General features: G+C 71.1%; 112 protein-coding genes, 5 pseudogenes and 1 riboswitch (1 of these 118 cut by a window edge). Of the genes and pseudogenes, 65 read left to right on the top strand and 52 right to left on the bottom strand.

The window, feature by feature from the left end:
• Both LDL49_RS33925 and LDL49_RS33920 read right to left on the bottom strand, forming a co-directional pair.
• On the bottom strand, positions 1-796 hold the 5' portion of the coding sequence (locus LDL49_RS33925) for a carbohydrate ABC transporter permease (RefSeq protein WP_225297241.1). Its footprint begins 140 nt before the window's first position; only the first 796 of its 936 coding nucleotides appear in the window; the start codon lies at positions 794-796; the stop codon falls past the left edge of the window.
• A 75-nt stretch (positions 797-871) separates the two neighbouring features.
• Positions 872-2,110, bottom strand: a complete 1,239-nt coding sequence (locus LDL49_RS33920) for an ABC transporter substrate-binding protein (RefSeq protein ID WP_225297239.1) — start codon at positions 2,108-2,110, stop codon at positions 872-874.
• Positions 2,111-2,294: 184 nt separating this feature from the next.
• Here LDL49_RS33920 and LDL49_RS33915 point away from each other — a divergent pair, with 184 nt between their 5' ends.
• The 7 genes from LDL49_RS33915 (at position 2,295) to LDL49_RS33885 (ending at position 7,803) form a co-directional block, all read left to right on the top strand.
• The gene (locus LDL49_RS33915) at positions 2,295-3,056 is read left to right on the top strand and encodes a FadR/GntR family transcriptional regulator (RefSeq protein WP_225297236.1); all 762 of its coding nucleotides are present in this window, start codon (positions 2,295-2,297) and stop codon (positions 3,054-3,056) included.
• Positions 3,057-3,120: 64 nt separating this feature from the next.
• A complete protein-coding gene (locus LDL49_RS33910) occupies positions 3,121-3,705 on the top strand; it encodes a TetR/AcrR family transcriptional regulator (RefSeq protein ID WP_225297233.1) in 585 nt (194 codons plus the stop codon).
• Positions 3,706-3,733: 28 nt separating this feature from the next.
• Entirely contained in the window at positions 3,734-4,933 is a 1,200-nt protein-coding gene (locus tag LDL49_RS33905; RefSeq protein WP_225297231.1) for a cytochrome P450, read from the top strand.
• Between the two features lie 14 nt (positions 4,934-4,947).
• Complete coding sequence (locus tag LDL49_RS33900; RefSeq protein WP_225297229.1) at positions 4,948-5,724, top strand: SDR family oxidoreductase; 777 nt, start codon at positions 4,948-4,950, stop codon at positions 5,722-5,724.
• An 11-nt stretch (positions 5,725-5,735) separates the two neighbouring features.
• Positions 5,736-7,073: a lanosterol 14-alpha demethylase gene (gene cyp51 / locus LDL49_RS33895; protein ID WP_225297227.1), complete on the top strand. Its 1,338-nt coding sequence runs from the start codon at positions 5,736-5,738 to the stop codon at positions 7,071-7,073.
• On the top strand, positions 7,070-7,261 hold the full coding sequence (locus tag LDL49_RS33890) for a ferredoxin (RefSeq protein ID WP_225297225.1): 192 nt from the start codon (positions 7,070-7,072) through the stop codon (positions 7,259-7,261). The genes cyp51 and LDL49_RS33890 overlap by 4 nt, the downstream gene beginning before the upstream one ends.
• Positions 7,262-7,263: 2 nt before the next feature.
• Positions 7,264-7,803 carry a Cif family virulence factor gene (locus LDL49_RS33885; protein ID WP_225297224.1) on the top strand — a complete coding sequence of 180 codons (540 nt, stop codon included), beginning with the start codon at positions 7,264-7,266 and terminating at the stop codon, positions 7,801-7,803.
• A 6-nt stretch (positions 7,804-7,809) separates the two neighbouring features.
• On the opposite strand, the gene LDL49_RS33880 is transcribed toward LDL49_RS33885, so the two are convergent.
• On the bottom strand, positions 7,810-8,487 hold the full coding sequence (locus tag LDL49_RS33880) for a hypothetical protein (RefSeq protein ID WP_225297221.1): 678 nt from the start codon (positions 8,485-8,487) through the stop codon (positions 7,810-7,812).
• Between the two features lie 22 nt (positions 8,488-8,509).
• Between LDL49_RS33880 and LDL49_RS33875 the strand changes: the two genes are divergently transcribed.
• The 5 genes from LDL49_RS33875 (at position 8,510) to LDL49_RS33855 (ending at position 12,438) form a co-directional block, all read left to right on the top strand.
• Positions 8,510-9,988: an aldehyde dehydrogenase gene (locus tag LDL49_RS33875; protein WP_225297219.1), complete on the top strand. Its 1,479-nt coding sequence runs from the start codon at positions 8,510-8,512 to the stop codon at positions 9,986-9,988.
• Positions 9,988-10,725, top strand: coding sequence for an SDR family oxidoreductase (locus LDL49_RS33870; protein WP_225297217.1), 738 nt, complete (start codon positions 9,988-9,990; stop codon positions 10,723-10,725). Before LDL49_RS33875 ends, LDL49_RS33870 begins: the two co-directional genes overlap by 1 nt.
• Positions 10,722-11,558: an NAD(P)-dependent oxidoreductase gene (locus tag LDL49_RS33865; protein ID WP_225297214.1), complete on the top strand. Its 837-nt coding sequence runs from the start codon at positions 10,722-10,724 to the stop codon at positions 11,556-11,558. The genes LDL49_RS33870 and LDL49_RS33865 overlap by 4 nt, the downstream gene beginning before the upstream one ends.
• Positions 11,555-11,926 (top strand): carboxymuconolactone decarboxylase family protein, encoded by a 372-nt coding sequence (locus tag LDL49_RS33860; RefSeq protein ID WP_225297213.1) that lies wholly within the window; start codon positions 11,555-11,557, stop codon positions 11,924-11,926. The genes LDL49_RS33865 and LDL49_RS33860 overlap by 4 nt, the downstream gene beginning before the upstream one ends.
• Before the next feature lie 110 nt (positions 11,927-12,036).
• Positions 12,037-12,438, top strand: a complete 402-nt coding sequence (locus LDL49_RS33855; protein WP_225297211.1) for an ABC transporter permease family protein — start codon at positions 12,037-12,039, stop codon at positions 12,436-12,438.
• Positions 12,439-12,454: 16 nt separating this feature from the next.
• Here LDL49_RS33855 and LDL49_RS33850 read toward each other — a convergent pair whose 3' ends face one another.
• The 3 genes from LDL49_RS33850 to LDL49_RS33840 form a co-directional block, all read right to left on the bottom strand.
• The gene (locus LDL49_RS33850; RefSeq protein WP_225297209.1) at positions 12,455-12,715 is read right to left on the bottom strand and encodes a hypothetical protein; all 261 of its coding nucleotides are present in this window, start codon (positions 12,713-12,715) and stop codon (positions 12,455-12,457) included.
• A gap of 19 nt (positions 12,716-12,734) precedes the next feature.
• Positions 12,735-13,400: a MarC family protein gene (locus LDL49_RS33845; RefSeq protein WP_225297207.1), complete on the bottom strand. Its 666-nt coding sequence runs from the start codon at positions 13,398-13,400 to the stop codon at positions 12,735-12,737.
• Positions 13,401-13,517: 117 nt separating this feature from the next.
• Positions 13,518-14,792, bottom strand: a complete 1,275-nt coding sequence (locus LDL49_RS33840) for an arginine deiminase (RefSeq protein ID WP_225297204.1) — start codon at positions 14,790-14,792, stop codon at positions 13,518-13,520.
• 322 nt (positions 14,793-15,114) lie between these two features.
• Between LDL49_RS33840 and LDL49_RS33835 the strand changes: the two genes are divergently transcribed.
• The 4 genes and pseudogenes from LDL49_RS33835 to LDL49_RS33820 all read left to right on the top strand — a co-directional run bounded on the left by LDL49_RS33835 (position 15,115) and on the right by LDL49_RS33820 (position 19,811).
• Positions 15,115-15,726 (top strand): PadR family transcriptional regulator, encoded by a 612-nt coding sequence (locus LDL49_RS33835; RefSeq protein ID WP_225297202.1) that lies wholly within the window; start codon positions 15,115-15,117, stop codon positions 15,724-15,726.
• Positions 15,723-17,486: a sulfatase gene (locus LDL49_RS33830; RefSeq protein WP_225297200.1), complete on the top strand. Its 1,764-nt coding sequence runs from the start codon at positions 15,723-15,725 to the stop codon at positions 17,484-17,486. The genes LDL49_RS33835 and LDL49_RS33830 overlap by 4 nt, the downstream gene beginning before the upstream one ends.
• 44 nt (positions 17,487-17,530) lie before the next feature.
• Positions 17,531-18,655, top strand: a pseudogene (locus LDL49_RS33825) (MFS transporter); the annotation flags it as partial.
• Between the two features lie 100 nt (positions 18,656-18,755).
• Positions 18,756-19,811: a glycoside hydrolase family 3 C-terminal domain-containing protein gene (locus LDL49_RS33820; RefSeq protein ID WP_308016232.1), complete on the top strand. Its 1,056-nt coding sequence runs from the start codon at positions 18,756-18,758 to the stop codon at positions 19,809-19,811.
• An 8-nt stretch (positions 19,812-19,819) separates the two neighbouring features.
• Here LDL49_RS33820 and LDL49_RS33815 read toward each other — a convergent pair whose 3' ends face one another.
• On the bottom strand, positions 19,820-21,349 hold the full coding sequence (locus tag LDL49_RS33815) for a carboxylesterase/lipase family protein (RefSeq protein ID WP_225297198.1): 1,530 nt from the start codon (positions 21,347-21,349) through the stop codon (positions 19,820-19,822).
• Between the two features lie 170 nt (positions 21,350-21,519).
• Between LDL49_RS33815 and LDL49_RS33810 the strand changes: the two genes are divergently transcribed.
• Positions 21,520-21,954, top strand: a complete 435-nt coding sequence (locus LDL49_RS33810) for a CocE/NonD family hydrolase C-terminal non-catalytic domain-containing protein (protein WP_225297196.1) — start codon at positions 21,520-21,522, stop codon at positions 21,952-21,954.
• A gap of 108 nt (positions 21,955-22,062) precedes the next feature.
• Here LDL49_RS33810 and LDL49_RS33805 read toward each other — a convergent pair whose 3' ends face one another.
• Entirely contained in the window at positions 22,063-22,698 is a 636-nt protein-coding gene (locus LDL49_RS33805; protein ID WP_308016231.1) for a TetR/AcrR family transcriptional regulator, read from the bottom strand.
• Between the two features lie 475 nt (positions 22,699-23,173).
• Here LDL49_RS33805 and LDL49_RS33800 point away from each other — a divergent pair, with 475 nt between their 5' ends.
• A complete protein-coding gene (locus LDL49_RS33800) occupies positions 23,174-24,190 on the top strand; it encodes a LacI family DNA-binding transcriptional regulator (RefSeq protein WP_225297194.1) in 1,017 nt (338 codons plus the stop codon).
• 297 nt (positions 24,191-24,487) lie between these two features.
• On the opposite strand, the gene LDL49_RS33795 is transcribed toward LDL49_RS33800, so the two are convergent.
• Positions 24,488-26,080 (bottom strand): MFS transporter, encoded by a 1,593-nt coding sequence (locus LDL49_RS33795; protein WP_225297191.1) that lies wholly within the window; start codon positions 26,078-26,080, stop codon positions 24,488-24,490.
• A gap of 199 nt (positions 26,081-26,279) precedes the next feature.
• Entirely contained in the window at positions 26,280-26,594 is a 315-nt protein-coding gene (locus LDL49_RS33790; RefSeq protein ID WP_225297189.1) for a class I SAM-dependent methyltransferase, read from the bottom strand.
• An 88-nt stretch (positions 26,595-26,682) separates the two neighbouring features.
• Between LDL49_RS33790 and LDL49_RS33785 the strand changes: the two genes are divergently transcribed.
• Both LDL49_RS33785 and LDL49_RS33780 read left to right on the top strand, forming a co-directional pair.
• Complete coding sequence (locus LDL49_RS33785) at positions 26,683-27,279, top strand: helix-turn-helix domain-containing protein (RefSeq protein WP_225297187.1); 597 nt, start codon at positions 26,683-26,685, stop codon at positions 27,277-27,279.
• Positions 27,280-27,433: 154 nt separating this feature from the next.
• Entirely contained in the window at positions 27,434-28,264 is an 831-nt protein-coding gene (locus tag LDL49_RS33780) for a glutamate ABC transporter substrate-binding protein (RefSeq protein ID WP_225297185.1), read from the top strand.
• Between the two features lie 87 nt (positions 28,265-28,351).
• On the opposite strand, the gene LDL49_RS33775 is transcribed toward LDL49_RS33780, so the two are convergent.
• A complete protein-coding gene (locus LDL49_RS33775) occupies positions 28,352-29,131 on the bottom strand; it encodes a tetratricopeptide repeat protein (protein ID WP_225297183.1) in 780 nt (259 codons plus the stop codon).
• Positions 29,132-29,158: 27 nt separating this feature from the next.
• Positions 29,159-29,857: a TetR/AcrR family transcriptional regulator gene (locus LDL49_RS33770; protein WP_225297179.1), complete on the bottom strand. Its 699-nt coding sequence runs from the start codon at positions 29,855-29,857 to the stop codon at positions 29,159-29,161.
• 99 nt (positions 29,858-29,956) lie between these two features.
• Between LDL49_RS33770 and LDL49_RS33765 the strand changes: the two genes are divergently transcribed.
• The 8 genes and pseudogenes from LDL49_RS33765 (at position 29,957) to LDL49_RS33730 (ending at position 38,400) form a co-directional block, all read left to right on the top strand.
• The gene (locus LDL49_RS33765) at positions 29,957-30,895 is read left to right on the top strand and encodes an NADP-dependent oxidoreductase (RefSeq protein ID WP_225297177.1); all 939 of its coding nucleotides are present in this window, start codon (positions 29,957-29,959) and stop codon (positions 30,893-30,895) included.
• Between the two features lie 32 nt (positions 30,896-30,927).
• Positions 30,928-31,608: an SDR family NAD(P)-dependent oxidoreductase gene (locus LDL49_RS33760; RefSeq protein WP_225297175.1), complete on the top strand. Its 681-nt coding sequence runs from the start codon at positions 30,928-30,930 to the stop codon at positions 31,606-31,608.
• 97 nt (positions 31,609-31,705) lie between these two features.
• A pseudogene (locus LDL49_RS33755) lies at positions 31,706-32,357 on the top strand (pyridoxamine 5'-phosphate oxidase family protein).
• Positions 32,358-32,454: 97 nt separating this feature from the next.
• Complete coding sequence (locus tag LDL49_RS33750; protein ID WP_225297173.1) at positions 32,455-32,892, top strand: S26 family signal peptidase; 438 nt, start codon at positions 32,455-32,457, stop codon at positions 32,890-32,892.
• 9 nt (positions 32,893-32,901) lie between these two features.
• The gene (locus LDL49_RS33745; protein WP_225297171.1) at positions 32,902-35,778 is read left to right on the top strand and encodes an AfsR/SARP family transcriptional regulator; all 2,877 of its coding nucleotides are present in this window, start codon (positions 32,902-32,904) and stop codon (positions 35,776-35,778) included.
• A gap of 74 nt (positions 35,779-35,852) precedes the next feature.
• Complete coding sequence (locus LDL49_RS33740; RefSeq protein WP_225297168.1) at positions 35,853-36,047, top strand: hypothetical protein; 195 nt, start codon at positions 35,853-35,855, stop codon at positions 36,045-36,047.
• Between the two features lie 71 nt (positions 36,048-36,118).
• A complete protein-coding gene (locus LDL49_RS33735; protein ID WP_225297166.1) occupies positions 36,119-36,607 on the top strand; it encodes a thioredoxin domain-containing protein in 489 nt (162 codons plus the stop codon).
• Positions 36,604-38,400: an ABC transporter ATP-binding protein gene (locus LDL49_RS33730; protein ID WP_225297164.1), complete on the top strand. Its 1,797-nt coding sequence runs from the start codon at positions 36,604-36,606 to the stop codon at positions 38,398-38,400. The genes LDL49_RS33735 and LDL49_RS33730 overlap by 4 nt, the downstream gene beginning before the upstream one ends.
• 25 nt (positions 38,401-38,425) lie before the next feature.
• On the opposite strand, the gene LDL49_RS33725 is transcribed toward LDL49_RS33730, so the two are convergent.
• Positions 38,426-39,406 (bottom strand): alpha/beta hydrolase family protein, encoded by a 981-nt coding sequence (locus tag LDL49_RS33725; protein WP_225297162.1) that lies wholly within the window; start codon positions 39,404-39,406, stop codon positions 38,426-38,428.
• A 14-nt stretch (positions 39,407-39,420) separates the two neighbouring features.
• Positions 39,421-40,296: an LLM class flavin-dependent oxidoreductase gene (locus tag LDL49_RS33720; protein ID WP_225297161.1), complete on the bottom strand. Its 876-nt coding sequence runs from the start codon at positions 40,294-40,296 to the stop codon at positions 39,421-39,423.
• A gap of 242 nt (positions 40,297-40,538) precedes the next feature.
• Between LDL49_RS33720 and LDL49_RS33715 the strand changes: the two genes are divergently transcribed.
• The gene (locus LDL49_RS33715; protein WP_225297159.1) at positions 40,539-41,120 is read left to right on the top strand and encodes a TetR/AcrR family transcriptional regulator; all 582 of its coding nucleotides are present in this window, start codon (positions 40,539-40,541) and stop codon (positions 41,118-41,120) included.
• A gap of 39 nt (positions 41,121-41,159) precedes the next feature.
• Here the strand turns inward: LDL49_RS33715 and LDL49_RS33710 are convergent, their stop codons facing one another.
• From LDL49_RS33710 to LDL49_RS33700, 3 genes are read right to left on the bottom strand one after another with little or no spacing between them, the layout of a single operon-like run.
• Positions 41,160-41,975 carry a hypothetical protein gene (locus LDL49_RS33710; RefSeq protein ID WP_225297157.1) on the bottom strand — a complete coding sequence of 272 codons (816 nt, stop codon included), beginning with the start codon at positions 41,973-41,975 and terminating at the stop codon, positions 41,160-41,162.
• Positions 41,972-43,195 carry an NRAMP family divalent metal transporter gene (locus tag LDL49_RS33705; RefSeq protein ID WP_225297155.1) on the bottom strand — a complete coding sequence of 408 codons (1,224 nt, stop codon included), beginning with the start codon at positions 43,193-43,195 and terminating at the stop codon, positions 41,972-41,974. The genes LDL49_RS33710 and LDL49_RS33705 overlap by 4 nt, the downstream gene beginning before the upstream one ends.
• On the bottom strand, positions 43,192-43,629 hold the full coding sequence (locus LDL49_RS33700) for a hypothetical protein (RefSeq protein ID WP_225297153.1): 438 nt from the start codon (positions 43,627-43,629) through the stop codon (positions 43,192-43,194). The genes LDL49_RS33705 and LDL49_RS33700 overlap by 4 nt, the downstream gene beginning before the upstream one ends.
• Positions 43,630-43,825: 196 nt before the next feature.
• Here LDL49_RS33700 and LDL49_RS33695 point away from each other — a divergent pair, with 196 nt between their 5' ends.
• Entirely contained in the window at positions 43,826-44,395 is a 570-nt protein-coding gene (locus tag LDL49_RS33695; RefSeq protein WP_225297151.1) for a hemerythrin domain-containing protein, read from the top strand.
• Between the two features lie 27 nt (positions 44,396-44,422).
• Here LDL49_RS33695 and LDL49_RS33690 read toward each other — a convergent pair whose 3' ends face one another.
• Positions 44,423-44,851, bottom strand: a complete 429-nt coding sequence (locus LDL49_RS33690; protein ID WP_225297150.1) for an MmcQ/YjbR family DNA-binding protein — start codon at positions 44,849-44,851, stop codon at positions 44,423-44,425.
• Between the two features lie 128 nt (positions 44,852-44,979).
• Between LDL49_RS33690 and LDL49_RS33685 the strand changes: the two genes are divergently transcribed.
• The 3 genes and pseudogenes from LDL49_RS33685 to LDL49_RS33675 all read left to right on the top strand — a co-directional run.
• Positions 44,980-45,423, top strand: coding sequence for a CBS domain-containing protein (locus LDL49_RS33685; protein ID WP_225297148.1), 444 nt, complete (start codon positions 44,980-44,982; stop codon positions 45,421-45,423).
• Positions 45,424-45,425: 2 nt separating this feature from the next.
• Complete coding sequence (locus LDL49_RS33680) at positions 45,426-46,712, top strand: ArsB/NhaD family transporter (protein ID WP_372470495.1); 1,287 nt, start codon at positions 45,426-45,428, stop codon at positions 46,710-46,712.
• A 22-nt stretch (positions 46,713-46,734) separates the two neighbouring features.
• Positions 46,735-46,857: pseudogene (locus LDL49_RS33675) on the top strand (ABC transporter ATP-binding protein); the annotation flags it as partial.
• Positions 46,858-46,895: 38 nt separating this feature from the next.
• Here the strand turns inward: LDL49_RS33675 and LDL49_RS33670 are convergent.
• The 7 genes from LDL49_RS33670 to LDL49_RS33640 all read right to left on the bottom strand — a co-directional run bounded on the left by LDL49_RS33670 (position 46,896) and on the right by LDL49_RS33640 (position 51,229).
• Positions 46,896-47,324: a YkvA family protein gene (locus LDL49_RS33670; RefSeq protein WP_225297145.1), complete on the bottom strand. Its 429-nt coding sequence runs from the start codon at positions 47,322-47,324 to the stop codon at positions 46,896-46,898.
• Positions 47,321-47,986 (bottom strand): Chromate resistance protein ChrB, encoded by a 666-nt coding sequence (locus LDL49_RS33665; protein WP_225297143.1) that lies wholly within the window; start codon positions 47,984-47,986, stop codon positions 47,321-47,323. The genes LDL49_RS33670 and LDL49_RS33665 overlap by 4 nt, the downstream gene beginning before the upstream one ends.
• Positions 47,987-48,149: 163 nt before the next feature.
• The gene (locus tag LDL49_RS33660; RefSeq protein WP_225297140.1) at positions 48,150-48,965 is read right to left on the bottom strand and encodes a sulfite exporter TauE/SafE family protein; all 816 of its coding nucleotides are present in this window, start codon (positions 48,963-48,965) and stop codon (positions 48,150-48,152) included.
• 5 nt (positions 48,966-48,970) lie between these two features.
• A complete protein-coding gene (locus LDL49_RS33655) occupies positions 48,971-49,333 on the bottom strand; it encodes a fluoride efflux transporter FluC (protein WP_225297471.1) in 363 nt (120 codons plus the stop codon).
• Between the two features lie 8 nt (positions 49,334-49,341).
• Positions 49,342-49,695 (bottom strand): DUF190 domain-containing protein, encoded by a 354-nt coding sequence (locus LDL49_RS33650; protein ID WP_225297138.1) that lies wholly within the window; start codon positions 49,693-49,695, stop codon positions 49,342-49,344.
• Positions 49,692-50,183: a fluoride efflux transporter CrcB gene (gene crcB, locus LDL49_RS33645; RefSeq protein WP_225297136.1), complete on the bottom strand. Its 492-nt coding sequence runs from the start codon at positions 50,181-50,183 to the stop codon at positions 49,692-49,694. The genes LDL49_RS33650 and crcB overlap by 4 nt, the downstream gene beginning before the upstream one ends.
• A gap of 827 nt (positions 50,184-51,010) precedes the next feature.
• Positions 51,011-51,229, bottom strand: coding sequence for a hypothetical protein (locus LDL49_RS33640; RefSeq protein WP_225297134.1), 219 nt, complete (start codon positions 51,227-51,229; stop codon positions 51,011-51,013).
• Positions 51,230-51,744: 515 nt separating this feature from the next.
• Between LDL49_RS33640 and LDL49_RS33635 the strand changes: the two genes are divergently transcribed.
• The 7 genes from LDL49_RS33635 to LDL49_RS33605 all read left to right on the top strand — a co-directional run bounded on the left by LDL49_RS33635 (position 51,745) and on the right by LDL49_RS33605 (position 58,144).
• Positions 51,745-52,302, top strand: coding sequence for a M28 family peptidase (locus tag LDL49_RS33635; RefSeq protein ID WP_225297132.1), 558 nt, complete (start codon positions 51,745-51,747; stop codon positions 52,300-52,302).
• 141 nt (positions 52,303-52,443) lie between these two features.
• Positions 52,444-52,632: a CbtB domain-containing protein gene (locus tag LDL49_RS33630; RefSeq protein WP_225297129.1), complete on the top strand. Its 189-nt coding sequence runs from the start codon at positions 52,444-52,446 to the stop codon at positions 52,630-52,632.
• A gap of 8 nt (positions 52,633-52,640) precedes the next feature.
• Positions 52,641-53,381, top strand: a complete 741-nt coding sequence (locus LDL49_RS33625) for a CbtA family protein (protein ID WP_225297127.1) — start codon at positions 52,641-52,643, stop codon at positions 53,379-53,381.
• Positions 53,382-53,387: 6 nt separating this feature from the next.
• A complete protein-coding gene (locus LDL49_RS33620) occupies positions 53,388-54,023 on the top strand; it encodes a histidine phosphatase family protein (RefSeq protein ID WP_308016230.1) in 636 nt (211 codons plus the stop codon).
• Between the two features lie 19 nt (positions 54,024-54,042).
• Complete coding sequence (locus tag LDL49_RS33615) at positions 54,043-56,163, top strand: magnesium chelatase subunit D family protein (RefSeq protein WP_225297126.1); 2,121 nt, start codon at positions 54,043-54,045, stop codon at positions 56,161-56,163.
• A gap of 2 nt (positions 56,164-56,165) precedes the next feature.
• Positions 56,166-56,768, top strand: coding sequence for a cob(I)yrinic acid a,c-diamide adenosyltransferase (cobO, locus tag LDL49_RS33610; RefSeq protein ID WP_225297124.1), 603 nt, complete (start codon positions 56,166-56,168; stop codon positions 56,766-56,768).
• 8 nt (positions 56,769-56,776) lie between these two features.
• The gene (locus LDL49_RS33605) at positions 56,777-58,144 is read left to right on the top strand and encodes a cobyrinic acid a,c-diamide synthase CobB (RefSeq protein WP_225297468.1); all 1,368 of its coding nucleotides are present in this window, start codon (positions 56,777-56,779) and stop codon (positions 58,142-58,144) included.
• On the opposite strand, the gene cobN is transcribed toward LDL49_RS33605, so the two are convergent.
• Positions 58,099-61,686: a cobaltochelatase subunit CobN gene (gene cobN, locus LDL49_RS33600; protein WP_225297122.1), complete on the bottom strand. Its 3,588-nt coding sequence runs from the start codon at positions 61,684-61,686 to the stop codon at positions 58,099-58,101. The two genes, LDL49_RS33605 and cobN, sit on opposite strands and share 46 nt — an antisense overlap.
• Positions 61,687-61,721: 35 nt before the next feature.
• Positions 61,722-61,909, bottom strand: a riboswitch (cobalamin riboswitch).
• Positions 61,910-61,937: 28 nt separating this feature from the next.
• Here cobN and cobG point away from each other — a divergent pair.
• The 3 genes from cobG to LDL49_RS33585 are packed head-to-tail and all read left to right on the top strand — an operon-like array spanning position 61,938 to position 65,339.
• Positions 61,938-63,194 carry a precorrin-3B synthase gene (gene cobG, locus LDL49_RS33595; protein ID WP_225297120.1) on the top strand — a complete coding sequence of 419 codons (1,257 nt, stop codon included), beginning with the start codon at positions 61,938-61,940 and terminating at the stop codon, positions 63,192-63,194.
• Positions 63,195-63,231: 37 nt separating this feature from the next.
• Positions 63,232-63,852: a precorrin-8X methylmutase gene (locus LDL49_RS33590; RefSeq protein WP_225297119.1), complete on the top strand. Its 621-nt coding sequence runs from the start codon at positions 63,232-63,234 to the stop codon at positions 63,850-63,852.
• A gap of 5 nt (positions 63,853-63,857) precedes the next feature.
• Positions 63,858-65,339: a precorrin-2 C(20)-methyltransferase gene (locus tag LDL49_RS33585; protein WP_225297117.1), complete on the top strand. Its 1,482-nt coding sequence runs from the start codon at positions 63,858-63,860 to the stop codon at positions 65,337-65,339.
• Here the strand turns inward: LDL49_RS33585 and LDL49_RS33580 are convergent.
• The 4 genes from LDL49_RS33580 to LDL49_RS33565 form a co-directional block, all read right to left on the bottom strand.
• Positions 65,330-66,175 carry a cobalt-precorrin-6A reductase gene (locus tag LDL49_RS33580; protein WP_225297115.1) on the bottom strand — a complete coding sequence of 282 codons (846 nt, stop codon included), beginning with the start codon at positions 66,173-66,175 and terminating at the stop codon, positions 65,330-65,332. The genes LDL49_RS33585 and LDL49_RS33580 overlap by 10 nt on opposite strands.
• 73 nt (positions 66,176-66,248) lie before the next feature.
• On the bottom strand, positions 66,249-67,004 hold the full coding sequence (cobM, locus tag LDL49_RS33575) for a precorrin-4 C(11)-methyltransferase (RefSeq protein WP_225297113.1): 756 nt from the start codon (positions 67,002-67,004) through the stop codon (positions 66,249-66,251).
• 31 nt (positions 67,005-67,035) lie between these two features.
• Positions 67,036-68,274: a precorrin-6y C5,15-methyltransferase (decarboxylating) subunit CbiE gene (gene cbiE, locus LDL49_RS33570; protein WP_225297111.1), complete on the bottom strand. Its 1,239-nt coding sequence runs from the start codon at positions 68,272-68,274 to the stop codon at positions 67,036-67,038.
• Entirely contained in the window at positions 68,271-68,657 is a 387-nt protein-coding gene (locus LDL49_RS33565; RefSeq protein WP_225297109.1) for a pyridoxamine 5'-phosphate oxidase family protein, read from the bottom strand. Before LDL49_RS33565 ends, cbiE begins: the two co-directional genes overlap by 4 nt.
• A gap of 63 nt (positions 68,658-68,720) precedes the next feature.
• Here LDL49_RS33565 and cobF point away from each other — a divergent pair, with 63 nt between their 5' ends.
• A complete protein-coding gene (gene cobF, locus LDL49_RS33560; RefSeq protein ID WP_225297107.1) occupies positions 68,721-69,479 on the top strand; it encodes a precorrin-6A synthase (deacetylating) in 759 nt (252 codons plus the stop codon).
• 12 nt (positions 69,480-69,491) lie between these two features.
• Here the strand turns inward: cobF and LDL49_RS33555 are convergent, their stop codons facing one another.
• From LDL49_RS33555 to LDL49_RS33540, 4 genes are all read right to left on the bottom strand, one after another.
• Complete coding sequence (locus LDL49_RS33555) at positions 69,492-71,675, bottom strand: xanthine dehydrogenase family protein molybdopterin-binding subunit (RefSeq protein ID WP_225297105.1); 2,184 nt, start codon at positions 71,673-71,675, stop codon at positions 69,492-69,494.
• Positions 71,672-72,652: an FAD binding domain-containing protein gene (locus LDL49_RS33550; protein WP_225297101.1), complete on the bottom strand. Its 981-nt coding sequence runs from the start codon at positions 72,650-72,652 to the stop codon at positions 71,672-71,674. Before LDL49_RS33550 ends, LDL49_RS33555 begins: the two co-directional genes overlap by 4 nt.
• The gene (locus tag LDL49_RS33545; protein WP_372470494.1) at positions 72,652-73,173 is read right to left on the bottom strand and encodes a (2Fe-2S)-binding protein; all 522 of its coding nucleotides are present in this window, start codon (positions 73,171-73,173) and stop codon (positions 72,652-72,654) included. Before LDL49_RS33545 ends, LDL49_RS33550 begins: the two co-directional genes overlap by 1 nt.
• Positions 73,174-73,490: 317 nt before the next feature.
• Complete coding sequence (locus LDL49_RS33540) at positions 73,491-74,753, bottom strand: multidrug effflux MFS transporter (protein WP_225297097.1); 1,263 nt, start codon at positions 74,751-74,753, stop codon at positions 73,491-73,493.
• A gap of 298 nt (positions 74,754-75,051) precedes the next feature.
• Between LDL49_RS33540 and LDL49_RS33535 the strand changes: the two genes are divergently transcribed.
• The 3 genes and pseudogenes from LDL49_RS33535 to LDL49_RS58610 form a co-directional block, all read left to right on the top strand.
• Positions 75,052-76,236: an MFS transporter gene (locus LDL49_RS33535; RefSeq protein WP_225297095.1), complete on the top strand. Its 1,185-nt coding sequence runs from the start codon at positions 75,052-75,054 to the stop codon at positions 76,234-76,236.
• Between the two features lie 163 nt (positions 76,237-76,399).
• A pseudogene (locus LDL49_RS59360) lies at positions 76,400-76,561 on the top strand (hypothetical protein); the annotation flags it as partial.
• Between the two features lie 58 nt (positions 76,562-76,619).
• Positions 76,620-76,745: pseudogene (locus LDL49_RS58610) on the top strand (dihydrofolate reductase family protein); the annotation flags it as partial.
• Between the two features lie 274 nt (positions 76,746-77,019).
• On the opposite strand, the gene LDL49_RS33525 reads toward LDL49_RS58610, so the two are convergent.
• Positions 77,020-78,099, bottom strand: a complete 1,080-nt coding sequence (locus LDL49_RS33525) for a Gfo/Idh/MocA family protein (protein ID WP_225297090.1) — start codon at positions 78,097-78,099, stop codon at positions 77,020-77,022.
• Positions 78,100-78,213: 114 nt separating this feature from the next.
• Here LDL49_RS33525 and LDL49_RS33520 point away from each other — a divergent pair, with 114 nt between their 5' ends.
• Positions 78,214-78,792: a TetR/AcrR family transcriptional regulator gene (locus LDL49_RS33520; protein ID WP_225297089.1), complete on the top strand. Its 579-nt coding sequence runs from the start codon at positions 78,214-78,216 to the stop codon at positions 78,790-78,792.
• A 170-nt stretch (positions 78,793-78,962) separates the two neighbouring features.
• Here LDL49_RS33520 and LDL49_RS33515 read toward each other — a convergent pair whose 3' ends face one another.
• Positions 78,963-80,444, bottom strand: coding sequence for a tetratricopeptide repeat protein (locus tag LDL49_RS33515; RefSeq protein WP_225297086.1), 1,482 nt, complete (start codon positions 80,442-80,444; stop codon positions 78,963-78,965).
• A 194-nt stretch (positions 80,445-80,638) separates the two neighbouring features.
• On the opposite strand from LDL49_RS33515, the gene LDL49_RS33510 reads away from it, so the two are divergent.
• Genes LDL49_RS33510 through LDL49_RS33495 form a run of 4 tightly spaced genes read left to right on the top strand, consistent with a single transcriptional unit; the run spans position 80,639 to position 84,379 of the window.
• Positions 80,639-81,091, top strand: a complete 453-nt coding sequence (locus LDL49_RS33510; protein WP_225297084.1) for a carboxymuconolactone decarboxylase family protein — start codon at positions 80,639-80,641, stop codon at positions 81,089-81,091.
• Positions 81,085-81,789 carry an SDR family oxidoreductase gene (locus tag LDL49_RS33505; RefSeq protein WP_225297082.1) on the top strand — a complete coding sequence of 235 codons (705 nt, stop codon included), beginning with the start codon at positions 81,085-81,087 and terminating at the stop codon, positions 81,787-81,789. Before LDL49_RS33510 ends, LDL49_RS33505 begins: the two co-directional genes overlap by 7 nt.
• 39 nt (positions 81,790-81,828) lie before the next feature.
• On the top strand, positions 81,829-83,133 hold the full coding sequence (locus tag LDL49_RS33500; RefSeq protein WP_225297080.1) for an FAD-binding oxidoreductase: 1,305 nt from the start codon (positions 81,829-81,831) through the stop codon (positions 83,131-83,133).
• A gap of 16 nt (positions 83,134-83,149) precedes the next feature.
• Complete coding sequence (locus tag LDL49_RS33495) at positions 83,150-84,379, top strand: SGNH/GDSL hydrolase family protein (protein WP_225297078.1); 1,230 nt, start codon at positions 83,150-83,152, stop codon at positions 84,377-84,379.
• Between the two features lie 29 nt (positions 84,380-84,408).
• Here the strand turns inward: LDL49_RS33495 and LDL49_RS33490 are convergent, their stop codons facing one another.
• A complete protein-coding gene (locus LDL49_RS33490) occupies positions 84,409-84,855 on the bottom strand; it encodes a rhodanese-like domain-containing protein (RefSeq protein WP_225297076.1) in 447 nt (148 codons plus the stop codon).
• Positions 84,856-84,953: 98 nt separating this feature from the next.
• On the opposite strand from LDL49_RS33490, the gene ftrA reads away from it, so the two are divergent.
• Both ftrA and LDL49_RS33480 read left to right on the top strand, forming a co-directional pair.
• Positions 84,954-85,922: a transcriptional regulator FtrA gene (gene ftrA, locus LDL49_RS33485; RefSeq protein ID WP_225297074.1), complete on the top strand. Its 969-nt coding sequence runs from the start codon at positions 84,954-84,956 to the stop codon at positions 85,920-85,922.
• Between the two features lie 74 nt (positions 85,923-85,996).
• A complete protein-coding gene (locus LDL49_RS33480; protein WP_225297072.1) occupies positions 85,997-87,943 on the top strand; it encodes a ligand-binding sensor domain-containing protein in 1,947 nt (648 codons plus the stop codon).
• On the opposite strand, the gene LDL49_RS33475 is transcribed toward LDL49_RS33480, so the two are convergent.
• Genes LDL49_RS33475 through LDL49_RS33465 form a run of 3 tightly spaced genes read right to left on the bottom strand, consistent with a single transcriptional unit; the run spans position 87,925 to position 92,161 of the window.
• Positions 87,925-89,952: a ligand-binding sensor domain-containing protein gene (locus LDL49_RS33475; protein ID WP_225297070.1), complete on the bottom strand. Its 2,028-nt coding sequence runs from the start codon at positions 89,950-89,952 to the stop codon at positions 87,925-87,927. The two genes, LDL49_RS33480 and LDL49_RS33475, sit on opposite strands and share 19 nt — an antisense overlap.
• A 50-nt stretch (positions 89,953-90,002) precedes the next feature.
• Positions 90,003-90,896 carry an SDR family oxidoreductase gene (locus LDL49_RS33470; RefSeq protein ID WP_225297068.1) on the bottom strand — a complete coding sequence of 298 codons (894 nt, stop codon included), beginning with the start codon at positions 90,894-90,896 and terminating at the stop codon, positions 90,003-90,005.
• A 2-nt stretch (positions 90,897-90,898) separates the two neighbouring features.
• Positions 90,899-92,161, bottom strand: a complete 1,263-nt coding sequence (locus LDL49_RS33465) for an MFS transporter (protein WP_225297065.1) — start codon at positions 92,159-92,161, stop codon at positions 90,899-90,901.
• Positions 92,162-92,240: 79 nt separating this feature from the next.
• Between LDL49_RS33465 and LDL49_RS33460 the strand changes: the two genes are divergently transcribed.
• Positions 92,241-93,140, top strand: coding sequence for a LysR family transcriptional regulator (locus LDL49_RS33460; protein WP_225297063.1), 900 nt, complete (start codon positions 92,241-92,243; stop codon positions 93,138-93,140).
• 88 nt (positions 93,141-93,228) lie between these two features.
• Entirely contained in the window at positions 93,229-93,477 is a 249-nt protein-coding gene (locus tag LDL49_RS33455) for a hypothetical protein (protein ID WP_225297061.1), read from the top strand.
• A gap of 48 nt (positions 93,478-93,525) precedes the next feature.
• Here the strand turns inward: LDL49_RS33455 and LDL49_RS33450 are convergent, their stop codons facing one another.
• On the bottom strand, positions 93,526-94,128 hold the full coding sequence (locus LDL49_RS33450; RefSeq protein WP_225297059.1) for a CGNR zinc finger domain-containing protein: 603 nt from the start codon (positions 94,126-94,128) through the stop codon (positions 93,526-93,528).
• A 67-nt stretch (positions 94,129-94,195) separates the two neighbouring features.
• Between LDL49_RS33450 and LDL49_RS33445 the strand changes: the two genes are divergently transcribed.
• The 3 genes from LDL49_RS33445 (at position 94,196) to LDL49_RS33435 (ending at position 98,324) form a co-directional block, all read left to right on the top strand.
• Positions 94,196-94,585: a RidA family protein gene (locus tag LDL49_RS33445; protein ID WP_225297057.1), complete on the top strand. Its 390-nt coding sequence runs from the start codon at positions 94,196-94,198 to the stop codon at positions 94,583-94,585.
• 124 nt (positions 94,586-94,709) lie between these two features.
• Positions 94,710-97,706 (top strand): glycosyl hydrolase, encoded by a 2,997-nt coding sequence (locus LDL49_RS33440; RefSeq protein WP_225297055.1) that lies wholly within the window; start codon positions 94,710-94,712, stop codon positions 97,704-97,706.
• 96 nt (positions 97,707-97,802) lie between these two features.
• Positions 97,803-98,324 carry a MarR family transcriptional regulator gene (locus tag LDL49_RS33435; RefSeq protein WP_225297053.1) on the top strand — a complete coding sequence of 174 codons (522 nt, stop codon included), beginning with the start codon at positions 97,803-97,805 and terminating at the stop codon, positions 98,322-98,324.
• Positions 98,325-98,414: 90 nt separating this feature from the next.
• On the opposite strand, the gene LDL49_RS33430 is transcribed toward LDL49_RS33435, so the two are convergent.
• The 3 genes from LDL49_RS33430 to LDL49_RS57365 are packed head-to-tail and all read right to left on the bottom strand — an operon-like array spanning position 98,415 to position 98,990.
• Positions 98,415-98,675, bottom strand: coding sequence for a hypothetical protein (locus tag LDL49_RS33430; protein ID WP_225297051.1), 261 nt, complete (start codon positions 98,673-98,675; stop codon positions 98,415-98,417).
• Entirely contained in the window at positions 98,672-98,848 is a 177-nt protein-coding gene (locus tag LDL49_RS33425) for a hypothetical protein (protein WP_308016229.1), read from the bottom strand. The genes LDL49_RS33430 and LDL49_RS33425 overlap by 4 nt, the downstream gene beginning before the upstream one ends.
• A gap of 7 nt (positions 98,849-98,855) precedes the next feature.
• Positions 98,856-98,990, bottom strand: a complete 135-nt coding sequence (locus LDL49_RS57365; protein WP_263655829.1) for an NAD(P)-binding domain-containing protein — start codon at positions 98,988-98,990, stop codon at positions 98,856-98,858.
• A 97-nt stretch (positions 98,991-99,087) separates the two neighbouring features.
• Here LDL49_RS57365 and LDL49_RS33420 point away from each other — a divergent pair, with 97 nt between their 5' ends.
• The gene (locus tag LDL49_RS33420) at positions 99,088-99,696 is read left to right on the top strand and encodes a TetR/AcrR family transcriptional regulator (RefSeq protein ID WP_225297049.1); all 609 of its coding nucleotides are present in this window, start codon (positions 99,088-99,090) and stop codon (positions 99,694-99,696) included.
• 67 nt (positions 99,697-99,763) lie between these two features.
• Here LDL49_RS33420 and LDL49_RS33415 read toward each other — a convergent pair whose 3' ends face one another.
• Both LDL49_RS33415 and LDL49_RS58605 read right to left on the bottom strand, forming a co-directional pair.
• Complete coding sequence (locus tag LDL49_RS33415) at positions 99,764-100,945, bottom strand: erythromycin esterase family protein (RefSeq protein WP_225297047.1); 1,182 nt, start codon at positions 100,943-100,945, stop codon at positions 99,764-99,766.
• A gap of 56 nt (positions 100,946-101,001) precedes the next feature.
• Positions 101,002-101,739 carry a haloacid dehalogenase type II gene (locus LDL49_RS58605; RefSeq protein WP_225297045.1) on the bottom strand — a complete coding sequence of 246 codons (738 nt, stop codon included), beginning with the start codon at positions 101,737-101,739 and terminating at the stop codon, positions 101,002-101,004.
• A gap of 426 nt (positions 101,740-102,165) precedes the next feature.
• Between LDL49_RS58605 and LDL49_RS33405 the strand changes: the two genes are divergently transcribed.
• Positions 102,166-103,047, top strand: coding sequence for a nucleoside hydrolase (locus LDL49_RS33405; protein WP_225297043.1), 882 nt, complete (start codon positions 102,166-102,168; stop codon positions 103,045-103,047).
• A 115-nt stretch (positions 103,048-103,162) separates the two neighbouring features.
• Here LDL49_RS33405 and LDL49_RS33400 read toward each other — a convergent pair whose 3' ends face one another.
• Positions 103,163-103,537: a nuclear transport factor 2 family protein gene (locus LDL49_RS33400; protein WP_225297041.1), complete on the bottom strand. Its 375-nt coding sequence runs from the start codon at positions 103,535-103,537 to the stop codon at positions 103,163-103,165.
• A 139-nt stretch (positions 103,538-103,676) separates the two neighbouring features.
• Here LDL49_RS33400 and LDL49_RS33395 point away from each other — a divergent pair, with 139 nt between their 5' ends.
• The 4 genes from LDL49_RS33395 (at position 103,677) to LDL49_RS33380 (ending at position 106,304) form a co-directional block, all read left to right on the top strand.
• Positions 103,677-104,684: a helix-turn-helix transcriptional regulator gene (locus LDL49_RS33395; protein ID WP_225297039.1), complete on the top strand. Its 1,008-nt coding sequence runs from the start codon at positions 103,677-103,679 to the stop codon at positions 104,682-104,684.
• A gap of 56 nt (positions 104,685-104,740) precedes the next feature.
• Positions 104,741-105,034 carry a hypothetical protein gene (locus LDL49_RS33390; protein ID WP_225297037.1) on the top strand — a complete coding sequence of 98 codons (294 nt, stop codon included), beginning with the start codon at positions 104,741-104,743 and terminating at the stop codon, positions 105,032-105,034.
• Between the two features lie 75 nt (positions 105,035-105,109).
• Positions 105,110-105,862 (top strand): alpha/beta fold hydrolase, encoded by a 753-nt coding sequence (locus LDL49_RS33385; protein WP_225297035.1) that lies wholly within the window; start codon positions 105,110-105,112, stop codon positions 105,860-105,862.
• The gene (locus LDL49_RS33380) at positions 105,849-106,304 is read left to right on the top strand and encodes a MarR family winged helix-turn-helix transcriptional regulator (RefSeq protein WP_225297033.1); all 456 of its coding nucleotides are present in this window, start codon (positions 105,849-105,851) and stop codon (positions 106,302-106,304) included. The genes LDL49_RS33385 and LDL49_RS33380 overlap by 14 nt, the downstream gene beginning before the upstream one ends.
• A gap of 94 nt (positions 106,305-106,398) precedes the next feature.
• Here LDL49_RS33380 and LDL49_RS33375 read toward each other — a convergent pair whose 3' ends face one another.
• From LDL49_RS33375 to LDL49_RS33355, 5 genes are all read right to left on the bottom strand, one after another.
• Positions 106,399-106,698 (bottom strand): hypothetical protein, encoded by a 300-nt coding sequence (locus LDL49_RS33375; RefSeq protein WP_225297031.1) that lies wholly within the window; start codon positions 106,696-106,698, stop codon positions 106,399-106,401.
• A gap of 17 nt (positions 106,699-106,715) precedes the next feature.
• Entirely contained in the window at positions 106,716-107,573 is an 858-nt protein-coding gene (locus LDL49_RS33370) for a hypothetical protein (RefSeq protein WP_225297029.1), read from the bottom strand.
• A 229-nt stretch (positions 107,574-107,802) separates the two neighbouring features.
• The gene (locus tag LDL49_RS33365) at positions 107,803-109,374 is read right to left on the bottom strand and encodes an ABC transporter permease (RefSeq protein ID WP_225297027.1); all 1,572 of its coding nucleotides are present in this window, start codon (positions 109,372-109,374) and stop codon (positions 107,803-107,805) included.
• Positions 109,371-110,261: an ABC transporter ATP-binding protein gene (locus tag LDL49_RS33360; protein WP_225297025.1), complete on the bottom strand. Its 891-nt coding sequence runs from the start codon at positions 110,259-110,261 to the stop codon at positions 109,371-109,373. Before LDL49_RS33360 ends, LDL49_RS33365 begins: the two co-directional genes overlap by 4 nt.
• Positions 110,258-110,884 carry a TetR/AcrR family transcriptional regulator gene (locus LDL49_RS33355; protein ID WP_225297023.1) on the bottom strand — a complete coding sequence of 209 codons (627 nt, stop codon included), beginning with the start codon at positions 110,882-110,884 and terminating at the stop codon, positions 110,258-110,260. Before LDL49_RS33355 ends, LDL49_RS33360 begins: the two co-directional genes overlap by 4 nt.
• Positions 110,885-111,097: the final 213 nt, after the last annotated feature.

Here is a 111,097-nt window from a genome sequence, read left to right as displayed (position 1 = left end):
TCTCTACCTCGTGGAACGAACCGCCGCCGCGGCCCTTGGTGGCGTAGAGGATGTCGAAGGTCTTCAGCGCGTCGATGCCGCGCAGCAGGATCGCCACCGTCAGCGTGGGCATCAGCAGCGGCAGGGTGACGTGCCGGAAACGCTGCCAGGTGGTGGCGCCGTCGATCCGCGCCGCCTCCTGCGGCTCGTCCGACAGCGAGGTGAGCCCGGCGAGCAGGATCAGCGTCACCATCGGCGTCCACTGCCACACGTCGATGAAGATCGTGGTGGGCAGGGCCGTGTGCTGGCCGGCCAGCCACGGCTGCGGCCCGATGCCGACCCAGCCGAGGATCTGGTTGGCCATGCCGATGTTCGGGTCGAAGATGAGCCGCCACATCATGCCGACCGCGACCGGGGTGGCGACGAGCGGCATCAGGATGGCGACCCGGACCCATCTCTGCCCCTTGAACGGCCGCCAGAGCAGCAGGGCGATCGCCATCCCGAGGACCACCTCGAACAGCAGCGCGACGACGGTGAAGGTGACGGTCCGCCCGACGGCGGGCCAGAACCGGGCGGTGTCCGAGAAGACGTCGAGGTAGTTCTGGACTCCCACGAACTCGCTCTCCGCGCGGACGGATCCCTCGGCGTCGGTCAGGCTGAGGTAGCCGGTCCAGGCCAGGGGGAACACGAGCAGCGCGGCGACGAAGGTCATCGCGGGCGCGGCGAAGAGCCATTTGCGGTGGTCGTTGACCCAGCGCACCCAGCCGGGCGTATCGGGGGCGCTGGGCGGCGCCTTGGTGGTGGTGATCGTTGCCATGAGGTCTCCAGTGGTGCGCGGGCCTGCGGGGTACGTGGGTGGCGGGTGCTCGTTCCCGCCACCCACGTGCGCCACTTACTTGGCCTCGTCGTCCAGGAACTTCTGGAACGCGGCGTTGGCCGTGTCGGCGGCCGCCGCGGCGTCCTTGCCGGTGATCGCGTCGACGATCGGCTGGCCGACGATCTCGCGAGCCTCGGGAACCTTCACGACCAGCGGCCGGTCATGACCCACCCCGGACTTGGTACTGGCCTTGATGGCCTCCGCCAGGTCCTTCGGGAAGGTCGAGATGCCCTCCGGGTCGGCCCAGACGGAGCTACGGGCGCCCGGCACGCCGGACTTCTGCTGGGTGAGCGTCTGGTTCTTGCTGGTGGCCCACTCGATGAACTTCCAGGCGTTGCTCGTGTTCTCCGAACTGGAGTTGACGCCCAGTGCCCACGACGGGATGTTGTACGGCTTCGAACCGGCCGGGCCGGCCGGGAACGGCGCGAAGCCGACCTGGTCCGAGACCTTGGATTTGGCCGGATCGGTGGCGTTCTTGTAGAGCGAGTTCGCCTCGGTGTAGAAGGCGGCCTTGCCCTGGGTGAAGATGGCCATCGCCTCGGGCCAGCCCATGTCGGTGCTGACGTTCGCCGGGCCGGAGTCCTTGATCAGCCCGCCGTAGTAGGCGTACGCCTGCTTGGCCGCGTCGCTGTTGACCGCGGCCTTGCCGCTGCCGTCGACGAAGTCGCCGCCGAAACTGTAAAGGAAACTGGAGAACTGGGTGACCGCCGGCGACTTGCCGGTACGGGCGACGAAGCCGGCGACGCCCGGGTCGGCCGCCTTGACCTTGGCGGCGGCGGCCTTCAGCTCGTCGAGGGTCTTCGGCGGGGCGCTCAGGCCGGCCTTGCCGAGCAGGTCCTTACGGTAGTAGAGGACCTCCTGCTCGGTGATGATCGGGACACCGACCGGCTTGCCGTCGTATGTGGTGGCCTCCACCGGGCCGGCCTGGAAGTCGCTGAAGTCCCACTCCTTGTTCGCCTTCACCTGGTCCGACAGGTCGGCCAGGTACTTGTTCTTGGCGAAGAGCTTTCCCTCCTGGAGGGGGCGGTACATCATCACGTCGATGTCGGACGAGCCGGCGTTCAGCTTGACGTTGTACTGGTCGGAGAGCTGGTCCTCGCCGAGTTGGGTGACCTCGACCTTGAGTCCGGTCTGCTTCTCGAACTCGGGCAGGGCCTTCTTGATGTTCTCCGTCCACACGTGGTTGGCCAGGGTGACCCGGACCGTCTTGGACGCGCCGCTGTCGCCGCCACCGCCACAGGCGGACAGGCTCATGGCGGCAACCATGGCCAGAGACGTACCGAATATTGATAGACGTCGCACGTCGTCTCTCCTTTCTGTCATGACTGCCGCCCTCGGAAGTGCGCCACGCTGTCGTAACATCTGCTTAATGACGGGATGCTAGGACAAAAAAGCTGACTTATTCAAGGGTCCGTCGGCAACTGATATGCTCTATGCCGTGAATCAGTCCTCCCCAGGGGGCCTACCCACTCAGCACGCCCCTGCCGAAGCCGGGCTGCACGCACGAGTCCTCGACCGCCTCGGCACGGCCATCTGCAGCGGCGACGTGGCCGCCGGTTCCGTGCTGAGCATCGACGACCTGGTCGACCGCTATCAGGTCTCCCGCTCGGTGATCCGCGAGGTGCTGCGCGTGCTCGCCTCCATGGGACTCATCGAGACCCGGCGCCGGGTCGGGATCATGATCCAGCCCGCCGAGGGGTGGAGCGTCTTCGATCCACAGGTGATCCGCTGGCGGCTCGCCTCGGCCGGGCGGATGGCGCAGATGCGCTCGATCACCGAGCTACGGACCGCGATCGAGCCGCACGCCGCCTGGTTGGCCGCCGGGCGGATCGACGACGACGAGGCGAGCGAGTTGGTCGGCCTGGCGGCCAAGATGTGGGCCGCGGGGAAGGCCGGCGACGAGGCGCGCTTCCTCACCCTGGACATCGAATTCCACCGGCGGGTGCTGGCCGCCTCCGGCAACGAGATGTTCGCGAAACTGCAGCTGATCGTCGCCGAGGTGCTCGCCGGCCGGCACCACTACCACCTGATGCCGCACAACCCGGACGAGCAGGCGTTGCAGCTGCACACCGACGTGGCCCAGGCGATCCAGCGGCGCGACGGCGAGCGGGCCCGGGAGGCCATGGTGGGGATCATGGAGCAAGGGTTCGCCGAGATGAAGTCGATGTGGGAGCAGGCCGTCGAGCCGGGCGGCGCCTGACCGGCGACGAGCCGACAGTGCCGGCTCTTGCGCCGGAGACATGCCTGAACTAGCGTCTGGACACATGTCCGGCGAATTGATGACGGAGTCCACCCGCCGCCGGCTGTCCGACCGGCAGGCCGACACGGTGCGTCGTCTCACCGACGCGGCGGTCGAGGAGGTCCGGGCGAGCGGCTTCGACGGGTTCACCGTGCGCAACGTGGCACGTCGTGCGGGGGTGGCGCCGGCCACCGCCTACACGTACTTCACCTCGAAGAACCATCTCATCACCGAGGTGTTCTGGCGGCGGCTGAGCGCGCTGCCGCCGATACAGCCGTCCGGGGAGGCGCCACGGGAGCGGGTGATCGCCGTGCTGCGGGAGATCGCGCTGCTGGTCTCCGACGATCCCCGGCTCGCCGCCGCCTGTACGAGCGCGCTGCTCGGCACCGATCCGGACGTTCAGGAGCTGCGGCTGCGCATCGGCAAGGCCATCCGCCGCCGCCTGCGGACCGCGCTGAACCCCGATGCCGAGCCGTCGGCGTCGGACGCCCGGATTCTCAACGCGCTGGAGTTCGCGTACGCGGGGGCGCTCGTGCACGCGGGCATGGGTTACAGCTCGTACGCCGAAATGGCCGACCGGCTCGCCGAGGTGGCCGAGCTGCTTCTGTAAGGCGAACCGATCCTGTGAGGTGATCGCCGTGTCCGCCCCCCACAGCACGTACGACTACAGCCCGTACGACTACGCGATCCACGAGGACCCCTATCCCGCGTACCGGTGGCTGCGCGACCACGCTCCGCTCTACCGCAACGACGAGCTCGACTTCTGGGCCATCTCCCGGCATGCCGACGTGTCGGCCGCCTTCCGGGACCACGCGCGCTACTCCAGCGTCAACGGCGTCTCCCTCGACCCGAGCGCGTGGGGCCCGGCGGCGCACCGGACGATGTCGTTCCTGGCCATGGACCCGCCCACGCACACCCGGATGCGCAATCTGGTCTCGAAGGGCTTCACGCCGCGGCGGGTGCGCGAGCTGGAGGCCGACATCCTGCGGCTGACCAGGCGATACCTCGGCCCGGCGGTGGCGGCGGGCGAGTTCGACGTGATCGCCGACTTCGCGGGCAGGCTCCCGATGGACGTGGTCTCCGAGCTGATGGGCGTCCCCGAGGCCGACCGCGACGAGGTCCGGCGGCTGGCCGACCTGGTGGTGCACCGCGATGAGGGACTCAACGACATCCCGCCGGTCGGCATGGAGGCCGCGCTCGTGCTGGCCGGCTACTACCAGGACCTGGTCGCCGAACGCCGCCGCCGACCGGGGCCCGATCTCACTTCTGCGCTGCTCGCCGCCAGGGAGGGCCAGGACCGGATGACCGACGAGGAGGTCATCGCGTTCCTGTTCCTCATGGTCGTGGCGGGCAACGAGACCACCACCAAGCTGCTCGCCAACGCCCTGTACTGGGGCTGGCGCAACCCCGAGCAGCTGGCCAAAGCGCTGGCCGACCCGGGCCAGGTGCCCGCGTGGGTCGAGGAGACGCTGCGGTTCGACACCTCCAGCCAGATGATCGCCCGCACGGTCACCGAGGACACCGAGCTGTACGGCACCCGCGTCCCGGCCGGCGCGCGGATGCTGCTGCTGATCGGGGCGGCCAACCGCGACGAGCGGGCGTTCCCCGACCCCGATGCCTACGACCTGGACCGGGACACCGCGCCGCTGATCAGCTTCGGCGGCGGGAGGCACTTCTGCCTCGGCGCCAACCTGGCCCGGTTGGAGGCGAGGCTGGCTTTGACCGAGTTCGTCCGCGTGGTCCGGGACTACGACCTCGACGCCGGCCGGGCTGTACGCGTGCACTCCGTCAACGTCAGAGGCTTCGCAGCCTTACCCATGACCGTCACCCCCCGATGAGGAGGCCCGCCTTCATGCCCCGATTCGCCCCCCACCCGGAACGCCGCCCCGCGCTGGTCGCCGGGGCCTCGTCCGGGATCGGCGCCGCCACCGCCACATTGCTCGCCGCCGCCGGTCATCCCGTGGCCCTCGGCGCCCGCCGCGTGGACCGGTGCGAGCAGATCGCCACGGCCATCCGCGAGAAGGGCGGCCAGGCCGTCGCCCTCCCGCTGGACGTCTCCGACTCCGACTCGGTCAAGGCGTACGTGGCGGCGGCCGCAGACGCGTTCGGCGATGCGGAGATCGTCGTCTCGGGCGCCGGGGACCTGAGCGCCGAGCGGGTCCACGAGCTCGATTCGGCGGCGTTCGCCGCGCAGCTCCAGGTGCACCTGGTCGGCGCGCACCGGCTGGTGTCACAGGTGGTGCCCGGCATGGTCGCCCGGGCGCGCGGGGACATCGTGTTCGTCTCCTCCGACGTGGTGCCGTCGCCGCGGCCACGCATGGGCGCGTACGTGGCGGCGAAGAACGGCATCGAGGGGATGGCCCGGGCCATGCGGATGGAGCTGGAGGGCTCCGGCGTGCGGGTGTCGGTGGTCCGGCCCGGCCCGACGATGACGGGGATGGGCACGACCTGGGACGCCGAGACCACCACCGCCGTGCTGGAGGATTGGGCGGCGTGGGGTCTGGCCCGGCATCCGTACTTCCTCAAGCCCGAGCAGGTCGCCGAGGTGATCGTGACCGTGGCGACCGCGCCGCGCGGCGTCCATCTGACGCTGGTCGAGGTCCAGCCGGAAAGGGCGGTCCAGTCATGAGAAATCCGGTCATGAAAGATCCGGCGACCGTCTCCGGTGGCCCCGACCACCTCGACGAGCTGCGCAGCGACCCCATCGGCCTGATGCGCCGGGTACGCGAGGAGTGCGGCGACGTCGGGGAGTTCCGGCTGGCCGGCCGCCCGGTGGTGCTGCTGTCCGGGGCCGAGGCGAACGAGTTCTTCTTCCGCGCCCCGGACGAGGAGCTCGACCAGGCCGAGGCGTACCCCTTCATGACGCCGATCTTCGGCGAGGGCGTGCTCTTCGACGCCACGCCCGAGCAGCGCCGCGAGGCCCTGCACAATCAGGCGCTCAAGGGCTCCTTCCTCAAGGGCCACGCCGCGACGATCGCCGCCGAGGTGGACGCGATGGTCGCCGCGTGGGGCGAGGAGGGCGAGATCGACCTGCTCGACTGGTTCGCCGAGCTGACCATCTACACCTCCTCGGCGTGCCTGATCGGCAAGCGGTTCCGCGACCAGCTCGACCGCCGCTTCGCCGAGCTCTACCACGATCTGGAGCGGGGCACCGACGCGATCGCCTACGTCGATCCGCACGCCGACATCGACAGCTTCCGCCGTCGCGACGCCGCCCGCACCAAGCTCGTGGCGCTGGTCGAGGGCATCATGGAGGGCCGGGCCGCCGCGCCGCGCCCGCCCCGCGAGGAGCGTGACCTGCTCGACGTGCTGATGTCGATCCGGGCGGACGACGGGACGCCTCGCTTCTCCGCGGATCTGATCACCGGGATGTTCATCTCGATGATGTTCGCCGGGCACCACACCACCTCCGGCACCGCGGCCTGGACGCTGATCGAGCTGCTGCGCCACCCGGACGTCCTGGACGGCGTCGTACGGGAGCTGGACGACCTGTACGCCGACGGCTCGGAGATCAGCTTCCAGGCGCTGCGCGAGATCCCGCTGCTGGAGTCGGCGATCAAGGAGGCGCTGCGGCTGCACCCGCCGCTGATCCTGCTGCTGCGGGTGGCCAAGTCCGGCCACGAGGTGCTCGGCTACCGCATCCCCGCCGGGACCCTGGTCGGGTGCAGTCTGGCGGTCTCCAACCGGATCCCCGGGGACTTCCCTGAGCCCGACCGCTTCGACCCCGCCCGGTACGCCAAGCCGCGCGAGGAGGACCTGATCAATCGGTGGACCTGGGTGCCGTTCGGCGCCGGCCGGCACCGCTGCGTGGGCGCCAACTTCGCGATGATCCAGCTCAAGGCGATCTTCTCGGTGCTGCTGCGGGACTGGGAGTTCGAGCCGGCCCAGGACCCGGAGTCGTACCGCGACGACCACTCCAAGATGGTCGTCCAGCTCGCCCGGCCGTGCCTGGTCCGCTACAAGAGGCGCACATCGTGAAGGTGCGGGCCGACCTGGACCTGTGCCAGGGCCACGCCATGTGCGAGCTGGAGGCACCGGAGGTCTTCGAGGTCCCGCGCAAGGGCAAGGTCCGCATCCTCGTGGACGAGCCCGGCGAGTCGCTGCGCGCCCAGGTCGAGGCCGCGGTCCGCTACTGCCCGACGCGAGCACTCAAGCTGGGAGGTTGACCATGCGTGACGAGCTGGAGGAGATGGTAGGCCGCTGGCTGGCGGCCAATCGGCGGTGCGAGGAGCTGGGAGACTGGCGCCCGCTGGCCGAGCTCTACACCGAGGACGCCACCTACGGCTGGAACATCGGCCCCGGCCAGGACTTCATGGCGGTCGGCAGGGACGAGATCCGCGACCTCGCCCTGGGTTCGGAGATGGGCGGCCTGGACGGCTGGTCGTACCCGTACCAGAGCATTCTCATCGACGAGCGTAAGGGCGAGGTCGTCGGGTTCTGGAAGCAGGTGGCCGACGCCCGGCGACCCGACGGCAGCCCGTACGAGGTCGCCGGGATCGGCGGAAGCTGGTTCAAGTACGGCGGCGGCTTCCAGTGGCGCTGGCAGCGTGACTGGTTCGACCTCGGCAACGTCACTTCGGTGTTCGTCGAGATGATGAAGGCCGGGGTGCTGTCGGACGGGATGCGCCGGCGCCTGGACCGGGCGGCCTCCGGCGCGCCGATCCCCGGCTACTACGCCAGGCCGGAGACGCCCGTGCCCCTATGGTGAGGGCCCCTATGGGGGCGGCACGTGCGGGGTGCCGTCGCGCATCGGCGGGAAGCGGAAGCGGGCCGCGGTGGTGCCGCGCGTCATCGCGGTGATCGGGTCCTCGCCGACCGGCTCGGTCTCGTCGTCGATGACGACCTCCCAGCGGCAGTGCGGCACCCGGCCCGCCGGGACGCGCGGCGGGCGGTGCACCGGCCGGATGCGTGCCCTGGGGTTGACCGCCTGGGCGGTCCAGTCGAACGTGCCGTCCTCGATGTGGTGGCACATGCCGCGGATCGCCCGCTCGCCGAACGGCTCCACGTCGAGCAGCGCCCCGCACGTACGGAGCTGGAAGAAGCCGTGCGACTCGTCGATCAGCTCGTACTCGACGTCCATGTAGTGCTGCGCGAAGCCGGGGTCGAGCTGCAGGCACTTGAAGATGGCCGACACCCCGTCGCCGTCGATCCTCATGATCTCGCGGATCCGCTCGGTGTAGACCGGGCTGGCACCACGCCACTCCTGGATGGCGATCTCCTCGACATCCCGCTGCCCGTACTTCAGCCCGACCGCGATGAGCGAGGCTCGGTCGAGCAGATGGGCGATGAGAGCGTACTCCCTGACCAGGCGGACCAGCGCCTGCTTCGACAGGTCCTCGAACCGGAAGCCGGGATCGAACGCGCCGGAATAGTCATCCCTTTGCACAGCCACATGTGAACTGTAGTCTGGACAAGTGTCCATAACAAGCAGACGCTTGCTCGACGAGTGGGCGGAGCGCGGCTCCCCCCTCCTGATCGACGGCGAGCTTGTCACGTGCGACGAACGCTTCGAGACGCTCGATCCCGCCACCGAGGAGGTCATCGGCACGGCCGCCGACGCCACGCTCGGCCACCTCGACACGGCGATCGCCGCCGCCCGCCGCGCCTTCGACGGCTGGGCCGCCGACCTCCCCCTGCGCGTCCGCTGCCTGCGCCAGCTCCGGGAGGCCCTCGTCCGGCACGCCGACGAGCTGCGCGAGCTCACCGTACGAGAGGTCGGGGCGCCGCGGTTCCTGACGTACGGGGCGCAGCTCGACGCGCCCGTGGCCGACCTCGGCTGGTTCGCCGACCTCGCCGAGACCTACGCATGGACCCGTGACCTGGGCCGGGCCGCGCCGATGGGGATGGTCAGCGAGCGCCGTCTGCTGCGCGAGCCCGTGGGCGTGGTCGGCGCGATCACCCCGTGGAACTTCCCGCACCAGATCAACCTGGCCAAGCTCGGCCCGGCGCTGGCCGCCGGCAACACGGTGGTGCTCAAGCCCGCCCCGGACACCCCGTGGTGCGCCGCGGCGCTCGGCCGGCTACTCACGGAGGAGACCGACACCCCGCCGGGCGTCGTGAACATCGTCACCGGCCGCGACCACGCCCTCGGCGCGCGGCTGGCCACCGATCCACGCGTGGACCTGGTCTCCTTCACCGGCTCCACGGCGACCGGGCGCGAGGTCATGCGCGGCGCCGCCGAGAACCTCAAGAAGGTGTTCCTGGAGCTGGGCGGAAAGTCGGCCTTCATCGTGCTGGACGACGCCGACCTCAGGACCGCCTGCTCGTACGCCGCCTTCACCGGCATCACCCACGCCGGGCAGGGCTGCGCGATCACCAGCCGGCTGCTGGTCCCCCGCGCCCGCCACGACGAGGCCGTGGAGATCACCGCCCACACCATGGCCAAGCTCGGCGCCCGGGACCCCTCCGACGACCGCACCGTCTGCGGCCCGGTCATCTCCGCCCGTCAGCGCGACCGGATCGAGGGCTACCTGAAGCTCGCGGCCGAGGAGGGCGGCTCGTTCGCCACCGGGGGCCACCGTTCGGACCGGGACAAGGGCTTCTGGATCGAGCCCACCCTGATCACCGGCCTCACCAACCGGTCCAGGGCCGCCCGCGAGGAGATCTTCGGCCCGGTGCTGGTGATCCTGCCCCACGACGGCGACGACGACGCCGTACGGCTGGCCAACGACTCCCCGTACGGGCTGTCGGGCGCCGTGCACGGCGGCGATGTGGAGCGGGCGCGGGCGGTCGCGCGGCGGCTGCGCACCGGCACGGTCAGCGTCAACGGCGGCATCTGGTACGCCGCGGACGTGCCGTTCGGCGGCTACAAGCAGTCTGGCGTCGGTCGCGAGATGGGCGTCGCCGGCTTCGAGGAGTACCTGGAGACCAAGGTGATCGCGGAAGGAGGGTGATGGGACGCTTTGCGGGCAAGGTCGCCATTGTCACGGGCGCGGCCCAGGGCATCGGGGAGGCGTACGCGCGGGCGCTGGCCGCCGAGGGCGCGAGCGTGGTCGTGGCGGACGTCAGCGAGCGGGGCGCGGCGGTGGCCGACGACATCAAGGGGCTGTTCGTCCGTACCGACGTGTCCGATCCCGCGTCCACCGAGTCGATGGCGGGCGCGGCCGTGGCGGCGTACGGCGGGATCGACCACCTGGTCAACAACGCCGCCATCTTCGGCGCCATGAGGCTGGACTTCCTGTTCACCGTGGACTGGGACTACTACAAGAAGTTCATGGCCGTGAACATGGACGGCGCGCTCCTGTGCGCCCGCGCCTGCCACGCCGCCATGGCCGAGCGCGGCGGCGGCGCGATCGTCAACCAGTCCTCCACCGCCGCCTGGCAGTACTCCGGCTTCTACGGCCTGGCCAAAGCGGGCGTGAACGGCCTCACCCAGCAACTCGCGCACGAGCTGGGCTCACTCGGCATCCGGGTCAACGCCATAGCGCCCGGCCCGATCGACACCGAAGCCCACCGGGCGGTCGTGCCCACCGGGATGTCGGCCAAGATCGTACGGGACAAGCTCGCCCTCAAGCGGATGGGCACCCCGGACGATCTCGTCGGGATGTGCCTGTTCCTGCTGTCGGACGAGGCGTCCTGGATCACGGGACAGATCTTCAACGTGGACGGCGGCGAGGTGTTCCGCGCATGACGTACGGCTTCGTCGGGCTCGGCCAGATGGGCGCCCCCATGGCCGGACACCTCGCCGGACCCGGCCTGATCGTCTACGACAGCCGTCCCGAGGTGATGGCACCCCTCGTCGCCCAAGGCGCGCGGCCCGCCGCGGACCTCGCCGACGTGGCCCGCGCCGGGCTCATCTCGATCATGGTCCGCGACGACGCCCAGGTGAACGCGGTCTGCGCCGCGCTGTTCGCCGCGGCCGATCCCGGCACCGTCATCGCCATCCACTCCACGATCCGTGCCGATACCGCCATCGGGCTGGCCGCCGAGGCAGGTCCGTACGGGGTGGAGGTCGTCGACGCCCCCGTCAGCGGCGGCTTCATGGGCGCGGCGGCGGGCACCCTCGCGGTCATGGTCGGCGCGACCGAGACCGCGTTCGAGCAGGTGAAGGAGGTCTTCGGCGCCTGGGCCGACCTCGTCCTGCACATGGGGCCGGTCGGCGCGGGCACCCGCGCCAAGCTCGCCCGCAACCTGCTCCACTTCGTCTCCTTCGCGGCCGCCGCCGAGGCGCAGCGCCTGGCCGAGGCTGCCGGAGTCCCGCTCGGCAGGCTCGCCCGGATCGTCCGCCACTCCGACGCCGTCACCGGCGGCCCCGGCGCCATCATGATCCGCCGCACCACGACGCCCCTGGCTCCCGACGACCCCCTGTACGAGATCATGAGCCACGTGCGGGCGCTCGGCGAGAAGGACCTGTCCCTCGCCCTCGAACTCGCCGCCGAGCTCGGCGTCGACACTCCCCTCGCCAGGCTCTCGGCCGAGCGCCTGGCCACCGGCCTCGGCCTTCCCCAGGAGGACCCGTCATGACCGACGACAGGCGGCAGCGGGGCCTGGAGATGATGCGCCAGGTCTACGGCTGGGACATCGACGACGCCCCGGGCGACTTCTTCGGCATCACCGTGGACCATCTGTTCGCCGACATCTGGGCCCGCCCGGGTCTGTCCATGCGCGACCGCCGGCTGCTCCTGCTCGGCGCTCTGGCCGGCAGGGGCCTGAACGACGTCCTGGACATCCAGATTCCGGCGGCTTTGAGCAACTCCGAGCTGACCGCCGCCGAGCTCCGCGAGATCGCCATCTTCCTGACCCACTACATCGGCTGGCCCCTGGGCGCCAAACTCAGCGTCCAGATCGACACCCTCATCGCCCAGCACGAGAAGCGGCTGAAGTCCGGCTGAGCCGGGCATGACACGTCGCGCTCACCCTCACTCACCCTGCTGCTGTTCCTGGTCGTCTCCGCCATCATCGTCCCGCTCACCTGGTTCCTGGGCAGAAGGCAGGTCGCCGTATGAGAGCGTCGCGACGGCTCGCCGCCGAGGCGGTCGCGCTGGTCCTGGCCACCGTGTTCTTCCTCGTCCCGTTCGCCCTCATGCTGCTGACGGCGGTCAAGGATCCCGTGCAGGCGCTCGACCTGGACTTCGCCTGGCCGGTCAACTGGCGGTTGGTGGAGAACTTCACCGAAGTGATCGAGGCCCGCGACTACGTGCTGCTGCGCGCCTACGTCAACAGCACGGTCCTCACCGTGGTGTCGGTCGCGCTGATCGTGGTCTTCGCCGCGATGGCCGCCTTCGTGCTGCAACGGCGGCCCGGCAGCCCGCCCCGGGCCACGTTCCTGCGGATGGAGGGTCAGTACGCCCTGTACAACGTCCCGTCCGGTTCGTTCACCTTCGTAGCGGCAACAGCCGGGTGAGCCCTTGAGGCCGTAGCTAGTCGACCCAGCCCAGCGTGTCGGCGGTGGGGCCGCCCGGCACGTACTCGCAGCCGATCGAGCCGGCGTAGCCGTGCTCGATCGGCGAGCCGACCGCGTCCGCGAGGGGAAGCGTGCGGCCGACGTCGCCACCCCTCCCGCCGGCCAGGAGCTCTACGTGGCCGGCATACCGGGGGCGCGCCTGCTGATCCTCGACGACGTCGCGCACATGGCGACGGCCGCCGTACCCGCGAAGATCGCTCGCGAGATCATCGGGCACGCCGCGCCCGACGCTTCATTCACTGGTTGAGGCGCGCGGTGACCAGGTCGGTGAAGCCGTTGGCGAGCAGGATGACGGCGATGGCGGTGAGCAGGATGCCCGCGATCCGGTCCAGGAGCATGGCTCCCTTGAGCGAGATACGCCGTTGGACGTGGCCGGACATGTACAGCGTCAGCCCGGTGATCACGGCGAAGCACAGGGCGGCGACTGACAGCGTGATCTTGTCGGGCACGTTGGCCGCCGCCGCCGAGGCGGCGACGCCGAAGGCGAAGGTGGTGCCGCCGATGGTCAACGGGAAGGTGAGCGGGGTGTACAGGATGGACTTGGGGTCCGGCACCGGCTCGGGTGGCAGTGTGCTGCCCAGCTGCTCCTCTTCCTGGAGTTTCTCCAGCTCTTCTACGGCTCCGGCCTTGCCGCGCATCAGCGGGATGGAGGCGTAGGCCAGGGCGATGCCTCCGGTGGCGGTCAGCGCGGCGGTGCTGATGCCGAGCAGTTTGAGGAGCGGCTCGCCGATCCATAGCGCCGCCAGGACGAAGACCGCGACGTTGACGGCGAGTCCGAGCGCCAGCCGGTTGACCTGTTTGTGGTCGTAGGGCCGGACGATCGGCAGGTAGGAGGCGAGCGCGGCGACGGGGCTGTAGAGCCCGAACAGGGCTAGGAAGAGAATGATTGCTGGATGGGTCATCGCGGTCCTCCCCGCTGCGGCGATGCCGGCAACCGACCCTCTTGGGCGGGAACGGTCGCGGCCGGTGGCGGGGGGATGGCGCGGGGGACGCTGGCCCGCGCCTTCTCGCTTCGGCTGCTAGACGGGGTCGCGCAGAATCGGGCAAGTCATGCAGTGCCCGCCGCCCCGGCCCTTGCCCAGCTCGAAGCCCTCTATCTCGATGACGTCCACGCCGTGCTCGCGCAGCTTCCTGTTGGTGTACTCGTTCTTGTGGTAGCCGATCACGACGCCGGGCTCCAGGGCGACGAAGTTGCTGCCGCTGTCCCACTGCTCCCTGGCCCGCTGGTAGTCGTCCCCGCCGGTGGAGATGATGTCGAGCTTGCCGATGCCGAGTGCGTCCTCGATGGCGGCGGCCAGGTTCGGTTCACGGTGCACGTCGAGAGTGCCCTCCTTGTCGCCGGGCCGCAGCGAGTAGACCGCCGCGTTCTCCACGACCGGCGGGTAGCCGGTGGCCTTGTCGACGTCCAGCAGGGTGAACACGGTGTCGAGGTGCATGTACGAGCGGCTTGGCGGGATGTTGACCGCGAGCACCCTGGTGGCGGCCTCGGCGGCGAACAACTCCATGGCCAGATGCTCGACCATGATCGGGCTGGTGCGCTCGCTGACGCCGATGGCGACGGTGCCCTTGCCGATCGGCATCATGTCGCCGCCTTCCAGCGAGGCGCGGCCGAAGTCCTCCTCGTCGAAGTTGCCGTCGTCGCCCATCGGGGGGTACCAGTAGGCGAATCCGTCGTCGGCGAACATCGGGTGGAAGTGGTAGACGATGCTCTGGTTGATCGTCTCCAGGCGGCGGGCGTGGTAGTAGAGCGGGTTCAGCGAGACCCCGCCGTACAGCCAGGCCGAAGGGTCGCGCTGGTAGAGCGAGTTCGGCAGCGGCGGCAGGATGAACGACCCGGTCCTGGCCATCGCGGTGACCAGGGAGCAGGCGTCCAAGCCTGCGCGGCTGGCCTGGGCCGCGGTGACGAACTCCTCCTTGGTGAGCCCGCCGATCAGGTGCTCGGCCAGCTTGTCCCCGCTCCAGGAGGCCAGCTCGGAGCGGATCTCGTCGACGAGTGAGGGTCCCACCGTCAGGTGGGTGACCGTGCGCTCCACCACGTGCCGCTTGGCCTCGGGTGCGGCCTCCAGCGCCTCGGCGAGCAACTGCTGGTGGTGGAAGACCTCGATGCCGCGGCCGCGCATCACATCGACGAACATGTCGTGCTCGATCTGGGCGCGGCTGACCCAGAGCACGTCGTCGTAGAGGAGTTCGTCCTTGTTGGCCGGGGTGAGCCGTTTGAGGCTGAGATCGGGCCGATGCACGATCACCTGTCGCAGCGTGCCCACCTCGGAGTGGACTCCGAATGTCGTGCTCACAACGTCCTCCCATGCGGATTGGTCACGGTGAAGGGGAGGGTGGCCGCGCCTCGCGACACGGCAGTGCGGGGATCGAAGCCGCGTTCGGCATCATTCCACGGCGATGACCGCGCCAATCGGCCGACGGTGATGCTTTGTCAAAAGGTTGAGGTGGCCGGACAGGGCTTGGGGCCGCCCAACGGGACTTCGCGATGAACAGGCTTGTGCGCACGGGCCGAAATCATCCATCGAGAAGACTCTCGACAGGGCATGACACTTGTGCCATGGTATCACCATTCCACTTGTGGAACGGTTACCTTCGTTACAACGACGGGCACATCTGATGAAGCTTGAGATCCTTCTCCTCGGGGCGCTGCTGGACCGTCCCAGTACGGGCTACGAACTGAAGAAGTTCTTCGACACGCACGGGCGGTTCGCTCGCTCGAACACGACCATGAGCCAGGCGTACCGAACTCTGGCGGGGATGGAGGAGCGCGGCTGGGTCGAGCACACGATCGAGGAACGCCCCGGGGCGAGCAACGCCAAGCGCTACCACGTGACCGAAGAGGGCCACACCGTCTACATCGACTGGCTGACGCGCCCCTACAACCCGCCCACCCGCTTTCAGGACCCCGACCTGTACGCACGCCTGGGCGGCGCCGGTTTCATGACGGTCGAGCAGGTGATCGCCATCCTCGACGTCGAGATCAACACCCGGGTGGCGGAAGTGGCGCGCTACCGCCACCGTGACCGCAGCCGCCATGACGAGCCCCCACGTGGCTACGACGTCGCGCTCGGGAACCAGATGGACGAGTGGCTTCATCGGCGCGGGGCCGAGGCGATGGACCGGCACATCGCCTCCCTCATCGAGCTCCGCCGGCGCCTGCTCGACGGGGAGCCGCTCAATCAGGGGCCCGCGCCGACCATCGTGCGGACGGAGGAGACGGCGCGATGAAGGCCATCATCGTCATGTTCGACAGCCTGAACAGGCACATGCTCTCGCCCTATGCCGACACCTTCGTGGACGCGCCCAACTTCGCGCGTTTGGCGGCCAGGGCGGTGACGTTCGACCGCTTCTATGCCGGTTCGATGCCGTGCATGCCCGCGCGCCGGGAGATGCACACCGGACGGTACAACTTCCTGCACCGCAGCTGGGGGCCGCTGGAGCCGTTCGACGACTCCATGCCGGAGATGCTCAAGCAGGCGGGCGTACACACCCATCTGGTCTCCGACCATCCGCACTACTGGGAGGACGGCGGCGCGACCTACCACACCCGGTACAGCACGTGGGAGTTCTTCCGTGGCCAGGAAGGGGATCCGTGGAAGGGCGTGGTCGGCGACGCCCCGAAAGGCCCGTTCGAGGCGATGAAGCGGCAGGACGCGGTCAACCGCACCTACATGGCCACCGAGGCGGAGCACTCGCAGACCCGGACCGTCGACGCGGGCCTGCACTTCCTCGAAACCAACGTCGCGGCCGACCGGTGGTTGTTGCAGATCGAGATGTTCGATCCGCACGAGCCGTTCTTCACCCACCAGCGCTACAAGGACCTCTACCCGCACGACTACGACGGGCCCGAGTTCGACTGGCCGCCGTACCAGAAGGTCCTCGAACCCGGCGACCAGGTCGAGCACGCCCGCAACGAATACGCCGCCCTGGTCTCGATGTGCGACCGCTCGCTTGGCCGCGTCCTGGACTTCATGGACGAACACGCCATGTGGGACGACACCCTGCTCCTGGTCAACACCGACCACGGCTTCCTGCTCGGCGAGCATGGCTGGTGGGCCAAATCCGTCATGCCCTGGTTCAACGAGCTCGTCCACCTGCCGATGTTCCTGTGGGACCCGAGAACCGGCGACCGGGACCAGCGGCGGGGCACGCTCGCACAGACCATCGACATCGCCCCGACCATGCTGCGCTACTTCGGCATCGAACCGACCCCTGACATGCAAGGCGCGGACCTCACCGAGGCCGAACCCGTCCGTGACGGCGCGCTCTTCGGCATCCACGGCGGGCACGTCAACGTCACCGACGGCCGCTACGTCTACATGCGCGCCGGCAAAGACGCCGCCAACGGACCGCTCGAAGAGTTCACCCTCATGCCCACCCACATGCGCGCCCGCTTCTCACCGCAGGAGCTCAAGGAGTGGGAACCGGCCGAACCCTTCACCTTCACCAAGGGCGTACGGACCATGCGGATACCCGCCTCGCCCTCGTGGATGAACCCCTGGCAGCACGGCACGCTCCTGTTCGACCTCCACAACGACCCGGCGCAGGAAGCGCCGATCGCCGACGACGACGTGGAACTGCGGATGATCGAGCTGCTGCGCCGCCTGATGGTGGAGACCGACGCCCCGCCCAGCCAGTTCGAGCGCCTGGGCCTCCCCCGCGAGGGCGACATCACCCGCGAGCATCTGCTGGTCGGCGAGCAGCGCGAGCGTGCGGCGGCCGTCGCCGCGCCGCTGCCCGCGCCGGCGGAATTCCACGCGCCCGCCCTGCTCCGCACCCCTCTTCTGGAGCTCCTGCAGCTCACGGGCGCCAAGGACGTCCTGGCCCAGGAGGCCCCCGCGCTGGTGCAGTCGGAGATGCTCTCCGCCCCCGCCTCCATGAGCCTGCTCGATCTCGCCCGTTACGGCTACGTGCCCGCCGCGGTCCTGCGCCGCATCGACGAGCAGTTCAGCCTTCTCTCGGCACCACCCGTCACCTCAGCCCCCTGAGGCGACGTCGCTCCATCGCACCACCGCACAGACAGGGGCACCCCATGGATGCCAGCTCCTCCACCACCTCCCTCCAGCCAGGAGCGGCTCAGGCCGCCAACATCCCCCACCGCTGGCGCAATCTCGCCGTCCTCTCCGGCGTGAGCGTCGTCGACAACACCGAAGCCGGCCTCATCAACACCGTCTTCCCCACGCTGGCGGCCGCGTTGCGGCTCAACAGCGGCCACCTCGGCCTCATCGCCGCCCTAGGCAAGATCGCCAGCGTTCCCGCCGGGCCGTTCTGGGTCTGGCTGGCCGGCCGGATCGGCCGGCGCGCCACACTGACCGCCACGACGGTGACCGGCGGCCTGTTCGGCATCGCCGCCGGCTTCTCGCAGAACTTCGTCCAGCTCCTGATCTGCTGCACCCTCATGTCCGCCGCGGTGATCGGCAGCTCTCCCATCACCATGGCCGTCATCGCCGACTCCTTCCCCGACGAGCAGCGCGCCCGCGCCAACGGCATCTTCTTCGGAACGCTCCAGGTCGCCGGCATAGTGCTCGGCCCCGTCATGGCCGCCTTCGTCGGGCTGGACGACGGCTGGCGCTGGGCGCTGTGGACCCTCGGCGGGGTCTGCATCGCCGCCGGGCTCCTGGTCCTCGCCCTCTACAAGGACCCGGCCATCGGGGCCGCCGAAGAGCAGCTCGCCGACCTGGCCGCCGAGGAGCGGCCGAAGGCGAAGGTCACCGTCGCCTCCGTCATCGGACTGTTCCGCATCCCCACATACACCGTGATGATGCTGAGCCGTCTCCTGTCCGGCCACCTGCTGATCGTCATCTTCGGCGTCCAGTTCCTCGTCACCGAGCGCGGCATCTCCAACTCCACCGCCATCCTGGTGGCGCTGCCGTTCGGGATCGGCTACAGCGTCGCCACGCTGGGCGCCGGATTCGTCCTCCCGAGGATCGACCGGCTCATGCCGAGCCGCGGCCGTGTCCTGGTCCTGCAGCTGGCCCAGATCCTGTTCGCGGTCATCGCCTTCTTCGGCACGCAGTTCAAGTACGAGAGCATCGCCGTGTACGCGGTCTTCTGGGCCCTGCTCGGCGCCTGCCAGGGGCTCAACCCGCCGGTCAACCGCCCCATCGTGGCCGCGGTCGTGCTGCCCGAGCTGCGCGGCCAGGCGTACGCGATCTGGCTGACGGTGTTCGAGACGATCCGCCACCTCGCGCGAGGTCACGTTCGCCCCGGCGTTCCGCCTGGACGGGGCAGCCGACGAGGCCCTGCTCGCGCAGGCGGTGGAGGCCGCTCGCGGCGCCGCCGTGGTGCTGGTGTTCCTCGGCGAGCCGTCAGAGGCCGAGTCCGAGGGCTTCGACCGCGACGACCTGGACCTGCCGGCGGTACAGCTCCAGATGATCGAGGCGGTCGCCGCGGTCAACCCGTCGGTCGCGGTCGTGCTGAGCAACGGCGGCGTCGTGCTGACCGGCCCGCTCACTGATCGGGCGGCGGCCCTGCTGGAGATGTGGCTGCCCGGCCAGGCGGGCGGGAGCGCCGCGGCTGATCTGATCTTCGGGCACGCCGCCCCCTCCGGCCGGCTGGCGGAGACCGTCCCGCACCGGCTCTGCGACACTCCCGCGCACGTCAACTGGCCGGGCTCGGCGGGGCAGGTGCTCTACGGGGAGCGGCTCTACATCGGCTACCGCTGGTACGACCGCACCGAGCGCGACGTCGCCTTCCCGTTCGGGTTCGGGTTGTCGTACACCACCTTCGCCTACTCCGAGCTGTCCGTGCACGTACCCGACCCGGCCCGGCCCGAGGCGCGCGTCGAGGTCACCGTCACGAACACCGGCGCGCGCGAGGGCGCCGACGTCGTCCAGGTGTACGTCAGCGACCCCGTCGCGGACGTGGACCGTCCGGTACACGAGCTGCGCGGCTTCCGCAAGGTGCGCCTGGCGGCCGGTGAGAGCGCCCGCGTGGTGATCGAGCTCGACGCCCGCGCTTTCAGCTACTGGAGCACCCGGCACGGGCGATGGGTGGCCGAGCCGGGCGAATACGGTGTGCACGTCGGCCCCTCCTCCCGCGGCCTGCCGCTGGAGCAGCGCGTCCATCTCGATCTGGAGGTGCCGCCGATCGCTCTCACGGCCGACAGCACGCTCGCGGAATGGCTCGCCCACCCTCGCGGGCAGGAGATCATCGCGAAGGCCTCGGGAGAAGGACCGTCCTTCCTCACCGACCCGGCCGGCCAGCCATTGATCGCCCAGATCCCGTTGGCCACCCTGCTCAGCATGGGCGCCTCGCACACCGGGCAGCTCCCACCGGCCATCGACGACCTGCTCCGGATGGCGAACTCCTAGCCCCCGCGTCAGCCTCCGGCGGTCAGCAGGGGAAGCGCCTCGAAGGTGTGGTCCTGCCACAGGCGGCGCGAGGTCTCCTCGGGGTAGGCGGTGACGGACGGTGTCGTGTCGAAGACCTGGGTCAGGCGCTGCCGGGGGTCGTACGCGGGCCAGCCAGGATCGCCCGTGGCGGCGAAGGCCGTCCAGGCCGTGCGGATCCGCGTCGTCAGTGCGCGGGCCTCGGCGGTGTGCTCCGGGCCGATGGTCACCGGGCCGAGGTGGGCGTCGTAGGTGCCGAACAGCAGCGGGCCGTCCAGGCCGTGGCAGGCCCGCAGCAGCCCGCCCGTGCCCGGCGACTGCCAGGTCAGGTCGTACAGGTACGCCTGCCCGCCCCCGGCGGCCTGGGCCTCGGCCAGGTGCAGCGTCGGCATGCGGAACAACCAGTCGCTCTGCACGAGTTCGAACAGGTCCTCGGCGGAGGCGTCCGGGAAGGCAGCGCGGTAGGCGCGTTCGCCGTCCTCGCCCGGGCCGTAGCGCCGCAGTGTCTGCGCCGCCTGCTCCTCGGTGACCTTGCCGAACAGGTTGCCGAGGAGCAGGAACGTCCGCCACTCGTCGCGGTTGTGGCCGATGATCAGCTCCACCTCCCGTCCCGCGCCGCCGGCCAGTCCCTCCCAGGGCGTGACCGGCAGCACCTCGCCGTCGACGACAGGAGAGAACGGGGTCAAGGTATGCGCGAAGGAGCCCCAGCGGTCCTCGTACTGCCGCATCTTGGACGTCAGCGCTTGGCCGACCGCCGGGAGTTCCCGCGGATCCACGCCGGACAGTTCCTCGGCCGTCGGACGCAGGCCGGCCTCGGCTGCGATGGCCACCCCCACGTCCCGGGCCAGGGCGTCGGACAGGAACGTACCCGGCAGGCTCTGCCCGACGGCCCGCCGGAACAGGCCCCTCGCGCTCGGCATGACCATCAGTGAGGCGATGGACCCGGCGCCGGCCGAGTCGCCGAGGATGGTCACCTGGCCGGGATCACCCCCGAACGCCGCGATGTTGTCCCGCACCCACTCCAGCGCGGCGACCTGGTCGAGCAGGCCCCGGTTGGCGGGCGCGCCCTCGATGCCGGCGAAGCCTTCGATGCCCAGGCGGTAGTTCAGCGACACGAACACCACGTCGCTGTCGCGGACGATGTGCCGGGCGTCGTAGCCGGGGCTGCCGGAGAAGCCGAGCTTGTAGGCGCCACCGTGGATCCACACCATCACCGGAAGACGGGCGGCCGGGTCCGGGGCGGGCGTCCAGACGTTGACCGTCAGCCAGTCGTCGCCCGCGCCCTTGAAGAGCTCCCCGCCGCTGTTACCACCCATGTTCGTGTCCTGCGGGGCCGGCGGGCCGAACTCGTCCGCCTCTCGCACGCCGTCCCAGCGGCGCGCCGGCCGCGGCGCCTGGAAGCGGGCGGCGCCGAGCGGGGGTTCGGCGTACGGAATGCCGCGGAAGACGGCCAGGCCGTCCTCGGTACGACCGCGCACGACGCCGGCGGTGGTGCGGACCTCGGGCTCGACTCCGGACATCTCAGGCTCCCTAAAACGACTGATTTAACAGTTGTCCATTTTCTAACATGGGTGGTCGACGCGGACGACCCCCTCGACCCCGAGGAACTGACGGACCGCCTGCTCCGCCTCTCGATGGCGCTGGCCGGCGGCCTCCCCGCCCTCGCCCCTTCCCCCGGAGGCCGCCTTCGATGAACCTGAACAGCCACCTCGTCCAGCGCATGCTGCGCCTGCCCCCGCCCCTCACCAGGGATCTGACCGTCGAGCGCGACCTGCGCGTCCCGATACGCGACGGCTCCGACGGCCCCTTCGATCCGCTGCGCCGCGAGCGCGACGACGGCCGCTCGACCAACGTCTGCGACGGCCTGATCAGCCTCACTTCTGCCGGCGAGACGTCGACGGCAGAAGTGCGGATGTGGCCGACGGCGTACCGCTTCAAGCGCGGGCACCGCATCCGCGTCCAGATCTCCAGCGGCGCCTTCCCCCGCTACAACCGCAACCCCGGCACCGGCGAACCCCGCGCCTCCGCCACCACCCTCCGCGTCGCCGACCAGCAGGTCTTCCACGACCCGCAGCACCCGTCGGCGGTGATCCTCCCCATCCGCCGGATGACGTCGGCGGCCTAGGCCGAAAGCCCGGGAAATGACCGGTGCTGCCCAGGCGGCTGGGGCACACGCTCCGGCGGGGGTCACGGCACGGCCCTGTGGCACGTGCTCGGCCGCGAGACGCCTTCGTCAGATGGGTGCCTGCCACATCGCGACGATCACGTCGATCAGCCCCTTGGCGGTGTCGTCCCAGGTGGGCCGGAAGGTGGGGGCGTGGTCGGCGAGGGCCCGTTCCCGCTCGACGCACATCTGCACGATGAGGTGGCGGGCCATGGTGACGCGTTCGCGGCGGATCTCCTCGCGCAGGCCGGGCAGGGACCGGGCCAGGCCGTCTCGGAACAACCGCAGGATCGGGGCGGCGGTCAGGGCTTCGTCGACCATGACCGCGTTGAGCGCGGGGTCGGCCATGACCTGCGCGGTGAATCTGGCGTACCAGGTGGGGCTGCCCAGGGTCTCCAGGTGTTCGGCGAAGGGGCGGACCAGGCACGACGCCCAGTCCCGCGGGTCGGCGGAGTCGGCGATGTCGGTCATCATGCGTTCGCGGATGTGCTCGATGTGCCCGGCGTGCTTGCGGGCGATCGCGCGGATCAGGTCGGCCTTGGTGCCGAAGTGGTAGCTGACCGCGGCGTTGTTGCCCTGCCCGGCCGCCTGGCTGATCTGGCGGTTGCCGACGGCGTGCACCCCGCGTTCGGCGAACAGCCGCTCGGCCGCGGCAAGGAGGGCCTCCCGCGTCGCGCTGACCTGCTCGTCTCGTGTCATCTTCATGATCTTCGCCTTCTACCGCACCGGGACTTCGCGCAGCCCGCGACGGCCCAGTCCCTCAGGTCGTCGCAGGTCCTCGGCCGTGCACGGCGAGGCGTGATGGAAGGACAGCTTATGCAAAGGGCCGGTTCGGAGGCCGTGCCCTCCGTTTGACTCAGCACCGTCTCGACCGCCCCCAGGGCGCCCATTCTCCAGTGGCCCTGCAACCCGGCCGGCCAGGCCAGCCCGCTCAACCAGACCTGGCGGCTCTGGGGCCGGTGACCGGCACTGGCGTGGCGGTGCGCCGTGGGCGGCGGCGAGAATGAGGTACGCGCCGGCCGTCCAGGGTGGGCGCGGTCGCGCAGGCCCTCGCCGGTGCGGGCGTCGAAGTTCTCCACAGGCGACACATCCTCATCATGGACTCCGGCGACGTACCATCTCGTGAACCGGTTCGACCTACCATGGTCACCGCGGCCGGCGGATCGTACGAGGAGCACGGGTGAACATCGGAGAGATCGCCAAACGGGCGGGTGTGTCGCGCAGCACCGTCTCGTACGCGCTCACCGGCAAGCGCCCGGTGTCGGAGCAGACCAAGCGCCGCATCCAGGCGGTCATCGACGAGCTGGGCTACCGGCCCAACGCCGCCGCCAGGGCGCTCAAGGAGGGCCGTACCCGCACCATCGGCCTGGTCATCCCGCCCGCCAGCCAGCGCCTGACCGACATGCAGCTCGGCTTCGTGGCCAGCGTGGTCGACGCCGCCGCCCGCGCCGACCTCGACGTCCTGCTGTCACCGTCGGGCGGCGAGCACGACCGCTCCTTCGAGCGCGTCGTCACCGGCCGGCGCGTGGACGGCGTCATCCTGATGGAGATCCGGCTGGAGGACGACCGGGTGGCCCGGCTGCTGGAGGGCGGCCCGCCGTTCGTCGGCATCGGCCGTACCCGCCGGCCGGAGGACATGTCCTGGGTGGACATCGACTACGAGACGCTCATCGCCAAGTGCGTCCACCACCTGGCCGACCTCGGCCACCGGCAGCTGGCGCTGGTCAACCGCAACGCCGAGCTGGTCGCCGCCGGTTACGGGCCGGGCCACCGCGCGCAGGCCGGCTTCGATCGCGCCATCGCCGAACGCGGCCTGCACGGCGTGCGGGTCTGCTGTGCCGACGACGCCCAGGCCGGACAGACCTGCCTGCGGCAGCTCCTCGCCGAGCACCCGGAGCTGACCGGCATCGCCACCATCAACGAGGCGGCGGTGTCCGGCATGTACCGTGCGCTGGCCGAGACGGGCTTGACCGTGCCCGGAGACTTCTCCATCGCCGGCGTCGCCGCCCAGCACTGGGCCGAGAACCTGCACCCGCCGCTCACCGCCGCCGACGTCCCCGCCGACGAGATGGGCGCCCGCGCCGTCGAGCTGCTCATCCAGCGCATCGCCGACCCGGCCACCCCGCACCGCCACCTCCTGGTCACCCCGCCGATCTCACTCCGCGGCACGACCGGGCCCGCCCGGCCCCGCTCCTGACGGCCAGCGGCACTCGCCGCCTGAGGTCCACTCCGAGTCCGGGCCAGGTCCGGCCCGGGTCCGGCCCGCATGACGGCGACACGCCGCAACCGTTTCCGGGCTCTTGACCATCGCGACAAGAGACGCTTATGGCGCCCAGTCGAATCGATTCGACTCCCTTTGACCACTCTCGATCGGGAAAGGCCCATGGCTGAACCGTGGTCTCAGCGGGCATGCATGCGCGTGTCCCTCGCCGCCACGGTGGCAGGTCGAAGCAACAGCGCGAGACCGCGATGACACCACTCGCCAAGCCGTGAGTCAGCGCAGGTCCGCGACCACATCGTGGGGTTCACGACTGTCGCCACCAGAGCCCTGAGGCCGTTGCCGCGGGCCTCGCACGAGAACGTAGACGAACAGGACCGCCATGACCACCGCGCCCGCCCACATGGCCTGCCGCCAGCCATCGACGAAGGATTCCTGGGCGGCGCGGATCAGCGCCCGCGCCTGGGGGCCGACCTCGTCGGCGGCCGCGAGGGCGTTGACGACGCCCTCGCGGGCGGCGCCGGCGGCGGCGGCCGGAACGCCGTCGAGCCGGGAGTCGATGGCGCCGCGGTAGCCGGCGGTCAGGACCGCCCCGAGCAGCGCGACACCGAGCGCGGCGCCGAACTCCCGGGTGACGTCGTTGAGCGCGGACGCGACCCCCTGACGCTCACGCGGCAAGGCGGTGGTGATGGCCTCGGTCGAGGGCGTCATCGTCAGACCCATGCCGAGCCCCATGGCGAGCATGCCGGGGAGGATCGAGAGGTAACCGCCGTCGACGGAGACGAAGGTCGCCATGAGGACCAGTCCCACGCCGCCCAGGAAGATCCCTGAGGCCATCGTCGAGCGTCCGCCGATGCGCGCGGTCACCCGCGGGGCGAGGCCGGAGGCGAACATCATCAGCAGCGCCATCGGCATGAGCGCCAGAGTGGAGCGCAGGCCGGACCAGCCGAGCACCGCCTGGAAGTACGGGAAGAGGACCACGAAGATCCCTGCCTGTACGCCGAAGACCGCCAGGAGCGACACGGAACCGCTCGCGAGACCTCGCTCGCGGAACAGGCGGACGTCGAGGAGCGGAGCCGGCCGGCGCAGCTCCCATGCCACGAATCCGACCGCGGCGATGACGCCGACGAGGAGGCTCAGCAGCGTGGCGTGCTCGGTCCAGCCTCGTTCGGGGCCCTCGTGGAGGAAGAGGACGAGCCCGACCAGCGCGACCACGGACGACAGCGAACCGACGGCGTCGAACCCGTGCCCTGACTCCTGGCGCGAGTCCGGGATGGATCGCAGCGCCATGACGACGGCGACGACGACAAGCACGACCGGCAGGACGAAGAGCCAGCGCCAGGTCGCCAGGTCGACCAGGATGGCCGACAGGTACATCCCCAAGATGCCGCCACCGCCGGCGACGCCGGTCCACACGCCGATCGCCTTGGCGCGTTCCTTGCCCGGGAAGGTCGAGGTGATGATCGCGAGGGTGACCGGCATGATCATCGCTGCGCCCACGCCGCTCAGGAACCGCGCGGCGAGCATGAACGCGGACGACGTGGCGAGGCCGGCCGCCGCACTCGCTGTGCCGAAGACGAGCAGGCCGGCGAGCAGCACCGGCCGGCGGCCCCACCGATCGCCCATCGCGCCGAGCGGCAGGAGCAACGCGGCCAGAGTGATGGTGTAGATGTTGATGAACCACAGGACCTCGGCCTGCGAGGTGTCGAACGCGACGCTGAGCTCCGGCTGGGCGACGTTCAGTCCGGACACAGAGGCGATGACCGCCATGAGCGCGATGCAGACCCCGGCCAAGATCGTACGTCGTTGTCGTGGGTCTTGGATGGTCGGGTCGGGGGCTCCCGTGTCTGGGGACGGAGTCGTACTCATGGGATTCCTTTCATGGAGGCAAGGGGAATCGGCGCCGGAGCAGCGGGCCCTGGCGCTGTCGGGTGGTGTGATTACCGGCGTCGGGTGGCGCGCACGACGACGTCGTGGGGGGGATCGCTCGGCCGGTGCGCGTGCGGAGGTGCTCTTCGGCGGTGACGATCTCCCACTCCTTGCCGGGCTCCAGACGCTCAGATCCGCCTCAACCCACCGCAAGCTCGCGGGAGCCCCGCTCGTCGCCCCACCCAGAGCCCCGCTTGTCGCTGCGCGCTCGGCAGCGCGGGCAAAGGGCCTCGGACGAGATGTCGGCCGCGGTGACGTGCCAGCCCTGGGAGGCGAGCCAGATCGCCTCGGCGCCGCCGCCACACCCCGCGTCCAGTGCCGTGCCCGGTGTCAGGTGGCTGGTCTCACGAGCCAGGTACGGGTTCGGCGGGCTCCCGCTCATGGATCCGGAACCCCCGTTTTCCCGCTGTTGCCAGTGCCGCTCCCAGAAGTCCTTGTCGAATCCGTACGTCATAGGTCGTCCTCCTCATCGGTGGGTTCCTCATGGTGCTGAGAGAGAAGGCGGATGTGCAAACGTTGTTGCCAAATGGCAAAATGGCAGGATGGACGAAGCCATTGACCGCACTCTGGACGCCGTCGGACCGAGGTTGAAACGCCTCCGCCTGCACCGAGACGTCACGCTCGCCGACCTCGCGGCGGAGACCGGCATCTCCACCAGCACCTTGTCCCGGCTCGAGGCGGGCCTGCGACGTCCCACGCTCGAGCAGTTGCTGCCGCTGGCCCGCGCCTACGGGGTCACCCTCGACGAGCTCGTCGACGCGCCGCCGACCGGCGACCCCCGCGTCAATCTGCGTCCCATCCCCGGCGGCGACGGCTCGGTCATCCTGCCGCTGACCCGGAGGCCCGGCGGAATCCAGGCCTACAAGTTCGTCCTCCCGGCCGGAAGCGACGACGCCGAACCCCACCTGCGTACCCACGAGGGCTACGACTGGGCTTATGTCCTCAACGGAACGCTCCGCCTCGTACTCGGCGAACACGACCTCATCCTCAAGCCCGGGGAGGCCGCGGAGTTCGACACGCGCACCCCGCACTGGTTCGGGGCCACCAGCGCCGGTCCCGTCGAGTTTCTGAGTCTCATCGGGAAACAAGGCGAACGCGCGCACATCCGTGCGGCACCGAGACCTGGCCCGGCCGAGTAAGAAGGTTCAGAGACCGCCCGACGCGCGCTCTGGAGGTCTTCGCGCGGCCACCGTCATCATCTCGACCGGGTGCCGCCACGGCAGGTTCACTCTTCCTTCATCGTCCTTCCCTACCGTGGGGCCCGCGTTGGCAGGCCCGCACCCCGGAGGAGCGATGAGCAAGATACTCGGCGGCCTCGCGCGAGTCGTCGTGGCAGCGGCCATCACCCTGGCATCGGCCGGTTGCGGGATGAGCGTCCTCCGCCATACGTCGAGCATCCTGGACAAGGACGAGCTGGTCGTCGCGGTGAAGCCGGACCAGCCCGGCCTGGGCCTGCGGACGAAGCAGGGCACCTTCGAGGGCTTCGACGTGGACGTGGCCACCTATGTGGCCGGCCACCTGGGCAAGAAGGTCTCCTTCATCGCCACGACGTCGGAAGGCCGGGAGGCCAAGCTGAACTCCGGCGAGGCGGACCTGGTGGTGGCCACCTACTCCATCAGCCCACCTCGGAAGATGCAGGCGACGTTCGCGGGGCCGTACTACGTCTCGCAGCAGGACATCCTGGTCCGCAACGGAACGACGAACATCGACAATGTACGAGATCTCGCGGGGCGCAGGCTGTGCGAAGCCCAGGGCTCCATCTCCACATCGAGGATCATCGAGGGCCGCGGCGTAGCCGCCGTCCTGGTCCCGGCCCGCACCTACGGGGAGTGTGTGAACCTCCTCAGGTCCGGCGCGGTGGACGCGGTCTCTACCGGTGACCTGATCCTCGCCGGGTTCGCCGCCCGGGACAAGGGCGCCTACACCATCGTCCACGCCCCGTTCACGGAGGAGCGGTACGGCGTCGCCCTACGCCACGGCGACGTGGCCGGCTGCGAGGCGGTCAACCGGGCCATCACCGCGATGTACCAGACCGGGACAGCGCCCAAGCTCCTCCGCAAACACTTCGGCGCGACGGGACTTTCGATCTCCACCTCAGTGCCCCAGTTCGAAGGCTGCGCCTAAGAGCCTGCTGACGAAGGGATTGGGTTCTCCACCATCGCGCTGGCGCCTGGGCACGCGATGTGCTGCGCTTGCAGCTGATTGACAAGATCACCCCCAGTCGCAGAAGTAGCCGTAGTGGCCGATGCCGACCGGGTGGCCCACGGGGAGGGGAGCGCCCGTGAGTGGCGAGATCTCGACGGCGTCCCAGTCCAGCGTTCCGTCGGCGTGGAAATGCCGGCCGAGATGGACGGCACTGTCGAGCCGCCCATCCGAGTAGGTGAACAGATCGAGGTCCACGCCGAAAGGCGGCTTTCCTACCTGCGCCACCATCGGAGCCACGAGCCAGGAGCAGGCCCAGCGCACCTCGTCCGGATCTGTGGCGACCACACGCTCGGAATGGCTGAACGAGCCCGATCCCGCTTCCATGATGAGCTCGTAATACGAGAAGGGCGGTTCCTTCTCCAAGGCGCCGGTGTCGTCGGCCCAGGCGTTCAGGGTGGCGACTCCGGCGCGCGCGGCGGCATTGCCGGGATCGGTTTTCAGCACGCTCGCGTACAGGGCGTGTGCTTCGTCATGTCTGCGGGCGAGCGTGTCGTCGTCCTCGCCATGCGCCATCGCGTGATCGTCATCGATCTGCCAGAAAGCGATCTGCTGAACGAGCCGCCCAGCCAGGAGGACGGCGGCGAGCTGATCATCAGGGCGGGCGCGCAGGGCGGCGCGGAGCCAGGGCTCCTCCGGCCAAGTGGCCAGGAAATCACCGTCCATGGCGTCTTCGAGGGAGTCGGTCCTGAGCATGCACAGCAGACGGCCCAGCTCACGAGCGGCATCCGCGTCCCCGGCGGCAGCCGCGACCCGCAGTCTTGTGACCGTCTCCTCGATGATCGCCATGCCGCGCCATGCTACAGCGCAAGCCGGTCACCGGCGTTCCGCAGGGGTGCGGCTCAAGCGGATCATCGCCCGGTACAGGGCCGTCGGGGTGGGCGCGGGCGGCAGGGGCTCGGTGTTCGCGGGGTCCGGGACGGCGTACGACTGGATCATGCAACCGACGAGCCGGCGCCATGCCTCCGGGGCCGCGCCGGCCGTGGCCGCGATGACACCGGCGTTGGCCATCAGCAGGATGACCAGGTCCTCGGTGGTGAACTCGGGGCGCAGCCGACCGGCTTCCTTGGCCCGTACGACCAGGTCGCTGAAGCCGCGGTAGGCCTCGTCCCGTTTCGCCTCCAGGGCCCTGGCGCTGGGAAAGGTCATGGTCAGCACCTCGGCGAAACCGCGGTCCGCGGCCTGCATGCCGCAGACGGTCTCGATGTACCAGGTGAATCCGCGCCACGGGTCGGGGTCGGCCAGCGCGGTGGTGGCGGCATCGGCGTACGTCTGCATGGTGTCGGCGAAGACGGCGGCGACGAGGTCCTCGCGCGCGGGGAAATGCCGGAAGAGCGTCGCGATGCCGACGCCCGCCTCGCGCGCCACGGAGGCCATCGAGGCCTCGATGCCGTCGCGCGCGTAGACCCGCCGGGCCGCGGCCAGGATGCGATCGCGGTTGTGCCGGGCATCGATGCGCAGGCCCTGGGCCGAGGGGTCTGGGGAAGCGGGGACGCGGCGGGCGGCAGGGGTCATGGAGCCATCATATCGAATCGGAATGCCCTATCCGATTCTGCTGCTACGCTGCAAAGAGGAAGCGGATAGCCCATTCCGATTAATTGAGGAGAGTCGCCCGTGCGCGCCATTGCTCTAAGTTCCGTCCCCGCGAACCCCGCCGTCACCGAGGTGGCCACGCCGCGCCCAGACGCCGGTGAGCTGCTGGTGAAGGTCGCCGCCTCGTCGATCAACGGCTTCGACGCCATGACCGTGGCCGGCTACCTGCAGCAGATGATGGAGCACCGCTACCCGCTGATCCCTGGCAAGGACTTCGCGGGCACGGTCGAGGCCGTCGGCGAAGGCGCCGAGGGGTTCGCCGTCGGGGACCGCGTCTTCGGCGTGGCGATGAAGCCGTTCCTGGGCACCGGCTCGCTCGCCGAGTACCTCGTCGTACCCGCCGCCTACGGTGTGGCACACATTCCGCAGGGGCTCTCGGCCGCTGTTGCCGGAGCGCTGGGACTGGCCGGAACGGCCGCCCTGGACAGCATCGACGCGGTGGACCCGCAGAAGGGCGAGACGGTCCTGATCTCCGGCGCCACCGGCGGTGTGGGCGCACTCGCCGTGCAGGTCGCGGTGGCTCGTGGCGCCCGGGTGCTCGCCACCGCGCGGCCGGGCGCGGAGAGCGATTTCGTACGGGGGCTGACCGACGCCGAGATCGACCTGGTCGACTTCACCGCGGAGGTGGCGGCGCAGGTACGCGCCCTGGCGCCGAACGGCGTGGACGCGGTGCTGCACCTGGCCGGCGACGGCGCCCAGCTGGCCGCGCTGCTGAGGCCGGGCGGCCGGCTCGCCTCCACGCTCGGCTTCGGCCCCGACGCGGTCCCGGGTGCGGAGGTCAGCGTCACCTCGGTGATGGCCGACCCGAACCGGCTCACCTTGGACAGGCTGGCCGCCGATGCCGCCACGGGCGCCCTGCGGGTGCCCATCACCGCCACCTACCCGCTGGAGCAGGTCGCCCAGGCGTTCGCCGACTTCGGCGCCGGCGCGCAGGGCAAGCTCGCGGTCTCCATCGCCTGAGTCCGCTTCCCGCTACCTGACTGGAGTTGATCATGCCCACCCTCGCCGTCGTGGGCGCCGGCCCCGGCATGGGCCTGTCCATCGCCAAACTGTTCGGCGGACACGGCTTCGACGTCGCCCTGATCGCCCGCGGCAAGGACAAACTGGATGGGCTTGTCGCCGAGCTCGCCGGCTCGGGCATCACGGCGGCGGCCTTCCCGGCCGACATCATGGACCGCGCCGCCCTGGCCGCCGCCCTGGGACAGGCGTCGGCGCACTTCGGCGGGATCGACGTGCTGGAGTACTCCCCCGCCCCGCACACCCCCGTCCCGGGGATCACCATGGCCGGCCCGCTGGAGGTGACCGTGGACAACCTCCAGCCGCAGATCGACTACTACCTGTACGGCGCGGTCGCCGCGGCCCGCCAGGTGCTGCCCGCGATGCTCGAAGCCGGTGCCGGCACCCTGCTGTTCACCACGGGAGGCGGCTCCATCACGCCGAACCCGATGATGGGCAACATCAACGCGGCGGCCGCCGCCCTGCGCAACTGGGTGCTCAACCTCAACGGCGTCCTGGCCGACCGGGGCGTCTACGCCGCGCACGTGGCGATCAGCGTCTGGATCGGCTCGAACGCGCCGGCGGGCTTCCCCACGGCAGAGGCGGACGACATCGCGGCGGTCTACTGGGACCTGTACACCAGCCGCGACCGGGCCGAGCTGGAGTTCACGGGCTGATATCCGGCGCCACTCGTGCGTGCCCCTCGCGTCCGGCCTGCAGGTGCTCTCTCGCCAGGAGTGCCTCGACCTGCTGGACACGGCGCAGATCGGCCGGATCGTCTTCACCGACCGGGCCTTGCCCGCCGTGCAGCCGGTCAACTTCTGCCTGTACGGCGAGCACATCATGATCCGCACCTCCGTCGGCTCCAAGCTGGCCGCGGCCACCCAGCGGACCGTGGTGGCCTTCGAGGCCGACGACTTCGACCCCGACTCGCGTACCGGCCGGTCCGTGACCATGGTCGGGCACGCGCGAGCTTTGTGCCGCGAGGCCCGGTCCAGGCTGCCGGAGTTGGCGTGCCTGATGCTGACCTCCTACGCCGACGACGACGCGCTGTTCGAGGCGGTGATGGCGGGCGCCGCCGGCTACGTGCTCAAGCAGATCCACGGCTCCGACCTGGTGGGCGCCGTGCGTACGGTCGCCTCGGGGCAGTCGCTGCTCGATCCGCAGACCACCGCGGCGATGCTGCAGCGGCTGCGAGAGCAGGCCGCCAAGAGGGACCCGCTGGCGGCGCTGTCCGATCAGGAGCGCAACATCCTCGACCTGATCGGCGAGGGGCTGACGAACCGGCAGATCGGCGAGCGGATGTTCCTGGCCGAGCAGGCCGGTCAAGAACTACGTGTCCAACCTGCTGTCCAAACTCGACATGCAACGCCGTACCCAGGCGGCGGCGCTGTCGGCACGATTGCGGACGGATCGGCGCGACTGACGGCGGAATCCGCCGCCTTGACAGGGTCACGTCCCAACGTAGATCGTTTCGCGGGAAGAAGACTCATTCCCCGCAGGGCCGACCGTGGAAGAGCGCCATGAAGATGATCATCGGTGGGTTCGTACTGGCGGCGGTGGCCGGCGCCCTGTGGGCGCGGCGGCGCTACGTGGTGGTCACCGTCGAGGGGACGAGCATGGCCCCGACGCTCTCCGACGGAGATCGGGTTCTGGTACGCAGGCGCCGCATCGACCAGGTCACCACGGGCGACGTGGTCGTGCTCGAACCGCCGCTCACTCCCGCAGGGCTCGGACCGCCGGGCCGGGACGGCCGGCAGTGGAACATCAAGCGCGCCGTCGCGTTACCCGGCGACCCCGTGCCCCCGGGGATCGGTGCCGGCGTGCCCCGCGTGCCCGCCGGCGCGCTGGTCGTCCTGGGTGACAACATCGACAGCGTCGACTCCCGGCAGCGCGGGTTCTTCGACGCCGACCGCCTGCTCGGGGTCGCGCTGCGCCGGTTGGGCGGGCCACCGCTGTAGAGCGGGTACATGGTGCGGTTTCGACTTCTCGGGCCGATGCGGATCCAGGTCAACGGATCGCCGGTCAAGATCACGGCGCCCAAGCAACGTACCGTTCTCGCCATGCTGCTGGCCCGGGCGGGTCACGTCGTGCCGATCAGGTCCTTGGTGGCGGAGGTGTGGGACGAGCGGCCACCCCGCTCCGCGGTGGCGAACCTGCGTACGTACCTCACGCAGTTGCGCAAGCTGCTGCCGGATGAGGAGCGGCTGGTCACCTCCGACGTCGGCTACCTGCTGCGGGTCGGGCCGGAGGAGCTCGACCTCCTGGAGTTCGAGGCGCTGTGCGCGCGCGGTCGCCAGGCGCTGGCCAAGCGCGATACGAGCGCCGCCGAGGAGGCCTTCACCCGGGCCCTGGCCCTGTGGGAGGGGACGGCGGCGGAGGACGTGCCGCTGGGGCCCACTCTGCGCGAGACGGTGGCCCGCCTCACCAACCACTACCTGGGCGTGGTGGAGGAACACGCCGACATCCAGCTCGCCCTCGGCAGGAACGAGGTCGCGGCCACGCGGTTGCGCGAGGTGATCCGCCAGTATCCGCTGCGCGAGCGGCTGCACGCTCAGCTCATGACGGCCCTCTACCGCTGCGGCGACGTGGTCGGCGCGCTGGACGCGTTCGGGGCCGCCCGCCGGGTCCTGGCCGACGAGCTGGGCATCGACCCCGGGCCGGATCTGCGCCTGCTGCAGCAGGCGATCCTGCGCAGGGACACCGCCCTGCTGGCGAGCGGCCGTGACACCGCGGCCGTGCCCGCCGGCGACGGGCGCCCGCGGCCGCGTCTGCTTCCCCGGGCGCCGCTGGTGTTCGTGGGCCGCTCGGCCGAGCGGGCCCACCTGCGCACCCTTCTGTACGGCTCGGCGAGCCCGCCTGTGGTGGCGCTGCACGGCCCCGGTGGGGCGGGCAAGTCGGCGCTCGCCCTGACGGTGGCTCACGGCGTGACCGACCGCTATCCCGACGGCCAGCTCTACGTGGATCTCCAGGGGTCCACGCCGGGCCTGCCACCGTTGCGGCCGGCCGAGGTGCTCGGCCGTTTCCTGCGCGCGCTCGGAGTGCCGCCCGGTGACGTCCCGGCGGCGCCGGCGGAGGCGGCCACCCACTACCAGTCGCTGCTGGCCGACCGGCGCGTCCTGGTCGTCCTCGACAACGCCGTCGGCGCCGCCCAGGTGACGCCGTTGCTGCCGGCGGGCGGCGGCTGCGCGGCGCTGGTCACCAGCCGGGCCGCGCTGACCACCATGGACGCCGTGCCCATCGCCGTCGGCATGCTCGACGAGGTGGAGTCGGTGCGCCTGCTGACGCTGCTGGCCGGTCCGGAGCGGGTGTGCGCCGAGGCGGAAGCGGCCGCGGAGATCGCGCGCTGGTGCGGCTTCCATCCGCTGGCCCTGCGCATCGCCGGCGCCCGGCTGGCGGGCCGGCCCGACTGGTCGCTCGCCCGGTTCGGCGAGCGGCTGGGCGACCAGCAACGGCGGCTGGACGAGCTGCAGGCCGCCGACCTGCGGGTGCGCACCTGCTTCGAGGTCGGCTACGGGACGCTGACCAGCACGGCGAAGACGGTCTTCCGGGCGTTCGGCGTGCTGGAGGTGCCCGAGGCCGGTGTCGGGCTCACCGCCGCGCTGGCCGACGCCGACCAGACGACGGCGGAGGCCGCGCTCGACGAGCTGACGGAGGCCCGGCTGGTCGAGCCGGTCGGCGACGGCCGCTTTCGCATGCACGACCTGCTGCGGCTGTTCGCCGCGGAGCTGGCCGCCGCCCACGACGCGCCGCGGGAGCGTGCGCGGGCGGTCGGGCGGGCCCTGGAGTGGTACCTCGATCGCCTCCGCCGGCTGCAGGGCCTGCTGCAACCGCACCTGATGCCCGCCGGCGGGGGCGAGAACGCCTCCGATGCAGGCCTTCCGGATCTGGCCGCGGCCGTACGGTGGCTGGACACGGAGCTGCCGTGCCTGGTGGCGGCGGCCGTACAGGCGGCGAAAGGGCAGGCGGGCGGCTTCGTCACCGAGCTGATGGCCCTGGTCAAGGCCATCGCGATGAAGAGCGGCTACTGGCGGGAGGTCGAGACCATCGCGCGGCTCGCCATCGAGGTCGCGCGGCGGGACGGCGACCGCGTCGCGGAGGCGGCCACACTGGCGACGCTGGGGCTGCTGGAGTGGAAGTCCGGCCGGCCCGAGGCGGCCCGCGCCCTCCTGCACCGGGCTCTCGATCTGTGGCGGGCCGTGGGCGAGCGCGGGGAGGAAGGGCTGGCGCTGCACAACCTCGGCTGGCTGTGCATGCAGACCGGAGACCTCGACGCGGCCCTCGACCACATCGGCGCGGGCCTGCTGCTGCTCGAGACGTACCGGCCGAACCGGGTCGGGCTGGTCTCGCACAACCTGGGCGAGGTGCTGCTCCGCCTGGGCCGCCACGCCGAGGCGGTGGACCGCTTCGAGCGGTGCCTGGCCATCCGGCGGGCCGATCGCGACCTGTACGGCGAGAGCATCACCCTGGCCGCGCTCGGCCGCGCCCACTGCCTGCTCGACCAGCGGGAGAAGGCCCTGGCGGTACTGGCGGAGGCGCTGGTCCGCTGCGCGGCGACCGGCAACCGGGAGGATGAGTGGGAGGTGCTGCTCAGCAGGTCCGAGATCCGGCTGCGGCAGGGCGATCCGGCCACGGCGGTGGCCGACCTGACCCGCGTCCTGGAGCTGACCACCAAGATCGGCGACGCGTACGGCCACGCCGCCTGCCTCCGCCAGCTCGCCAGAGCCCGCGCGGCCCTCGGCGACCCGCGTGCCAAGGCGGACGCCGGCAAGGCCGCGGGACTGTTCGCCGATCCCGCGACGCGCTGCGATCCGGTGCTGGAAAGGCTGCTCACCGCCCGGCTGTAGCGCGGCTGTATGGGGTGCTGTATGCCGCCCGAATAGGTTTCGGCTAACCGCATCGCTACGAAAGGAACGAGTCCATGACTGCTGTTCTTGGCCGGCTCGGCGACCGGATTCTCGGCAAGCTGGTGCCCAAGGCGTCCGCGAAGGCAGCCGCCGAGTGGTACGTCCACTGCTATTGCCGGGAGCGCTCCGACTTCCGCAAGATCTGCACCACCGCCGGCGGCACGACCCGATGCGGAGCCTGCTACGCGTTCAGAATCTGCGGCGGCTAAGTAGGACACGCAGGTCTGGCGGCGGCCATCCGCCGCCAGACCCCGGCTCGCTGAAGTGAGGTTGTTGCCTGATGGCTTTCCTGGTCGCCGCTGTCGTGTTCCTCGTCCTCCTGTGCCTGTTCAACCTGGTGCTCAACCTTGGGGTGCTCCGCCGGCTCCGCGAGCACACCGCCGAGCTGGAGCGCCTCGCCGGACACGCGATGTTCATGCCGTACGATCCGCGCGTCCTGGTCGGTCGCACGCTGCCCGAAGCCGCGGCGGGCGCGCGGCTGGTCGGCTTCTTCGACGTCGGCTGTAGCACCTGTCACGAGCGCGCACCGCGGTTCGCCGAGGAGGCGGGCAAGCAGCCCGCCCTGGCGGTCATCACCGGCGACGGCGCGAAGGCGGCCGATCTCGTCACCGTGGTCGGCGGCGTGTCGAACGTGGTCACGGGCGATGAGGCCGACCGTCTGGCGCACGCCCTCGGCGTGGAGGCGTTCCCCACCTTCCTCCGGGCCGACCAGGAGGGCAAGGTGCTGGCCGCGGACACCGAACTCGACGCCATGGCGACCGCCGGATGATGCCGGACCGGCTGCGACGGGCCGCCACCCTGGGATCGCTGTGCTGGCGGGCGGGACCCGTGCTGGCGGTGTCCCAGCTGGTGGTCACCGTCGTGGCCGGGCTGGTGCCCACGGGCGCCGTGTGGGCGACGAAGCTGCTCATCGACGGGCTGGCGACGGGCCTCACGGAACGGGCGCTGGGCCCGGTCGCCGGGCTCGTCGCGCTGGGGCTGGCCTCCGGGGTGCTGCCGCACGTCACGGGATACCTGCGGGGCGAGTCGGACCGCCGGCTCGACCTGATGCTGCAGGACCGCCTGTACACGAGGGTGAACGGGTTCCAGGGGCTGTCACGCTTCGAGGACCCGGCCTTCCTCGACGAGTTGCGGATGGCCACGCAGGCCACGGGCGGCGCGATGGGGCCGATCACCTCGGGCCTGTTCGACCTCTGCCGCAACGTCATCGCCCTGGCCGGACTCCTCGGCGCCCTGGCCGTGCTGAGCCCGCTGATGGCCGGGCTGGTGGCGGTCGCGGCGCTGCCCACCCTCGCCGCCAGGATGTCCCTGGAGAAACGGCGGACCAGAATGCTCGCCGGGCAGTCGGCGGCGGCCCGGCGGCAGATCTTCTACGCCTCCCTGCTCACCGACGTGGAGGCCGCCAAGGAGGTACGGCTGTTCGGGCTCGGCGACTTCCTCAGGCGCCGGGTCATCGGCGAGCTCACCACGATGCAGACGGCCGAGCGGCGCCTGGACCGGCGCGAAGCGCTCACACAGTCGTCACTGGCGGCCCTGTCCGCCCTGGTCAGCGGCATAGGACTGATCTGGGCCGTGTACTCCGCCCTGGCCGGGCGACTGACCCTGGGCGACGTCACCGCCTTCGCCGGCGCGGTGGCCGGCACCCAGGCCGCCCTCATCGCGACCGTGGAGAACGCGGCCAACGCCGGTCACTCACTGCTCCTGTTCGACCACCACGAGCGGGTGATGTCGCTCTCCGACGACCTCTCGCCACCGCACCGGCCGGCCGCGCTGCCGGCCCTGCGGCGCGGCATCGAACTGCGCGACGTCTGGTTCCGGTACGCCGAGGGCCACCCCTGGGTGCTGCGCGGCGTCGACCTGACCATCCCCCACGGAGCGTCGGTCGCGCTGATCGGACTCAACGGAGCCGGCAAGAGCACGCTGATCAAACTCCTGTGCCGCTTCTACGATCCCTCCCGCGGGGCGATCTTCTGGGATGGCGTGGACATTCGCGACGTACCGCCGGCCGACCTCCGTGCCCGGATGGGCGTGCTCTTCCAGGACTACATGAGTTACGACCTCACCGCGGCGGAGAACATCGGCGTCGGCGAGATCGAGGCGATGTCCGACCGGAGCAGGATCCAGTCCGCCGCCGAGATGTCCGGTGCCGACCAGACCGTACGGGCGCTGCCGCACGGGTACGACACGATGCTGAGCCGGATCTTCTTCGGACCGGAGGACGACACCGGAGTGGTGCTCTCCGGAGGGCAGTGGCAACGGCTGGCCCTGGCCCGCGCACTCGTCCGCGACCAGCGCGACCTGCTCATCCTCGACGAACCCAGCTCGGGACTCGACGCGGAGGCCGAATACGAGGTGCACCGGCGGCTGCGCGAGCACCGGGCGGGCCGTACCAGCCTGCTCGTCTCACACCGGCTCGGCGCGGTACGGGACGCCGACCTCATCGTGGTGCTCGGCGACGGGCGCATCGCCGAGCAGGGCACCCACGACGACCTCATCGCCGCGGGCAGCGGCTACGCCCGGCTGTTCGAGACCCAGGCCAGCGGCTACCGCGTCGAGGCGTAAGGCTCCCCCGCGCAGGCGGGCCGCTTCAGTCGCTCTCGATCCGCCCCAGCGGCTCCGGGTCGTCCGCCAGCGCGGAGCGCGCCGCGAGCCAGGCGGGGTCCTCGGGGGAGAAGACATGGCGAAGGTAGGCCCAGGTGAGCCGCTGGAGCAGGGCGACACGTCCGGGGTGCTCGTCCGTCGTCTCCGCGACGTCGTACCCGGCGATTCCGCCGAGTGAGTGCTCCGCCCCGAACAGCGTGAGCAGGCTCTTGCCCCCCGGACTCAAGAAGTAGGGGTCGGTGAACCACTCCGGCCCGCGAGCGGTCAGGTGGGACTGGTCTCGGTCCCCCGCGACCACGAGGGTCGGCGTGGTCATGTCCGCGAAGCTCGGATTCATGAAGGGGAAGTGCTCGGCCGCGAACGGGCTCAGCTCGGCTCCGCCCCGGCCGGGTGTGGCGAGCAGCACCCCCGCCTTGATCCGGGAGTCGGACATGTCCTCCCCCGGTCCGCCCTCGGGGTCGAGGACGCGCGCGCCCAGCAGCATGCTCGCCGTCTGACCGCCCCAGGAGTGCCCGGCCGCGGCGATGCGGCCCCGGTCGAGGCGGCCGCCGAGGCCGGGAACGGCGGCTTCGAGGATGTCGAGCTGGTCGAGGACGCGCTTCATGTCCTCGACCCGGTGACGCCAGATCAATGGGGTACGGGGATCTTCTGGCGGCAGGCTCAGCGTCCTGGAGTCGAGATGGGTGGGTTGAATCACCACGAAGCCGTGAGCGGCCCAGTAGTCGGCCAACGGGGCGTAGCCGTCCATCGACCAGCCGAAGCCGTGCGAGAAGACGATGACCGGCAAGTCGCGCCCGACCGCGGGCGCGGACACGCGCACCCGCAGATCCTCACCACGACCCGGGGCCGGCAGCACCACCGGCTTCAGCGAGATGACTGGAGTGGGCGCGCTGACGGCCGCGTCACCGTCGTCTCCCGCACTCACTCCACGGCCTGCGGCCGTGACCGCCACGTCTGTTTCGATCATGATTGGATGCTCCTTTAGTGATGTTCAGTGATGAGCTGGTCGGTGACCCACCGTGCGACGTCGGCGGGATAGGGCGCCGACAGGCCGAGGACGATGTGCCGGAAGCCGGCGTCGATCGCTTCGCCGATCGCGTCCCGGGTGGTGCCGGGCTGGTCGTAGGAGACGGGCAGGTGGATCGAGCGGGTGATCGAGGCGGGGTCGCGGCCGATCTCGGCGCAGTAGCGGTCCAGCAGCGCACTGCGGCTGACGACGTCGTCGATGTCGCCGCCGGGGATGTTCCACAGGTCGGCGTGCTCGGCGACCACGCGCAGCGTCGCGGACGAGCGGCCGCCGATGAGGATCGGCGGGTGGGGACGCTGGACCGGCTTGGGGTTGCCGAACGCACCGGTGACCTGGACATACGTGCCGTGGAAGTCGAACGGTTCGGTCTCGGTCCACAGTCGCCGGATCACCGTGCACGCTTCGGCGAGGCTGCCCACGGCGTGGGCGGTGTCGTGGTAGGGCAGGCCGTGCGCTTCGTACTCGCGTGGGGCCCAGGGCACGCTGGGTCGTGAGCCGACGCCGATGCCGAAGTCGAGACGCCCGCCGGAGATGATGTCGACGGTGGTGGCGATCTTGGCCAGCATCGCGGGCGGGCGGATGCGGTTGCTGGTCACGAGCACGCCGAGCCGCAGCCGCCGGGTCTGTGCGGCGAGGGCCGCGAGCAGGGTCCAGCCCTCGTAGGCGGTTCCGTTCGGGTCGCCGAAGATGGGCAGGAGGTGATCGAACAGCCACGCGTGTTCGATCTCCGGGATCGTGTCCGCCTCGCGCCAGACGCGCAGGACGTCGTGGTAGTCGACCTGCGACGGGGCGGTCATGATCCCGAAGCTGGCCCGGGTGGTATGCGGCATGGAGGTTTCGGTCCTTTCGACACTGGCCGAGTTAACGGAACACCGTTCCTATATCTTGGGCTGACATTTCGGTGCGATCCGCCCACCTGGCCTCGTTCCCCTGTACAGGGTGGGACGTGGCGTCGTGGTGCGGGTTGGCTGCCAGCCCGCGCTCTGGCATCATGGGATAAACGGAATCCTGTTCCGATTACTATAAGGAACACGGTTCCGTTTCGCAACCCGACAGTGGAGGGAACGGTACGGTGAACGACGGCGACGGAGGCGCGGCCCCCCGCAAGCGGGCCGATGCCCAGCGCAACGAGAGGACGCTGCTCGACGCCGCCGCGGCCGTCTTCGTGACCTCGGGCGTCGAGGCGCCCGTGCGCGACATCGCGGCCAGGGCGGGAGTCGGGGTGGCCACGATCTACCGCCACTTCCCGACCCGAGCGGATCTCATCATCGCCGTCTACCGGCACCAGGTCGAGGCCTGCGCCGAGGCCGGTCCTGCCCTGCTGGCGGCCGTCGCGAGTCCTTACGCCGCGTTGGGGCGATGGATCAACCTGTTCGTCGACTTCCTGGTCACCAAGCACGGGCTAGCCGCCGTGCTCCGCTCCGATGACGCCGGCTTCCACGCGCTGCACGCCTACTTCCTCGACCGGCTCGTGCCCGTATGCGCGCAACTGCTGCGAGCCGCGGCCGCCGCCGGCGAGATCCGCTCCGACGTCGACGCCCTCGAACTCATGCGCGGCGTCGGGAACCTCTGCATCGGCGCGGAGAACGATCCCCGCTACGACGCGCGGCGGCTGGTCGCCTTCCTCATCGCGGGACTCCGCCAACCCGGCTAGCGGCGCTCGCTCGAAGGTCGCCCGCTCCTGAACGTACGGCTAGGCCGGCGTCGGACCGTTCTCGTGCCCCTGATCTGCCGAGACCGGCCGGTAGAGGTCGGAGAGCGGCAAGAGCGCGTCCATGTCGGCGCTGAGCCGCACGTCCTCGCCGAGGGTGTCCACCTGCTCCCAGGTGACGTAGCGGCTGTCGCGGTGCAGGCCTCTGATGAGGGCCCGGACCAGTGCCGGCCCGGGTCCGTGCGGGCCACGTTCGTAGCCGAACAATCGGCCGGTGTGACGAGGGACCACGATGAGGCCGTCGACACGGAAGGCGTGCTGTACGTCGCCGAGCATCGGCCCGTCCTGGCGGAGCCGTACATCGGCCACCTGCCCGACCGCCCTGCCGCCGGCGTCGAGGACGCGGCGGCCGAGCAGGGTGCTCATCCGCAGCTCGCCCGTGACCTCGCCGATCCTGGCCGGGCGCCGGTCGTGTGCGACCGGCGCGGCGCCGCTGCCCGGCAGCGGGGCGATGAGGTTGACCCGCGCCCAGTGTTCGAGAGCCGCCTCCTGAGGGGTGCCGCCCACCGCGACAGCGCTGTTGATGTCGGACACCAGGCGCATGGGGAGTCGCTGAGGGCCCGGATCCTCCTCGGGGCGGAACAGCTCGGTGACCGCCACCATCAGGCGGCCGGCGAGGCCGCCGAGGCGCGGGCCCAGCGCGAGCGGGCCGGTCAGGATCGACACGATGTAGGGGCACCCCTTCTCGTCGAAGGTCAGCTCCAGGTCGTCGATCTTGCACACCGGGTGCCCGTCGTCGGCGCTGATCACCTGCCGGTCGAGCAGGTGCAGGTTCGCGTGCAGTTCCCTGGCCTTCATTGTCCCGCCTTCGTCGCGATCATCAGCGGGACGGCCGCCGCGGCGACCACGAGCAGAAGGATCATGTACGTCGTCCCGAGGGTGTTGCTGAACCGGCCGTTGACCTGGTCGCCCATGTAGTCGGGATCGTTGGCGATCATGAGCACCGGGAGGTACGTGAGGGGAAGGGCCGCCGCCGAGAAGATCAGCGAGTACTCGGTGACCATGATCGGATCGATGGTCGTCAGGATCAGCGCGGTCGCGACGATGACGCCCGCCAGCACCACAGCGTGGAAGCGCGCGGCGTCGCGGGGGCGGACCAGCTTGCCCCACTGCCAGCCGAAGTACTGGCTGATGGTGTAGCCCGACGACAGCGCGGTCTCCAGAGTCGCGCCGAACGTCGCCGCGAACACCCCGAAGATCACCGCCGCCAGGCCGAGCTGGCCCAGCCCGATCCCGGCGGGCAGCAGCATCTGGCCGAGCGTGTCGACCTCCGCCTTCACCGGGAAGAACACCACCGCCGCGCAGCCCGCGATGGCCAGCGACAGGAACCCGCCCAGCGGGAAGCCGATGAACACGTTGGCCCGCGAGGTGACCAGGTCCTTGCGGGTCCACTTCTCCTCGACCCCGCCGGAGGAGAAGAAGAACACCTCATACGGCGTCATCGCGCCGCCGAGCAGCGCGATCGCGTAGTACCAGTACGTCGGCGCGCCCTCGTCGGCCGGCGGCTGGGTGAGCTGGCGGCCCAGCTCGTGCCAGTCGGGCCCGAGTTGCCACAGCGCCACCGCGAACGCCACCAGCGCCAGCCCGGCCAGCCCGAAGACCCGCTCCATCGTCTCGAACTTGACCCGCCACATCACCAGCCACGCCACCAGCGCGACCCCCGGCACCCACAGCAGGTAGTTGATCCCGGTGGCCAGCTCCAGCGCGAGCGACGCGCCGCCGATCTCGGCGGCCAGGGTGAGGACGTTGATGAAGAACGACGCCCCCAGATTGACCAGGCCGGCCCGTGGCCCCATCCGCTCCCTGACCAGGTCGAACACCGGCCGCCCCGAGACGGCCGCGATCCGGCCGGACATCTCGGCGAACAGGCAGATCCCGATGACGCCGACCACGACCACCCAGGCGAGCGACATCCCGAACCTGGCGCCGACCAGTGAGTTCGCGACCAGGTCGCCGATGTCGACGAACCCGCCGAAGGCGGTGAGGATGCCCAGTGTCACCGCGAAGAGCTTCTTCACTGATGCGCCTCCTCGAAGGCCCTCAGCTTCGCGGCGACCCCTTCGAGATCTTTTACGGCTGCCTCCGGATCCTCGATCCCGTCCCGCCTGACCTGGATGAGCAGTGACGTCACCTGGTCCTCGGCCTCGCCGGTGAGGTCGAGCAGTCGCCCGCGTACCTCGTCGGCGGAGGGGGACGGCGGCTGCACCCCGCCGAACTGACTGTTCACGCCGCCCAGATCCTTGACCGCCTCGGTGAACAGCGTCTTGAGGTACGACGTGGTCAGGCGGTCCTCGTGGCGTACGGCCAGCCGGACGATCTCCAGGCTTGACGCGGCCGACTCCGCCGACTGGGCGGCCTTCAGCCCGTAGTCGTGGTCATCCCAGGCGGGACTCGTACAGCCGCTCAGCAGCAGCACAGCCAGGATCGGTGCGACGCACGACGAGACCCTCATGTGTGGCGCCGCAGCAGGAAATAGCCCAGCAGCACCAGCAGCCCCAGGAACTGCCCCCAGGACGCGAGTAACACCAACCCCTCATCTTGCACGAGCGCGCATCTGCCCAGCCGCCCAACGATCATGCACTCCGCGATGGACGTTTGCCCGACGGCGGCCGGGTAGGGGCAGCTCATCAGTGAAGGAGGCGCCTGACATGGTCGATCATGGTGATGACATCATCACAATCCTGACTACCGATCACCGCGAGGTCGAGCAGATGTTCGCCGAGCTGGAGACCTTGCGCGGCACCGGTGAGCACGAGCAGATCCGCGACGTCACCGAGAAGGTGATCATCGAGCTGGTCAAGCACTCGGTGGCGGAGGAGGCCTACCTGTATCCGGCCACCCGCAAGTATCTCCCCGGCGGCGACGCCCTCGCCGACCGCGAGATCGCCGAGCACGCCGAGGCCGAGCAGCTCATGAAGGACCTGGAAGGCACCGACACCCAGGACCCGGCGTTCGATGGCCTGCTGACCACGTTCATGGCGGCCATCCGCCAGCATGTCCTCGAGGAGGAGTCCGAGCTGTTCCCGCAGCTGGCCAAGCACGCCGACGCCGACGAGCTCCGCCACCTGGGCTCGCGGATCAACGCGATCAAGAAGGTCGCCCCGACCAGGCCGCACCCTTCGGCGCCCGACACACCGCCCGCCAACAAGCTGCTGGCCCCGGGCGCCGGACTGGTCGACCGCATCCGCGACGCCATCAGCGGCCGCGGCAAGGACTGACGGTCCGCGTCCGAAGGCGAAGCGTGATCATGCCGGGGGATGTGCACGGAGCCAGTCCGCCGCTCTGCGCGCTGACGCGCGGGACAACCATGCGTCCTGCACCACCTCGGCCAGCTCGTTCCGAGTGAGCTCACCGATCCGGCCGGCCCGCAGCAGCACCGACCGGTGACCGTCGAAGTGCGCGGTGGTGAAGAACAGCGACGCCTCGTCCTGAACCAGCGCCTGCTTGTCCGCCTCGGACTCGACCCAGAAGACGATCACATCCGCATAGCGCTCCCCGGTCTCGGGGTCGACCGCGTCCGGCCGTGGGTTGCGGAAGAAGATGAACGACTTCCCGCCCACTTGGTAGACCGGATTGCCGCCGGTCCCGTATTCGACGGTGACGTGCGGCATGGCCAGAGCCAGTTCATGCACATCCTCGATGCGGGCGGGCCGGCTTCCCTCATCGTCGGACACACCCCCTAGCGTAGGCGCCTCCTGCCCCGGCGTGTACGACCTTGGCGGCTCTTGATACGTTCCCTACAGGTGCGCCGGGAAGTCTGGTCGGCAGGTCCTTATCCCGTCATTCCCGAAGGATGTGCCCAGTGCGCGCCCACGACCTGCTCGCCGCCTTTCCCGTCGTCGGTCTCGACTCTCCGGTGGTCGACGCGGCCAGGATGCTCGCCGAGCAGGATCTGCCCGGCATCATCGTGGTGGATGACGACGGCGCGCCGTTCACGATCCTGCCCGGCACCGAAGTGCTGCGGCTGGCCGTGCCCGGCTACTGCCAGGACGATCCGGCGCTGGCCCGGGTAGTGGATGAGGCGCACGCCGATGCCTTCCTGAACGCGCTGGAGGGCCGCACCATACGCGGGGTCCTGCCACGGGACCGGCGCGAGTTGCCGGTCACCGACCCCGATGCCACCGTCCTGGAGCTGGCCGCGTTGATGGCCCGCACTCACAGCCCGCTGGTCGCGATCGTCGCCGATGGGCGCCTGCTGGGCGCGGTGACGCTGCAGGCGCTGCTGGACCGGGTGCTCGCGGCGTGAACGTGCCGGCCTGGGTGAGCGTGGCGGTGTTCCTGGCGGCGTACACGTTGATCGCCACCGAGAAGGTGCACCGGGTCGCGGCCGCGCTCGGCGGTGCCGGGATCATGCTGGCCGTCCACGCCACCGGTGCGCGGGCGGCGTTCTTCTCCGAGCACACCGGGATCGACTGGAACGTCATCTTCCTGCTGCTCGGCATGATGGTCATCGTCGGCGTGCTGAAGGAGACGGGCGTCTTCGAGTACCTGGCGATCTGGGCCGCCAAGCGCGCTCGCGGGCGGCCGTTCCGGCTGATGGTGCAGCTGGTACTGATCACCGCCGGCGTCTCGGCGCTGCTCGACAACGTGACGACGGTGCTGCTGATCGCGCCGGTGACCTTCCTGGTGTGCGAGCGGCTCGCCGTCAATCCGGCGCCGTTCCTGATCGCCGAGGCGATGGCCTCCAACATCGGCGGTACGGCCACCCTGGTCGGCGACCCGCCGAACATCATCATCGCCAGCCGCGGAGGCCTGAGCTTCAACGACTTCCTCCTCCACATGGCGCCGATGGTCGTGGTGCTGATGGCGGTGTTCGTCGGGCTGTGCTGGCTGATGTTCGGCCGCTCGTTCCGCTACGACCCCGAACGCGCCAGTGAGATCATGGCGCTGGACGAGCGGGAGGCGATCGCCGACCGCAGGTTGCTGTGGCAGTCGCTGGCCGTGCTGGCGCTGGTGATGGCGGCGTTCGTGCTGCACCCGGTGCTGCACTACGAACCGTCGGTGGTCGCGCTGCTCGGCGCGGGCGTGCTGGTGGCGGCGACCAAGGTGACCACCGAGCAGGCCATCTCCGAGGTGGAGTGGCCCACGCTGGTGTTCTTCGCGGGGCTGTTCGTCATGGTCGGCGCACTGGTCGAGACCGGCGTCATCGGCCGCCTGTCCCAGGCCGCCGCCGCGGCGACCGGCGGACAGCTGGAAGTGGCCACCATGGGCATCCTGGGCGCCTCGGCCGTGCTGTCGGCCATCGTGGACAACATCCCCTACGTGGCGACGATGAGCCCGATCGTGTCCGACCTCGTGCAGGCGGGCGGCGGCAACGGGCCCGGACAGGTGCTGTGGTGGGCGCTGGCCTTCGGCGCCGACCTGGGAGGCAACGCCACCGCCGTCGGCGCCGCCGCCAACGTGGTCGTGCTCGGCATCGCCGCCCGTAACGGCACTCCCATCAGCTTCTGGCAGTTCACCAAGTACGGCCTGATCGTCACCGCGGTCACCGTCACGCTGGTCGCGCCCTATCTGTGGCTGCGCTACCTCATGTGACCGGGGCCAGGTCCGCAAGCCGCTCGGCAACCTGCAGCGCCTGGCCCTGGCCAAGGCCCTGCTGCACGCCCCCGGCCTGCTCATCCTCGACGAGCCCGTCAACGGCCTGGACCCCGCCGGCGTCGCCGAGATCCGCAACCTGCTCACCGACCGTACCCGGATGTCCCAGACCCTCGGCGAGGCTCAGGACGCCGAGTCGCGCTCGGCCAGGCCGGTCAGCCGGCACAGCACGGTGAACCCGTCCTCGGTGCCGGGCCAGTGACGGCGCACCGCCTCCAGCCCGGCGCGGCGGACCACCGAGCGCAGCACCGCGGTGACGATGATCGCGTCATCGGCGTAACCCAGGACCGGGATGAAGTCGGGTACGAGGTCGAGGGGCATGGCCAGGTAGGCCAGCAGCAGCCCCAGACGTACCCGGACCCCGCGTGGCAGCTCGCGGTCGGCGGCCAGGCGGCGCACCAGCCGCAGCACGTCGGGCAACAGCCGCAACGCCTCGCGCAGCAGCCCGCCGCGCGGCCGGAAGACCGCCAGCGCCGCGATCAGCGCCAACCAGGTGACCAGCAGCGCGACGGCGACCCCGATCAGCAGATCCCATCCCCACCAGCCGGTCATGCCCGCTCCCCCGTTCCGAGCTCTCCCGACCCGGGCTCTCCCGTTCCGTACGCCGTCGTTCCGAGCTCTCCCGCGCCGAGCGCCGTCGTTCCGAGCACCGCCACAGGGAGACCGGCGGGTGCCTCGGCCGCGAGGGCGTCCTGCTCGAAGGCGGCCAGGTCGGCCGCGGCCTCCTCGACCGCGGCTCGCGCCGCCGCGCCCGCCGGGGCGGCGAAGTAGTCGCGGGCGGCGATCTTGGCCATCCAGGAGCGGAAGCGCTCCAGGTCGGCTTCCGACTCCTCGGCCTCGGCGTAGGTGGCCTTGCCGCGCTCCCGCTCACGCGCCAGCTCCTGCCGGAGGGCGGGCAGGCGCTCCACCACTTCGGCGTACTCGGCGTCTCGGGCGGCGTTGAACTCGCCGACGACCTGCCGCTCCTCGGCCTGATCGGTCAGCGCCACGTGCAGGAGGCGGCCGGTGCCGCCCTGCTGGCGCACCCGGTCGAGCAGGCGGCGCACCTGCCGGAGGGGCTGCTCACGGTCGGGCAGCAGGCACACCGACTGCTGCAGGTACAGCGCGCCCAGCGAGCGCAGCTTGCGCCACACCTGCACCCGCAGCGTCGAGGCGGCTCCCGCCGTGGACACGCTGATCAACAACCAGCCCCGCTCTTCCGCGCTCTCCGTCACGCGCTCATGTTACACCCGTAACAATTGGCAGCAACGAATAGCTCCAACGAGATGAGCGCCGACCTCGCGGCCGCTCCCCCTTACCGCCGATCCGGATCACCGCCGCCGTTCGCGACCAGTCCGGCACAGGCCGCTGAAAGCCGCGCCATGGGGATGCGCCGGGTCACAGGCCGATCAGCAACAGCACGCCGGCCACCACCAGCCCGTCCTCCACCGCCACGACGAACGCGCCGTCGCTGACCCGGGCGACGATCTTCTTGCCCAGCCAGGCGCCGGCCAGCGTCGCCGGGGTCAAGGCCGCGCCGTAGGTCAGGACGCGCCAGCTGAGCAGGTCCCCGGCGCCATAGGCGGCGATCTTGGCCAGGTGCATGACCAGGGCGCTGGCCGCTTCGGTGCCGATGTAGGCGGCCCGGGTCAGGCCGTACGCCAGGAAGAACGGCGCGGTGAGCGGTCCGACCGAGCCCAGCAGCGCCGAGCCGAGCCCGGAGGCCGCCCCGACCACCGCGAAAGCCGGGTCGGCCGGCGAGCGGGGATGGGGACGCAGGCGCCGCCAGGCGACCACGACCAGCAGGAAGGCGCCCAGCAGCCGCTTGAGCGGCCCCAGCGGAGCGTGCGCCAGCAGCAGGCCGCCGGCCACGGCCAGCGGGACGGCGCCGAGGGCGAACCAGCCCACCAGCGGCCGGCGCAGCTCACGCCGGTTGAACACGACGCGGGAGCCGTTGCTGGCCAGTTGGGCCAGCGTCAGCATCGGCACCGCCACGCGTAACCCGAACAGCGCGGTGAAGACCGGCAGCAGCAGCACCCCACCACCGAACCCGGCCACCGCCGAGACCACCGCCAGCACGAACGCCGCCGCGCACGAGGCCGCCAACGTCAGCGCGGACCTGACATCGATCACCGACGGCAGAGCGAGCGCCACATCCGATGTCCACGCGAACGCGGCAGCCGGCGTCGCCGCGAACGCGGCATCGATCACCACGGGGCTCAGCCCATCACAGCGTGGGCCAGCGCGAACCCGCACACGCCCGCGCCCAGGCCACCGGCCACGCTGGCCACCACGTTGGCCCAGGCGACGAAGCGGGCGCCGTCCTGGGCCAGCCGCAGGGTCTCATAGCTGAAGGTCGAGTAGGTGGTCAGCGCACCGCAGAACCCGGCGCCGGCGAAGGCCATCACCGTGCCCTCGGCGGGCAGTCCGGCCAGGAAGCCCAGCAGCGCCGAGCCGGCCAGGTTGACGGTGAAGGTGCCCCACGGGAACAGGGAATCGTGGCGCGCCTGGACGAGCCGGTCGGCCAGGTAGCGCAGCGGCGCGCCGATCGCCGCGCCGACCGCCACCAGCGCCACTGTCAGCGGGCCGCTCACCGGCCCCTCCCGCTGCTGGGGCGGCCGACGTAGCGGATCACCTCGACCTCGTCCAAGATGACCAGCCCCTCAGAGATCAGCTCGTCCAGCTGCGGCAGGAAGGCCCGGATCCGTTCGGCGGCATCGACGATGACGACCGACACCGGCAAGTCTCCCGACAGCGACAGGATGCGCGAGGTGTGGACGTGGTTGGAGGCGCCGTAGCCCTCGATACCGCGAAACACGCTCGCCCCGGCCAGCCCGGCCGCATGCGCGCGGTGGACGATCTCGTGATAAAGCGGCTTGTGCTGCCAGGTGTCGGTGTCGCCGACGTAGACGGTCAGCCGTAGCGCCGCTCCGGCCGGTTTCATGCCCGCCTGCTCTCTCCGACGCGTCGGCGGGCCACCGCACGGGCCGCGGCGCTGCCGGTCCATACCGCGATCAGTGCCAGCACGGGGGTCAGCGCCAAGTACGCCAGCGCCGTGCGAGCCGCGCCGCCTTCCAGCAACTGGTTGGTCTCCAGGATGTACGTGGAGAAGGTGGTGAACCCGCCCAGCACGCCCACGCCCAGCAGCGGACGCACCCAGCCGGGCGCGGACCACACCTCGGTGATGGCCACCATGAGCATCCCGATCAGCAGACACCCGACGGTGTTGATGGCCAGCGTCGTCCACGGAAAGGCCCCGGCCTGGCGCGGAAAGGCCACGCCCAGGCCGTAGCGGGCCAGCGCGCCCGCCGCGCCGCCGAGCGCGATCGCTCCCAGCGTCGTCCACGGAGCCCGGCGCAGCTCGGCACGCTGGGCGGGCACCCGCAGGTCGACGTCGGCGTCCATGGGACGCTCCGTTTCAGGACGGGACATGAAGATCCTCCTACCAGCAGCTCAAAGTAACCTCTGGTAGGGACCGTTGGCGGCTGGGTGCCACGGTTGCCCGCCACCGGATCGGCGGCGAGGCGGTGGGCCCCACCACCGCGACCTCCTCCAGGGAGGTTCCCCTCGACTATACCGATCGGCCCCAACAGGACCTGGTAGTGGCTCTCGCTCAGCGACTGGAGGGCAAGAACGGCAACGATGACCGCCCGCAAGTGCAGCGCGTCAACCTCATCACCGGGTAGGTGAACGGCGTCCAATCTGGACGCCGACACCCCACCACCCAGGTCGTGGCGCGCTTCGGCCCGCGCGCCTGGCGCCGGCAGGGCCGGGAATCCATCATCCGGCGCCCGCTGCGCGATGTGCAGACCGACGCCTACCTGCGGGTACGCGGCACCAGCACCGACGAGATGGAACCGCGGCCTGTGGTTCTACTCCAACCGTTCCTGGACAGTGAACGTGAGTTGCACTGGCGCGCCCCGAACGGTGTTGGGCGTGCTGGTTGCCCGCGTTCTGGCCGTATCCGGGCCCGGCGCATCGTGTGCATGGTCCGGTGTGCGGTGGCGGGTTCCCTCATGCCCGGCGGCACGCCGATCGGCCTGGACGCTCCGATGCCCCACACGATCGCTCTGGTCATGCGGAGGCGGTGGCGTCCGTCGCCGAATCGGGTACAGCTGGGCGGCTTGGAGGTGATGCCGGGTGTTGAGCAGCCGCTTGCCGCCCCGCACCACCCGCACCCGCCCGGCCTCGAAGTCGGCCCGTTCCCGCTGCAGCCGGTCGGTCAGCGTATGCAGGCGGCGGGTCTTGGCATGCCACTCCTACTTGTTGCGGTAGCCGCCCGGCGCCTTCTTGGAGCCCTTGGCGCCGATCGGCTGAGACAGCCGGTGCCCGATCACGGCGATACCCGCCTCGAGGGAGTGGATGTGGGCCGCCTGGCGGCGGCGGGTCAGCGCCCACTGGTCATGGCTGGCCTTGTGATGCTGCCCGCCCAGCGTGATGACGACAGCGGCGTCAGCTCCCGCTTGCGGGCCGTCCACGCCTGAGCGGAATGCCCCAGCCCATCCCGACAACGCACCGCCAGATCCCGCGAAGCCAGGACGCCAAGATGAGCGCCCACCAACCTCAGCACCTGCTCATCTTGCGCCGTCAAGCCCTTGAGACCGGTCACGGACAGCCGCCCCGCACGGCCCGGTAGCCACGAACGGCGCCCGAATCGGCCGCAACGCCTCAGCCATCCCCGACCGCCCCCAGCACCATACGGGCCGGCAAACCCACCAGTTGGCGACCACAGCGGCGGAAGCGCCACGAGGTCTGCGCCTCCACGCCAGCACTCCACCGACCCGCTCGGATCACCCGCCACCCATCCAAACCTTCACCGACAGTGACCGTTACACTACCAGAAGTTGACCCGCCGGGTCGAACATGCGAGCGACACACAGCCGCCACTCCCGACTGACCATAACCCCGCCCACACCGCCACAAGCAGATCCGCTTCGCCTTCTGGGCGGCCGAGTAGATCGGGCTGCTCGGCTCCGATCAGTACGTCGGGTCGTTGTCACAAGCGCATCGGGGACCGCATCCAGCTGTATCTGAACTTCGACATGGTGGCCTCCCCGAACTACGCCTACAAGCTGTACGACGGGGACAACTCCGACAACGGGGCTCCCCGGCCGGTCCGCCCGGTTCGACAGAGATCGAGAAGCAACTGGTGGCGTTCAACGGCTCCCGCGGCCTGCCCACAGTCGGCACGGACTTCGACGGGCGCTCGGACTACGGGCCGTTCATCGCGGTCGGGATACCAGCCGGCGGCATCTTCACCGGTGCCGAGGGAATCAAGACGGCCGCGGAGGCGGCGCTGTTCGGCGGGACGGCCGGGGTCCCCAACGACGCCTGCTACCACCAGGCGTGCGACACCATCGCCAACATCGACGCCACGGCGCTGGACGTGGACGCGGACGCCATCGCCGACTCCGCCGCGCGCTACGCGTTCAACCTGCGCTCCATCCCCCCGCGAGTGGCACCCGCCACCAGCCGTGCGCGCTTCACACCGCCAACGTCCGGCCTCCTCGATGTGTTGACGCGAACGGGAGGAAAGGATACGTTCCGGTAGATTTCACGGTTGTCCAAGGGAAATCCGGTGAGATGCCGGTGCGGACGCGCCACTGTATCCGGGACGTAGATCCCGGGAGCCAGGTCGCTTGGGCCTCCGTGACCTCATTTGTTGGGACGCGTCATCCCTGAGGAGGCACTGATGAGTGGTCTGTCCGCTCCTACCGTCATTCCGTTCCCCCGTCTGCGGCTGTGGTTGCTGGCCGTGCCGGTACTGCTGCTGATCGCCTACCTGGTGCTGATGGACAACGGAGCCATCTCGCAGACGGGTGCGTATCTGCACGAACTCCTGCACGACGGGCGGCACCTGCTCGGCGTGCCCTGTCACTAGACCTCGGCATGGTACGCACCCTGCTGGTCAGGGGCCTGCTTCTGGGCCTGCTGGCCGGATCGATCGCGGGCGGCTTCGCCTTCGCCTTCGGGGAACCGCAGGTGGACAGTGCTATCGCACTGGAACAGGCGCACGCCGCGCAGGAACCTGGCCATGCTCACGGCGAGGAGGAGCTGGTCAGCAGGCCGGGGCAGAAAGCCGGGCTCTTCCTCGCCACCGGCCTGTACGGGCTGGCCGTGGGTGGGGTCTTCGCCCTGGTGTACGCGGGTCTGCGGGGCCGGGTCGGCCCACGGTCGGAGGGCGGGCTGGCGCTCGCCGCCGCCGGGTCGGCGTTCGGGGCGGCGATCCTCGTACCGTTCGTGAAATATCCGGCCAATCCACCGGCTGTCGGAGACCCGGAAACGATCAACAGCCGGACCGCCCTCTATCTCGTGATGGTCCTTGTCGGCCTGGCCGCGATCGCGATCGCGGTGGCGACCGCGCGCCGGGTGACCGCCGGGCCGTGGGCGCGGTGGGTCGCGGCTGGGGTGGCGTTCCTGGTCCCGGTGATCGCCGCGTGGCTGCTGTTGCCGACCGTGGACGAGGTGCCCCAGGGCTTCCCCGCCACGTTGCTGTGGCAGTTCAGGCTCGTGTCGCTGGGGACGCAGCTCGTTTTCTGGACGGCCTTCGGCGTGCTGTTCGGATGGGTGAGCGACCGGGCGGCGCGGCGGGCGGCGGCCGTACCCGCGACCGCCGCCTCGCCGGGCTGAGCCGGCGTGCTGTTCGTCCGGCACGCCAGCACGCCGGGGATGCGGACCGCCTGCTTTCCCGGGGCTGACGAGGACGCCGACGCGGCGAGCCTGGCCAGAGCACACAGCCTGGCCTCGGTGGTGGCTGGCTCGGTGGTGGCTGGCTCGGTGGTGGCTGGCTCGGTGGTGGCTGGCTCGGTGGTGCCCGGCTCAGCGGTGGCCGGGGTCGGCTCGGCGTGGGTCGCTCCCAGTGCCGCCGCGCGGCAGACCGCCGCCGCGCTCGGCCGGGAAGCGTGCGTGGTTGCCGCGCTCGCGGAGGCGGATCACGGCCGGTGGCGCGGCCTGCCGTACGGGCGGGTCGCGCAGGAGGAGCCGGACGCGCTGGCGAGCTGGCTGGCGGATCCGGACGCGGCGCCGCATGGCGGGGAGAGCCTGACCGTGCTGGCGGCGCGGATGGCGGACTGGCTCGACTCGGGACGCGGGGAGCCCGAGGCGGTCGCCGTCTGCGACGCGGGCGCCATCCGGGCGGCGCTCGGCCACGCGCTGGGACTGGACCCGCTGCGCGCCGCCCGTTTCGATCTCGCGCCGCTGTCCGTCACCGAGCTGACCGTCACGCGAGGCGGCTGGCGGGTCGCCCACGTCAACCGGAAGATCCTGTCTTGATCGTACGGAAGGTCCTGTCTTGATCGTCTCGTATCCGTTCAGCGCCGTCGTCGGGCTCGACGACCTGAAGCTGGCGCTGGTGCTCAACGCCGTCTCGCCACGGGTGGGCGGTGTGCTGGTACGGGGTGAGAAGGGCACCGCCAAGTCCACCATCGTGCGCGCGCTGGCCGCCCAGTTGCCCCCGGTGAACGTGGTGCCCGGCTGCCGGTTCGCCTGCGATCCGGCCGCGCCCGACGCCGAGTGCCCGGACGGCCCGCACGAGCCGGGGGTCCAGGGGCTTCGCCGTCCGGCCGCGTTGGTGGAGCTGCCGGTGGGGGCGTCGGAGGACCGCCTGGCCGGCTCGCTCGACGTGGAGCGGGCGCTGACGGAGGGGGTGAAGGCGTTCGAGCCGGGCCTGCTGGCGGCCGCGCACCGCGGCGTCCTGTACGTGGACGAGGTGAACTTGCTGCACGACCACCTGGTGGACCTGCTGCTGGACGCCGCGGCCCTGGGGACCTGCTACGTGGAGCGGGAGTCGGTCTCTGTCCGGCACCCCGCCCGGTTCCTGCTGGTCGGGACCATGAACCCGGAGGAGGGCGAGCTGCGGCCGCAGTTGCTGGACAGGTTCGGGCTGACGGTGGAGGTGAAGGCGTCCAGGGATCCGGTGGAACGCGCCGAGGTGGTACGACGCCGGCTGGCCTTCGACGCGGACGCCGGGAGGTTCGCGGCCCGGTGGGCGGCGGAGGAATCGGCGCTGGCGGCCAGGATCGCCCAGGCCCGCGGCCGGGTGTCCGGCGTGCGGCTGCCCGACGCGCGACTGCGGCAGATCGCGACGGTGTGCGCGGCGTTCGAGGTGGACGGGTTGCGGGCCGACCTGGTCACGGCCAACGCCGCCATCGCCCATGCCGCCTGGCATGGGCGCGAGAGGGTGACGACCGAGGATGTACGGGCGGCGGCTCGCCTGTCGCTGCCGCATCGGCGGCGGCGCGACCCCTTCGACGCGCCGGGGCTGGACGAGTCGCTGCTCGACGAGCTGCTGGAGAGCACGTCGGAGGATGAGGATCCGGACGATCCGGACGGTCCCGATGGCGGGGGTCCGGACATCACCGGACCTCCTGACGCGTCCGGACCTGCTGACGCCTCCGGACCTCCCGACGCCTCCGGGCCTGCTGACGCCTCCGGGCCTGCTGACCGTTCCGGGCCTGGGGAGGACGGCGGCCCGGCGTACGCCTCGCCACCGGCCGGTGACGGCGAAACGTCGGCGCGCGACGCCGAGAACACCCGCGAGCAGGAGCCGCCGGGCCGGGTGGCCGGGCCGGCGGCGCCGTACCGGGTGCCGTTGCTCCAGGTGCCCGGGATCGGCGACGGCGCAGCGGGGCGGCGCTCGCGCTCGCGCACCCCGCGCGGCCGGGACACCGCCTCGCGCCGCCCCGGCGGACGGGTCCGCGATCTCCACGTGATGGCGACGATGCTGGCGGCGGCGCCGCACCAGGTGGCGCGCGGGCGTAACGGTCCCGGCCTGGTGCTGCGCCAGGACGACCTTCGCGAGGTGGTGCGCGAGGGCAGGGAGGGCAACCTCGTACTGTTCGTGGTGGACGCCAGCGGCTCGATGGCGGCTCGCCGGCGGATGAGCGCCGTCAAGACGGCGGTGCTCAGCCTGCTGCTCGACGCCTACCAGCGGCGCGACAAGGTCGGCCTGGTCACCTTCCGCGGTGCGGGCGCCGTGCTGGCGCTGCCGCCGACCTCGTCGGTGGAGGCGGGGGCGGCCCGGCTGCGCTCGCTGCCGACCGGTGGCCGTACGCCGTTGGCGGCCGGGCTGGTGCGGGCGGCGGAGGTGCTGCGCGTGGAGCGGCTGCGCGACCCCGCACGGCGGCCGCTGCTGGTGCTGGTGACCGACGGGCGGGTGACGGCGGGCGGCGACGTGGAGCGGGCCGCCGCCCTGCTGGACGGCACGGCGAGCGTGGTCGTGGACTGCGAGAGCGGCCCGGTGCGGCTGGGCCTGGCGGTCCGGCTGGCGGCACGGCTGCGGGCGGGCCTCGTCTCGCTCGACGCGCTCTCCGACCTGGGGTCGGTCGTACGGGATCACCGGAATCTGGGTTCAGCCGGACGCGATCAACGGAATCTGGGTTCGGCCGTACGCGATCATCGAAAGGCGGTCTGATCATGCCGCAGGGGAAGCCCGCCACCGTGCCCGACGACGGTCTCACGACCCGGCAGCGCCGGACGAGACCGCTGCTGATCGTGCACACCGGGCCGGGCAAGGGGAAGTCGACGGCCGCGTTCGGGATGGCGTTGCGCGCCTGGAACCAGGGGTGGCCGATCGGGGTGTTCCAGTTCGTGAAGTCGGCCAAGTGGCGCATCGGCGAGGAACGGGCGCTCAAGGTGCTCGGCGACGCGGCCGAGGGCGGCTCGGTGACCTGGCACAAGATGGGCGAGGGCTGGTCGTGGATCCAGCGTCCCGGCACCGAGGAGGATCACGCGGCCGATGCCCGCGAGGGCTGGGCGCAGATCAAACGCGACCTGGCGGCCGAGACGTACCGGTTCTACGTGCTGGACGAGTTCACCTACCCGCTGAAGTGGGGGTGGCTCGATCTGGACGACGTACTGGAGACGCTCGCCGGACGGCCGGGCACCCAGCATCTGGTGATCACCGGCCGGGACGCGCCGGAGCGGCTGGTCGAACTCGCCGATCTGGTGACGGAGATGGGCAAGGTACGTCATCCCATGGACGCCGGGCAGAAGGGTCAGAAAGGCATCGAGTGGTAGTGCCGCGGCTGGTGGTCGCCGCGCCTTCGTCGGGCAGCGGCAAGACGACCGTGGCCACCGGGCTGATGGCGGCGTTGCGGGCGCGCGGGCTGGCGGTCTCGCCGCACAAGGTGGGGCCCGACTACATCGACCCGGGCTATCACGCGCTGGCCGCCGGGCGTCCCGGGCGCAACCTGGATCCGTGGCTGGTGGGCGAGGAGCGGGTGGCGCCGCTGTTCCTGCACGGTGCGGCCGGGTGCGACGTGGCGGTGGTCGAGGGCGTGATGGGGCTGTTCGACGGCAAGGGCGACAGCGACTTCGCCTCCACCGCGCACGTCGCCCGGCTGCTGGACGCGCCGGTGGTGCTGGTCGTGGACGCGGCCAGGCAGAGCCGGTCGGTGGCGGCCGTGGTGCACGGGTTCGCCACGTTCGACCCGCGCGTACGGGTGGGCGGGGTGGTGCTCAACCGGGTGGCCTCGGACCGGCACGAGGAGCTGTGCCGGGCCGCTCTGGGGGCGGCGGGCGTGCCGGTGCTCGGCGCGATCCGGCGTGACGACGCCGTCGCCACGCCCTCCCGCCATCTGGGGCTGGTGCCCGCCGCCGAACGGGAGGCCGAGGCCGTACGGGCCGTGGAACGGCTCGGCGCCCTGGTGACGCGCTCCTGCGACCTGGACGGGCTGATGAGGCTGGCGACGGCGGCGCCCGCGCTCGCCGCCACGGCGTGGGACCCGGCGACGGCGTCTGCGCTCACCGGCCCGGCCTGGGACGCGGCGAAGGAGGGCGCGCGGGTCGAGGAGAGAGCGAGTGTCGTCGTGGCGGTGGCGGGCGGGGCGGCCTTCACGTTCGGGTACGCCGAGCACGTCGAGCTGCTGCGGGCGGCCGGTGCGGACGTGGCGGCCTTCGACCCGCTGCGCGACGAGAAGCTGCCGGACGGCACCGCCGCGGTGGTGCTCGGCGGCGGCTTCCCCGAGGTGTACGCCGCCGAGCTGGCCGCCAACGAGCCGCTGCGTGCGCAGGTGGCGTCCTTCGGCGGGCCGATCGCCGCCGAGTGCGCCGGGCTGCTCTACCTGTGCGAGGAGCTGGACGGGCGGCGCATGTGCGGGCGGGTGCCGGGCCGGGCGCGGATGACCGGCAGGCTCACGCTCGGCTACCGGGACGCCGTGGCCCTGAAGGATTCGCCCCTGACCAGGGCGGGTGAGCGCTTCCACGGGCACGAGTTCCACCGGACCACCGTGGAGCACGCGGGCGAGCCGCTGTTCCGGAGCCGGGGCGGGGGCCCGGACGGACACGGCGACCCGCTGGTCACCGCGTCCTACCTGCACCTGCACTGGGCCGGATCGCCGGACCTCGCTCACCGGCTCGTGTCGTCCTCCAGGTCCCCCTCGGTCTTGAGATAGACCTCCTGCAGGCCGCGCAGGATCTCCGGGTCCGGGTGCTCCCACATGCGCCGCTCGGCGGCCTCCAGGAGCCGTTCGGCGATGCCGTGCAGCGCCCACGGGTTGGACCGGGCCATGAACTCCTGGTTCTCCCGGTCCAGCACGTACGTCTCGGCGAGCTTGTCGTACATCCAGTCCGCCACCACGCCCGTCGTGGCGTCGTAGCCGAACAGGTAGTCCACGGTCGCGGCCAGCTCGAAGGCGCCCTTGTAGCCGTGCCGCCGCATCGCCGCCAGCCAGCGCGGGTTGACCACCCTGGCGCGGAAGATCCGTGAGGTCTCCTCCGACAGGGTGCGGGTGCGCACGGCGTCGGGGCGGGTGCTGTCGCCGACGTACGCGGCCGGGGCCCGGCCGGTGAGCGCGCGGACGGTGGCGATCATGCCGCCGTGGTACTGGAAGTAGTCGTCGGAGTCGGCGATGTCGTGCTCGCGCGTGTCGACGTTCTTGGCGGCCACGGCGATCCTGCGGTAGGCGTCCTCCATCTGCGAGCGCGCGGCCACGCCGTCGAGGTCGCGGCCGTAGGCGTAGCCGCCCCAGACCGCGTACACCTCGGCCAGGTCGGCGTCGTCGCGCCAGTTGCGGCTGTCGATCAGCGGCAGCAGCCCGGCCCCGTAGGCGCCCGGCGCGGAGCCGAAGATCCGCATCGTCGCGTGGCGCTCCTCGCCGCCGGTCGCGGTCACGTGGGCGCGTACGTAGTTGTGCTCGGGCGGCTCGTCCAGCCCGGCGGCCAGCCGTACGGCGTCGTCCAGCATGGCCACCACGTGCGGGAACGCGTCGCGGAAGAAGCCGCTGATGCGGACGGTCACGTCGACGCGCGGCCGGCCCAGCTCGGCGAGCGGGATCGGCTCCAGGTCCGTGACCCGGCGGGACGCCTCGTCCCATGCGGGGCGGATGCCGAGCAGGGCCAGCACCTCGGCCACGTCGTCGCCGGCCGTACGCATGGCGCTGGTGCCCCAGACGGACAGCCCCACCGAGCGCGGCCAGTCGCCGGTGTCGGCGCGGTAGCGCTCCAGCAGCGATTCGGCCATCGCCTGGCCGGTCTCCCAGGCCAGGCGGCTGGGCACCGCGCGGGGATCGACGGAGTAGAAGTTGCGGCCGGTCGGCAGCACGTTGATCAGGCCGCGCAGCGGCGAGCCGCTCGGCCCGGCGGGCACGTAGCCGCCGTTCAGGGCGTGCAGGACGTGGTCGAGCTCGTCGGTCGTCCTGGCCAGGCGCGGGACCACCTCGGCGGCGGCGAACGCGAGCACCCGCGTGACGAGCTCACGCCGATCGGCGGGCAGCGCGCAGGCGACCTCCTGCGCCGCCTCCGGCGCCCAGTCTCGCTCCTCCATCGCCGCCACCAGGGCGCGGGCGGCCGTCTCGGCCCGGTCCACCTCGGCCAGCCCCGCCGTGCCGTCCTCGGACAGGCCGAGCGCCTCACGTAAGCCGGGCAGGGTCTCGCGGCCCGACCACATCTGCCTGGCGCGCAGCATGGCCAGCACCAGGTCCACCCTGACCTGCCCGGTGGGCGCCTGGCCGAGCACGTGCAGGCCGTCGCGGATCTGCGCGTCCTTCACCTCGCAGAGCCAGCCGTCCACATGCAGGATGAAGTCGTCGAACTCGGTGTCGTGCGGCCGATCCGCCAGCCCGAGGTCGTGGTCGAGCCGGGCGGCCTGGATCAGCGTCCAGATCTGGGCGCGGATCGCGGGCAGCTTGGCCGGGTCCATGGCGGCGATAGTGGCGTGCTCGTCCAGGAGCTGTTCCAGCCGGGCGATGTCGCCGTACGTCTCCGCCCGCGCCATCGGCGGCACCATGTGGTCCACCAGGACCGCGTGCGCCCGCCGCTTGGCCTGGGTGCCCTCGCCCGGATCGTTCACCAGGAACGGGTAGATCAGCGGCAGGTCGCCGAGGGCCGCGTCGGTGCCGCACGAGGCGGACATGCCGGCCGACTTGCCCGGCAGCCATTCCAGGTTGCCGTGCTTGCCCACGTGCACCATCGCGTGCGCGCCGAACTCGGCCGACAACCAGCGGTAGGCGGCCAGGTAGTGGTGGCTGGGCGGCAGGTCGGGGTCGTGGTAGATGGCGATCGGGTTGTCACCGAAGCCGCGCGGCGGCTGGACCATCACCACCACGTTCCCGGCACGCAGCGCCGCCAGGACGATGTCACCGTCATGGACGAACAGCTCGCCGGGCGGGCGTCCCCAGTGCCGCTCGATCCCGGCGCGCAGGCCGGCGGGGAGCGTGCGGTACCAGCGTTCGTAGGAGGCGGCGGAGATGCGCACCGGGTTGCCCGCCAGGTGTTCCTCGGTCAGCCAGTCCTGGTCCTGGCCGCCCGCGGCGATGAGCGCGTGGATGAGCGCGTCGCCGTCCTGCTCGGCCACGCCGGGGAAGCCCTCGCCCAGGTCGTAGCCCGCTTCGGCGAGCCGGGCCAGCAGCCGTACGGTGCTGGCGGGGGTGTCCAGGCCGACGGCGTTGCCGACGCGGGAGTGCTTGGTCGGGTACGCCGACAGCATCACCACCAGCCGCCGCCCACCGGGCGGGGTGTGGCGCAGCAGCCCGTGGCGTACGGCGATGCCCGCCACCCGCGCGGCCCGCTCCGGGTCAGCGACGTAGACGGTCAGCCCGTCCGGATCGATCTCCTTGAAGGAGAACGGCACGGTGATGATCCGCCCGTCGAACTCGGGGATGGCCACCTGCGAGGCGGCGTCCAGCGGCGAGAGGCCGTCGTCGTCGTCCTCCCACGCCTGCCTGGACGTGGTCAGGCACAAGCCCTGCAGGATCGGCACGTCGAGCGCGGCCAGCGCGCCCACGTCCCACGCCTCGTCGTCCCCGCCCGCGCCCGCCGTCGCGGGACGCGAGCCGCCCGCGGCCAGCACGGTCACCACCAGCGCGTCGGCGACCCGCAGGGTGTCCAGCAGCTGGGGCTCGGCGGTGCGCAACGACGAGCAGAACACCGGCAGCGCCTGCCCGCCCGCCTCCTCGACGGCGGCGCAGAGCGTCTCGACGAAGGCCGTGTTGCCCGCCATGTGGTGCGCCCGGTAGTAGAGCACCCCGATCACGGGCCCCTCGTGTGAGCGTGCCTCGCGCTCCAGCGGCCCCCAGGACGGCGTGGGCGCCGGCGGCGCGAACCCGCGCCCGGTCAGCAGGACGGTGTCCGACAGGAAGGCGTGCAGCTCGGCCAGGTTGGCGGGCCCGCCGTGCGCCAGGTACGCGTGCGCGTCGGCGCAGACGCCGCCGCGCACCGTGGACAGCTCCATCAGCTCGGCGTCCGGCGCCTGCTCGCCGCCCAGCACCACGACCGGACGGGGTCCGGCCAGCAGCGCGTCGAGCCCCTCCTGCCAGGCCCGGCGCCCGCCGAGCAGGCGTACCACGACCAGGTCGGCCCCTTCCAGCAGGCCGGGCAGATCGTCGGGGGTGAGCCGGGCGGGGTTGCCCAGGCGGTAGGCGGCGCCACAGGCACGCGCGCTCAGCAGGTCGGTGTCGGAGGTGGAGAGCAGCAGGACGGTACGGCTGTCGCCAGGCACGGCGCGATCCTCCCTCGGGGTCCTCGCCCCGGTCGTGGGTGTCGCGACGGCAGGAGTCTCCTGGCTCCCGGATCAGCGCTCACCCCGGCCTTCCCACCCGTTGCCGGGCAGTGGCCTGCGGTGGGGTTCGCTCCCCGGTCACAGTGGCGGGACCGCGCCGGATTCGCACCGGCTTCCTCCCTTTGCCATCGCCTACCCAGGAGCCTACGGCAGGATCAACCTCCGCCAGAAGTGGCGTTACCATCCTCATCGTGTCCATAGCCGACTTTTCCGGACGGATCCGGCCCGACGCCTGTCCGGGAGCGCTTCAGGTGCACGAGGCGGCCGACGGCCCGCTGGCCCGGGTCCGCCTGCCCGGCGGCGCGATCTCCGGCGGGCAGCTGCGTGAGCTGGCGGCCTGCGCGGCGGAGCTGGGCTCCGGGGTGATCGAGCTCACGTCGCGGGCGAACGTACAGGTGCGCGGCCTGCGCGCGCCGGCCGCCTTCGCCGAACGGATCGCCGCCGCCGGCCTGCTCCCCTCGGCCGCGCACGAACGGGTACGCAACATCGTCGCCTCGCCGCTCGGCGGCCGCGGCCCAGCGGGGTTGCTGGACACGCAACCCCTGGTAGAGGCGCTGGACCTGGCTCTGTGCGCGCGGTCCCGGCTGGCCGGGCTGCCGGGACGCTTCCTGTTCGCGCTGGACGACGGCACGGGTGACACGCGGCAGCTGGCCGCCGATGTCACTCTCGTGCCTGCGGGAGCGGGCGGTGACGCCTGTACGATGCTGCTGGCCGGCGTGGACGCCGGGCTTGTCGTGCGCCGTGACGCGGCGGTCGGGCAGATGATCGCGGCCGCCGAGGCGTTCCTCGACGAACGGGAGCGCGGGCTCTCCGATCGTGACCGGGCCGCGTGGCGGATCGCGGAGCTGGCGGACGGCCCCGTCCGGATCGCCGCCCATCTCGGCGAGGCGGACCGTCCCGCCCAGGTCGCCGACCACCTGGACGCGGCGGATGACCGGGCGACGACCGCCCGGGACGCCTCCCCTGTTCCGGTCTCCCCTGCCTGCTCGGCCCGTCGCCCTGGACCCGTAGATCAGCGGGACGGCGGGGTGGCGCTGGAGGCCGTGGTGCCGCTCGGGCGGCTGTCCGCCGCTCAGGTACGCGCGATCGCCGACACCGCCGCCGACGGTGGGGCGGTGCCGGTGCGGTTGACGCCGTGGCGGACGGTCGTCCTGCTGGACCTGTCCCCCGCCGCGGCCGAGCGGGCGGTGCGGCAGCTGTCCGTGGCCGGGCTGGTGACCGATCCGGCGTCGCCCTGGGTCGGGGTGAGCGCCTGCACCGGTCGTCCCGGCTGCGCCAAGTCACTGGCGGACGTGCAGAAGGACGCCCGGCGGTGGGTGACGACCCTGGACGCGCCCGCCGCGACACCGGTGCACTGGTCCGGTTGCGAGCGGCGCTGCGGGCTGCCCCGCGGCCGGGTGGTCCAGATGGTGGCCACCGCCGACGGCTACGAGGAACGGCCGCGGTGATGGCGGGCACCTTCGACCGATACGAGGAAAGGCTTCAGTGACCGACTACCTGCGCGACGGGGCCGAGATCTACCGGCGCTCGTTCGCGACCATCCGTGCCGAGGCCGATCTCACCGGGATGCCCCCGGATGTGGCCCAGGTGGCGGTGCGGATGATCCACGCGTGTGGCATGACCGACCTCGTCGCCGACCTGGACTGGTCGCCTTCGGTCGTCGTCCGGGCTCGCGAGGCGCTGCGGCGCGGCGCGCCCGTGCTGTGCGACGCGCAGATGGTCGCCTCCGGCGTGACCAGGCGCAGGCTGCCGGCGGGCAACGACGTGGTGTGCGCCCTGGGCGATCCAGGCGTGCCGGAGCTGGCCGAACGCCTCGGCACCACCCGCAGCGCCGCCGCCCTGGAGCTGTGGCGCGACCGGCTGGACGGCGCGGTGGTGGCGATCGGCAACGCCCCGACCGCCCTGTTCCGGCTGCTCGAACTGGTCGCCGAGGGGTCCGGCCGGCCGGCGGCGGTGCTCGGCGTGCCGGTCGGCTTCATCGGCGCGGCCGAGTCCAAGCGGGCCCTGGCGGACAGCGACCTGGAATACCTGGTGGTGCACGGGCGCCGCGGCGGCAGTGCGATGACCGCGGCGGCGGTCAACGCCATCGCGAACGAGACGGAGTGACGGCGATGACGGGACGACTGTACGGGGTCGGACTGGGCCCGGGAGACCCGGAGCTGGTCACGGTCAAGACGGCCCGGCTGATCGGCGAGGCGGACGTGATCGCCTACCACGCCGCCAGGCACGGCCGCAGCATCGCCCGCTCGATCGCGCTGCCGTACCTGCGGGAAGGGCAGATCGAGGAACTGCTGCTGTATCCGCTGACCACGGAGACCACCGACCACCCCGGCGGCTACCAGGGCGCGCTGGACGACTTCTACGCCGGCTGCGCCGAACGGCTGGCCGCCCACCTGGACGCGGGCCGGACCGTGGTCGTGCTGAGCGAGGGCGACCCACTGTTCTACGGTTCCTACATGCACATGCACAAGCGGCTGGCCCACCGCTACCCGACCGAGGTGGTGCCGGGCGTCACCTCGGTCAGCGCCGCCTCCGCCGTCCTGGGGCGGCCGCTGGTGGAGCGGGACGAGGTGCTGACCGTACTGCCCGGCACGCTGCCCGCCGAAGTGCTGGCCGAGCGGCTGCGCGGCACCGACTCGGCGGCGGTGCTGAAGCTGGGCAGGACGTTCGAGAAGGTACGCGATGCCCTGGCCGAGGCCGGGCGGCTGGACGACGCCTGGTACGTCGAGCGCGCCACCATGGGCGCCGAACGCGTCGCACCGCTCAAGGATGTGGACGCCGACGGCGTTCCGTACTTCTCGCTGGCCCTGCTCGCCAGCCCGGCCGAGCGCACCTTCGTCCCCGAGCCGCCGGTGGCCGAGGGGCGCGGTGAGGTGACCGTCATCGGCCTCGGCCCGGCCGGGCGGCCGTGGCTCACGCCGGAGGCGCAGGAGGCCCTCGCCGCGGCCACCGACCTGGTCGGTTACGGCCCGTACGTGGACCGGGTGGCGCCCAACCCGCGCCAGCGCCGCCACCGCACCGACAACCGGGTCGAGGCCGAGCGCGCCAGGCACGCGCTGGAGCTGGCAGCGGCGGGCGCGCGGGTGGCCGTGGTGTCCTCCGGCGATCCCGGGGTGTTCGCCATGGCCAGCGCGGTGCTGGAGGAGGCGGCGGCCGGGTTCCCCGACGTGCCGGTGCGGATCGTGCCCGGACTGACGGCCGCGCAGGCGGTGGCCAGCAGGGCGGGCGCGCCGCTCGGCCACGACTACTGCGTGCTGTCGCTGTCCGACCTGCTCAAACCGTGGGACGTGGTGGCCGACCGGCTGACCGCGGCGGCCAAGGCGGACCTGGTGCTGGCGCTGTACAACCCGGCCTCGCGCAGCCGTACGTGGCAGCTCGCCGCCGCGCGTGACCTGCTGCTGGAGCATCGCGACGCCGCCACTCCCGTCGTGGTCGGCCGCGACGTCGGCGGCGCGCAGGAGAGCGTCACCGTCACCACGCTCGGGGAGCTCGACCCGGCCCAGGTGGACATGCGCTGCCTGCTGATCGTCGGCTCCTCCACGACCCGGGTCACCGCTCGCGGCGTCGTGTACACCCCGCGCCGCTACCCCTGAGCCCAGAGCGCCGCCGCACGCACGGTCTCCACCAGGCGGACACCCGCCGGCAGCGGCGGCCGGTCCACCATGATCACCGGTAGCCCGAGCTCGCGGGCCGCGACGAGCTTGGCGGCCGTGAGCTGACCGCCGCTGTCCTTGGTGACCAGCACCTCCAGACGGTGCTCGCGGATGAGGGCCCGCTCGCCCTCGACCGTGTAGGGGCCACGGTCGAGCAGCACGCGTACGTTGGCGGGGACCGGCGGTTCGGGCGGATCGACAGACCTGGCCAGCAGCCACACCCCGGCCAGCCCGGTGAAGACGGGCAGGCTCCGGCGCCCGGTGGTGAGGAACACCCGCACCGGCCCGGCCGGCTGGGCAGTGCCCTCGCCCAGCTCGGCCGGCTCGGTCCGTTCGGTCGGTTCGGTCCGTTCGGTCGGTTCGACCGGCTTGGCGACGGCCAGGCGAACAGTGGCGGCTTCGGCCAAGCGGGTGGCGGCGGTCTGCAGGGAGTCGACGCGCTGCCAGGTGTCGTCCGGCCCCTGCGGCCAGCCCGGTCGGCGCAGGACGAGCAGCGGCACGCCCGTGCGCGCCGACGCCTCGGCCGCCGACGCCGTCATCCGTGCCGCGAACGGGTGCGTGGCGTCCACCACGGCGTCGATCCGCTCGGCGGCCAGCCACGTGACCAGCCCGTCCGGCCCGCCGAACCCGCCCGCGCGCACCTCGCCGACCGGCAGCCTCGGGTTCGTCACCCGCCCGGCCAGCGACGACACCACGTGTACGCCCGGGGCGGCGGCCAGTTCGGCGGCCAGCGCCCGTGCCTCCGCCGTGCCGCCCAGGATCAGAACCCGTCTCATGCCATGATCCTGCGCCCCTGCGCTGTGCCGCTCGTCCGGCGGCACCGGCCGCTCTGCCGCAGGAGCAGCGCGATCAGTTCCCGTCGCATGATCGCTCCCGTTCCGCGCTGTACAGGTGGCTGTCCGGGAACTGTGTCGCCGACAGCACCCGGCCGACGACGATCACCGCCGTACGGCGGATGCCCGCCTCGTGGACCTGCCCCGCGATGTCCCTCAGCGTGCCGCGCAGAACCACCTCATCGGCCCGGCTCGCCCGCGCCACCACCGCCACCGGGCAGTCCGGCCCGTAGGAGGGCAGCAGCTCCGCCACCACCGCGTCGATCCGCTGTACGGCCAGGTGCAGCACCATCGTGGCCCGGCCGGCGCCCAGCGTGGTCAGGTCCTCGCCGTCGGGCATCGGAGTGGCCCGCGCCGACGTACGGGTCAGGATGACCGTCTGGCCGACACCGGGCACGGTCAGCTCCCTGCCCAGGGCGGCCGCCGCCGCCGCGAACGCCGGAACGCCCGGAACCACCTCGTACGGTACCCCGAGCACGTCCAGCCTGCGCATCTGCTCGGCCACCGCGCTGAACACCGACGGGTCCCCCGAGTGCAGCCGCGCCACGTCCATGCCCTTGGCGTGGGCGGCGGCCAGCTCCGCGACGATCTCGTCCAATGTCAGGTTCGCGGTGTCCACCAGCCTGGCCTCCGCCGGGCAGGACTCCAGCAGTTCGCGGGGTACGAGAGAGCCCGCGTACAGGCAGACCGGCGACGATTCCAGCCGCCGCAGCCCGCGCAGCGTGATCAGATCCGCGGCGCCGGGGCCCGCCCCGATGAAGTACACGGTCACGGCACGTCCCCCCTGGCGATCGACCACACGGTCACGGCACGTCCTTTCTGGTGATCGACCACACGGTCACCGGCATCGCGGCCCGCCAGCCGGTGAACCCGCCAACAGGTGCGGCCCGCTGCACGGACAGGCGCACCAGATCGCCGCCCAGCCGGGCGTACCATCCGGCGACGACGGACTCCGACTCCAAGGTCACGGCGTTCACCACGAGCCTGCCGCCGGGCCGCAGCGCCGCCCAGCAGGTCTCCAGCATGCCGGGCGCGGTGGCGCCGCCGCCGACGAACACCGCGTCCGGCGCGGGCAGGCCCTCCAGCGCCACCGGCGCTCGCCCCTCCACGACGCGCAGGGCCGGAACCCCGAGCCGGTCGGCGTTGCGGCCGATGGCGGCGGCGCGATCGGCCCTGCTCTCGACCGCCACGGCGGCGTTCGACGGATGGGCGCGCATCCATTCGACGGCGATGCTGCCCGCACCCGCGCCCACGTCCCACAGCAGTTCGCCGGGCAGCGGCGCCAGCCGTGACAGGCTGACGGCCCGGACCTCCCGCTTGGTGAGCTGCCCGTCATGCTCGAACGCCGTGTCCGGCAGTCCGGGCACACGAGCGAACGGCTCGGCGCCAGGCCCGGCGACGCACTCCACCGCGATCACCTGCAAGATCGACGACGCGTTCCGGTCCTGTCCCGACCCGGACGGCTCGGCGGCCGCCCATGTCGCGGCCGTTCCCGTCCGTACGGACTCCGACGCCGCGCCCAGGTCCGACAAGACCGTCATCGGGCTCGGCCCGTACCCGAGCCCGGCCACCAACCCCGCCACCAGAGCCGGGGCGTCACGACCGGCGCCGAGCACCAGCACCCGGCGTCCGGGAAGGATCGCCGCGTTCAGCGCGGCCAGAGGGCGGCCCACCAGGCTGACCACGTCCACCTGCTCGACCGGCCAGCCCAGCCGGGCGCACGCCAGCGACAGCGACGACAGATGCGGCAGCACCCTGATCCGGGCCGCGCCGAGCAGCCTCACCAGCGTGGAGCCGATGCCGTAGAACATCGGATCGCCGCTGGCCAGCACGCACACCCGGCGACCGGCGTACCGCTCCATGAGCTCGGGCAGCGCGGGCAGCAGCGGCGAGGGCCAGGCCACCCGCTCCGCGGCGGACCGGGGCACGAGGTCGAGCTGCCGGGCGGCGCCCATGAGCACCTCCCCCGCCTCCAGTACGCGTCGCGACTCCTCCGCCAGCCCGTCCCAGCCGTCCGCGCCGATGCCGACGACGGTGATCACACGTTGCCCAGCACGCGCGTCACCTGGATCTCCACGACCACCCGCGCCGGGTTGGGCCGGGGCGGCTTGTAGCGGGCGGTGTAACGGCGCTCGGCGTCGGCCACCTGCTCCGGCTCGGTACGCACCACGGCCCGCCCCTCCAGCGTCGACCACCGCCGGCCGTCCACCTGGCAGAGCGCGACCAGCGCGCCGTCCGCTGCGATGAGCCGGGCTTTGTACGAGGTGCCCGAGGTGATCACCCGCGCGACGCCGGTCTCCAGATCCAGCGTCGCGCCGACCGGCACCGCGTGCGGCGGCTCGCCGGAACGCGCCGTTGAGAGCGTGCACAGGTGCCGTTCCTGCCAGAACGCGGCGAAAGCGGCGCCCTGCTCGACCAGATTCACGAGCCTCCTCGAGGGAATTGCGGAGGCATATCGTATATCCAGCTCTCTGGCAGACTCGTGCGGGTGAAGCGGCTACTCGTCATCGGCATCGGCGCCGGAGATCCCGACCATCTCACGCTGCAGGCGGCCAAGGCCATCGCCGCCACGGACGTGTTCTTCATCGTCGACAAGGGGGAGGTCAAACAGGACCTCGTACGCCTCCGGCTGGACCTGATCGACCAGCACGGCCGCCCGCCGTACTGGATCGCCGAGGCCCGCGACCCCGAGCGCGACCGCACCACCCCCGCCTACACCGCCGCCGTCGAGGACTGGCGCTCCCGCCGCGCGCTGGCCTGCGAGGCGCTGATCCGCGACGAGCTGAAGGAGGGCCAGACGGGGGCGTTCCTGGTGTGGGGCGATCCGGGCGTGTACGACAGCACGCTCACCATCGTCGAGGAGATCCTCGAACGCGGGAACGTCACCTTCGACTACGAGGTGATCCCCGGCGTCAGCAGCGTGGCCGCGCTCACCGCCCGCCACCGCACCAGCCTCACCCAGGTCGGCCGCCCCGTGCACCTGACCACCGGCCGCCGCCTGGCCGAGGACGGCCCGTCCGCCGACGACGTCGTGGTCATGCTGGACGCCCACTGCTCCTTCGCCGGCCTCGACGACTTCCACATCCACTGGGGCGCCTACCTGGGCAGCCCCGACGAGATCCTGGTGTCCGGCCCGGTGGCCGAGGTCGGCGACCGGATCCGCGAGCTGCGCGCCGAGGCCAGGGCCCGCAAGGGCTGGATCATGGACACCTACCTGCTGCGCCGCCTCCCCCGCACGGACAACTGAGGACCCGCGTGGTCAAAGCAGCGCTTCGGCGGTGATGGGCAGCTCGCGGACGCGGCGGCCGGTGGCGTGGAAGACGGCGTTGGCGATGGCGGGCGCCACGCCGGTGAAGACGACCTCACCGAGACCCTTGACCCCGATGGGGTCGGCCTCGCGGTCATCACCGTCGAGATAGATCGCGCGCAGCGAGGGGACGTCGGCGTTGACGGGGACGAGGTAGTCGGCGAGGTTTGCGTTGACGATCCTGCCGTCGCGAGGGTCGGTGACCGTGTGCTCCAGCAGGGCGGCGCCGATGCCGCCGACCATCCCGCCGATCGCCTGGCTGTCGGCGAGCTTGGGGCTGATGATGCGTCCCGCGTCGTAGACGCCGAGCATCCGCCGGATGCGGACCAGGCCGAGGCGGTGGTCGACGGCGACCTCGGCGAACGTGGCGTTGTAGGCGTACATCGAGAAGCGGCTCTCCCCTGGCGTGAAGGAGCCGAGCGTTTCGAGATGGGTGCGGTTGTTTCGGGCAAGAAGCTGCTGGTACGTCTCACCGCGCGTGGGATCGCCCTTGACGTGCAGCCGCCCGTCACCGGCCACGACGTCGCCCGCGTCCACGCCGTGCAGGGGCGACCGCTCGTCCCCCACGGCCAGCGCGACGGCTTGGCGGCGCAGCTTGTCGCAGCCGTCCTGGACGGCGGAGCCGACACTGGCCATGGTCATGGAACCGCCGTGAGGCGGGGTCGGCGGCATGATGGAGTCGCCGAGCCGGCAGGTCACGGCGCGCATGTCCAGGCCGAGGGCGTCGGCGGCGACCTGGGTCATGGACGTGTACGTGCCCGGTCCCATGTCGCTGGACGCCGCTTCGACCACGGCGCTCCCCCGGGCGTCGAGCCTGACCCGCGCCTGGGCCGCGCCGCGATTGGTGTCATAGACGCCTGCGGCCATGCCCATGCCGATCAGCCAGTCGCCGTCACGGGTGGAGCGCGGCTTGGGGTTACGCCGGTCCCAGCCGAACTCGCGGGCGCCCACGGTGTAGCACTCGCGCAGCCGCCGGGTGGAGAACGGCCGCCTGGTCGCGGGGTCGTCGTCGGGTTCGTTGCGCCGGCGTAGTTCGATCGGGTCGAGGCCGAGCTCGTGGGCGAGTTCGTCCATCGCCGACTCGACGATGTAGGAGGTGGTCGCGTGGCCGGGGCCGCGCATGTACAGCGGGGTGTTCACATCCAGCGGCACCCGCTCGTAGGTCTGCGCGACGTTGGGCATGCTGTAGAGCATCTGCCCGGTCGGCAGGACGCCCTCCTGGAAATCCTCGTAGCTGGAGGTCTCGGCCCTGATGTCGTGCGTCATGGCGATCAGGCGCCCCTGCCGGGCGCTGCCCAGCCGTACCTTGTAGACGTAGGCGGGCCGGTAGCCCGTCCCGAAGTACTGCTGCCTGCGGGCGAGGACGAGTTTGACCGGGCGTCCGGTCTCGCGGGCGGCCAGGGCCGCGATGGTGACGTGCGGCCAGGCCCGCAGGCCGCTGCCGAACGCGCCGCCGACGAACGGCGAGATGACGCACACCGACTCCTTCGGGATGCCGAACACGGCGGCGAGCTCTTCTTGGGTGCCGTTCACCCACTGGGTCTTGTCCCACACGGTGAGCCGGTGGCCGTTCCAGCGGGCGATGGTGGCGTGCGGCTCCATCGCGTTGTGATGGTTGCGGGCGGTCCGGTACGTCATCTCCATCCGTACCTCCGCCGAGCCCAGGGCCTGCTCCGCGTCGCCCCGCGCGTAGGTCACGGGCTTGTTCGTCCGGTCGCCGGCCAGGCCGGTCGTCGGCTTCTCGGCGGCGTAGCGGACCTCGACCAGGCGGGCCGCGTGCTGCGCGGCCTCCAGCGTGGTGGCCACCACGACGGCGACCGGCTGGCCGAAGAAGCGCACCCGGTCGTCCTGGAAGACGTGCAGCCGCTCGCTGCCTTCCGGGTTGTTCGATCCCGCGTTGGGACGGTAGGCGAGCTTGGGCGCGTTGAGGTGGCTGATCACCTTCAGGACGCCGGACCGGGCCAGGGCGTCGCGGGCGTCGATGCCGGTGATGCGGCCCCGCCCGATGCCGCTGTCGACGATGACGGCGTACACGACTCCCTTGACGTCGTGCTCGGCGGCGTAGGTCGCCCGCCCGGTCACTTTCAGGCGCCCATCCACCCGGGACAGCGGCGCCCCCACGGCTCGCCGGCTCATTCGCTTCCTCCCACGATCCGCAGTTGCCGTTCGACGGTACGTTTCAGCAGTTCGGCCTTGAATCGGTTGTGCTCCAGCGGGCGGGCCCCGTCGGCCGCCCGCTCGGCCGCCTCGGCCCACAGCGCCTCGGACGGCCGCTCGCCGATGAGGTGGCGTTCGACGGCGGACAGCTTCCACGGCACGGTGCCCACACCTCCGGCGGCCACCTTCGCCTCCCGGATCACGCCGCCCTTGATGTGCAGCGCGACCGCCGCCGAGGTCAGCGCGAACTCGTACGACTGCCGGTCGCGCACCTTGAGGTAGCCGGACCTGAGCGGACGCGGCAGGGCGGGGAGCTCCACGGCGGTGATCAGCTCGCCGGGCCGCAGGCCATGCTCCCGGTCCGGAGTGCCGCCCGGCCGCAGCAGGAAGTCGGCGAAGGCGACACTGGGCTCCCCGTCCGGGCCCCGCAGGTGCACGCTCGCCTCCAGCGCCGCGAACGCCACGGCGACGTCGGAGGGGTGGGTGGCCACGCACTGGTCGGAGCCGCCGAGGATCGCGTGAGCGCGGTTGAACCCCTCCAGCGCCGCGCATCCCGAGCCGGGCTCGCGCTTGTTGCAGGGCGCTGTCACGTCACGGAAGTACGCGCACCGGGTGCGCTGCATGATGTTGCCGCCGATGGTGGCCATGTTGCGCAGCTGGGCCGACGCGCTCAGCTCCAGCGCCTGCGACACGACCGGGAAGGTGGCCCGCACCTTGGGGTCGGCGGCGGCCTCGGCCATCGAGACCAGCGCGCCGATGCGCAGTCCCCCGCCCGCGGTGGCGGTGATCTCCCCCAGGGGAAGGGCGCTGATGTCGACCAGCGCGCCGGGACGCTCAACGCTCTCGCGCATCAGGTCGACCAGGGTAGTGCCGCCGGCGATGTAGCGCCCGCCCCGCCGCCCGGCGGCAAGAGCTCCCTCCAGGTCGGAGGCCTTGGTGTAGGAGAAGGGATGCATCAGGTCCTCCGCGCAGCTTGCTCAACCGCTCTGACGATCTTCACGTAACAGCCGCAGCGGCAGATGTTGCCGCTCATCCACTCCCGGATCTCCGCCGGCGAGCCGGCGTGGCCCTCCCGGATGCAGCCGATGCCGGACATGATCTGGCCCGGGGTGCAGTAACCGCACTGGAAGGCGTCCTGCTCGACGAACGCCTCCTGCAGCGGATGCAGCTCGTCACCCTCTCCCGGGGCGAGCCCCTCGATGGTGGTGACCTCCGCGCCCTCCAGACGCACCGCGAGCGTCAGGCACGCGTTGACGCGGCGACCGCCGACCAGGACCGTGCACGCGCCGCAGGCCCCGGCATCGCAGCCCTTCTTCGTGCCCGTCAGCCCGAACCGCTCGCGCAGCAGGTCCAGCAGCGAGGTCCGATTGTCGATCATCGCGGCGTGCCGCTCGCCGTTGACGGTCAGCGAGACGCGCCCGCTGAGCGGCGCCTCGGCGGCCCCCGCCGCCTCCGCGCCCGCCGTCTCCGCGCTCACCAGGTCGCCCGCCACCACCGCTGTGGTGGCCGTCGCGATGAACGTACGCCGAGACACCGTCGAGGCGGGCTCCGCCTCGGCCGGAACACATGAGTCAGGAAGTTCGGAAGACATAGGCACCCTCTCGATTGAGCGAAGGACCGGCGTTCACAGTCATCCGTGCGCCGGAGGCATGGCCGCGCCGGCATTGCGCTACGTGATCAAGGATTCCGGCGCCGCGGCCGTAGCCGTATCCGCGCCCGACGGCCGGCGGCGAGAGGCGGCGAGAGGCGGCGACACCCGCCATCCCTCCGGGCCGCTCCCCATGAAACCAATGGTCAACGGCCTGAGGGAGACCCTGTTGAGACATGTACCGACAGGGCACCCCTGAGTGGGCGGAGCGGCCTGCGGATGGACACGGCGTAGACGATCATGGCGAGCACGGTCGAGACGACCGTGACGAGCCCGAGCGGGACGGCGTCGTCGGCGCCGCCCAGGCCGACGAGAGGCGCGGCGAGGCCGCCGAACGCGAAGCGGGCCAGCCCGAGCAGCGAGGACGCCGTGCCGGCGATGTCGGGGTAGTTCGCCAGGGCGAGGGAGGTGGCCGGCGGGGTCGTGGCGGCCACGCCGCTGACCATCGTCAGCAGCGAGAGGATCACCGCGATCAGGGGCAGGTGGAACGCCGCGGTCACAAGCAGCCCACCGGCGCCGACCAGGCACATCACCAGCCCGATCACCAAGGTCCCCTTCTCCGACCACCGCTCGGAGAGGCGGCCGGCGACGAACCCGAACACCATGAACCCCAGGGAGTTCAGACCGAACGCGAACGAGTACCCCTGCGGCGACAGCCCGTAGATTCCCTGCAGGACGTACGTGGCGCCGCTGAGATAGGCGAACAGGGCGGCGTTCACGAGCCCGGTGATGAGGACGGCGCCGAGGAACACCCCGTCGCGGATCAGCCGCCGAAAGTCGCGACCGGCCCGCGTGAGCCCGCCGGCGACGCGCTCCCGCCGCGGCAGCGTCTCACGGAAGACGACGAGGACGGCGATGAGGATCGCCGCGCCGATCGCCGCCAGGAACAGGAAGATGCCCCGCCAGTCGGTGACGGCGGCGAGCTGCCCGCCGATCACCGGCCCGATGATGGCGGCCAGCCCGCCGATCACGGTCAGACGGCCGTAGTAGCGGACCAGCTTGCCGCCGGAGTACAGGTCACGCCCTGCCGCCTGCGCGATCACAATGCCCACCCCACCGGCCAGACCCTGGACGAACCGGGCGGCGACCAGCGTCTCGATGGCCGGGCTGAGGGCGCACAGCGCTGAGGTGAGGATGTAGGCGACGACGCCGATGAGAAGGGGCCCGCGGCGGCCGAACCGGTCGGACGCCGGCCCGGCGACGACCTGGCCGAAAGCCAGGCCGAGCAGGCACGCGGTGACCGTCAGCTGCGCGGCCGAGGTCGCGGAGCGCAGCTCGGTGGTGAGCGCGGGCAGTACGGGCAGATACAGGTCCATGGAGATCGGCCCGAAGACCGTCAGCACGCACAGGACGACCGCCAAGGGGCGGCCCCTTGCCTGTTCGCGTGCGACCCGAGCCGGTTCAGTCATGCGTGTCTCCCTGTCGTGTGTCGTGATGGAACCCAAGCCCGCATCAAGGAATCGGCGGGAGGAGACGGTGGCACGCACGACGTCTCAAGGTCTGTCGCCCATGGAATCCCAGGTGACGCGGCCGGGAAAGGCTCTGCTGTAACACGTACCGGCAGAGCACCCCAGGATGATCGCGCCCCCCGACGGGAGCCCCGACATCACGACACCAGCGCCCGTCGCGACCACGGCGCCACCAGACCCCGGGATCGTCGGTGGCGTGTGTGAGGATGACGTCTTTGTCGGCGTCTCGGGGGGTTGCATGTGGAGGTCGCTGCCGGTGGCGGCGCGGGTGCTGCTGTGGGTGCGGACCCTCAACGCTCTGGGCGCCTATGCGCTGTCGTTCCTGGCGGTGTTGGCCGGGCCGGAACTGGCCGCGGCGGCGCTGGCCCTGTTCGGGGTGACCGCGCTGCTCTCGCGCTGGGCGGGGGCGCTGCTGCTGGAGCGGTTCTCGCCGCGCGGTGTGCTGAGCGCGGGGCTGGCGGCGACCGGGCTGGCCCTGTTCGCGCTCGTCCTGGCGCAGGGCCCGGCGCAGGTGCTGATCGCCATCGCACTGGTCGGGCTGGCCTTCGAGGTGTACGAGCCGCCCTCGCAGGAACTGCTGGCACGGGCGAGCGAGGGCGAGCAGCGCCATGCCACCTTCGCCGTGCTGGGAGTGGCGCTGTCGGCGGCCGGAGCGGCGGCGGGACTGCTGGCGGCGGTGCTCCTGCCGCTGGGGGTGCGCTGGCTGGTGGCCGCCGACGCGCTCACCTGCCTGGCCGCGGCCGCTGTCGCGGTGGCGTTCCTGCCGCGCGATGACGCCCGGCCCCAGTCCCGGTCCGACAGCCACCGCGGCGAGCGGCACGCTGGAAGGAGCGGGCTCCGCGCCGAACGGCACGCTGGGAGGAGCGGGCGCTGGCGGCCACCCGCCGCGTTGGTGCGGCTGACCGTGGCGGGCACCGCGTTCGCGATCGGCTCACTGGCGGTGATGATGTACGTGCCGCTGGCGCTGCTGGAGCGGGGCGCCGCATCGTGGCTGCCCGGTCTGACGCTGGCAGGTGCCGCCGCGCTGGCCCCCCTGACGCTGTGGGCCGCCCGCCGGCTGCTGGCCGGGCGCTCGCACGGGCTGATCCTCGGGGTGGGCGCGCTGCTGCTCGGGGTGCTCGCGCTGGTGATGGCCGCCACCGCCAGCGTGCCGCTCACCATCGCCGCCTACCTGGGCTGCACGGCGGCCAACAGTGTGCTGCTCGGCCGCTGGCAATCGGCGGTCGCCGACGCCGCGCCGGAAGACGACCGGCCGCGCTGGTTCGCCGTACAAGGGTCGTCGTGGGGCGTGGCCCAGCCCATGGTCCCACCGCTGGCCGCGGCCGCCGCTCCCCTCGCCGGCGCTGTCGGAGCCGGCGCCTTCCTGGCCGCGGGCTTGGCGTTCCTGCTGGTACCGCTGATGCTGCGGCGCCTGCCGAGTTGAGGGAGGCGGGCGTCGGCCCTGGCACGCTGTATCGGCATTTCCCACCCGGGAGGCGCTGCTGACCGCCGTGCTGCAGACGCGTTCGGAGGAGTTGGTGGCCCGCCGGGCGGACATCGCGCAACTCGGCGACGCCTGCGAGGCGTTGCGGCAGTGGCTGCGGGCGATGGAGGACTACTTCAGCGCCTTCAGCGGGCTGCCGGAACCGCTCGTGGCCGCGGCCAGGGCGCAGGAGCCGGACAATCCGCTCACCCTTCCCTGTGACACCCTCATCGCCGCGACCGACGAGTACGTGCGGGCCGCCCAGCTCGCGGGGCGGGTGCGCCCGGCGGTGACCGGGTACGACCTGTTCCTCGCGACCGTCTCCGTCGCCTGGACCAAGAGCACCGGTCTTGGTGGGCAGCGGCACGCCGTTCTTTACGGCCCTGGACAACTGGGTGAACCTGACCCTGATGGAGACCCGGACGTTCCCCGACGGCGTACTCCTGACCAGGTACGAGACCAGGAGCTGAGTACCCAACCTCGGATCGGCCCGTGCTTCGGGCCACCCAAGGATCTCGTGGCGCTGTGTTCCGAGGCGATCGTGATACCCGTCCCGGATCACAGGCCGTGTATGTAAGGGACACACGTTCTCTGGAACCCCGCGGGTGCGTCGGCGGGGTTCGTCAAGTGTGTTCCCGAGCACGGATGGTTACCAAAAAACCAGCCCCGCTACGGGGCCCCTGTACGAAGAACTCGGCGCCGTCGGGGGCGGGCATCAGCGTCCAGCCGCCGTCGCCGGGTGAGTTACGAGATTTCCTGGGCGATTCCATCAACCGCGGAACGTTCGATGGCGGCAAGGAGCCGGTGATGGCGCAGGGCGGTCTCGAAACTGGGATGTGGCTGCCGGTCTTCGGCGATGGCCCGGGCGACCTCCTGGTAGAGGGCCGCGATGTTGGCCGGTGGGCCGGACCGGACGCCCGCGGGGACGGCGCGATAGGTGTCGGGCACGGTCAGGACGTCGTCTCCGATCCTGATGTCCCAGTCGCCCCAGTGGATGAACGTCCCGCGCTGGGCCGGGGTGGCGGTCAGAGTGGCGTCGCTGCCGACGAACTTGAGCAGGAAGGCGTCCTGGATGGGTCCGTTGCCGCCGTGCACGGCGACGGATACGGTGGCGCCGCTCGTCAGCAGCCCGTGCAGCAGCACATGGCTGGGTGTGGCGTTGGGCACGGTCCGCTCCGTCCCGGCGACCAGCACGCGGTCGTGCGTGCGGGGCAGTCGTGCCGAGACCTCGGCCAGCGGGCCCGCGGCCCGTTCGAGCGCGGCCAGGAAGTGGCCGGCCATGATGGTCAGGATGGTGGTTCCCTCTGAGGGGTCGAGGCCGAACACCAGGTTCGGCCAGATTCGACTGCCGCCCCAGGGGGCGCCCTCCGCCACCAGCGCGACCGATTCGAGCGTGCCGATCCGGCCTTCGGCCAGCAGGTCGGCGGCGAAGCGGGCGCTCGGCGAGTGGTGCCCCTGGAGGACGACCGCGTGGAGGACGCCGGCGGCGGTGGCGGCCTCGGTCAGCTCGCTCGCCTCGTCGGCGTCGACACCCAACGGCCACTCGGACACGACGTGCTTGCCGGCCTTGAGCGCGGCCCTGATCACAGCGGCATGTCCGGAAGCCTTCACCGAGACGACGACCAGGTCGACCTCGGGATGCGCCGCGAGCTCACCTGCGTCAGCGAAGGCGTGCCGCACGCCATGGGCGGCGGCCGCCCTGTCCGCGCTGGCCTGCTTGGTGGTCGCGACCGCGGTCACCTCGAACTCCTCAAGCGCGGCCAGTGCGGGTAGGTGCGAGCCGTCCGCCCAACCGCTGGCCCCGACAACTCCGACTCGGATCATGCGTCACTCCTTAGTTATGTACCTTACGGTATGAAACTAGAGCAGCGCGATGTTCTGGCACAAGAGGTAACGTACCGATAGGTATAAAACTTAGGAGAGAGCACGGAGGACGGCATGCCCGGCGGACGCCCACGCTCGTTCGACGCAGACGCCGCGCTCGACCGCGCGCTGGAGGTGTTCTGGCGGCACGGCTACGAGGGCACCTCGCTGACCGACCTGACTACCGCGATGGGCATCAACAAGCCCAGTCTCTATGCCGCCTTCGGCAACAAGGAGGAACTGTTCGCCAAAGTCCTGGCCCGCTACCTCGACGGCCCCGGCGCCTACACTGCCGACGCCCTGGACGCGTCCACCGGCCGCGAGGTCGTCGAGCAGCTGATCCACGGAGCCGTGGACCTGACCGCGGGCCAGAACACGCCCCACGGCTGCCTGTGCGTCAACAGCGTGCACGCCCGCGGACCCGACGCGCACACCGTACGCCAGGACGCCATCGCGGTGCGCAAAGCCGGTGAGGCAGCGCTGCGCAGGCGGCTGGAGCAGGCCACCGATCTACCCTCCCGCTACGAACCGGCCGCCCTGGCCGCACTCATCCACACGATCTCCGACGGCATCGCCGTCCAGGCGGCAGCCGGCCGCAGCCACGACGAACTGCGGCAGATCGGTGACTCGGCGCTGCGCGCCCTGCTGGACTGAAACTCAGACCACCGCCGCGTCGCATCCCGAGGCCCCCTCACCAAGGGCGGGCAGGGCGAAGGCGTAGCACCCGCGTCCCCTTTCTGCCGTATTCCGGCCGCCCCCAACCAGGCACGCCCGCATCCGCCGTCACCTGATCACCCTCCACCAGGAGCTTGCGCGAAGGCCGGTCACTTTCGGCGCGAGGTCTCCGGGGTGGAGCGGAGCTGGGCGATGGCCTCGCGGGCGCGCTTCTCCTCGCTCTGGTTGCTCAGCTCTACGGCCAGGTCGAGAGCCGCGCTGTGCAGGCGTACGGCCTGGCCGAGGTCTCCCATGGTCGCCGCGACCTCGGCCAGGCTGTTGAGCGCCTTGGCCTCGCCTCGCCGGTAGCCGAAGAGCCGATACAGCTCCAGCGCCTGCTCGTGATGGCCGCGCGCCTCGGCGGGCCGGCCCAACCGGGTGCAGGCCACCCCGAGGTTGTTCAGGGCGTCGGCCTCACCGCCTCGGCTGCCGATCTCCCGGGACAGCTCCAGTGCCTGGCGATGCAGGTCGGCCGCCTGCGCGTACTGTCCCAGCCGTTCGTGGACGATGCCGAGGTAGTCCAGCGTCACGGCCTCGCCGAAGCGGTCCCCGATGTCGCGGAACAGCTCCAGGGCGCGCAGGTTCGCCTCCTTGGCCCGCTCGTGGTCGCCCGCGTCCGTGCTCACCCTGCCTAAGCCGAGCAGCGCCCGCGCCTGACCTCGCCGGTCTTCAGATGTACGGCAGGCGGCCAGCGCCCGGTCGAAGTGCTCACGGGCGTTTTCATGGCGCCCCTGCACCTGGTGCACCCAGCCGAGGTCGGTCAGCGCCCGCCCTTCATCGGCCGGATCCTCGCGGCGTCGGGCGGCCTGCAGTGCCTTGCCGTACAGAGCGAGGGCATCGTCGTGGTGGGCGTGGTCGTAGAGATAGCGGTACAGCGTGGTGGCCAGCAGGCTGGTGTGCGCCACGTCGCGATCGGCGGCCAGGACGAGGTTGGCTCGTTCGGCGTCCAGCCAGGCCAGCGCCCGCGGCGCGTCATGGAGCGGGACCGGTGGAGGCGTGGCTCGTTCGATGCGCGGTCGCCGGTGGGCGCTGTCGGGGTAGAGCACGTCCATGGCGGCCGACGCCGTGGTCAGCTGATGGCCGCGCAGCCGGGTCAGCGCCGCGTGCCTGGCTTCCTCCGGCTCCTGCTCGGCCACCAGTTGCGCGGCGTACTGGCGGAGCAGGTCGTGGAAGACGTAGCGGCCGAAGGCGCGCTGCTGGAGCATGTGCGCGTCCAGCAGGTCCTCCAGTACGTCCTCGGTGCGCTCCATCGGGAGATCGGCGAGCGCGGCGGCGGCGTAGGGGTCGATGTCGCGGCCGGGATGCAGCCCGAGCAGGCGGAAGAGCCGCTGCTGGTCGGCGGTGAGCTGGCGATACGACAGAGTGAACGCGGCCGCCACGCCGCGTTCCGACCTGGCCAGCTCGGTGAGCCTGCGGCGCTCGTCACGCAGGCGTTCGGCGAGATGGTCCACACTCCAGCGAGGGCGGTGCCGCAGGCGGGTGGCGGCGATGCGTACGGCCAACGGCAGGAACCCGCACAGCAGCAGGACCTCGGTGACCGCCTCGGGCTCGGTGGCCGCGCGCTCGCCCACGATGCCGGTGAAGAGCGCCAAGGCGTCGGGCAGGGGCAGTACATCCCGCCGATCACCCGCCGGAGTCTATATCCGCGGCGAATCACCACATCGTCGATGCATCGCGGATGTATTAATCGCCCCCGAGATGCTGATCGTACGGCGCGGCGGTCACATTTCCCCGCTCGCCTCAGTCATATCAGCGACGACGATCAGAACTCTCCAGGAGGCAGACCATGCAAGCACGCATGAAGAACCCCGCCATCGTCCTGCCCGGCGCCATGCAGGCGCTCATGAACCTCCAGAAGGCCACCGACCAGGCCGGGCTGCCCAAGGTCACGTCCGACCTGGTGCTGCTGCGGGCCAGCCAGATCAACGGGTGCAGTGTCTGCGTCGACATGCACGCCAAGGACCTGCGCAAGGAGGGCGAGAGCGACGAGCGGCTCTTCGCCGTGGCCGCCTGGCGCGAGGCCCCGTACTTCACCGACGCGGAACGCGCCGCGCTGGCACTGGCCGAGGCGGTCACCCGGCTCGCCGACGGCGGCCAGGTCGGCGACGACGTGTGGGACGAGGCCGCCGACCATTACTCCGAGACCGAGCTCGCCGCTTTGATCATGACGGTCTCCACCGTCAACCTGTGGAACAGGCTCAACGCCACCACCCGGCAGATCGCGGGTGCGGCATGGTAGCGGTCGCCCTCGTCACCGGCGCGAACAAGGGCATCGGTTTAGAGGTCGCCCGCCAGCTCGGCGCCCGGGGCATCACCGCGATCATCGGTGCCCGCGACGAGGAGCGGGGACGTGCCGCGGCCGAGCTGCTCGGCCTGCCGTGCGTGCGGCTCGACGTCACCGACGCGGCCGGTATCCGAGCCGCCGCGACGTGGATCGAGCAGGAGTACGGCAGGCTCGACATCCTGGTCAACAACGCCGGGATCACCTTCGCCGACGGCCCGCCCAGCCAGACCTCGGTCGAGCAGGCCCGCCAGGTCTACGAGACGAACGTGTTCGGCGTCATGGAGGTCACCAACGCGCTGCTGCCGCTGCTGCGCCGCTCGTCGGCGGGACGCATCGTGAACGTCTCCAGCGAGCGCGGCTCGCTCGGCCGCACCCTGGACCGGAGCCATCCGCTGTGGCCGATGCTCAACCTGGCCTACTGCTCCTCCAAGGCCGCCCTGAACATGATCACCGTGTCCTACGCCAAAGAGCTGTGGGACACCCCGATCAAGGTCAACACGGTCGACCCGGGCTGGGTCAAGACCGACATCAACCACAACGAAGGCATCAAAACCCCCGAAGAAGGCGCCGCACCGATCGTGGCCATGGCCTTGCTGGAAGCCGACGGCCCCACCGCCACCTTCGTCCAGCACGAAGGCCCCCTTCCTTGGTAGTCCCCGATTTCCTGGTAATCCCTGAAGGAGACGACGGTCATGGATCTGCGTAATGCCGTCCGGGGGCGTGTGCTGCTCCCCGGCGAGGACGGGTTCGACGAGGCGGCCCGGCCGTGGGCGGTGGGCGTTCACCAGCCGGTGGCCGCCGTGGTGGAGGCCGAGAACGCCGCGGATGTGGCGGCGCTGGTGCGATACGCCCGCGAAGCCGGGCTGACGGTCACCGCCCAGCCGTCGGGCCATGGCGCCTCGGGCGATGTGCAGGGGGTGATCCTGCTGCGTACCGGCCGCCTGGACTGGGTGGAGGTCGACGCGGCGGCGCGCGTCGCCCGGGTCGGTGCCGGAGTGCGGTGGGGGCGGGTGCTGGCCGAGACCGGCAAGTACGGCCTCACCGGGCCGGCCGGCAGCAGCCCGGCGGTGACGGTCGCCGGGTTCGTCGCCGGCGGCGGGATCTCGTGGTTCGGCCGCAGCTTTGGCTGGGCCGCCGACTCGGTGCGCGCCTTCGAGGTCGTCGACGCCGACGGCGAGCAGGTGCGGGTCACCGCCGAATCCGACAGCGAGCTGTTCTGGGCGCTGCGCGGCGGTGGCGGCGACTACGCGCTGATCACCTCGATCGAGCTGGCGCTGCACCCGGCGCCCAGCGTGTACGGCGGACGGATCGTCTGGCCGGCGGCCCGCACGGCCGCGGTGTTCGACGCCTTCCGCCAGGTCACCGCGGACGCGCCGCGCGAGCTGTCGGTCTGGGTCAACCGGGTGGCCCCGCCGCCGCCCGCCCCGCCGATGGTCACCGTCGACGTGACCTACCTCGGTGATGACGCTGAGGCCAAGGCGCTGCTGGCCGCCTTCGACGAGATCGGCGGCAGCCTCTCCGACAGCCGCGGCCTGATGGACCTCGCCGACCTGGGCACGATCGCGGCCGAGCCGATCGAACCCAGCCCGATGCTGGCCCGCACCGAACTGCTGACCGGCCTGGACGAGGCGACGCTGGCGACGCTCGCCGGCGCCGACCTCGCGCCGCTGCTGAACCTGCAGGTCCGGCATCTGGGCGGAGCGCTGGCCGAGGCCGATCCCGCCGGCGGCGCGGGTGGCGCGCTCGCCGAGCCGTACCTGCTCTACCTGCTCGGCCTGCGCCTGCCCCACCTGGCCGATGCGGTGCAGGGCAGGCAGGCAGCCCTGGTCGAGGCACTGGGCCAGGCGGTCAGCGGACGCAAGCCGTACACCTTCCTCGCTCCGGCGGAGAACGCCGCCCAAGCCTTCCCCGCCGGCACCCTGGCCCGGCTGCGCGAGCTCAAGCGCCACCGCGATCCCTATGGCGTCTTCCGCGCCAACTTCCCCGTCCTGGACTGAGAGAAAGAGCATCCACGTGTTGAGAATCGCGACCGCCGCCGCCCTGGTCGCCGCATTGACGGCGTTACCGGCACCCGCCGGCGCGGAAACCGGTGAATGGACAGGTGAATGGACAGCGGGATGGGCGAGCGCCGTCCAGCAGCCGTCGCCCGACGTCTGGTATCCCACCTGGGCGGAGAAAGGTTTCGCCGACCACTCCGTCCGCCAGGTGGTGCGGGTCACCGCCGGCGGCTCGAGGCTCCGGATCCGGCTGTCGAACCGCTACGGCAGCGCCCCGCTCCGGCTGACCGGGGCCAGCGTGGGCAAGGCCGGCGCGGGCGCCGACGTGCAGGCGGGCACTCTCCGGCCGCTGACCTTCGCGCGCTCCGCCTCCGTGAGCATCCCCGCCGGCGGGCAGGCCGCCGGCGATCCCGTCCGGCTCGCGGTCAAGCCGGGCGAGCGGCTGGCCGTGACGCTGTACTTCCAGGGCGCCACCGGCCCGGCCACCTACCACAACCTCGCGCAGGCCACCTCCTACCGGGCCGGCGGCGATCACCTCCGCGACCTCGGCGCGACGGCCTTCGCCGAGACCAATAGCTCCTGGTTCTACCTGTCCGGAGTGGACGTGCACGGCGGCGCGGCGGCGGTGGCGACCTTCGGCGACTCCATCACCGACGGGTACGGCGCCACCCAGGACACCGATGACCGCTACCCGGACGCGCTGGCCCGCAGGCTGGCCGGCCGGCGGCCGGTGCTCAACCTCGGCATCGCCGGCAACCGCCTGCTCAACGACTCGGCGTGCCTGGGCGAGCGGGGACTGGCACGCTTCCGCTGGGACGTGCTCGACCGGTCCCGCGTCAAGAGCGTGATCGTGCTGGAGGGCATCAACGACATCCTCCTGGGCTTGCAGGAACCCACGCCCTGCACCACGCCTGCGGTCAAGGTCGGTGCCGACGACCTGATCGGCGGCTACCGGCAGCTCATCCGCGCCGCCCACGCGAGCGGCATGCGGATCGTCGGCGGCACGCTCCTGCCCGCCAAGGGGTACGCGTACCTCACGGATGAGGCCGAGCGGGTCCGCGACACGGTCAACGCGTGGATCCGCATGAGCGGCGCGTTCGACGCGGTCGTGGACTTCGACCGCGCCGTCGCCGACCCCGCCGACCCGGACCGGATCCGGCCCGGCTTCGACAGCGGAGACCACCTGCACCCCAATCCGGCCGGCTACCAGGCGATGGCCGACGCCATCGACCTGCGTAGCCTGTGAAGCCGGGGTCCGTCAGCTGAGCTTCACGCTCAGCAGCCGCAGGCGACGGCATGGACGGGAGCCGTCAGCGGGTCGGCGGGCCGCCTCTCCACGCCGGTGCCGGTCACGACCGGGAAGCCCTCGCGTGCCCAGTACTCGAAGCCGCCGATCATCTCCTTGACGCGATAGCCGAGCCTGGCGAACTCCAGCGCCGCCCGCGTGGCGCCGTTGCACCCGGGCCCCCAGCAGTACGTCACCACGCTCACGTCGCGGGAGACGACCGAGGGGGCGCGGGCGGCGATCTCCGCCGTGGGCAGATGAAGCGCGCCCTGGATGTGGCCCTGCCGCCAGCTCTCCAGGCTGCGCGAGTCGACCACGACGATGCTCGCATCGCCCGCGCTGAGATCGGCATGGACATCGGACACGTCCGTCTCGAACGCCAGGCGGGCCGAAAAATGAGCGACGGCGGCGGCCGGCGTGGTGAGAAGTGCTGACATTTCGGTATTACCTCCAACTCGTTCCTCTGATGAATGGTGCAGCGCGCCCCCACCCCCTCACGAGTGGCATGAATGCCTAATGCCGCTAACATCCAGCCATGCTCCAGCGCCATGACAGCAGCCGCACCGTCTCGGTCCTGGCCTTCGACGGCATGAGCCCCTTCGAGCTGGGCTGCGTCGTCGAGGTCTTCGGGCTTCCCCGGCCGGAGCTGGACGTCCCGTGGTACGACCTCGTGGTGTGCGCCGAGCACGACGGCCCGCTGCGGGCGGTCGGCGGCTTCACCGTCCAGGCGACGTACGGGCTGGACGTCTTCGCCGAGGCGCGGACGGTGATCGTCCCGGGTGTGCCGGACGTCCGCGCCGAGGTCTCCCCCGCGCTCATCGGCGCCGTGCGACGGGCGCACGAGCGGGGCGCCCGCATCGTGTCGATCTGCTCGGGCGCCTTCGTCCTCGCGGCGGCCGGCCTCCTGGACGGCCGGCCGGCCACCACGCACTGGAGGTACGCCGAGCTGCTCCAGGAGCGTTTTCCGCAGGTCAGAGTCGATCCCGGCGTGCTGTACGTGGACAACGGCGATGTTCTGACCAGCGCGGGCAGCGCGGCCGGCATCGACCTGCTGATCCACCTCATCCGCCGAGACCATGGCCCGGGCGTGGCCAACACCGTGGCCAGGAGGCTGGTCGTGCCGCCGCACCGGGAGGGCGGCCAGGCGCAGTTCATCGAGGCCGCCGTCTCCCCCGTCAAGGAAGACGACGCCGTGGCCAGGACGATGGAATGGGCGCTGGCCAATCTCTCCCGTCCGATCACGGTGGCGGTGCTGGCCCGGGTGGCCGGGATGTCGCAGCGCAGTTTCGTCCGGCATTTCAACCGCAGGACCGGGACCAGCCCGCTGCGCTGGGTGATCGCGCAGCGGATCGCGGCCAGCCTGCCGCTGCTGGAGTCGGCCACGGCGCCGGTCGAGGAGGTCGGGGCCGCCGTCGGTTTCGAGAGCCCGGTCACCTTCCGCCACCACTTCAGCCGCTCGATGCGCACCTCCCCGTCCGCGTACCGGAAGGCATTCGGCCGCTGACTTCTGGCAGGTCTTGCCAGAGAGCCAGGTGAGAAATTACGGTCAAGGCCGTTATATCTCTCTTGGAGGGAACTATGCGCATTTTCGCTGTGGCATTAGCCATCGCGCTGTCCATCACATCTCCGGTCAAGGCCGAAACCGCTGCGCCGCCGACAGGCTGCGGCTTCCAGAGCCTGGGCACCCTGCCGCTCACCGGCGCCACCACCGCGGGCACCGCGCGCGACGGCGCCCGCGTCTACTCGGTCACCTCCAGCGCGTCCGGCCCCGCCATCCTCGGCATCAGGAACGCGGCGGACGCCACCCTGGTCGCCGAACGCCCGCTGCCGTACGCGCTCGGCTCCTGGGCCGTCACCGTCGCCCCCGATCACTCCGTCTACGTGGGCAGCTACAACGCCACGGCCGGGGCCATGGGCCGGCTCTTCCGCTACGACCCCGTCACCGATCAGGTCAGCGAGCTGGGCATCGCCGTGCCGGGCGAGACGTTCGTGTGGACCGTGGCCGCCAGCCCCGACGGCTCCGCCGTCTACGGCGGCACCTCGCCCAACGGCCGGCTCTTCCGCTACGACACGGCCACCGGGCGGATCTCGGACCTCGGCAGCCCGGTGCCCGGTGAGCAGTACATACGCGACCTCGCCATCGCCAAGGACGGCACGATCTACGCCGGCATGGGCGCCGCGAGCATGAAGGTGGCGGTGTTGAAGCCCGACGGCACCCTCATCAAGGTCATCGACCCGCCGATCGAGGGCAGCGGCTACGCCTACGACCTCGACATCGTGGCCGGTCGCCTGCTGGTCCGCTTCGGCACCTCCACTGGCACCAACCCCATGGGCGTCTACGACCTGGCCAGGAACCGCTGGCGCGACGTCGTGGACGACGTCGACAGCCTCACCGTCGGCGGCGGGGCGCGCGGCGGCCGCGTCTACCTCTTCCAGGGCGACGAGCTCGCCGTCTACGACATCAGGCGCGGGAAGACGACCCGGCTCGGCTTCACCGACTTCGGCGGCGCCGCCGCCCGCCCGCTGGGCTGGATCGGCCACACGCTCGTCGGCACCTCCTCCACCGGCCGCATGTGGCACTACGACAGCAAGAGCGGCCGGGGCAGGCTGTACGACTCCACGCTGACCGGTCAGCCCGTCTCCATCAGGTCGATGGGGGTCGGCCCCGACGGCCGCGTCTACGCGGGCGGCTTCTTCACCGGCGGCCTGGCCGCCTACGACCCGGCGACCGGCGCGGCGCAGTTCTGGCCGAACGTCGGCCAGAGCGAGGGCATCGTCACCCACAAGGGCAAGCTCTACCTCGGTGTCTACCCCGGCGCCCGCATCTACGAGTTCGACGGCACCGCGCCCCGGCTGCTGCTCGGCCTCGCCGACCAGGAGCAGGACCGGCCCTTCGCCATGGTCTCGGCCGGCGACTGGCTCGCCTTCGGCACCGTGCCCAAGGCCGGTACGATCGGCGGCGCTCTGGGACTGCTCGACCCCGCCACCGGCACGTCGGTGATCAGGCGGAACCTCATCCCCGGCCACAGCATCATCGCCCTGGCCTACCGTGACGGCATCCTGTACGGCACGACGTCGGCGTTCGGCGGCACCAGCACTCCCCAGGGCGAGGCCCGTGCCTTCGCCTACGACATCGCCACCGACACCCTCAAGTGGACCAGCACCCCGGTGCCCGGCGACCTGGCGCTCGGCTCGATCACCTTCGACGGCGAGGGCCGGCTCTGGGGGCTCACCCCGGACACGCTCTTCGAGCTCGACCCGGCCACCGGCCAGACCCTGCGCAGCGTGCGGCACCAGACCTACCCGTGGTCCACCGCCACCCAGGTCTGGCTGGACACCAACATCGAGCTGGGCCGCGACGGCATGCTGTACGGCAAGGTGCAGGGCAAGGCCTACCGGATCGACCGGGCGGCGATGACGCTCACGCTCATCGCCCGCCCGATCTCGATCCTGCTCAAGGGCCCGGATCAGCACATGTACCTGTCACGCTTCGAGAACTTCTCCACCTACCGGCTCTGCGGCTGATACCTGAACAACCGCGGCCCCTCGGCGAAGTAGACGTCCCCCGACCTGTGCACCGCGAGGTGGTGCACAGGTCCCTGCCGCAGCACCGTCCGCCGCCCGGAGACCGGGTCCAGCGCGAACACCTCCGTCCCCGCGTGCGCGCCGTACAGCAGGCCGTCCCTCCGGTTGAGGGACAGGGCGCCGCTCGCGCTCGTACTCGACGAGAGGGTGACCTTGGAGACCACCTTGCGGGCCGCCACGTTCACCGCGAACACCTCGCCGCCCGCGATCCCCCACAGCCGCCCGCGGCGGTCGAAGGTGAGCGCCGGGATGGCCGGCTTGCCCGGCGCGGGGACGATCTGCCAGAGCAGCCGGTTCTCCCGCACCGACCAGGCGAACAGCTTGGCCTCGGGCTGGGTGGGCGGGGTGGCCGACTGGCCGCCGTAGATCGAGGTGCCGCCGTAGACGACGCCATCGCGGTAGGCCAGCGACACGATGCTCTGGTCCTGTACGACGTTGCGCGCGGCGTGCTTCAGCTCGCCCTTCTCCGGGTCCCACACCGCCAGCACCCCGCCGAGCTGACCGAGGTCGGGCATCGTGCCGGCGACCAGGTAGCGTCCCGCCGACACCAGGGCGCGCGGCCTGATCTGCTTGTCGGCCGCGAGGTCGAACAGCCGGGCCGGGTTGGGCGCCGGTCCCGGTTCCGGGCTGGGCGAGTACTCGGTGCTGTTCCACGGTAGCGCGGGGTCGTAGGCGTAGACCCTGGCCTCGGGATAGGCGCCGACGTACAGCTTGCCGGCGTGCGCGGTCATGGCCTCGCTCTGGGAGAAGGTGTGGAATTCGGTCCGCTCCCCCGTCTTCGGGTCGAGCGCGGCGAACCCGCCGTTGAGGAAGCCGCCGGTGTAGACGCGGCCGTCCGGGCCGTCCGCGATAGCGGTGATGTCGATCGGCTCACCCTTGATGGCGGTCTGTACGAACGAGCGCGCGCCGGTCTGCGGGTTGTAGCGGAACATCAGCCCCCGCCACAGCAGCCCGACCAGGCTCTTGCCGGGATAGTCGGGCAGGCCCAGTTCCGCCCAGCCGATGCCCCGGGTGTTCGCCACCCGCCCCGTGAACGGCATCCCGGTCCCGGTCACCGTACGGGTGCGCGGGTCGTAGCGCACCAGCTCGGCGGCCTTGACGAAGTAGACGCGGCCCTGGTCGTCGGGCGGCGAGACGTCGAGGCCGTGGGCCGACTCGACGGCGTCCGTCCAGGCATGGGCGGCGATGTCCCAGATGTGCAACGGCCCCGGGAAGGCGCCGCCGAACCTGATGTAGAGGAAGCCGCCGACGGCGTTGACGTCGTAGGCCCACTTGTCGGTCAGGTCCAGTCCCGGCGGGGCGGGCAGCCGCTCGGCCACGCCTGTGGCGGCGTCGACCTCGAAGACGGCCGCCGGGGCCTCCGTACCCGCGTAGATCTTGCCGTTGGCGTAGGAGACGCTGCGGACGTAGGCGTGCGAAGCGGACAGCCGGCCGTAGTCCCGGACGCCGCCGGCCGGGTCGTAGCCGAACAGCCGGCCGCCTGGTGACGTGCCGCCGTAGACGGTCGCGCCCTCGCCGGCCGCCACGGACCAGATGAAGTTCTCCGACGGCAGGGGGCGGCCCAGGTCGGCGACGCCGCCCTGGCGGGTCCAGCGGTAGAGGCGGCCGTCGCCGTACGTGCCGGCGTAGAGGCTGCCGTCGGGCGTCGCGTCCACCGCCCAGGCCCCGGCGGCGCCCGGCAGGTCGAACCGGCCGCGTTCGGCGCCGGTGGCGGGGGCGACGGCGTTGAGGTGGGCGGGGGTGCCCGAGGAGGCGCCCCAGAGCGCCGCCTGGCCGTCGGGTCCGGGCGCCACGACGCCGCCGAGGAGGAGCACGTCCTGCAGCGGGACGCCGAGATCGGTCACCCGGCCCGTCGGGTGCCGGCCGGCCGCGGCGTGGGCGGGGGGAGCCAGGCTCAGCAGCATGGCGGCGCTGAGCCCCGCCGCCACGAATCGCCTAATTAAGGTCATGACCGAAATCTAGAAACTCGGCCGACGATGGTCAAGTCTTCCTATTACGGTTAGGCCCGTAGTTGCCGATCGGCCGGGGCGAACGCGGCGGCGTGGTCGCGGGCGAAGTCGGCGATGTCGCGCGGAGGGCGGCCGAGAAGGTCGGCGACCGTATCGGTGGTGAAGTCTCCCCAGCCGGATTCGTACGCCTGCGCGTACTCCTCCAGCATGTCGACGATCCACGGCGGAACGCCGTAGCCGAGCAGTGTCTTGCGCTTGGCGTCGTCGCCGACCGGCACGTGCGTGACGGACCTGCCGAGAGCGCGACTCAATGGGCGGGCGACCTCGTCGAACGTCAGCGAGCGCGGGCCGGTGAGGGTGTACGTCCGGCCGTGGTGGCGGTCCGGGTCGTCGAGGAGCACGCGGGCGGCGCACTCGGCGATGTCGCGTACGTCGATCATGCCGATCCGCGCCGCGGCCATGTTCAGCGAGAACGTGCCCGTGGCGGCGATGTCGCCCGCCTCGTTCAGCAGGTTCTGCATGAACCAGTGGGGACGCAGGATCGTCCAGCGCATGCCGCACCGTTCGGCCTCCCGGTCGGACAGCGCGTGCAGCCTGCCGCTGCGGTTCGGCGCGTCGTGTGCCGCGCCGACGACGGACAGGCGCACGATGCGCTCCACACCGGCCTGGCGGGCGGCCCACAGGGCGTTCATGTTGTGCTCCGGAGCGCGCGGGCCGTTCGGGGTGAGCAGCCACACGTCCCGCACGCCCTCGAAGGCGGGCGGCAGCGACCGAGCGTCGTCGAGGTCACCGACGAAGACCTCGGCGCCCCGCTCACGCGGGCCGGCCGCTTTGGACTCTTCGCGGACGAGAGCCCGGAGGCGCACATCGGCGCCTTCCAGCGCGTTGATCAGTGCGGTGGACACGGTTCCGGTGGCGCCGGTGATCAGCACAGTGCGCGACATGGTCATTCTCCCTTGATGGTGGGGGTACGGACGAGGTTGCGGACGACCTTCGAGGGCTCCCCTGTCGCCCGGTCAACGGTGATGCGCTCCAGGACCCAGAGCACGACGGTTCCGGCCGAGAGGGTGGCGCCCAGGACGCACACGCCGGTCCAGCCGCTGTGCGCCCAGATCGCCGAGGCCAGCGCGGACCCCACCGCGCCGCCGACGAAAAGGGAGGTCATGAAGGCGGAGTTGATCCGGTTGCGGGCCTCGGGCCGGAGCGCGTAGAGGACGTTCTGGCTGCTGTTGAGCACCGCCTGATGCGCCAGGTCCAGCACGACCACGCCGGCGAGCAGCCAGACCAGAGAGTGCGCCCCGGCCGCGAGCGCCCACCAGGACGCCACCAGCAGGACCGTCCCGGCACCGGAAACGATCTGTACGTACCCGCGGTCGGCCAGCCGCCCCGCCACCGTGGCGGTCAGCGCGCCCACGGCACCGGCCAGCCCGAACAGGCCGATGGCCGACTCCGACCAGCCGTACGGCGAGCCCGCCAGCAGGAAGGTCAGCGCCGTCCACAGCACGCTGAACGAGGCGAGGCTCAACGCGCCGATGCCCGCCCGCCACCGCAGCAACGGCTCGTACCGGAACATCGCCACCGTCGAGCGCAGCAGACCGGCGTACGACTGGTGTCCCCCATCTCCCCCATCCAGCCGAGGCAGGAAGACGCGCAGGAGCACGGCCATCAGTGCCATCAGGACCGCACTCACCCAGTAGACAGTCCGCCACCCGCCCACCTCCGCCAATGCTCCGGACGCGGTACGCGCCAGCAACAGGCCGAGCATCAGCCCGGTCATCACCGTGCCGACCACCCGGCCACGCTCGGCCGGGGCCGCCAGCGTCGCCGCGAACGGCACCACGACCTGCGCGCCCACCGAGGTCAGCGCGGTGAGGGCCGTACCGACCAAGAGCACCGTGCCGTTGGGCGCGGTGGCCGAGACCAGCAGGAACACCGCGGTCGCCGCGTAGAGCGACATGGCCAGCCGCCGCCGCTCCACCAGGTCACCGAGCGGCACCAGCAGGATCAGGCCCAGTGCGTACCCGATCTGCGCGGCCGTCACGACCAGCGCCGCCCGCGACGGCCCGATCCCCAGCTCCCGGCCGATCAGGTCGAGCAGCGGCTGCGCGAAGTAGTTGCCCGCGACCGCCAGCCCGGTCGCCACCGACATGAGGAAGAGCAGCCCGCGTGACAGGCCCCCGTCCGTGTTGTGAGGTCTCATCGCCGTCATGCCCCCAGCCTGGGCGACAGCCGATCAATGAGTCCAACGCATGTTTGTCATCGAACCGATCGTGGATCACGATTGATCCATGGAGCTGCAGCAGATGCGCTATGTCGTCGCGGTCGCGGAGACGAGCAACTTCACCCGCGCCGCCGAGCAGTGCCTGGTCGTCCAGTCCGCGCTGAGCCACCAGATCGCCCGCCTGGAACGTGAGCTGGGTGCCAAGCTGTTCGACCGCACCAGCCGCCGCGTCCGGCTGACCCCCGCCGGCGAGGCATTCCTCCCCGCGGCCCGCCAGGCGCTCGACGCCGCCGAACGAGCCCGCGCCGAGGTGGCGGCCGCCGCCGGCGAGATCCGCGGCCGGCTCGCCATCGGCGCCATCCCCACGGTCGCGGCGGTCGATCTGCCGGCCGCGCTGAAACAGTTCCACCTGCGGCATCGGCAGGTACGGATCAGCCTCCGCTCGGGCGCGAGCGAGGATCTCATCGAAGGGGTACGCCAGGGCACCCTGGACGCCGCCTTCCTCGGGCTTCCCCTGGGCGCACGCCCCAAGGGAGTCCGCGGCCGCGAACTGGGGCGCGGCGACCTCGTCGCCCTGGTGCCACCCGACCACCCGCTGGCCGATGAGCAGCGCGTGGACCTGCGGCAACTGTCGGACGAACCGTTCGTCGACTTCCCCCCGGGCACCGCCGCGCGGGCGCAGTCGGACGAGGCGTTCGCGGCGGCCGGCGTACGGCGCGAGGTCGCCTTCGAGGTGACGACCGTGGACTTCATCGCTCGCCTGATCCGGCAGGGCCTGTGCATCGGGCTGCTGCCCGCCGCCTTCGTGGCCGAGCTTCCCGGCCTGCCCATCCTCCAGTTGCGCGACGCTCCGGCCCGCATGGAGCACCTCATCTGGAGTCGCTTCTCCCCCTCCCCCGTCGCCGCGGCGTTCCTGTCCGCCCTCGGCATCTCGGCGGCGGAATCCGGAAGCTCGCCGGATTTGTGACTTCGCCGGAATCCGCGGTGGTGCTTCCCGACGAATACGCCAGGAAGCCGTTGAGTGTTCCCCTTACCTGCGCTGATCGGGAGGATGTGTGAAGGAGAGACTGCGGCAGCTCGCCCTCGCGTTTGTGGCGGTTCTGGTGCTGGGGTTCGTCGCTCTGACGGTGGTGATCTTCGTACCTGAATCGCTGCCGTATGTAGTGGTCGCCGTGGTGGCCATCCTCGTGGTGGGCGGCATCCTGTTCGATATCTTCGTCCTGTCCGACCCGGAGCCCCTTGACCTGCCGCCGCGATCGGCCCATGACGAGACGATGGAACGACGTCGCCGCGATCTCCGGTGACGCGACGGGCCCTGGCCTGGTGAGGGCGTCGAGCAGGTCGGGGAACGGTCACGGCTCCGTGGTCCGCCGGGCGCGGTGAGCCCGGAGTTTGTGGCGATTGCCGCAGCGCTCCATGGCGCACCAGCGCCGGGCGCCGGGGCGGGAGGAGTCGACGAACACGAGCGGGCAGTCGTCGCTCGCGCACTCGCGGATGCGCTCGGAGAGCGGCCCCGACAGCAGCTCGATCATCTCCCGTGCCAGCGTCGACAGCGCTTGCGTGGCTCGCACCGGCCGCACCCACCCCGCGGTCGTGCCGGCGGCAACGAGCTCGGGGACCAGTGGCGGCGCGGCCGCGGCCCGGTTGATGGTCGCGACCGCCCCGGTGGGGAGGGGGTGACGCGCCGCCTGGGCGTGCGCCGCGTCCCAGATCGCCTGGCGGAGGGCCTTGGCCGCGGTCAGCTCGCGGGCCGTCACGGGGACCGTCATGACCGCGGCCAGCGGCGGCTCGGCCAGCCATTCGCCCAGGTCGGCAGGCTCGTGCAGGGTTTCGAACACCGCGTAACGGCCCTCGCCGCCCGTGTGGGCGAAGTCCAGGCAGACGGCGCCGGCGTCGAACCAGAACGACCCGCCCTTGGGGTCGTGCAGCATCCGGCCGGTTGCACTCGCTCGCATGAAACCACTATAACTGGTGTCGTACGTAACCACTATTACTGGTGTCAGCGTCACAGGAGGGCGACACATGAGCACCCGGCACATCAACCCCGAGGGACTCCACCGCAGCCCGGCCTTCAGCCAGGCCGTCGTGGTCGAGCAGCCGGCGAAGACCATCTACATCGGCGGGCAGAACGGCGTCGGCGCCGACGGCAAGGTCGTCGGTCCCACGGTCGGGGAGCAGTCCAGGCAGGCGTTCCGCAACCTCGCGACCATCTTGGAGAGCGAAGGGGCGAGCCTGGCGAACATCGTGCACTGGCGCATCGCCGTGGTGGAGGGCCACACGTTCGAGGAGGGCGTGGCCGCCTTCCAGGAGGTGTGGAACCGGGCCGACCCGCCGCCGGCCATCACGGTCCACGTCGTCGCCGGCCTGGGCCCCGGCTTCCTCGTCGAGATCGACGCCGTCGCCGTCGTGTGACCGTTACAAGTTTCCTCAGGACAATTTATTGTTTCCTCACGACATTGTTTTCTCCTGTTGCGCGCCTTAGGGTCGGTCCGGCGGCCACCCTCATGGCCGCCCATTGACGTTCAGGGAGAAACGCGTGTCACTCGACGACCTCGCCCGTATGATCGCCGACCCCTCGATCGAGTTCCGGCCCGAGCTGCGCTGGTGGCTGGCGGAGGGTCTGCACACCGACGAGACGCTGGTCCGCGAGATCGACACCGCGCACCGGCTCGGTTTCGGCGGGATGGAGTTCCTCGCGATGGACGAGGGCGCCATCGACCACTCCCGCTACGGCTGGGGCGCGGAGGAGTGGGTGCACGACTCCCAGGTGGTCGTCGAAGAGACCACTAAACGGAACATGTCGGTGAGCTTCACCTCCGGCACGAACTGGGCGAACGCCAACCTCCCCACGATCACCCCCGACCACCCGGCCGCGGCCCAGGAGCTCGACGTGGTGTTCGAGGACCTCGCCCCTTCGGGCTCGCGTAGCGGGGCGCTGCCGCGCGTCGACCTCGACGCCGAGCCGCCCACGCTGCACATTCCCGGCCACCGCGGCAAGGTCACCGAGCAGCACCTGGTGGCCGTCGTGGCCGCCCGCCTGCTGGAGACCGGCGCGACGGGCGCGATCCTCGACCTCGACTCCGTCGTCGACCTCACGGACCGGGTGCGGGACGAGACGCTGGAGTGGAGCGCGCCCGCCGACGGCGACTGGCGGCTGTTCGTCTTCTGGATGCACGGAACCGGACAGACCGCCTCGCCCTCGGCGTCGGTCAACTACACCGTCAACTACCTGGACCGGGACGGGGTCGACGCGGTCATCGACTACTGGGACTCGGTCGTCCTCACCCCCGAGCTGCGCGAGCAGATCAGCCGCAATCCCCGCGCGCAGATGTACATGGACTCCCTCGAACTGTCGGTCTACGGCGCCGGTGGCATGTTCTGGGGACGCACCGTCGCGCGGGAGTTCCGCGCCCGTCGCGGGTACGACCTCACCCGCTGGCTGCCCTTCCTGATCAGGTCCGCGCCTTTCATGGCGGTCAGTACGACCTACCACAACGACGTACGCGAGGAGCACCGCGTCACCGTCGAGAAGGTGCGCTTCGACTACGTGCGTACGCTCACCGATCTCTACATCGAGAACATGCTGCGCCCCTTCGCCGCGTTCCTGCACGACAACGGGATTTCGCTCCGCGCCGAGATCAGCTACGGACTGCCGTTCGAGCTCACGCGGCCGGGGCCGGAGGTCGACGGCATCGAGACGGAGTCGCTGGAGTTCGGCGCGCAGATCGACGCCTATCGGTTGATGGCCGGTCCGGCTCACCTGTTCGGCAAGCAGTACTCCTCCGAGACCGGCGCGACCACCCGCAACCACATCCTCGACCACCGCTTCTACGACCAGATCATCGCCACCCAGCTGGCGGCGGGCATCACCAAGACCGTGCTGCACGGCTGGGCGAGCACCGCGGGCGCGGAGGGCGTCACCCACTGGCCCGGACATGAGGGCATGTGGCCGATGTTCTCCGAGCGGTTCGACACGCGTCAGCCCGCGGCGGAGTTCTACCCGCTGTGGAACAAGGCGATCGGCCGCTACCAGTGCGTCCTGCGGCAGGGCAGGCCGCGGATCGACGTGGGGATCCTCCGTACCGACCACTTCACCGACAACACCTCGGGGCTGGTCTTCCTCGACCAGGACGGGCGGCGGATCCCGGACGAGGACGCCTACGGGCGCATGTGGATGCGCGACCGGCACAACCACTGGTGGCAGGACCTGGGCATGCAGGACGCCGGGTGGACCTACGAGTTCTTCGACGGGTCGCTGCTGCTGCGCGAGGAGGTGTCGTTCGCGGACGGGCTCGTGCAGCCGCACGGTCCGGGATACCAGGCGCTCGTCGTCTACCAGGACACGCTCGACCCGGACGTGGCGGTCAAGCTTCTGGAGTGGGCGCGGCAGGGCATGAAGCTGCTCATCGTCAACGGTGCCACCGAGCTCAAGTGGCTCACGGCCGGCCAGTACACCACCCACGCCCATGCCGCCGCCCGCACCCCGGGACTCGACGGCCGCGACGAGGAGCTCGCCCAGACGATGGCGCGGCTTCGCGCGCTGCCGACCGTCGCCGAGGTCGGCGACCCGTCCGGCACCGTCGAGGCGCTGCGCGAGCTCGGCCTGGCCGGGCGCGCCGAGTTCACCGGCGGCAACCGCAGCCTGCTCAGCCACCTGCGGGAGGACGGCGACCTGCTGCACCTGTACCTGTACCACTTCCTGTACGAGACCGGCGAGCCGACCACGGTCGAGGTCGCCCTGCCCGGCATCGGGACGGCGCACCAGATCGACGCCTGGACCGGCGACATCCGCCCCCACTCCGGCATCCGGTACGAAGCGGGACAGTCGATCAGCGAAGCGGGGACGGTCGCCGAGGCGGGACGGACGCTCATCACTGTGACCTTGGCGCCCGGGGAGACCGCGCTGTTCACGATCGACCGCTCGGCGCGGGAGCCGGCCGCCTCCGAGCCCGTCGAGCCGCGCCTCCTCCAGGAGATCGCGGAGTGGACGACCACGGTCGAGAGCTGGGACGCCGGCGGGTTCGAGGTGATCAGCGAGGACCGCGGGCTCGGCTACGAGACCCGCGAGGTACGGCCCACCACCGCGATCACCCGCCTCGACGGTGGCCGCGGCCCGCTCCGCCCGTGGAAGGACCTTCCCGAGGTCGGTCCCGACGTCAGCGGGGTCGGCGCGTACGAGGCGACGTTCACCCTGGAGGAGGCGCCCGTCGCGGGGGCCGGGTATGTGCTCGACCTCGGCTCGACGGCGGGTGGGCTCGGCTCCGTACGGGTCAACGAGGGCCCGGTCAGGGGCTTCGACACCTCCTGCCCGAGCGTGGATGTCACCTCCGACCTGCGGCCTGGGGAGAACACGGTGACGGTCCGGGTGTCGAGTTCGCTGAACAACCGGCTGCTCGCCCGCGGTTACTACGACTCGATCCCTGACATCGCCGCGCGGCTGGCCGGAGGCGCTGGGATGCAGCAGACCGAGGTACACGACCACGGCCTGCTCGGGCCGGTGCGGCTGCTGCTACGCGAAGCGACGGCGGGCTGAGCCGGCGGGGAGGGCGGGGTGCCTCTGGATCCGGTCGCCCGCCCTCACCGACCGGCAGTAGGGTTCCCGGATACAACGGTCGAGGGGAGGGACATCGTGACGCGGACACAACGCCACGAGCTGGATGATCAGGACATCGATCTGTCATCCGTCATCGCGCCGGACCTCCTCGATCCGCGCGTCTCGCTCTCCTCGATCGTCCACTGGGCGGACAGTCATGCGGTGCGGCTGGCCCTCATGGCCGCCGTCGACTTCCCCGTCAACGACGTGCCGATGTTCCTCGTCGTGAACCAGCTCAGCTACCGGGGGGCGATGCGCCCCAGCGACCTCGCACTGGCCCTCGGAACAGGGCGAGCCAACCTCACCAAGATCGCCCATCGCCTGCACGAGGCGGGCCTCATTGTGCGTGTCCGCGAGCCGTCGGACGAACGCAGCGTGCTGCTCGCCCTGACGCCCCGCGGACGGGAGATCGGGGAGCGGATCATGGAGTGCGTCCAGCAAGATCTTGAGTCGCTCCTCGCGGACTGGAGCGACGAGGACGTGGACACACTCAGACGCCTCCTCGCCCGCCTGGCCCGCGACACGATGGGGAGTGCCCCATCGGTTCGCCACGGCTGACCCGGCGCCCGGGCCAGGACTCGTGGAACCCTTTCGTCGAGTAAGGATTCCACGAGCCGTCAGGCCAGGGAGCGGTCACCACGCGTCGGGCTATGCCCCGGGGGTAAGCTTTCCGCCCGCCACACCTCGTACGGCGCTGTCGATCAGTTCCTTCACCTGAGCGGCCGGCACCGGGACGCCCGGGGTCTCGAAGAACCAGCGGAACGCCTCCTCCTGGCCGCCCTCCTCAGGCGCGCTCCCCGGGAAGTACGGCTGGACGAACACCGGCGTGCCCGGTTCGCTGCGCCAGCTGTCGGCGAGCGACCCGGTGTCCACCGCGTCGTAGCCGAGGGCGTCCAGCAGCGCGGTCACCTCGGCCTTGGCGGCCAGGTCGTCGCCGGCGATGGGCAGGGCGCTGCGGTCGGCGGCCCCGTCCGGATGCGGCCGTCGCGCTCCGGGTAGTAGTTCATCGTGTCGATCACGATCTTGCCCGCCAGAGCGGCGGCCGGCAGCCGGTCGTAGGCGTGCAGCGGAATGGTCGCCACGACCAGGTCACCGGCCTCGGCGGCCTCGGCCGGCGTGGCCGCGCGAGTTGCTCAGAACGACGTTCAGACCTGCTGCGACGGCGAGGCGGGCCAGCGTGCCGCCGATCATTCCGGTGCCTATGAGGCCGAGAGTCTTGGTCATGGCGTCTCCATCTCAGTGGGAAATTTGCGTGACATCTGCAAGATATAGAACACATGCAAGAAAAAAGACACATGTCCGGTAGGCTAGAGTTACGGATGTGGCCACGACCAGAGACAGCAATCCCCCGAAGGTCGACCTGCGCGTGCGACGCACCCAGGCGGCCCTGCAGCGCACTCTGATCCAGCTCGCCGAGGAGCGGGACCTGTCGCAGATCAGCGTCGCCGACGTCGCCGAGCGGGCCGAGGTGAGCCGTTCCGCCTTCTACTCCCATTACCGGGACGTACACGAGCTGGCCGAGGCCGCCTGCACCGCCATGGTCGACGACTTGATCGAGTCCCTGCCCGCCCTCGCCTGCGAGACGGCGGACGAGGCGCCGGACCCGATCCTGTCGCTGGCGGCGTTCTTCGCCAACCTCGCCGAGTACGCCGGTCTCTATCGCAGCCTGCTGGGGCCGCAGGGCAGCGCGCGCGTCATCGACCACGTACGCCGCCGGATCACCGCGACCATCCACCTCGCCGCGTGCGTGTCACCGGTCGCGGCCCCTGAGGTCCCGCATGACGTGCCCGCCGCGTTCACCGCGGGCGCGCTCATCGGCGTGGCCGCCGACTGGCTCCAGCGCGGCTGCCCGCGGACACCGGCGGAGATGGCCGCGTCGACCTGGCCCCTCCTCGCCGCTCTCCATCACATCGACGACGCGAGCTCATAAGACGATCGGCCATCTCCCGGGGCCCCTCACGAGCCCCCTCCGGGGGACGACGGCCAGGATGGGTGGCTCAGATCTCCTTGACGAAGACGATGGCGTCGATCTCGTCGATGGTGGCCGGGTCGAGGGAGAGATAGGTGTGGTCGGCCGGCACGCGGGGCGTCGGCGTCCGGTCGAGCGTCGCGGCGAGGCGGGAGGGGTCGATGACGGCGCGGGCGTGGGGCAGGGCCGACAGGAGCCCTTCGAGGGTGTCGGGAGAGGCGACGTCGCAGCCGCGGGTGCCGAAGGTGGTGGCGGCGAAGGCGTACTGGTCGCCGAGGTGGGTGCCGATGATGGCGCCCGCGCTCCACCACTGGAGCGACTGACCGGCGAACCGCAGGTGACTCTTGTCGCGCTGCAGGTGGCGGTTGCCGGCGAACGCGAGAGTGGGGCCGCGACGGGCCTCACGGCGGACGATGGCATCGAGGTTGTCGGCCATCATCCCATCGCGCAGGCACATGAGCGTGCCGAGGCGGGTGGGCGCGGTGTCGGCCAGGCCGGCGTGGTAGCGCAAGAGCCCGGCGGCGGTGCGGGCGTGCAGGTCGGCCCGCCACCAGTCGTCGGGTGAGGTGGTGGCCACCAGGTGGGGGGCGTGCGCGGTGAGCAGCGCGCGCAGGTCGTCGGCGATCAGGCGCAGTTCCTTGGCCTCGGGGGTGCGGCCGACGGACTCGGTGGGATCCATGATGCCCCGGTCGGTCCAGCGCTCGTCGGAGCCGAGCAGCTCGTCGAGGGTTTCGCGGCTCCAGGCCAGGTCGAGGTGGGCGGCGAGGTAGTCGTACAGCGTGGTCAGGGCTGGGCGGGGACTGGCGACCCCGGTCACCTCCAGAGGGGCGTCGAAGCCGTAGAAGTGGAGCCGCTCGTGCGGGGGACGCCGCTCGTTGTAGGCGCGCATCCAGCGCAGGAGCTCACGGTTGGCGGGTGAGGCGCCGAAGCCGTGGCTGAAGCCGCGGCTCATCGCGTCGTCGAGGGTCGTGGTGCCGCCGGTGACGTACGCGTCGGCGGTCAGGGCCGCGAGGCAGTCGCTCTCCATGGTGATCGAGCGGTAGCCCTCGTGTTCGACGAGGTGCTGGAAGAGCTCGTTGCGCAGCTCGAGGAAGGTCTCGACGCCGTGGGTGGGCTCGCCGAGGCCGAGCAGGCGGATGGCGGGAGACAGGAGCGCGGTGAGGGCGCCGCCGGTGAGGGGACGGGCGGCGTCCCAGCTGGAGACTGTCATGCATTCGACGGTATCGTTGAACCTTCTGTAGAGACTTTGGCCGACTTTTCGGTTGTTTATGAGGGCGTACCTTCAAACAGGGGGTCGGCGTCGACCGCGTCCGCGAACGCCTCCATGGACGTGAAGGTCCAGTCCGGGGTGACGTCGGCCGACGGGTCCGGTGTCGCTCCCCCGCTTGGATTGCCGTGACGGCGGTTGATCCACACCGTCGGCAAGCCCGCGGCCTTGGCCGGCACGTGGTCGTGGAACAGGCTCTGCGCCACATGCAGCAACTTGCCGTCGGCCACCCCGAGCCGCCCGGCCTCGCGCACCAGCGCCTCGAAGTTGCGGGGAGACGGCTTGTAGGAGCCGATGTCCTCGGCGGTGAGGATGCTGGTGAAGGTGACGCCGAGGCGCTTGTTCGAGCCGGCGAAGGAGGCCCGGTCCACGTTGGACAAGATGATGAGCTTGTACCGGCGCGCGAGCCGTTCGAGCGCCGCCGCCGAGTCGGGGAAGGCCGGCCAGTCGGGCACGGAGACCGCCAGCCGCTCGGCCTCCTCGTCACTGACCGGCACGCCGAGCTCCGCACCCAGGCCACGCATCGTCCGCGCCAGGATCCGCGGGTAGAGGTCGCCGGGGTGCTCGACCTCGGCCCGCGCCTCGTGCGTCCCGTACGCCGCCAGCAACTGCTCGTCCGTCATCCGGAGGCCGTGCGCACCGGCCCACGTGCGCAGTACGGCCGCGATGCCGCTCTCCCAGTCGATCAGGGTCCCGTAGCAGTCGAAGCTGAGGGCATCGAAGTCGCTGAAGTTCACCGTGCACGCTCCTGGACGAGGTCGTGGTTCGCTTGAAGCCGGGCACGGAAGACTTCGGCCCTGCGCGTCCCAGGTCGGCGAGCGGCCGGGCCCGCGCCCCGGACAGCAGCCGACGGCGTCCGCCACCGTAACCGTTTTGATCGACACGGTTAACCGTATAGCAGGGAGCCAGGCAGTCCGAGATCGTCTGTACCGGCCCGAGTAAGCAGCCGGCGCGACGGCCTCCTGCGGGACACCGGACTCGCCCGGCCCGGCCGATGCCGACCAGCCCCATCGCGAGGGTCCGCCACTCCTCGGCCATCGACCACATGGCCCCGTCGCTGACCGGACTCCGGCGGGTCTCTCATTGACAGAGCCACGAAGGTCGGACAACCTACCGGAACGGAAGATTATGCGGCAGTGCATAACTATGCAATGGGAGCTGAGATGCGCAAGCGCAGAGTGATCATCAACACCGACGCCAAGAACGAGGCCGATGACCAGTTCGCCATCGTCCACGGGTTGCTGTCACCGACTCTCGACATGCGCGGGCTGATCCCAGCCCATTTCGGCACCTGGCGGTCGCAGCGGAGCATGGAGGAGTCCCGCGAGGAGATCGACCTTCTGCTTGATCTGCTCGGCCTGACCGACACCGTCACCGTCGCGAACGGCGCGGCGACGCCACTGCCGGACGAGCACACCGCGGTGGACTCCCCCGGCGCACGGCTGATCATCGAGGAGTCGAAGCTCGCGAGCGAGGACGACCCGCTCTATGTGGCGTTTCTCGGGCCGCTGACCGACATGGCCGCCGCGATCCTCCTGGACCCCGACCTCGTACGACGACCGCTGGTCGTGATCTGGATCGGCGGCTCCGGATACCGCGGCTACGACGAGGGCCCGCGGATCGAGTTCAACCTCTCCAACGACGTCCACGCCGCGAACGTGGTGTTCGGCTCCGGCATGACCGTGTGGCAGGTGCCCAGAGACGTCTACACCAAGGTCTCGGTGAGCTACGCCGAACTGGAGGAGAAGATCGGCGACGCCGGCCCGCTGGGTCGCTACCTGATCAAGCAGCTGCACGAGTGGAACGCGACCTACCATCCCGGGCCGATCGAGTCCCGCTCGCTGGGCGATTCGCCGGCCATCGCGCTGATGCTCTTCCCCGCGAGCGGAAACCTGCGGGTCAGGCCCGCTCCCCGCTTCGGTGCGGACGGCTCCTACCTGCCCGGTTCGAACCACCCGATCCGGGTCTGCGAGGACGTCGATGTGCGGTTCCTGCTGGAGGACATGTTCGCCAAGATCCGCGCTTTCGGGCGCGAGCACGGCTGACGCACGACGCCGGCAGGCAGGACCAGTCAGGCGTGATGACAGACAGCGGCCGAGCAGGCCCGCGCCTCCTGACCGAGGCTGCTCACATATGCGGGCCCGCCGGCGCAAGGCCGGGTCAGGGCTGGATGTCGCCTCTGGCCTGAGCCATCGGAAGCCGGTCGAAGACGCTGATCACGCGCGTGATCCTGCCGTTCTCGACGGTGAGGTAGTCGGTGCCCCGGAAGTCCTTCAGGATGGGCGTGTCGACGGTGTACACGGTCGCCGCGTTCGTGCCGTTGCCCAGGACGTCGATGACGGTGGCGCGGGTGATCGTGCTCGCGAACGGTTCGAGGAACCGGCGGTAGCCCTCCACCCCCTCGAATATGCCGCTCGGGGCCTCGCACACGACGTCGTCGGCGAGCAGGCTCAGCGCCTTCTCGACGTCCTTGCCGGTCCACGCGCGGACGAAATCCTCGGCGATCTTCTGGGCGAGCGCGTTCGTTGCGGTCACAGCACAGTTCCTTTCGTGGTGCTCTGTCCCCGGCAAGGCCGGGGACGCTCGAAGCCGCCCCCTGCGGGTGGCTCGTCTGCCTGCAGCTTCACCGAGGTATATGTCAGGTGCTGTCATATACCTGGGTAATTTTGGAACCATGAGGTCCGAGCGCCTGCTGTCGATCCTGCTGCTGCTCCAGACGCACGGCCGGCTGCCCGCCGGCGAGCTGGCCGAGCGCCTGGAGGTGTCGGTCCGCACCGTCATGCGCGACATCGAGGCGCTGTCGTCGGCCGGCGTGCCCGTCTACACCGTGCGCGGGCCCCATGGCGGCATCGCCCTGCTGCCCGGCTACCGGACCAACGTCACCGGCCTGACCGCCGACGAGGCCCGCGCCCTGTTCGTGCTGCTGTCCGACCGTGCTCACGCTGAGCTGGGCCTGGGGCAGGCGCTCGGCTCCGCACTGCGCAAGCTGATGGCCGCCCTGCCCGCCCCGCACCGGCCGGACGCCGACCTGGCCAGCCGCCGCATCCTCATCGACCCGGTGCGCTGGCGCGGCGGACCGGCACGCCCCATCACCGGCCCGGCCACCGATCTGGCCGTACTCCAGCAGGCCGTCTTCACCGACCGGCGGCTGCGCCTGCGCTACCGGCACGGCCGTGACAACCGCGTCCGCTCCTACACTCTCGATCCGTACAGCCTGGTCAACAAGGCCGGCGTCTGGTACCTGGTCGCCGACCACCGCGGCGAGCCCGCACTCTTCCGATCCGACCGAGCCCTGTCAGCCGCCATCCTCGACGAGCCCGTACGACGCCGCGCCGGCCTCGAACTGGCCGACGTCTGGGACGGCCTGCGCCGTCATATCGACGACATCCCCGCCCCATTGCCCGTCACGGTCAGCGTCCACCGGGACATCCTGGCCAGATTCCTGCGCATCCACGAAGCAGACCTGGCCGGGCCCCCTCCCACCGGCCTCTCACCCGACGCCGACGACCGACCGGAGCGGGTACACGTCGAGCTGCGCTTTCGCTCCCTGGCCGCAGCCGAGCTACTGCTGGCCTTCGGCACCGACGCCGAAGTCCTCACCCCAGCCGAACTCCGCCAGGCCCTGGCCCGCAAGGCGGCCGAGGCCGCCGCCCGCTACACCACCGGCACCGATCACCAGTAGGACCGCCACTCCACTGCCGTAATCGTCGAGCAGGGAATGACAGCGCACAGCTTGGCATGGCGATGCCATCGAGCGCGGCGGCAAAGCGCTTTCGCGGGCCCGCATCGTGGACCCTGGCCAAAGCCCTCACTGACGTCGTCGTCAGACTGGATCTCAGCGATGACGACGCCATCACGCCTGAGGCCACGATGGAGGTCCTGGAGCCGGTGATCGCCCTCCTGCAGGACCTGTCCGAGGAGGACCGGCAAGCCCTCGCCGAGCTGATCAACCAGTGCGCGCAGGAGGAAACCGACCCTGAGCGGCAGCTGACGGCCTGGGAAACACCCGAAACCCTGGGCCTCCTGGCCTGAGCGCCTCGGGCTGTCTGGCGGGGCTGCCCATACAGATTATTTGACACGACATATATGTCGTGTAATCTAATCTCCATGACGAACGAACCGACGCTGGTCTTCATCCCCTGCTTCTCCGGCGCCCCCTGGGACCTCGAGCAGCTCACCCCCCTGGCTCACCGGCCCCGACGCACCTTCCGCCTTCCCGAAGACGTCAACGACATGGAGGCCTACGCCGACGCCACTGCGGCTCACATCGCTGACCTGGACGAATACGTGCTGGTCGGCGACTCCTTCGGAGCGAACATCGCGCTGGCGCTGGCCGTCCGCCAACCGGCCGGGCTCCGCGGCTTGGTGATGTCCGGCGGCTTCGCCGCCAACCCGATCTCCTCACCGCTCTGGAAAACCGCCATGCGGCTCATGGGCCGGCTGCGCGGCGACCTCTACCGGCAGCTGGTACTGCGCGCACACGCCCACCGGCTGGCCTCACCCCACGATGCCGAGGGCCAGATCCCCTGGAGCGAGGCCGACAGCCGCCACCTGTTCTTGGCCAACACCCCGGCCACATCCTTCGGAGCCCGCCTCACCGCGGCACTGGCCGCCGACTACACCGACCGTCTGGACAAGGTCGCAGCCCCGACTCTGATCATCACACCGTCACACGACAAGCTGATCGGCGAGGAGGCGGCGCAGATCATGCGCGCTGGGATCCCGAACGCCAGCGAGATCGTGCTGGAGCGGACCGGGCACATGTTCCGCTTCACCCATCCCGAGACCTACGCCCGCGCCGTCGAGATGTTCCTGGCCGAAAGCCTCGACGAGCCCGAGGTGGCCAGTGCGGGCCGCTGAAGAGCTCCGCTATCTGATCCTGGCCGCGCAACGAGAAGGCAACCGGATGCTCGGCCAGGCCCTGCGACCGCTGGGCTTCACGCCCTCCCAAGCCGAGGTCATCCGCGTCCTCCAGGAGCGAGGGCCCCTGACACTCAACGGCCTCGGCGAACTGCTGATCTGCGAGAGCGGCACCAGCCCGAGCCGACTCGTCGACCGGCTGGTCGCCGCCAGCCTGGTCAAGCGCGAAGTGGCAACCCACGATCGCCGCCACGTCGAGTTGTCGCTCACTGCGGAAGGAGCCCAGCTCGGCCAGAAGATCATCAGGATCGAAGACGATCTCTACCGGTCTATCGACGCCGCAGCCGAGGGGCACGATCTGGAGCACCTCTTCGGGTTCCTCCGGGCCTTCGTCGCCGATTTGCCCGCGGGACAAGCCCTGTCCCGCCGCACCCGCCACTGACCACCGGACCACCGGCGCGGCAGCGTCCAGCGCGGTCTTTTCACGCGACCAATGGACCTCTCGACCATCCACCTGCGCGCCGAACGCGAGCAACCTACTTGCCTGACGTGCCTGACAGACCTTCAAGCGGCTGACCAGCTAGAACGCTTGAGTACCCCAGATAACGATCGAAGACCCGGCGACGGGCGGGGCTTTGCGATGGCAGGAATCTTTCCAGGCGATCGCCCCGGTTGGCCGCGACCACGCGGGCGACCTTGACGGCCCGCCGCAGACGGGCACCGTCCTTGATGCCGACGACGGCGGCGATGTCGGCGTAGCTGAGCTCGCGGCCGTGGTTGCCGCGCAGCCAGATCATCACTTCGGCGACGTCGTTCTCGGCCCGGGTCCAGCCCATCTCATCACGGCGGCGGCTCACAGGAATTTGCCGTTCTCGTCCATGAAAGCGGCGAGCGCGGCGTCGTCCAGAGCAGCGCCGGTGGCCATGTCACGGACCGCGGCGATAGCCGCCTCGGCGCCGTCACACAGCTCCGCGATGGCCTCCGCGCGGTCCGTGGTGAAGTTGATCTCTTGCTTGCTCAGCAGCGCCAGCGCCCGCGAGGCGGCCATGCGGATCTCGGCCATCGCGTTGAAGACGTCCATGGACGCATCGGCCTGCGATCCTTCGCCTGCTTCGCGGGCTTGCGCGGCGTAGGCGTCCCGCTCTGCGCGGATGACGTCGTCGTATTCGCGCTGCCGCTCGCTGGTGACCTCGGCGGCCGCGGCGCGGTCAGCATCTGCGGCCGCCTGACGGGCGTCGAACTCCTCAAGCGCCTCCCACGCCGCCGTTCGCGTCGGCTCATCAGTCAGGAGCGCGGTCTTGATCGCCGTCGGGTGATTGAGGATGTAGGCGACGGCCGAAGGGCGGGTTCCCGACTTCTCCGCCTCCTCCTCGATCGCCTCGACCCGATCGGACTTGAGGCTGGCGGCCTCCCAGCTCCGGTAATAGCCCTTCGAGCCATAGAAGGGATATTTCCGGCTGTCCGGGAGCTCGACCTCCGTGTCCGGATGCAGATCAGCGGCGTGGTCAACGACGCCCTCATCAGCCAGCCGTTCCCAAGCATCAAAGAAGGCCATAACTCGCTTGGCGCTGGTGCCGGTCCGGCGGGCGAAGTCCCGGGCGCTGATGCGAAGGAAAATGTTTCGGTCGAAACATTTGGTGGACTCCTGTTCGAATCCGACGCCGCGCCCTTTGTCGGGGGCGACGCGTCTGGCGACCAAAAAGGCCAGCACCCACGCGCCTTTGCTATCCAGCTTGACGAACCCGGGGTGCCGTTAAGAACTGTGCGATGAGCCGCCAAACCTTGTCTGATCTGGGACTTCGAGAGATCACACGTTGTCGGTGGCGTGCCGCACCCCTGGCCGCGACCGCCACAGCGTCAGCTGCGGGGGTCAGTATGACGGTGAACCCCGCATCGTGGCTCATATCGATGTCGGCCATCAGCTCCTCAATGGGGCCGTTTCAGGCAGAGGGCATCAGGTCGCGGCGGCGCAGGAACGCCAGCCCCGCCGTGGCCAGGGTAACGGCTGCCACGGTCAGTTCCAGCAGCGGCGCCACCGGTGAGGAGGCACCGCGCAGTAACATCGCCGGCACGTGTACGAACGGTGAAAGGTCCAGGACGATCCCGCTGGCCAGCTTGAACTCCGCCAGCAGATCCACGACCAGGAAGAGGCCGAGCATGGTCCAGCTGACGGCCGCCGCCAGCCGTGGCAGCATGCCGAACAGTAGCATCGCGATCCCGACGACGGTCCAGACCGCGGGCAGGTAGGCCAGCGTGGCCCCGGTGACGCGGGCCACGTCGCCGTCGTAGGCGAGCCCCGCCGCCGCGCCTAGTACAGCCAGCAGCAGCAGGGGGCTCAAGATGGCGAACACCAGGTGGCTCAGCGCCCAGCGCAGCCGACCGACAGGGGTGGACAGCAGCAGCTCGGCCCGCCCCGCCGCCTCCTCGCCACGGGCGCGCAATGCCGACACCAGTGCCGCCCCCGCCACGAGCTGGCTGAGCACGTACATCACGAACGTGAAGAACACGTCCGAGATACGGGCGTCGGTGCCGCCGATGGTGGCGGCAAGCTCCCGGAACTGCGGCGTGTCAACCTGGGCATCCAGCCCGCGCGCCGCCACGCCGAGCAGGACGCCCATCAGGCCGAAACCGATCGCGAAGCCTGCGAGTGTGCCCCGGTGCAGGCGAGCGGCCAGGCCGAACGAGCCCGACAGCGTCCCGGTGGTGGGTCCGGGGCGGGCGGGGAGCAGGCCGCCAGCCACATCACGCCGCGTGGACAGCGCGAAGGCGGCCGCCGCCAGGGCGGCGACGAACACCGCGATCAGCCCCAGGACCCACCACCGGTCGCCAGCGTAGGGTTTGGTCAGCCGGACCCAGCCGAACGGCGACAGCCACGCCAGCCAGCCAATGCCGCCGGCGTCGGCCAGCGCGCGCAGCGCGAACAGCAACCCGCCGGCGCCGATGGCCAGCCCGCGAGCCGTACCGGACGAGGCGGTGAGCTGCGCGGCGACGGCGGCCACGGCCGCGAACACCCAGCCGCCCGCAGCAGTGGACAGCCCGAACAGCAGCGAAGACCCCGCAGGCAGGCCGCCCGCGACCAGGGCGGGCACCGACAGCAGGCCCAGCAGCAGGTTGGCGGCCAGCACGACCGCGAGCGCGGTGGCCAGCGGGGCGTGGCGGCCGATGACACCCGAACCCAGCAGCTCGCGCCGACCGGTCTCCTCCTCGACCCGGGTATGCCTGATCACCAGCAGGATGCTGATCAGCCCGCCGATCAGCGCGAGGGACGAGCCGAGCGTCCAGGCGGTCAGGCCGCCGACGCTCGCGTCGTAGATCGGACCGCGCATGGCCAATTGCGCGGGGTTGCTCGCCGAGACCGTCGCGAAAGAGTCGCGGGCGGCCTGGTCGGCGTACAGGTCGGTGGTGGTCGAGGCGATGCCGGCCGGCAGCAGCGCGGTGATCGCGATCCACACCGGCAGCAGCACGCGGTCCCTGCGCACGATGAGCCGAATCAGGGCCCAGGTGCCGGTCATCTGGCGGCTCCCTCGTAGTGGCGCAGGAACAGCTCCTCCAGCGTCGGCGGCTGCGTGGTCAAGGTGCGCACGCCCGCCCTGGCCAGTTCGGCGAGCACCGCGGTGAGCGCGTCGCCGTCCACCTGGCAGCGCAGCCGGGCGCCGTCCATGGTCAGGTCGTACACGCCGGGCAGGACGGCCAGGCCGGGCGCGGGCCCGATCAGCTCGGCGGTCACTGAGGTGCGGGCGAGGTGGCGCAGGTCGGCCAGGCTGCCGGACTCGACACTACGGCCGGCGCGGATGATGCTGACGCGGTCGCACAGTGTCTCCACCTCCGACAGGATGTGGCTGGACAGCAGCACGGTGCGGCCCTCGCGCTTTTCCTGCAGGACGCACTCGTTGAAGACCGCCTCCATGAGCGGGTCCAGGCCCGAGGTCGGCTCGTCGAGCACCAGCAGTTCCACATCGGAGGCGAAGGCGGCCACCAGCGCCACCTTCTGACGGTTGCCCTTGGAGTAGATGCGGCACTTCTTGCGCGGGTCGAGCTCGAAACGCTCCAGCAGCTCGGCGCGCCGCCTGGGGTTCAGGCCGCCGCGTACCCTGCCCAGCAGGTCGATGACCTCGCCGCCGGTCAGCGAGGGCCACAGGGTGACGTCGCCGGGCACGTAGGCGAGCCTTCGGTGCAGTTCGGTGGCCTCGTGCCAGGGGTCGCCGCCGAGTAACGCGATCCGGCCGCCGTCGGCGCGCATCTGGCCCAGCAGAATGCGGATCGTGGTGGTCTTGCCTGCGCCGTTGGGGCCGAGGAAGCCGTGCACCTCGCCCGTCTTGACGGTGAGGTCGAGCCCGTCCAGGGCCTTGGTCTGGCCGAAGGTCTTGACCAGGCCGTCGGCGTGCACTGCGGCGTTCATTGGGGTCCCTCGAATTTCTCCAAGCCTGTCCGCGCCTGGTCGAACAGCTCGCGGCCGATGAATTCCGGTCTGATCAGGTCGAGCTGCGCCTTGCCGACGCGCAGCGTGCCCTGCGGGGCGTAAAGGTCTGTGCCCAGTGCGCGGGAGACGTGCTCGTGCAGCACGGTGATGCCCAGCTTCATCGCCGTCAGCACGGTCGCGCGGGCGCGGTGGTCCACCTCGCAGTGGTCGTCGGTGGCGAGATGCTCCTGCGTCACGCTGACGAGTTCGTCGAACATCGCGGCGGCCGCGGGTGAACCGTCCACGAGCGCGCGGCCGAGGTATTTCATCAAGGGCGGCGCGGTCCGGTGGACGTTCTCGATGAATTCGGGCTTTTCCAGGTTGCGTTCGGTGACACCCACGTTGATCTGCTCGCGCAGGTAGCTGAGGACGTACTCGTCACACGCCTGTCTCAGCTCTTCCTTGGCGCCGAAGTGGTGCTGCACCAGGCCGGGCGAGACTTTGGCGGCCTCGGCGATCCCGCGGATGGTGGTGGCCTTAACCCCCCGCTCGGCGAACAACGCCATCGCGGCGTCGCGGATGCGGGCGCGCGTCGTCAGGTCCTCTTCAGATATTGGTCGCACATCCAAGAGCTTATACGAATGTATTGGTTACCATGCAAGTGTTCAGCGTTACCGCGAACGTGGAGCGCGCGCCGCTGTCGGATGAGACCCGGCGCACCTACCGCTCCCGGGTGCGCATGTTCCTGTCCTGGCTGGCCGATCACGCCGCCAGCTATTCCGCCGATCCTCTCGCCGATCGGCAGGCGCGGGACTGGGGCGTGCGCGACTACCGGA

Origin of the sequence: Nonomuraea aurantiaca (assembly GCF_020215705.1) — a bacterium.
Taxonomy (GTDB): domain Bacteria; phylum Actinomycetota; class Actinomycetes; order Streptosporangiales; family Streptosporangiaceae; genus Nonomuraea; species Nonomuraea aurantiaca.
This window is presented reverse-complemented; position numbering and strand designations above follow the sequence as displayed.

Bases quoted from the DNA above. Each gene is read 5' to 3' on its own strand.
- LDL49_RS33500 (WP_225297080.1), top strand. From the start codon at position 81,829: ATGGATCTGCGTAATGCCGTCCGGGGGCGTGTGCTGCTCCCCGGCGAG.
- LDL49_RS33480 (WP_225297072.1), top strand. From the start codon at position 85,997: ATGCGCATTTTCGCTGTGGCATTAGCCATCGCGCTGTCCATCACATCT.
- crcB (WP_225297136.1), bottom strand. From the start codon at position 50,183: ATGTCCCGTCCTGAAACGGAGCGTCCCATGGACGCCGACGTCGACCTG.
- LDL49_RS33910 (WP_225297233.1), top strand. From the start codon at position 3,121: ATGTCCGGCGAATTGATGACGGAGTCCACCCGCCGCCGGCTGTCCGAC.
- LDL49_RS33855 (WP_225297211.1), top strand. From the start codon at position 12,037: ATGAGAGCGTCGCGACGGCTCGCCGCCGAGGCGGTCGCGCTGGTCCTG.
- ftrA (WP_225297074.1), top strand. From the start codon at position 84,954: ATGCTCCAGCGCCATGACAGCAGCCGCACCGTCTCGGTCCTGGCCTTC.
- cobO (WP_225297124.1), top strand. From the start codon at position 56,166: ATGCCGCAGGGGAAGCCCGCCACCGTGCCCGACGACGGTCTCACGACC.
- LDL49_RS33520 (WP_225297089.1), top strand. From the start codon at position 78,214: ATGCCCGGCGGACGCCCACGCTCGTTCGACGCAGACGCCGCGCTCGAC.
- LDL49_RS33795 (WP_225297191.1), bottom strand. From the start codon at position 26,080: ATGAGTACGACTCCGTCCCCAGACACGGGAGCCCCCGACCCGACCATC.
- LDL49_RS33835 (WP_225297202.1), top strand. From the start codon at position 15,115: ATGAAGCTTGAGATCCTTCTCCTCGGGGCGCTGCTGGACCGTCCCAGT.
- LDL49_RS33815 (WP_225297198.1), bottom strand. From the start codon at position 21,349: ATGTCCGGAGTCGAGCCCGAGGTCCGCACCACCGCCGGCGTCGTGCGC.
- LDL49_RS33555 (WP_225297105.1), bottom strand. From the start codon at position 71,675: ATGAGCCGGCGAGCCGTGGGGGCGCCGCTGTCCCGGGTGGATGGGCGC.
- LDL49_RS33470 (WP_225297068.1), bottom strand. From the start codon at position 90,896: ATGTCGCGCACTGTGCTGATCACCGGCGCCACCGGAACCGTGTCCACC.
- LDL49_RS33805 (WP_308016231.1), bottom strand. From the start codon at position 22,698: ATGAAGATGACACGAGACGAGCAGGTCAGCGCGACGCGGGAGGCCCTC.
- LDL49_RS33770 (WP_225297179.1), bottom strand. From the start codon at position 29,857: ATGACCCCTGCCGCCCGCCGCGTCCCCGCTTCCCCAGACCCCTCGGCC.
- LDL49_RS33650 (WP_225297138.1), bottom strand. From the start codon at position 49,695: ATGAAACCGGCCGGAGCGGCGCTACGGCTGACCGTCTACGTCGGCGAC.
- LDL49_RS33475 (WP_225297070.1), bottom strand. From the start codon at position 89,952: ATGACCTTAATTAGGCGATTCGTGGCGGCGGGGCTCAGCGCCGCCATG.
- LDL49_RS33725 (WP_225297162.1), bottom strand. From the start codon at position 39,406: ATGATCGAAACAGACGTGGCGGTCACGGCCGCAGGCCGTGGAGTGAGT.
- LDL49_RS33375 (WP_225297031.1), bottom strand. From the start codon at position 106,698: ATGGGCTGGACCCGGGCCGAGAACGACGTCGCCGAAGTGATGATCTGG.
- LDL49_RS33445 (WP_225297057.1), top strand. From the start codon at position 94,196: ATGAGCACCCGGCACATCAACCCCGAGGGACTCCACCGCAGCCCGGCC.
- LDL49_RS33535 (WP_225297095.1), top strand. From the start codon at position 75,052: ATGTGGAGGTCGCTGCCGGTGGCGGCGCGGGTGCTGCTGTGGGTGCGG.
- LDL49_RS57365 (WP_263655829.1), bottom strand. From the start codon at position 98,990: ATGACCAAGACTCTCGGCCTCATAGGCACCGGAATGATCGGCGGCACG.
- LDL49_RS33900 (WP_225297229.1), top strand. From the start codon at position 4,948: ATGCCCCGATTCGCCCCCCACCCGGAACGCCGCCCCGCGCTGGTCGCC.
- LDL49_RS33625 (WP_225297127.1), top strand. From the start codon at position 52,641: ATGGTACGCACCCTGCTGGTCAGGGGCCTGCTTCTGGGCCTGCTGGCC.
- LDL49_RS33505 (WP_225297082.1), top strand. From the start codon at position 81,085: ATGGTAGCGGTCGCCCTCGTCACCGGCGCGAACAAGGGCATCGGTTTA.
- LDL49_RS33710 (WP_225297157.1), bottom strand. From the start codon at position 41,975: ATGAAGGCCAGGGAACTGCACGCGAACCTGCACCTGCTCGACCGGCAG.
- LDL49_RS33550 (WP_225297101.1), bottom strand. From the start codon at position 72,652: ATGCATCCCTTCTCCTACACCAAGGCCTCCGACCTGGAGGGAGCTCTT.
- LDL49_RS33365 (WP_225297027.1), bottom strand. From the start codon at position 109,374: ATGACCGGCACCTGGGCCCTGATTCGGCTCATCGTGCGCAGGGACCGC.
- LDL49_RS33490 (WP_225297076.1), bottom strand. From the start codon at position 84,855: ATGTCAGCACTTCTCACCACGCCGGCCGCCGCCGTCGCTCATTTTTCG.
- LDL49_RS33405 (WP_225297043.1), top strand. From the start codon at position 102,166: ATGCGCAAGCGCAGAGTGATCATCAACACCGACGCCAAGAACGAGGCC.
- LDL49_RS33465 (WP_225297065.1), bottom strand. From the start codon at position 92,161: ATGACGGCGATGAGACCTCACAACACGGACGGGGGCCTGTCACGCGGG.
- LDL49_RS33830 (WP_225297200.1), top strand. From the start codon at position 15,723: ATGAAGGCCATCATCGTCATGTTCGACAGCCTGAACAGGCACATGCTC.
- LDL49_RS33630 (WP_225297129.1), top strand. From the start codon at position 52,444: ATGAGTGGTCTGTCCGCTCCTACCGTCATTCCGTTCCCCCGTCTGCGG.
- LDL49_RS33865 (WP_225297214.1), top strand. From the start codon at position 10,722: ATGACGTACGGCTTCGTCGGGCTCGGCCAGATGGGCGCCCCCATGGCC.
- LDL49_RS33700 (WP_225297153.1), bottom strand. From the start codon at position 43,629: ATGAGGGTCTCGTCGTGCGTCGCACCGATCCTGGCTGTGCTGCTGCTG.
- LDL49_RS33525 (WP_225297090.1), bottom strand. From the start codon at position 78,099: ATGATCCGAGTCGGAGTTGTCGGGGCCAGCGGTTGGGCGGACGGCTCG.
- LDL49_RS33395 (WP_225297039.1), top strand. From the start codon at position 103,677: ATGAGGTCCGAGCGCCTGCTGTCGATCCTGCTGCTGCTCCAGACGCAC.
- LDL49_RS33775 (WP_225297183.1), bottom strand. From the start codon at position 29,131: ATGGCGATCATCGAGGAGACGGTCACAAGACTGCGGGTCGCGGCTGCC.
- LDL49_RS33415 (WP_225297047.1), bottom strand. From the start codon at position 100,945: ATGACAGTCTCCAGCTGGGACGCCGCCCGTCCCCTCACCGGCGGCGCC.
- LDL49_RS33885 (WP_225297224.1), top strand. From the start codon at position 7,264: ATGCGTGACGAGCTGGAGGAGATGGTAGGCCGCTGGCTGGCGGCCAAT.
- LDL49_RS33585 (WP_225297117.1), top strand. From the start codon at position 63,858: ATGACGGGACGACTGTACGGGGTCGGACTGGGCCCGGGAGACCCGGAG.
- cyp51 (WP_225297227.1), top strand. From the start codon at position 5,736: ATGAAAGATCCGGCGACCGTCTCCGGTGGCCCCGACCACCTCGACGAG.
- LDL49_RS33670 (WP_225297145.1), bottom strand. From the start codon at position 47,324: ATGACCGGCTGGTGGGGATGGGATCTGCTGATCGGGGTCGCCGTCGCG.
- LDL49_RS33870 (WP_225297217.1), top strand. From the start codon at position 9,988: ATGGGACGCTTTGCGGGCAAGGTCGCCATTGTCACGGGCGCGGCCCAG.
- LDL49_RS33695 (WP_225297151.1), top strand. From the start codon at position 43,826: ATGGTCGATCATGGTGATGACATCATCACAATCCTGACTACCGATCAC.
- LDL49_RS33845 (WP_225297207.1), bottom strand. From the start codon at position 13,400: ATGACCCATCCAGCAATCATTCTCTTCCTAGCCCTGTTCGGGCTCTAC.
- LDL49_RS33785 (WP_225297187.1), top strand. From the start codon at position 26,683: ATGGACGAAGCCATTGACCGCACTCTGGACGCCGTCGGACCGAGGTTG.
- LDL49_RS33750 (WP_225297173.1), top strand. From the start codon at position 32,455: ATGAAGATGATCATCGGTGGGTTCGTACTGGCGGCGGTGGCCGGCGCC.
- LDL49_RS33790 (WP_225297189.1), bottom strand. From the start codon at position 26,594: ATGACGTACGGATTCGACAAGGACTTCTGGGAGCGGCACTGGCAACAG.
- LDL49_RS33730 (WP_225297164.1), top strand. From the start codon at position 36,604: ATGATGCCGGACCGGCTGCGACGGGCCGCCACCCTGGGATCGCTGTGC.
- LDL49_RS33740 (WP_225297168.1), top strand. From the start codon at position 35,853: ATGACTGCTGTTCTTGGCCGGCTCGGCGACCGGATTCTCGGCAAGCTG.
- LDL49_RS33720 (WP_225297161.1), bottom strand. From the start codon at position 40,296: ATGCCGCATACCACCCGGGCCAGCTTCGGGATCATGACCGCCCCGTCG.
- LDL49_RS33745 (WP_225297171.1), top strand. From the start codon at position 32,902: ATGGTGCGGTTTCGACTTCTCGGGCCGATGCGGATCCAGGTCAACGGA.
- LDL49_RS33760 (WP_225297175.1), top strand. From the start codon at position 30,928: ATGCCCACCCTCGCCGTCGTGGGCGCCGGCCCCGGCATGGGCCTGTCC.
- LDL49_RS33580 (WP_225297115.1), bottom strand. From the start codon at position 66,175: ATGAGACGGGTTCTGATCCTGGGCGGCACGGCGGAGGCACGGGCGCTG.
- LDL49_RS33920 (WP_225297239.1), bottom strand. From the start codon at position 2,110: ATGAGCCTGTCCGCCTGTGGCGGTGGCGGCGACAGCGGCGCGTCCAAG.
- LDL49_RS33780 (WP_225297185.1), top strand. From the start codon at position 27,434: ATGAGCAAGATACTCGGCGGCCTCGCGCGAGTCGTCGTGGCAGCGGCC.
- LDL49_RS33810 (WP_225297196.1), top strand. From the start codon at position 21,520: ATGAACCTGAACAGCCACCTCGTCCAGCGCATGCTGCGCCTGCCCCCG.
- LDL49_RS33360 (WP_225297025.1), bottom strand. From the start codon at position 110,261: ATGAACGCCGCAGTGCACGCCGACGGCCTGGTCAAGACCTTCGGCCAG.
- LDL49_RS33385 (WP_225297035.1), top strand. From the start codon at position 105,110: ATGACGAACGAACCGACGCTGGTCTTCATCCCCTGCTTCTCCGGCGCC.
- LDL49_RS33735 (WP_225297166.1), top strand. From the start codon at position 36,119: ATGGCTTTCCTGGTCGCCGCTGTCGTGTTCCTCGTCCTCCTGTGCCTG.
- LDL49_RS33390 (WP_225297037.1), top strand. From the start codon at position 104,741: ATGGCGATGCCATCGAGCGCGGCGGCAAAGCGCTTTCGCGGGCCCGCA.
- LDL49_RS33460 (WP_225297063.1), top strand. From the start codon at position 92,241: ATGGAGCTGCAGCAGATGCGCTATGTCGTCGCGGTCGCGGAGACGAGC.
- LDL49_RS33860 (WP_225297213.1), top strand. From the start codon at position 11,555: ATGACCGACGACAGGCGGCAGCGGGGCCTGGAGATGATGCGCCAGGTC.
- LDL49_RS33540 (WP_225297097.1), bottom strand. From the start codon at position 74,753: ATGACTGAACCGGCTCGGGTCGCACGCGAACAGGCAAGGGGCCGCCCC.
- LDL49_RS33450 (WP_225297059.1), bottom strand. From the start codon at position 94,128: ATGCGAGCGAGTGCAACCGGCCGGATGCTGCACGACCCCAAGGGCGGG.
- LDL49_RS33510 (WP_225297084.1), top strand. From the start codon at position 80,639: ATGCAAGCACGCATGAAGAACCCCGCCATCGTCCTGCCCGGCGCCATG.